106 protein-coding genes (2 of these 106 cut by a window edge) are annotated in these 115343 nt (G+C 67.0%); 44 read left to right on the top strand and 62 right to left on the bottom strand.

Features of this window, described 5'->3' with window-relative positions; genetic code table 11:
* The 4 genes in view from JL108_RS08370 to JL108_RS08355 are tightly spaced (at most 29 nt apart) and all read left to right on the top strand, a layout consistent with a single transcriptional unit that may run on beyond the window.
* On the top strand, positions 1-1132 hold the 3' portion of the coding sequence (locus JL108_RS08370; protein ID WP_205197860.1) for a thiolase family protein. The gene continues 11 nt to the left of window position 1, outside the view; 1132 of the gene's 1143 nt are visible here — the last part of the coding sequence; the start codon falls outside the window, past its left edge; it ends in the stop codon at positions 1130-1132.
* A complete protein-coding gene (locus JL108_RS08365) occupies positions 1129-2514 on the top strand; it encodes an acetyl/propionyl/methylcrotonyl-CoA carboxylase subunit alpha (protein ID WP_205197859.1) in 1386 nt (461 codons plus the stop codon). Before JL108_RS08370 ends, JL108_RS08365 begins: the two co-directional genes overlap by 4 nt.
* A 29-nt stretch (positions 2515-2543) precedes the next feature.
* Positions 2544-3680, top strand: coding sequence for an acyl-CoA dehydrogenase family protein (locus JL108_RS08360; RefSeq protein WP_205197858.1), 1137 nt, complete (start codon positions 2544-2546; stop codon positions 3678-3680).
* Positions 3677-4468, top strand: a complete 792-nt coding sequence (locus tag JL108_RS08355; protein WP_205197857.1) for an SDR family NAD(P)-dependent oxidoreductase — start codon at positions 3677-3679, stop codon at positions 4466-4468. Before JL108_RS08360 ends, JL108_RS08355 begins: the two co-directional genes overlap by 4 nt.
* A gap of 4 nt (positions 4469-4472) precedes the next feature.
* Here JL108_RS08355 and JL108_RS08350 read toward each other — a convergent pair whose 3' ends face one another.
* From JL108_RS08350 to JL108_RS08335, 4 genes are all read right to left on the bottom strand, one after another.
* Positions 4473-5075, bottom strand: a complete 603-nt coding sequence (locus JL108_RS08350; protein ID WP_205197856.1) for a TetR/AcrR family transcriptional regulator — start codon at positions 5073-5075, stop codon at positions 4473-4475.
* A 62-nt stretch (positions 5076-5137) separates the two neighbouring features.
* Entirely contained in the window at positions 5138-5659 is a 522-nt protein-coding gene (locus JL108_RS08345; protein WP_205197855.1) for a VOC family protein, read from the bottom strand.
* Positions 5660-5738: 79 nt separating this feature from the next.
* Positions 5739-6962 (bottom strand): dihydrolipoamide acetyltransferase family protein, encoded by a 1224-nt coding sequence (locus JL108_RS08340; protein ID WP_205197854.1) that lies wholly within the window; start codon positions 6960-6962, stop codon positions 5739-5741.
* A 20-nt stretch (positions 6963-6982) separates the two neighbouring features.
* Complete coding sequence (locus JL108_RS08335; protein WP_205197853.1) at positions 6983-9175, bottom strand: thiamine pyrophosphate-dependent enzyme; 2193 nt, start codon at positions 9173-9175, stop codon at positions 6983-6985.
* A 160-nt stretch (positions 9176-9335) separates the two neighbouring features.
* Between JL108_RS08335 and JL108_RS08330 the strand changes: the two genes are divergently transcribed.
* Positions 9336-10028, top strand: a complete 693-nt coding sequence (locus JL108_RS08330; RefSeq protein WP_205197852.1) for a GntR family transcriptional regulator — start codon at positions 9336-9338, stop codon at positions 10026-10028.
* Between the two features lie 108 nt (positions 10029-10136).
* Here the strand turns inward: JL108_RS08330 and JL108_RS08325 are convergent, their stop codons facing one another.
* Positions 10137-12962, bottom strand: a complete 2826-nt coding sequence (locus JL108_RS08325) for a helix-turn-helix transcriptional regulator (protein ID WP_205197851.1) — start codon at positions 12960-12962, stop codon at positions 10137-10139.
* A 306-nt stretch (positions 12963-13268) separates the two neighbouring features.
* Here JL108_RS08325 and JL108_RS08320 point away from each other — a divergent pair, with 306 nt between their 5' ends.
* The gene (locus tag JL108_RS08320; RefSeq protein ID WP_205197850.1) at positions 13269-14273 is read left to right on the top strand and encodes an aldo/keto reductase family protein; all 1005 of its coding nucleotides are present in this window, start codon (positions 13269-13271) and stop codon (positions 14271-14273) included.
* A 113-nt stretch (positions 14274-14386) separates the two neighbouring features.
* On the opposite strand, the gene JL108_RS08315 is transcribed toward JL108_RS08320, so the two are convergent.
* The gene (locus tag JL108_RS08315; RefSeq protein WP_205197849.1) at positions 14387-16579 is read right to left on the bottom strand and encodes a 3-hydroxyacyl-CoA dehydrogenase NAD-binding domain-containing protein; all 2193 of its coding nucleotides are present in this window, start codon (positions 16577-16579) and stop codon (positions 14387-14389) included.
* Positions 16580-16609: 30 nt separating this feature from the next.
* A complete protein-coding gene (locus JL108_RS08310; RefSeq protein WP_205197848.1) occupies positions 16610-17824 on the bottom strand; it encodes an acetyl-CoA C-acetyltransferase in 1215 nt (404 codons plus the stop codon).
* 123 nt (positions 17825-17947) lie between these two features.
* Here JL108_RS08310 and JL108_RS08305 point away from each other — a divergent pair, with 123 nt between their 5' ends.
* Positions 17948-18661 (top strand): MerR family transcriptional regulator, encoded by a 714-nt coding sequence (locus JL108_RS08305; RefSeq protein ID WP_143914136.1) that lies wholly within the window; start codon positions 17948-17950, stop codon positions 18659-18661.
* 208 nt (positions 18662-18869) lie between these two features.
* Here JL108_RS08305 and JL108_RS08300 read toward each other — a convergent pair whose 3' ends face one another.
* From JL108_RS08300 to JL108_RS08280, 5 genes are all read right to left on the bottom strand, one after another.
* Positions 18870-20120 carry an ATP-binding protein gene (locus tag JL108_RS08300; protein WP_205197847.1) on the bottom strand — a complete coding sequence of 417 codons (1251 nt, stop codon included), beginning with the start codon at positions 20118-20120 and terminating at the stop codon, positions 18870-18872.
* 101 nt (positions 20121-20221) lie between these two features.
* Positions 20222-21034, bottom strand: coding sequence for an inositol monophosphatase family protein (locus JL108_RS08295; protein WP_205197846.1), 813 nt, complete (start codon positions 21032-21034; stop codon positions 20222-20224).
* Positions 21031-22089 carry an ABC transporter ATP-binding protein gene (locus JL108_RS08290; RefSeq protein ID WP_205197845.1) on the bottom strand — a complete coding sequence of 353 codons (1059 nt, stop codon included), beginning with the start codon at positions 22087-22089 and terminating at the stop codon, positions 21031-21033. Before JL108_RS08290 ends, JL108_RS08295 begins: the two co-directional genes overlap by 4 nt.
* 29 nt (positions 22090-22118) lie before the next feature.
* A complete protein-coding gene (locus JL108_RS08285) occupies positions 22119-23819 on the bottom strand; it encodes an iron ABC transporter permease (protein ID WP_205197844.1) in 1701 nt (566 codons plus the stop codon).
* A gap of 11 nt (positions 23820-23830) precedes the next feature.
* The gene (locus JL108_RS08280; protein ID WP_205197843.1) at positions 23831-24862 is read right to left on the bottom strand and encodes an ABC transporter substrate-binding protein; all 1032 of its coding nucleotides are present in this window, start codon (positions 24860-24862) and stop codon (positions 23831-23833) included.
* 142 nt (positions 24863-25004) lie between these two features.
* Here JL108_RS08280 and JL108_RS08275 point away from each other — a divergent pair, with 142 nt between their 5' ends.
* Positions 25005-25784 carry a GntR family transcriptional regulator gene (locus JL108_RS08275; RefSeq protein ID WP_205197842.1) on the top strand — a complete coding sequence of 260 codons (780 nt, stop codon included), beginning with the start codon at positions 25005-25007 and terminating at the stop codon, positions 25782-25784.
* Positions 25785-25836: 52 nt separating this feature from the next.
* Positions 25837-26178, top strand: a complete 342-nt coding sequence (locus tag JL108_RS08270) for an Lsr2 family protein (protein WP_307837222.1) — start codon at positions 25837-25839, stop codon at positions 26176-26178.
* A 47-nt stretch (positions 26179-26225) separates the two neighbouring features.
* On the opposite strand, the gene JL108_RS08265 is transcribed toward JL108_RS08270, so the two are convergent.
* Complete coding sequence (locus JL108_RS08265) at positions 26226-26768, bottom strand: helix-turn-helix domain-containing protein (protein WP_205197841.1); 543 nt, start codon at positions 26766-26768, stop codon at positions 26226-26228.
* A gap of 72 nt (positions 26769-26840) precedes the next feature.
* Here JL108_RS08265 and JL108_RS08260 point away from each other — a divergent pair, with 72 nt between their 5' ends.
* From JL108_RS08260 to JL108_RS08245, 4 genes are read left to right on the top strand one after another with little or no spacing between them, the layout of a single operon-like run.
* A complete protein-coding gene (locus JL108_RS08260; protein WP_143914143.1) occupies positions 26841-27200 on the top strand; it encodes a hypothetical protein in 360 nt (119 codons plus the stop codon).
* Entirely contained in the window at positions 27197-27913 is a 717-nt protein-coding gene (locus JL108_RS08255) for an ATP-binding cassette domain-containing protein (RefSeq protein ID WP_307837221.1), read from the top strand. The genes JL108_RS08260 and JL108_RS08255 overlap by 4 nt, the downstream gene beginning before the upstream one ends.
* The gene (locus JL108_RS08250; RefSeq protein WP_205197840.1) at positions 27910-28704 is read left to right on the top strand and encodes an ABC transporter permease; all 795 of its coding nucleotides are present in this window, start codon (positions 27910-27912) and stop codon (positions 28702-28704) included. Before JL108_RS08255 ends, JL108_RS08250 begins: the two co-directional genes overlap by 4 nt.
* 56 nt (positions 28705-28760) lie before the next feature.
* Positions 28761-29363 (top strand): SGNH/GDSL hydrolase family protein, encoded by a 603-nt coding sequence (locus JL108_RS08245; RefSeq protein ID WP_205197839.1) that lies wholly within the window; start codon positions 28761-28763, stop codon positions 29361-29363.
* 6 nt (positions 29364-29369) lie between these two features.
* On the opposite strand, the gene JL108_RS08240 is transcribed toward JL108_RS08245, so the two are convergent.
* Positions 29370-30821 carry a polysaccharide biosynthesis tyrosine autokinase gene (locus JL108_RS08240; protein ID WP_205197838.1) on the bottom strand — a complete coding sequence of 484 codons (1452 nt, stop codon included), beginning with the start codon at positions 30819-30821 and terminating at the stop codon, positions 29370-29372.
* A gap of 64 nt (positions 30822-30885) precedes the next feature.
* Between JL108_RS08240 and JL108_RS08235 the strand changes: the two genes are divergently transcribed.
* Entirely contained in the window at positions 30886-31404 is a 519-nt protein-coding gene (locus tag JL108_RS08235) for a hypothetical protein (protein WP_205197837.1), read from the top strand.
* 191 nt (positions 31405-31595) lie between these two features.
* Here JL108_RS08235 and JL108_RS08230 read toward each other — a convergent pair whose 3' ends face one another.
* A complete protein-coding gene (locus tag JL108_RS08230) occupies positions 31596-31928 on the bottom strand; it encodes a hypothetical protein (protein WP_205197836.1) in 333 nt (110 codons plus the stop codon).
* A 147-nt stretch (positions 31929-32075) separates the two neighbouring features.
* On the opposite strand from JL108_RS08230, the gene JL108_RS08225 reads away from it, so the two are divergent.
* Positions 32076-32513 (top strand): DUF488 family protein, encoded by a 438-nt coding sequence (locus JL108_RS08225; protein WP_205197835.1) that lies wholly within the window; start codon positions 32076-32078, stop codon positions 32511-32513.
* On the opposite strand, the gene JL108_RS08220 is transcribed toward JL108_RS08225, so the two are convergent.
* Positions 32500-33360 (bottom strand): hypothetical protein, encoded by an 861-nt coding sequence (locus JL108_RS08220; RefSeq protein ID WP_205197834.1) that lies wholly within the window; start codon positions 33358-33360, stop codon positions 32500-32502. The two genes, JL108_RS08225 and JL108_RS08220, sit on opposite strands and share 14 nt — an antisense overlap.
* 148 nt (positions 33361-33508) lie before the next feature.
* Between JL108_RS08220 and JL108_RS20450 the strand changes: the two genes are divergently transcribed.
* Complete coding sequence (locus JL108_RS20450) at positions 33509-35284, top strand: DUF4012 domain-containing protein (RefSeq protein ID WP_205197833.1); 1776 nt, start codon at positions 33509-33511, stop codon at positions 35282-35284.
* A 67-nt stretch (positions 35285-35351) separates the two neighbouring features.
* Here the strand turns inward: JL108_RS20450 and JL108_RS08210 are convergent, their stop codons facing one another.
* Entirely contained in the window at positions 35352-35903 is a 552-nt protein-coding gene (locus tag JL108_RS08210) for an LPXTG cell wall anchor domain-containing protein (RefSeq protein ID WP_205197832.1), read from the bottom strand.
* A gap of 206 nt (positions 35904-36109) precedes the next feature.
* Positions 36110-36841: a CPBP family intramembrane glutamic endopeptidase gene (locus JL108_RS20445; RefSeq protein WP_205197831.1), complete on the bottom strand. Its 732-nt coding sequence runs from the start codon at positions 36839-36841 to the stop codon at positions 36110-36112.
* Positions 36842-37209: 368 nt separating this feature from the next.
* Between JL108_RS20445 and JL108_RS08200 the strand changes: the two genes are divergently transcribed.
* Entirely contained in the window at positions 37210-37947 is a 738-nt protein-coding gene (locus tag JL108_RS08200) for a hypothetical protein (RefSeq protein WP_205197830.1), read from the top strand.
* Between the two features lie 24 nt (positions 37948-37971).
* Here JL108_RS08200 and JL108_RS08195 read toward each other — a convergent pair whose 3' ends face one another.
* Entirely contained in the window at positions 37972-39360 is a 1389-nt protein-coding gene (locus JL108_RS08195; RefSeq protein ID WP_240190831.1) for a sugar transferase, read from the bottom strand.
* 504 nt (positions 39361-39864) lie between these two features.
* Between JL108_RS08195 and JL108_RS08190 the strand changes: the two genes are divergently transcribed.
* From JL108_RS08190 to JL108_RS08175, 4 genes are all read left to right on the top strand, one after another.
* Complete coding sequence (locus JL108_RS08190) at positions 39865-41232, top strand: UDP-N-acetylglucosamine 1-carboxyvinyltransferase (protein WP_205197828.1); 1368 nt, start codon at positions 39865-39867, stop codon at positions 41230-41232.
* The gene (gene murB / locus JL108_RS08185; protein ID WP_205197827.1) at positions 41232-42254 is read left to right on the top strand and encodes a UDP-N-acetylmuramate dehydrogenase; all 1023 of its coding nucleotides are present in this window, start codon (positions 41232-41234) and stop codon (positions 42252-42254) included. The genes JL108_RS08190 and murB overlap by 1 nt, the downstream gene beginning before the upstream one ends.
* A 3-nt stretch (positions 42255-42257) precedes the next feature.
* Positions 42258-43514: an oligosaccharide flippase family protein gene (locus JL108_RS08180; protein WP_205197826.1), complete on the top strand. Its 1257-nt coding sequence runs from the start codon at positions 42258-42260 to the stop codon at positions 43512-43514.
* Between the two features lie 111 nt (positions 43515-43625).
* Complete coding sequence (locus tag JL108_RS08175) at positions 43626-44645, top strand: glycosyltransferase (RefSeq protein WP_205197825.1); 1020 nt, start codon at positions 43626-43628, stop codon at positions 44643-44645.
* A gap of 241 nt (positions 44646-44886) precedes the next feature.
* Here the strand turns inward: JL108_RS08175 and JL108_RS20440 are convergent, their stop codons facing one another.
* The 3 genes from JL108_RS20440 to JL108_RS08160 all read right to left on the bottom strand — a co-directional run bounded on the left by JL108_RS20440 (position 44887) and on the right by JL108_RS08160 (position 48175).
* Positions 44887-46158, bottom strand: a complete 1272-nt coding sequence (locus JL108_RS20440; protein WP_205197824.1) for an O-antigen ligase — start codon at positions 46156-46158, stop codon at positions 44887-44889.
* 151 nt (positions 46159-46309) lie between these two features.
* The gene (locus JL108_RS08165) at positions 46310-47128 is read right to left on the bottom strand and encodes a WecB/TagA/CpsF family glycosyltransferase (protein WP_205197823.1); all 819 of its coding nucleotides are present in this window, start codon (positions 47126-47128) and stop codon (positions 46310-46312) included.
* Between the two features lie 15 nt (positions 47129-47143).
* Positions 47144-48175 carry an NAD-dependent epimerase/dehydratase family protein gene (locus tag JL108_RS08160; RefSeq protein ID WP_205197822.1) on the bottom strand — a complete coding sequence of 344 codons (1032 nt, stop codon included), beginning with the start codon at positions 48173-48175 and terminating at the stop codon, positions 47144-47146.
* A gap of 239 nt (positions 48176-48414) precedes the next feature.
* On the opposite strand from JL108_RS08160, the gene JL108_RS08155 reads away from it, so the two are divergent.
* Both JL108_RS08155 and JL108_RS08150 read left to right on the top strand, forming a co-directional pair.
* Positions 48415-49581, top strand: a complete 1167-nt coding sequence (locus JL108_RS08155; protein WP_205197821.1) for a nucleotide sugar dehydrogenase — start codon at positions 48415-48417, stop codon at positions 49579-49581.
* Positions 49582-49653: 72 nt separating this feature from the next.
* Positions 49654-50265, top strand: coding sequence for a hypothetical protein (locus JL108_RS08150; RefSeq protein ID WP_205197820.1), 612 nt, complete (start codon positions 49654-49656; stop codon positions 50263-50265).
* 164 nt (positions 50266-50429) lie between these two features.
* Here JL108_RS08150 and JL108_RS08145 read toward each other — a convergent pair whose 3' ends face one another.
* The 3 genes from JL108_RS08145 to JL108_RS08135 form a co-directional block, all read right to left on the bottom strand.
* Positions 50430-51212 carry a DUF3800 domain-containing protein gene (locus JL108_RS08145; protein WP_240190827.1) on the bottom strand — a complete coding sequence of 261 codons (783 nt, stop codon included), beginning with the start codon at positions 51210-51212 and terminating at the stop codon, positions 50430-50432.
* A 400-nt stretch (positions 51213-51612) separates the two neighbouring features.
* Positions 51613-52548 (bottom strand): NADP-dependent oxidoreductase, encoded by a 936-nt coding sequence (locus JL108_RS08140; RefSeq protein WP_205197818.1) that lies wholly within the window; start codon positions 52546-52548, stop codon positions 51613-51615.
* Positions 52549-52671: 123 nt separating this feature from the next.
* Positions 52672-54714 carry a serine hydrolase gene (locus JL108_RS08135; protein WP_205197817.1) on the bottom strand — a complete coding sequence of 681 codons (2043 nt, stop codon included), beginning with the start codon at positions 54712-54714 and terminating at the stop codon, positions 52672-52674.
* A 235-nt stretch (positions 54715-54949) separates the two neighbouring features.
* Here JL108_RS08135 and JL108_RS08130 point away from each other — a divergent pair, with 235 nt between their 5' ends.
* From JL108_RS08130 to JL108_RS08105, 6 genes are read left to right on the top strand one after another with little or no spacing between them, the layout of a single operon-like run.
* The gene (locus tag JL108_RS08130; RefSeq protein WP_205197816.1) at positions 54950-56509 is read left to right on the top strand and encodes a rhodanese-like domain-containing protein; all 1560 of its coding nucleotides are present in this window, start codon (positions 54950-54952) and stop codon (positions 56507-56509) included.
* Positions 56506-57366 (top strand): ABC transporter permease, encoded by an 861-nt coding sequence (locus JL108_RS08125; RefSeq protein ID WP_205197815.1) that lies wholly within the window; start codon positions 56506-56508, stop codon positions 57364-57366. Before JL108_RS08130 ends, JL108_RS08125 begins: the two co-directional genes overlap by 4 nt.
* Positions 57356-58105, top strand: a complete 750-nt coding sequence (locus JL108_RS08120; protein WP_205197814.1) for an ABC transporter ATP-binding protein — start codon at positions 57356-57358, stop codon at positions 58103-58105. Before JL108_RS08125 ends, JL108_RS08120 begins: the two co-directional genes overlap by 11 nt.
* Positions 58106-58122: 17 nt before the next feature.
* Positions 58123-59148: an ABC transporter substrate-binding protein gene (locus JL108_RS08115; RefSeq protein ID WP_205197813.1), complete on the top strand. Its 1026-nt coding sequence runs from the start codon at positions 58123-58125 to the stop codon at positions 59146-59148.
* Positions 59148-60371 carry an acyl-CoA dehydrogenase family protein gene (locus tag JL108_RS08110; RefSeq protein WP_205197812.1) on the top strand — a complete coding sequence of 408 codons (1224 nt, stop codon included), beginning with the start codon at positions 59148-59150 and terminating at the stop codon, positions 60369-60371. Before JL108_RS08115 ends, JL108_RS08110 begins: the two co-directional genes overlap by 1 nt.
* Entirely contained in the window at positions 60368-61708 is a 1341-nt protein-coding gene (locus JL108_RS08105; protein WP_205197811.1) for an LLM class flavin-dependent oxidoreductase, read from the top strand. The genes JL108_RS08110 and JL108_RS08105 overlap by 4 nt, the downstream gene beginning before the upstream one ends.
* Before the next feature lie 63 nt (positions 61709-61771).
* Here JL108_RS08105 and JL108_RS08100 read toward each other — a convergent pair whose 3' ends face one another.
* The 7 genes from JL108_RS08100 to JL108_RS08070 are packed head-to-tail and all read right to left on the bottom strand — an operon-like array spanning position 61772 to position 68004.
* Positions 61772-62728 (bottom strand): cyclase family protein, encoded by a 957-nt coding sequence (locus JL108_RS08100; protein WP_205197810.1) that lies wholly within the window; start codon positions 62726-62728, stop codon positions 61772-61774.
* Positions 62725-63555 carry a citryl-CoA lyase gene (locus tag JL108_RS08095; RefSeq protein WP_205197809.1) on the bottom strand — a complete coding sequence of 277 codons (831 nt, stop codon included), beginning with the start codon at positions 63553-63555 and terminating at the stop codon, positions 62725-62727. The genes JL108_RS08100 and JL108_RS08095 overlap by 4 nt, the downstream gene beginning before the upstream one ends.
* On the bottom strand, positions 63552-64766 hold the full coding sequence (locus JL108_RS08090) for a CaiB/BaiF CoA-transferase family protein (RefSeq protein ID WP_205197808.1): 1215 nt from the start codon (positions 64764-64766) through the stop codon (positions 63552-63554). Before JL108_RS08090 ends, JL108_RS08095 begins: the two co-directional genes overlap by 4 nt.
* Positions 64767-64812: 46 nt before the next feature.
* Complete coding sequence (locus JL108_RS08085) at positions 64813-65634, bottom strand: amino acid ABC transporter permease (protein WP_205197807.1); 822 nt, start codon at positions 65632-65634, stop codon at positions 64813-64815.
* A 23-nt stretch (positions 65635-65657) separates the two neighbouring features.
* A complete protein-coding gene (locus JL108_RS08080; RefSeq protein WP_205197806.1) occupies positions 65658-66308 on the bottom strand; it encodes an amino acid ABC transporter permease in 651 nt (216 codons plus the stop codon).
* Positions 66309-66332: 24 nt separating this feature from the next.
* Positions 66333-67229 (bottom strand): glutamate ABC transporter substrate-binding protein, encoded by an 897-nt coding sequence (locus JL108_RS08075; RefSeq protein WP_205197805.1) that lies wholly within the window; start codon positions 67227-67229, stop codon positions 66333-66335.
* A gap of 22 nt (positions 67230-67251) precedes the next feature.
* Positions 67252-68004: an amino acid ABC transporter ATP-binding protein gene (locus JL108_RS08070; RefSeq protein ID WP_307837220.1), complete on the bottom strand. Its 753-nt coding sequence runs from the start codon at positions 68002-68004 to the stop codon at positions 67252-67254.
* A gap of 164 nt (positions 68005-68168) precedes the next feature.
* Here JL108_RS08070 and JL108_RS08065 point away from each other — a divergent pair, with 164 nt between their 5' ends.
* The 4 genes from JL108_RS08065 to JL108_RS08050 all read left to right on the top strand — a co-directional run bounded on the left by JL108_RS08065 (position 68169) and on the right by JL108_RS08050 (position 72081).
* On the top strand, positions 68169-68951 hold the full coding sequence (locus JL108_RS08065) for an IclR family transcriptional regulator (protein ID WP_205197804.1): 783 nt from the start codon (positions 68169-68171) through the stop codon (positions 68949-68951).
* Between the two features lie 84 nt (positions 68952-69035).
* The gene (locus JL108_RS08060; protein ID WP_205197803.1) at positions 69036-70292 is read left to right on the top strand and encodes a hypothetical protein; all 1257 of its coding nucleotides are present in this window, start codon (positions 69036-69038) and stop codon (positions 70290-70292) included.
* Between the two features lie 21 nt (positions 70293-70313).
* Positions 70314-71573, top strand: a complete 1260-nt coding sequence (locus JL108_RS08055) for a hypothetical protein (protein ID WP_205197802.1) — start codon at positions 70314-70316, stop codon at positions 71571-71573.
* Positions 71574-71823: 250 nt separating this feature from the next.
* Positions 71824-72081, top strand: a complete 258-nt coding sequence (locus JL108_RS08050) for a hypothetical protein (protein ID WP_205197801.1) — start codon at positions 71824-71826, stop codon at positions 72079-72081.
* Between the two features lie 65 nt (positions 72082-72146).
* On the opposite strand, the gene JL108_RS08045 is transcribed toward JL108_RS08050, so the two are convergent.
* The 3 genes from JL108_RS08045 to JL108_RS08035 are packed head-to-tail and all read right to left on the bottom strand — an operon-like array spanning position 72147 to position 73962.
* Positions 72147-72455 (bottom strand): DUF3618 domain-containing protein, encoded by a 309-nt coding sequence (locus JL108_RS08045; protein WP_205197800.1) that lies wholly within the window; start codon positions 72453-72455, stop codon positions 72147-72149.
* Positions 72445-72849 carry a phage holin family protein gene (locus tag JL108_RS08040; protein WP_205197799.1) on the bottom strand — a complete coding sequence of 135 codons (405 nt, stop codon included), beginning with the start codon at positions 72847-72849 and terminating at the stop codon, positions 72445-72447. Before JL108_RS08040 ends, JL108_RS08045 begins: the two co-directional genes overlap by 11 nt.
* Positions 72850-72852: 3 nt before the next feature.
* Positions 72853-73962 carry a YihY/virulence factor BrkB family protein gene (locus JL108_RS08035; protein WP_307837219.1) on the bottom strand — a complete coding sequence of 370 codons (1110 nt, stop codon included), beginning with the start codon at positions 73960-73962 and terminating at the stop codon, positions 72853-72855.
* 177 nt (positions 73963-74139) lie between these two features.
* Here JL108_RS08035 and JL108_RS08030 point away from each other — a divergent pair, with 177 nt between their 5' ends.
* Entirely contained in the window at positions 74140-75153 is a 1014-nt protein-coding gene (locus JL108_RS08030) for a phosphotransferase family protein (protein ID WP_205197797.1), read from the top strand.
* 169 nt (positions 75154-75322) lie between these two features.
* Positions 75323-76477 (top strand): Fic family protein, encoded by a 1155-nt coding sequence (locus JL108_RS08025; protein ID WP_205197796.1) that lies wholly within the window; start codon positions 75323-75325, stop codon positions 76475-76477.
* Here the strand turns inward: JL108_RS08025 and JL108_RS08020 are convergent.
* Both JL108_RS08020 and JL108_RS08015 read right to left on the bottom strand, forming a co-directional pair.
* The gene (locus JL108_RS08020; protein ID WP_205197795.1) at positions 76474-77268 is read right to left on the bottom strand and encodes a DUF1295 domain-containing protein; all 795 of its coding nucleotides are present in this window, start codon (positions 77266-77268) and stop codon (positions 76474-76476) included. The two genes, JL108_RS08025 and JL108_RS08020, sit on opposite strands and share 4 nt — an antisense overlap.
* Before the next feature lie 2 nt (positions 77269-77270).
* Positions 77271-77756, bottom strand: a complete 486-nt coding sequence (locus JL108_RS08015; RefSeq protein WP_205197794.1) for a pyridoxamine 5'-phosphate oxidase family protein — start codon at positions 77754-77756, stop codon at positions 77271-77273.
* Positions 77757-77849: 93 nt separating this feature from the next.
* Between JL108_RS08015 and JL108_RS08010 the strand changes: the two genes are divergently transcribed.
* Both JL108_RS08010 and JL108_RS08005 read left to right on the top strand, forming a co-directional pair.
* Positions 77850-78284, top strand: a complete 435-nt coding sequence (locus tag JL108_RS08010) for an SRPBCC family protein (RefSeq protein ID WP_205197793.1) — start codon at positions 77850-77852, stop codon at positions 78282-78284.
* 77 nt (positions 78285-78361) lie between these two features.
* Positions 78362-79222: a MurR/RpiR family transcriptional regulator gene (locus JL108_RS08005; RefSeq protein WP_205197792.1), complete on the top strand. Its 861-nt coding sequence runs from the start codon at positions 78362-78364 to the stop codon at positions 79220-79222.
* A gap of 15 nt (positions 79223-79237) precedes the next feature.
* Here JL108_RS08005 and JL108_RS08000 read toward each other — a convergent pair whose 3' ends face one another.
* The 8 genes from JL108_RS08000 to mftD all read right to left on the bottom strand — a co-directional run bounded on the left by JL108_RS08000 (position 79238) and on the right by mftD (position 87900).
* Positions 79238-80284, bottom strand: coding sequence for a branched-chain amino acid ABC transporter permease (locus JL108_RS08000; protein ID WP_205197791.1), 1047 nt, complete (start codon positions 80282-80284; stop codon positions 79238-79240).
* Positions 80281-81156, bottom strand: coding sequence for a branched-chain amino acid ABC transporter permease (locus JL108_RS07995; RefSeq protein WP_205197790.1), 876 nt, complete (start codon positions 81154-81156; stop codon positions 80281-80283). Before JL108_RS07995 ends, JL108_RS08000 begins: the two co-directional genes overlap by 4 nt.
* The gene (locus JL108_RS07990) at positions 81153-81890 is read right to left on the bottom strand and encodes an ABC transporter ATP-binding protein (RefSeq protein ID WP_205197789.1); all 738 of its coding nucleotides are present in this window, start codon (positions 81888-81890) and stop codon (positions 81153-81155) included. The genes JL108_RS07995 and JL108_RS07990 overlap by 4 nt, the downstream gene beginning before the upstream one ends.
* 1 nt (position 81891) lies before the next feature.
* Positions 81892-82632 (bottom strand): ABC transporter ATP-binding protein, encoded by a 741-nt coding sequence (locus JL108_RS07985; RefSeq protein ID WP_205198032.1) that lies wholly within the window; start codon positions 82630-82632, stop codon positions 81892-81894.
* Between the two features lie 4 nt (positions 82633-82636).
* Positions 82637-83848, bottom strand: a complete 1212-nt coding sequence (locus JL108_RS07980) for an ABC transporter substrate-binding protein (protein WP_205197788.1) — start codon at positions 83846-83848, stop codon at positions 82637-82639.
* A 107-nt stretch (positions 83849-83955) separates the two neighbouring features.
* On the bottom strand, positions 83956-85254 hold the full coding sequence (locus JL108_RS07975) for an aspartate aminotransferase family protein (protein ID WP_205197787.1): 1299 nt from the start codon (positions 85252-85254) through the stop codon (positions 83956-83958).
* Positions 85238-86713 carry a GMC family oxidoreductase gene (locus JL108_RS07970; RefSeq protein WP_205197786.1) on the bottom strand — a complete coding sequence of 492 codons (1476 nt, stop codon included), beginning with the start codon at positions 86711-86713 and terminating at the stop codon, positions 85238-85240. The genes JL108_RS07975 and JL108_RS07970 overlap by 17 nt, the downstream gene beginning before the upstream one ends.
* An 11-nt stretch (positions 86714-86724) precedes the next feature.
* Positions 86725-87900: a pre-mycofactocin synthase MftD gene (mftD, locus tag JL108_RS07965; RefSeq protein WP_205197785.1), complete on the bottom strand. Its 1176-nt coding sequence runs from the start codon at positions 87898-87900 to the stop codon at positions 86725-86727.
* 286 nt (positions 87901-88186) lie between these two features.
* On the opposite strand from mftD, the gene JL108_RS07960 reads away from it, so the two are divergent.
* From JL108_RS07960 to JL108_RS07940, 5 genes are all read left to right on the top strand, one after another.
* Complete coding sequence (locus tag JL108_RS07960) at positions 88187-89476, top strand: glutamine synthetase family protein (RefSeq protein ID WP_205197784.1); 1290 nt, start codon at positions 88187-88189, stop codon at positions 89474-89476.
* Entirely contained in the window at positions 89466-90605 is a 1140-nt protein-coding gene (locus JL108_RS07955; protein ID WP_205197783.1) for an amidohydrolase family protein, read from the top strand. Before JL108_RS07960 ends, JL108_RS07955 begins: the two co-directional genes overlap by 11 nt.
* Positions 90598-91773, top strand: a complete 1176-nt coding sequence (locus tag JL108_RS07950; protein WP_205197782.1) for a M20 family metallopeptidase — start codon at positions 90598-90600, stop codon at positions 91771-91773. The genes JL108_RS07955 and JL108_RS07950 overlap by 8 nt, the downstream gene beginning before the upstream one ends.
* 16 nt (positions 91774-91789) lie before the next feature.
* Positions 91790-92818, top strand: a complete 1029-nt coding sequence (locus JL108_RS07945; RefSeq protein ID WP_205197781.1) for an ornithine cyclodeaminase — start codon at positions 91790-91792, stop codon at positions 92816-92818.
* Between the two features lie 82 nt (positions 92819-92900).
* Positions 92901-93317, top strand: coding sequence for an ATP-binding protein (locus tag JL108_RS07940; protein ID WP_205197780.1), 417 nt, complete (start codon positions 92901-92903; stop codon positions 93315-93317).
* Here JL108_RS07940 and JL108_RS07935 read toward each other — a convergent pair.
* The 8 genes from JL108_RS07935 to JL108_RS07900 form a co-directional block, all read right to left on the bottom strand.
* Positions 93302-94363 (bottom strand): HTTM domain-containing protein, encoded by a 1062-nt coding sequence (locus JL108_RS07935; protein WP_205197779.1) that lies wholly within the window; start codon positions 94361-94363, stop codon positions 93302-93304. The two genes, JL108_RS07940 and JL108_RS07935, sit on opposite strands and share 16 nt — an antisense overlap.
* Positions 94360-95148, bottom strand: coding sequence for a DUF5819 family protein (locus tag JL108_RS07930; RefSeq protein WP_205197778.1), 789 nt, complete (start codon positions 95146-95148; stop codon positions 94360-94362). The genes JL108_RS07935 and JL108_RS07930 overlap by 4 nt, the downstream gene beginning before the upstream one ends.
* A 96-nt stretch (positions 95149-95244) precedes the next feature.
* Positions 95245-98658: a choice-of-anchor G family protein gene (locus tag JL108_RS07925; protein ID WP_205197777.1), complete on the bottom strand. Its 3414-nt coding sequence runs from the start codon at positions 98656-98658 to the stop codon at positions 95245-95247.
* Between the two features lie 373 nt (positions 98659-99031).
* Positions 99032-100399 carry a TRAP transporter large permease subunit gene (locus JL108_RS07920; protein ID WP_205197776.1) on the bottom strand — a complete coding sequence of 456 codons (1368 nt, stop codon included), beginning with the start codon at positions 100397-100399 and terminating at the stop codon, positions 99032-99034.
* On the bottom strand, positions 100389-100964 hold the full coding sequence (locus tag JL108_RS07915) for a TRAP transporter small permease subunit (RefSeq protein ID WP_205197775.1): 576 nt from the start codon (positions 100962-100964) through the stop codon (positions 100389-100391). Before JL108_RS07915 ends, JL108_RS07920 begins: the two co-directional genes overlap by 11 nt.
* Complete coding sequence (locus JL108_RS07910) at positions 100964-102046, bottom strand: C4-dicarboxylate TRAP transporter substrate-binding protein (protein ID WP_205197774.1); 1083 nt, start codon at positions 102044-102046, stop codon at positions 100964-100966. Before JL108_RS07910 ends, JL108_RS07915 begins: the two co-directional genes overlap by 1 nt.
* Before the next feature lie 4 nt (positions 102047-102050).
* A complete protein-coding gene (locus tag JL108_RS07905; RefSeq protein WP_240190798.1) occupies positions 102051-102851 on the bottom strand; it encodes a carbon-nitrogen hydrolase family protein in 801 nt (266 codons plus the stop codon).
* Entirely contained in the window at positions 102848-103609 is a 762-nt protein-coding gene (locus JL108_RS07900) for an HpcH/HpaI aldolase/citrate lyase family protein (protein ID WP_205197773.1), read from the bottom strand. Before JL108_RS07900 ends, JL108_RS07905 begins: the two co-directional genes overlap by 4 nt.
* A gap of 143 nt (positions 103610-103752) precedes the next feature.
* Here JL108_RS07900 and JL108_RS07895 point away from each other — a divergent pair, with 143 nt between their 5' ends.
* Positions 103753-104427 carry a GntR family transcriptional regulator gene (locus tag JL108_RS07895; protein ID WP_205197772.1) on the top strand — a complete coding sequence of 225 codons (675 nt, stop codon included), beginning with the start codon at positions 103753-103755 and terminating at the stop codon, positions 104425-104427.
* Positions 104428-104596: 169 nt separating this feature from the next.
* Here JL108_RS07895 and JL108_RS07890 read toward each other — a convergent pair whose 3' ends face one another.
* A complete protein-coding gene (locus JL108_RS07890) occupies positions 104597-106471 on the bottom strand; it encodes an LPXTG cell wall anchor domain-containing protein (RefSeq protein WP_205197771.1) in 1875 nt (624 codons plus the stop codon).
* 106 nt (positions 106472-106577) lie between these two features.
* On the bottom strand, positions 106578-108218 hold the full coding sequence (locus tag JL108_RS07885) for an alpha/beta-hydrolase family protein (RefSeq protein WP_205197770.1): 1641 nt from the start codon (positions 108216-108218) through the stop codon (positions 106578-106580).
* A gap of 108 nt (positions 108219-108326) precedes the next feature.
* Between JL108_RS07885 and gdhA the strand changes: the two genes are divergently transcribed.
* Positions 108327-109679 (top strand): NADP-specific glutamate dehydrogenase, encoded by a 1353-nt coding sequence (gdhA, locus tag JL108_RS07880; protein WP_205197769.1) that lies wholly within the window; start codon positions 108327-108329, stop codon positions 109677-109679.
* Positions 109680-109856: 177 nt separating this feature from the next.
* Here gdhA and JL108_RS07875 read toward each other — a convergent pair whose 3' ends face one another.
* The 7 genes from JL108_RS07875 to rfbA all read right to left on the bottom strand — a co-directional run.
* Complete coding sequence (locus tag JL108_RS07875; protein ID WP_205197768.1) at positions 109857-110528, bottom strand: GntR family transcriptional regulator; 672 nt, start codon at positions 110526-110528, stop codon at positions 109857-109859.
* The gene (locus JL108_RS07870) at positions 110525-111277 is read right to left on the bottom strand and encodes an amino acid ABC transporter ATP-binding protein (protein WP_143913915.1); all 753 of its coding nucleotides are present in this window, start codon (positions 111275-111277) and stop codon (positions 110525-110527) included. Before JL108_RS07870 ends, JL108_RS07875 begins: the two co-directional genes overlap by 4 nt.
* Before the next feature lie 79 nt (positions 111278-111356).
* Entirely contained in the window at positions 111357-112454 is a 1098-nt protein-coding gene (locus tag JL108_RS07865; protein WP_205197767.1) for an amino acid ABC transporter permease, read from the bottom strand.
* On the bottom strand, positions 112454-113326 hold the full coding sequence (locus JL108_RS07860) for an ABC transporter substrate-binding protein (RefSeq protein ID WP_205197766.1): 873 nt from the start codon (positions 113324-113326) through the stop codon (positions 112454-112456). The genes JL108_RS07865 and JL108_RS07860 overlap by 1 nt, the downstream gene beginning before the upstream one ends.
* 26 nt (positions 113327-113352) lie before the next feature.
* Positions 113353-114102: an acetoacetate decarboxylase family protein gene (locus tag JL108_RS07855; protein WP_205197765.1), complete on the bottom strand. Its 750-nt coding sequence runs from the start codon at positions 114100-114102 to the stop codon at positions 113353-113355.
* A gap of 119 nt (positions 114103-114221) precedes the next feature.
* Complete coding sequence (locus JL108_RS07850) at positions 114222-115103, bottom strand: Cof-type HAD-IIB family hydrolase (protein WP_205197764.1); 882 nt, start codon at positions 115101-115103, stop codon at positions 114222-114224.
* Positions 115104-115133: 30 nt separating this feature from the next.
* On the bottom strand, positions 115134-115343 hold the end of the coding sequence (gene rfbA / locus JL108_RS07845; protein WP_205197763.1) for a glucose-1-phosphate thymidylyltransferase RfbA. Its footprint extends 651 nt past the window's final position; 210 of the gene's 861 nt are visible here — the last part of the coding sequence; its start codon lies beyond the right edge, outside the window; its stop codon occupies positions 115134-115136.

Genomic DNA, 115343 nt, shown 5'->3' with positions numbered 1-115343 from the left:
ACCTGTGCGCATCATCGGCGCCGCCCAGACCGACTTCGGCAAGTTCCGCGACCGCTCGCTCGAGTCGATCGCGATCGAGGCCGGCATCGCCGCCGTCCGCGACGCCGGGGTCGACCGCACCGACCTGCAGGCCCTGTTTTGCGGCAACGCCTATGCCGGATCCCTCGTCGGACAGCGGATCAGCAAGGAGATGGGCCTCGACGGCCTGCCCGTCTTCAACCACGAGAATGCCTGCGCCAGCGGCGCGAGCGCACTCGCTCACGCCTGCCTGGCGGTCGGCGCCGGCCAGTTCACCACCGTGCTCGTGCTCGGTGTGGAACAGCTCAGCGCCCTCGGAGGGGGACTGCTGCCGATCGGCGAGGACGACCCGGAGATCGCCGCGGGCCTGACGATGCCCGCGGCCTATGCAATGCGCACCGAGTCCTATCTGTCCCGCTTCGGCGGCAAGCCCGAGGACATCGCCCAGGTGGCGGTCAAGAGCCGCCGCCAGGCAGGCGGCAACCCGCGCGCCCAGTACCGCACCCCGGTCACCGTCGACGAGGTGATGGAGTCCCGGCTGATCGCCGACCCGATCACCCTGCTGCAGATGTGCCCCAATGCCGACGGGGCGGCCGCCCTGGTGGTGACGAGCGATCCCGCCGCCGGCGGTGACGACCGATCCGTCCAGGTGCTCTCCTCCGTGGTGGCGAGCGGCCAGTTCTTCCAGGGCTGGCGCGACATGGCATGGCCGGACATCACCCTGCGCGCGGTCGAGGAGGCCTACGACCAGGCCGGTGTCACCGCCGCGGATGTCGATGTCGTGGAGGTCCACGATGCCGCGGCGATCGGCGAGATCATGTATTACGAGGCGCTCGGCCTGTGCGAACGCGGCGAGGGGATGAGCTTCGTGTTCTCCCAGGAGTCGTCCCTGGCCGGTCGCACTGCCGTCAACACCGGTGGCGGACTGCTGTCCCGCGGCCACCCGCTCGGAGCCACCGGCGTGGTCCAGGTCGTCGAGCTCGTCGCGCAGCTGCGCGGCGAGACGGGCGCCAACCAGGTCTCCGGAGCCGAGGTCGCCCTCGCGCACTGCACCGGTGGCGGCATCTGGGGCGTCGACAACGGCGCGTGCGCCGTGCACGTGCTGGGCCGATGACCGTCCCGGGCCGCGCCGGAGGCTCCTACCGGGTCCTGATCGCCAACCGCGGCGAGATCGCGGTGCGGATCGTGCGCGCCTGCGCCGAGCTCGGCTTCGAGTCCGTCGTCGTGCACTCCGATGCCGACCGCGACGGCCTCGCGGTGCGGCTGGCAGACCGGTCCGTGTGCATCGGCCCCGCCGATGTCACCCGCAGCTATCGCTCCATCGGCACCATCGTGCAGGTCGCCCTCGCCGCCGGATGCGATGCGATCCACCCCGGCTACGGCTTCCTGGCCGAGAATGCCGAGTTCGCCCGCGCGGTGACCGAGGCGGGGCTGGCCTTCGTCGGTCCGAGTGCCGCGGCCATCGACACCATGGGCGACAAGATCGCCGCCCGCACCGCCGCTGAACGGCTCGACGTTCCGGTCGTGCCCGGTGCGACCCTCACGAATGTCGAGCCGCGGGAGGCCCTGGCGCTCGCCCGAGAGGTGGGCTTCCCGGTGCTGCTCAAGGCCTCGGCTGGAGGCGGAGGCAAGGGCATCCGGCCGGTCGCGCGCGAGGAGGACTTCGATGCCGCCTTCGCCGAGGCCACCGCCGAGGCGGTCGCGGTCTTCGGGTCCGGGGACCTCTACGTCGAGCGCTACGTCGGGGCCGCGCGTCACGTCGAGGTACAGGTCTTCGGCGACGGCGCCGGAGGGGTCGTCGTGCTCGGCGAGCGCGACTGCAGCGTGCAGCGGCGCCATCAGAAGCTCATCGAGGAGGCTCCCTCGCCGGTAGTCTCCGAGGAGGTCCGCCGTGGTCTGTGCGAGGCCGCCCGCGCCCTCGCCGCGGGCATCTCCTATGCGGGAGCGGGCACCGTTGAGTTCCTCTACGACATGGACTCCAAGGAGTTCTTCTTCATCGAGATGAACACCCGCATCCAGGTCGAGCATCCCGTCACCGAGGCCGTGCACGGGGACGATCTGGTGGCCGCCCAGCTCTGGTTCGCCGCCACTGGCGAGGTGCGCGTGAGCGAGTCCCCCGAGGGCCTGCCCGAGATCCATGCCATCGAGTGCCGCATCAACGCCGAGGACCCCCGCACCTTTCTGCCGCATCCCGGCCGGATCGCCCACCTCGAACTCCCCGGGGGCCCGGGCGTGCGGGTCGACACCCACTGCACGACCGGCTACACGATCACCCCGTACTACGACTCGATGATCGCCAAGATCATCGCCTGGGGTCCCGACCGGGACACCGCCCGGGCCCGGATGCTGCGTGCGCTACGCGAACTGCGGGTCGACGGACTGTCCACCACCGCCGACCTCCACGCCGGCGTCCTCGCTCACCCCGACTTCATCGCCTCCCAACACACCACGACCTGGCTCGAGACCACCGGCCTCGTCGCGACCCCCGGCAGCTGAACCACCCATCCCGCGAAGGAAGAACCGCCATGTATCTGACCGCCGATCACCTCGAGCTGCAGGCCCGCGCCCGCGAGGTCGCCGCCACCTTCTACGACCGCGCGACCGAGATCGACGAGACCGAGGAGTACCCCTTCCAGAACGCCAAGGACCTCGCGGCAGCGGGCTTCATGGGCCTGACCATCCCGACCGAGTACGGCGGCCCCGGCGGCAGCCTCCTCGATGTCGTCGTGGTGATTGAGGAGATCGCCAAGGCGTGCGGCGTCTCCGGACGGATCGTCGTCGACGGGAACCTCGGGGCACTCAGCATCATCATGCAAGCCGGACCGGATTGGATGAAGAAGCGCGTTGCCGAGCTGGTCCTCGCGGGTGACAAGCCCGTCATCCAGATCTCCGAGCCGGGCTCCGGCACCGATGTCAACGGCATGGGGACCACGGCGACCGTGCAGGGTGACCGCGTGGTGCTCAATGGCACCAAGACGTGGATCACCGGCGCCCGCGACTCCACCGTCAACGTGGTCGTCGCCAAGCTGATCGAAAACGGCGAGGAGCGGGGGCTCGCCGCGGTCTACGTCGAGAAGGGCACCGAGGGCTTCGACCTGGGCAAGCGCAACTACATGATGGGCCTGCGAGGCATCCCCGAGATGGACGTGCACTTCAACGATTGCGCGGTCCCGCTCGATCACGTGCTCATGTATGGGCTCAAGGACATCATGGGCCGCTACAACAACCAGCGCGTCGGGGCGGCGACGGTGGCACTCGGCCTCGCGCAGGCGGGATACGAGGATGCCCTGGCCTATGTCAAGAAGCGCGAGCAGTTCGGGCACCCGATCGCCGATTTCCAGGGCCTGCAGTGGCGACTCGTCGACTCACGCCTCGCCCTGGACGCGTCCCGGCTGCTCATCCACCGGGCGGCGGCCTCGGCGACCACCTCGGGCACCGGCCTGCCCGATCCGCAGCTCGCCGCACTCGCCAAGCTGCACGCGGCCGAGAACGCGATCACGGTGACCAGCACCGCGCTGCAGCTCCACGGTGCGCTCGGCTACAGCCGGAACATCCGGATGGAGCGCCTGTTCCGCGATGCCCGCATGTTCACCCTCGGCGGCGGCACCACCGAGGCGCTCCGCAATCTCATCGGCGCCTCGATCCTCAAGGAATCCCGGTGACCTCCTGGTCGCCCGATCTGCTCGCCGGACAGGTCGCGGTCATCACCGGCGGTGCGAGCGGCCTCGGTCGTGCCACCGCGCTCCGCCTCGCCGATGCCGGCGCGGCGGGCGTGGTGATCGCCGACCTGGAGAGCGCCCCGCGCGAGGGCGGCGAGGATACGGTCTCGCTGCTCTCGCAGCGGGGCGTGGCGGCCGAGTTCGTGTCCTGCGATGTCCGCTCGGCCGGCGACATGAGCCGGGTGATCGCCGCCGCCGAGGACCTGGGCGGTGTAGGCATCGCGGTGCCGGCGGCCGGAGTCCTGCGGATGGAGAACGTCCTGGACGTCCCCGAGGACGACTACGCGCAGATGATGGACGTGAACGTCAAGGGCACCTTCCTGACGGCACAGGCGGCCGCCCGGGCCATGGTCGACGGCGGCCGTTCCGGCGCGATCGTCACCATCAGCTCGGTCGGCGGCGTGCTCGGCTCTGCCTCGATGCCGACCTACAACATGTCCAAGGGGGCCGTGCGCATGATGACCTACTCGCTCGCGGCCTCCCTCGGTCCGCTCGGCATCCGGGTCAACGCGGTGCACCCCGGGGTGATCGAGACGGCCATGACCACCCGCGACACCGATCTCGCGGGGGAGGACGCGTCCGCGCTGCCGCTGCGCCGGATGGGCACCCCCGACGATGTCGCCGATGCGATCGTCTACCTCGCGAGCCCGCTGGCCTCGTATGTCACGGGCACCTCGCTCTTCGTGGACGGCGGATCGCACTCCACCAAGCCCGGCCGCGACTTCGGCTGAGCCCTCAGTCGAAACCCAGGGCGCGGCAGAAGATATCGGTGATGACCTGGCGGACCTGTTCCTCAGGGCCGTTCCAGACCCCCTGCACGAGGGCGTGGAAGAACATCTGATCGGTCATCACGACCAGCATCTGCACCCGGATCTTCTCGTCCTCGCGCCGCTCCGCGGGGAAGGTGTCGAGATAGTCCGTGATCTGGGCAGCGAGGCGGTCGTAGCGCGGCTGGAACTCGGTGGCGAAGTCCCGGTCGCCGGCCATCGCCTCGTGCTTGGCGGGCATCAGCTGGGCGTTGTCGCGGTACCACTGGGTCAGCCGCGAGACCCATTCCTCGATGGCCTCGCGGGTGCCCGCGATGAGCGCGGCATTGAGCTCGCGCCAGTATTCGTCGAGGTGCAGCCGGTCGTGCGCGATGACCTCGCGGAACACCGCCGACTTGTCGGAGAAGTGCAGATAGAAGGTGGCCCGGTTGATCGCCGCCTCGGTCGTGATGAGGCCGATCGAGGCACCGGAGTACCCCTCGCGCTCGAAGACCAGGGCGGCGGCATCGATGATCCGGGAACGCGTCAGGGCTTTCTGCGCCTCACGAAGCGAGCCTGGAGCGGAAGTCACATTCCGCACCCTAGTCGAAACCCGCCGACTCGACAACCTGTCGTGTCACTCGACATGTCGCTTCACCTCGTCGCGTCACGCTCCCGGAAGAAGGCCTTGCCATCGGGATAGGAGACCAGTTCGATGTACGTGCCCCACGGCGTGCGCGCATAGACCCAGCGCTGACCCTCGCTCGGCCCGGCGCTGACGGTGGGCTCGCCCAGCACCGGCACATCGTGAGCACGCAGGTGCTCGATCGCCGCGTCGAGGTCATCGACATACAGCGCGAGGTGGTGCCCGCCGATATCGCTGTTGCGCGGTGGGTGTCGCACCTGCTCCGGAGCCGAGTACTCGAACACCTCCAGCAGGGCCTGACCGGCGAGGCTGAAGAAGTGCAGTCGCTCCATCACGGTCCGCGGATGCACGTCGAGGTGCTCGGCCATCCAGTCACCGGAATCGTCGCGGAACGGGCCGTTGCCGTAGAGGTACTCGCATCCGAGCACATCGACGAGGAAGGCGCGCGCCTCCTCGAAGTCGGGCACGGTGATGCCGATGTGATCGAGGCGGCGTAGGCCCGGCAGGCCGCCCGTCCTCCGCTCACTCATGCCGCCACCGCCAGAAAGAAGAACACGATAGGACGCCGGCGGCATGAGATACCGACCATTCCTCGCTCGCTCCGCTCGCTCATGCCAGAATCCGCAGCGGGTGCTCCAACAGATCGGTGAAGCAGCGCATCCACCGTGCCGCCACCACACCGTCGACCGGTCGGTGATCGACCGACAGGGTGAAGCGCAGGACCCGTCCGACCACGGGTGCGCCGTCGACGACGATGACCTGCTCGGTCACCGCGCCGACCGCCAGGATCGACGACTGCGGCGGGTTGATGATGGCCGCGAAGTCCTCGACCCCGAACATGCCGAGATTCGACACCGAGACGCTGCCGCCCTCGAGCTCGTGCTGGGCGAGACGGCCGCTCTTGGCGCGATCGAGCAGATCGCGCGTGGAGGCCACCACCTCGCGCAGAGACCGGCCCGCGACATCGCGGACCACCGGAGTGAGCAGGCCGCGGTCGGTTGCCACCGCGATGGCGATGTCGACCCTCTCCTGGGAGTGGATCTGCCCGTCGTCCCACACCACGTTCAACTCGGGGACGGCGCGGTGGGCCTGGGCGACCGCCCGGACGATCAGGTCGTTCACCGACACCGGGGTCTCATCGTCACGCAGCTCCTCGCGGAGACTCAACAGCCGGTCCACCCGGGCGCTCCCCCGCACGTAGAAGTGCGGAATCTGCTGCTTGCTGGCGGTGAGCCGTTCCGCAGTCGCGCGTCGCACCCGGTCCGCGGCGGACGGACGCACCGGCGCTTCCACGGCGGGCGCCGGTGAAACAGAGGGCGCGCGGCTGTGATCGGCCGTTGCAGCAGCGGCCACAGCCTCCTCCACATCGCGGCGGACGATACGACCTCCCGGACCGGTGCCCCGCAGGTCCTCCACGCGCAGCCCCGCCTCCCGGGCCATGCGGCGAGCGAGCGGGCTGCTGAACACCCGAGTCGTCGGCGGCGTCGCGGGGGCCGGGGCCTCGACATCCTTCACCTCGTCGGCCGCCGGGCTTGGCCGCTCGGCACCGACGCCCAGATCCGTCAGCGCGGCCTCGGCATCGTCGACCTGTTCTCCCGGAGCCGCGATGAGGGCGATCGGCGCGCCGATCTCGACACTCGTCCCGGGCGCGACGAGCTGGCGGACGAGCAGTCCGTCGGTCTCGGACTCCAGGTCGACGATGGCCTTGTCCGTCTCGATGACGGCATACGGCTCGGCGCTCACGAGCGCCGCGCCCTCCTCGACGCTCCACTCCGCGAGGACCACCTCGGCGGCCCCCGCCGCGACGGCGGGCATGTGGATGATGCTCGGCACAGCGACTCTCCTCGATCCGGTCAGCGGGCGTGAACGCGGCGTGGATCGACGGCGCGCAGGGTCTGGGCGATGTCCTCGCGGCGTGCGAGCGCGGCGGTCTCCAGCGCCTTGCTGATGCTCGGGGAGGCGATGCCCCCGGTCACCCGCTGCACGGGCTGGTCCAGCCAGTCGAAACAGCGCCGCTGGATCTCATCGGCCAGCCATCCCCCGTAGGAGGTACTGCGAGCACCCTGCTCGACGATGACCACGTTGTTGGTGCGGCGGACCGACTCTTCGATCGTGTCCCAGTCCACGCTCGCGCGGTCCAGCCAGCGCAGGTCGATCACCTCAGCCGACAACCCCTCGACCTCCTCGGCCGCCTGGAGCGCGAGGTCGACCATGTTCAGATAGCTCAGGATCGTCACGTCGTCGCCGCGGCGGCGGATGGCCGCGCGTCCTACCTCCAGCCGATAGTCGCGATCGCCCGCCGGCACCGATCCGCGTGTGGGGTACAGGTCCACGTGTTCGAGCACCACCACCGGGTCGTCACAGGCGAGCGCGGCATTCATCAGACCGATGTAGTCCGCCGGCGTTGACGGCGCGACGATCCGCAGACCCTGCGACATCGCCAGGACCCCCGCCGGATCCATCGAGTGCTGCGAACCATAGCCGGTTCCGGCCGCCACCTTGCTGCGGATGACCACCGACACCGGATCGTCGCCACCGAACATGTGCCGGGCCTTGGCGATCTGATTGAAGATCTGGTCGGCCGCGACCCACATGAAGTCGGCGAACATCAGCTCGACCACCGGTCGGTATCGGCCGTCGAGGGCGATGCCTCCCGCGAGGCCACAGAAGGCGTTCTCGCTGATCGGAGTGCCGAGGACGCGGTCGGGAAAGGCATCGGCGAGTCCACGTGTCGCCCCATTGGTCCCGCCGTTGAGGCGGTGGATGTCCTCCCCCATGACGACGACCCGGTGGTCGGTCTCCAGGCGCCGACGCATGACATCGGCGACCACCTCGACGAAGCCGGCCTCCTCGACCTCTCGGTCCCAAGTGGACGGCTCCACAGGCTCGACATCCGCCAGCTCGCTCAGGTCACCCAGCACCCCGACATCCACGAAGTCCGCATCGGGCCAGCGCTCGGGACGGATCCGGCGTTCGCCCGGCTTGCCGTCGGGCACCGGTTCGAGCAGGTCATCGGCGAGATCGTCGAGACGACGGCGCACCGAGGCCTCGAAGTCATCCAGCCTCGCCTGGTCGGCGATGCCCCGGTCGATCAGCCGTCCGGCGACGAGCGCGATCGGGTCGCGCTCGCGCCAGGCCTTCTCCTCCGCCTTGTCCCGGTACCCGAAGGCGCTGCCGGGGAAGGGCCCGTTCTGGTGGAAGTACCGGTAGACATCGGCCTCGACGACGACCGGCCCCTCCCCCGCGCGGAGCCGTGCCAGCGCGGCCTCCATCGTCAGGTGGACGGCGAGCGGGTCCATCCCGTCGACCCGCCAGCTGGGGATGCCGAACCCCGGCCCGCGGGCGGAGAGTCGCACCTCGGCGCTGGACTCGGCCACCGTCGTCGCCACCGCGTACTGGTTGTTCTCGACGAAGAAGCAGACGGGCAGCTGCCAGGCCGCCGCGAGGTTCAGGCTCTCCAGTGCGGAGCCGATGTTCATGGCCCCGTCGCCGAAGTAGGCGACCGAGACGTCATCGGTACGGGCCTGACGGTGCGCCCACGCGAAGCCGAGGGCCTGGGGAATCCCGCCTCCGACGATGGCATTGGTGCCCATCGCGCCGGCCTCGCTCCATTTCAGGTGCATCGAACCGCCGCGCCCGCGGCAGTAGCCGTCGGCCAGGCCGCAGATCTCCGCGAGGGTGCGCCGCAGCACCTCGACGACCTCGCCGCTCAGGTCGGGATCGAGGGTGGGCTTCTCCTGCACGTGGCGCAGTGCCTTGGCGAGGAACTGATGGTGGCCCCGGTGGGAACCGTTGACGGTGTCGGTGCTGCGCAGGCCGATGATCGAGCCGACCGCCCCGCCCTCCTGGCCGATGCTCGAGTGCGCGGGCCCGTGCACGAGGCCCGCCGCTGCGAGCTCGAGGACCTTCTCCTCGAAGAGCCGGATCACGATCAGCTGAGCCTGCATGCCCTCCAGCAGAGCCGGGTCGGCAAGGGCCCAGTCGTCGTCATCGGTGCGGATCTCCACCCACGGTGCAGCAAGGTGGAGTTCGGTTGACTGGCTCACCGATCCTCCTACGATCTGATCCAAAACAACGGTTGAGGGCGGCAATGATGCTCCCCGTCGGGATGATTCAAGCAGATTGGATCCAATCTGTGAAGAGCCTGCGGGTGCTCAGCGGTTCCACGGGCCTGCAATACTGGGTCCGATCAAGGAGGTGATCGCGGTGGAGACCGACCGTTTCGCCAGCGGACGCGTGGTCGATCTGCTGCGGACTCGCATCCTCTCCGGTGAGCTCGCCCCGGGGGCGCGCATCCGTCAGGACCAGATCGCAGCCGAGATCGGATCCAGTCGGCTCCCCGTGCGCGAGGCCCTGCAGATCCTGCGACATCAGGGGCTGGTGGAGCTGCGGCCCAATGCGGGCGCCCGGGTCATGGCCTACGACCCCGCCGAATGCGATCTCGTGTATCGCGTGCGTGAGCGCGTCGAGCCGATCGTGCTGGCCGAGAGCGCACCGCGGCTCTCCCCCGAGACCCTCGACGAGATGGAGGCGATCCAGCAGCGCATCGAGGCGGAGCGGAATCTCGCATCCTTCCTGGAGCTGGACCGGCGATTCCACCAGCTCAGCTACTCGGCCTGTCCGATGGCCTCGATGATCGAGATGGTCGATCGGTTCTGGGACACCACCCAGCACTATCGCCGCACCTATTCGCAGCTGATGGGCGAGGACGGCTGGGACGCGGTCGACGCCGAACACCGGCTGATCCTCTCGGCCCTCCGCGACGGCGAGACGCAGATGGCGGCCCACGTGCTGGAGGGGCACATCCGCCGCAGCCGGCTCCGCCTCGCTGCCGACCCCGAGGCCTTCACCGCCGACCAGGGCGGTGACTTACGCACCTCTCGCTCGCGAGGGCGGTGACTTACGCACGTCTCACGGCCAGCGAGAGGTGCCCCACCCACCGCTCCGGCACGCGAGGGGTGCGTAAGTCACCGCCCGACGACGGGGCGGGTGGATCGGCGATGTCACTCAGGTGAGTAGGCCGCGGTCGCGGGCGATGGCGGCGGCCTCGGTCCGGGAGGAGGCTCCGAGCTTGGCGAGGATATTCGAGACGTGCACCGAGACCGTCTTGCGGCTGATGAACAGCTGACCGGCGATGTCCCCATTGCTCCGGCCGACCGCCACGAGCTCCAGCACCTCGTGCTCGCGTGCCGTCAGCTCGCCGGCCGACACGGGTGCGGAGCCGAGCCGTCGAGCGGCCCGGAGCAACGGCTCGGCGCGAAGCCCATGAGCGGTGGCGAGGACATCGTCCACGAGTCTCTGCGCCGCAGCCTGATCCCCCGCGGCGGCGAGGACCGTCGCCAAGCCCAGCGCGCTGCGGGCGGTCTCGTAGAGATCGCCGAAGGAGGCGAAGAGCTCGTGGGCGGTCGTCCACGAGCGCGCGACCTCCTCCAGCGCGGGGGTCGTCGTGGTTCCCGCGCGCCAGCGCATCGAGGCGAGTTCCGCCGTCAGCCGCGCGGCCCAGGCCCGACCCTCCGGCCCCATCTCCGCATGGGCCTCCACCGTCGCCGCTCCCGGCACCGCGATCCTCTCGGCATGGTCGAGGAGGTCGCGTCGGCGCGACGCCGTCGCCCCATCGACGTGCCGGGCGATGGCCGCGATCGTCACCGCACTGGCCCGCACTCGCGCGGGCGCTTGCGGTTCGCGCCAGAAGGTCTCCAGCGAGACGGCCAGCGCGTCGTGGGCCTCCACGATCTCGTCGACTTCCTCGGCCATCTCGATGAAGGCGATGCCCGAGTGGATCGTCAGCGCGATGTCCCGGGGCCACCACGCGTGGTGGCGGGCGATGGTGGCCTCATCTGCCCGCTCGCCGCGCGCCGCGCGCACGCTCATGACCACGGCGTCCATGCACATGTGGGCGGTGCGCGGTGCGTCCTCGGGCAGGACCGCGAGCTCGACGACGGTGTCCCATTCGCCACGCAGATAGCACACGACCGCACCGTAGAAGCGCCCGTCGAAACCGAACGGGGACCACGGCCGGCGGGTCTGCTCGGCCCGCTGCTGGCCCGCGGCGAAGTACTCTCCCGCGCCGGCCAGGTCACCTCGCCCGAGCCGGACGAAGGCCAGGTGATGCAGCCCCCGCAGCTCGGCCATCAGGTCACCACGACGACGCGAGTCCTCGACCAGCTTCGTGAATCGCTCGTCGAGCGTGCGATCGCTGTTGCTCGCCCGATGGACGATGCGGTCGAGGGTCGTCTGCGCGTCTGCCGCCGCTTCCTCGTCGCCCAGTGACTCGGCGGCACGCAGGGCACGTTCGGCGAGTTGAAGTCCCTGGTCGTCGCGCCGGACCGCCCAGGCTGCCCGCGCACCGACCACCTCGGCACGCATCCTCGCCTCGACATCGTCGGTCTCCTGGGCGTACCGCAACGCCTCCTCGGCGAGCTCGATGAGCTCGTGGTCCGCGACATTCTGGTAGTAGCCGACATCTCCCGCCAGGGCCGCGAGCCGGGTGGCGTCGGCCGGACTCCACCCGGGGCGGGCTCGTTCTTCCACGAGGAGACGCGAGGCGCTGCGTGTCCGGCCGGCCGCGAGGAGCGAGTCGACCGCCGCTCGCACGAGCGCGTATCGGTGGTCGTCCTCGACCAGGCTCAGCGCACGGATCCGGTGCTCGGCGGCCTCGGCATGGGCGCCGACGCGGGTCGCCTCCTCGGCCGCGAGCACATCGGCTTCGAGCGCGACATCCCGCCGGTCGATCGCGTGCGCGTGCATCGCGACGTGCGCCGGACGGCGATCCGGGTCGCGCAGCAACGCGTCCAGGAACGCCGTATGCCAGCGCTCCCGCTCGCCGGGCAGAAGATCCTCGTGCACGGCCTCGGCGATCAGCGCGTGGCGGAAGCGGAAGGTGCCGTCGCGACGTCCGGGTTCGAGGACCTTGCGATCCACCGCCTCTCGCAGGGCGTCGTCCAGGCGCGACGGGGCCCAGGATGTCGCGGCACTCAGTAGGGAGATCGTGACGCGTCCTCCCGCACAGGCCACCGCACGGACCGTATCCCTGGCGTCGGCGCCGAGCTGGTCGACGCGCAGCAGGAGGAGATCGGCGAGCTCGGCCGGGATCCGGTCGCCGCTCAGTTCGGCCTCGAGGAGTTCCTCGGCGTAGAAGGCGTTGCCCTCTGCTCGCTCCACGACGGCGTCCACGGCATCGTTGAAACGACCGGCGCGGGTGACCAGCAGTCGACGCACCGCCTCATCGTCGAGGGAACCGAGCTGCACGCGACGCACCTGCGGCAGCCTCGTCCACTCCGCGAGGGGTGTTCGCAGAGGATGCCGGCGGTGGAGGTCATCGTTGCGCACCGTCGCCAGCACGCTCACCGCCGACGAGTACCGGCGCGCGAGCATCACGTGCACGAGACGCCTGGTCGACTCGTCGGCCCAGTGCACGTCCTCGACGATCACCAGCACAGGCCGGTTCTCGCCGAGTCGCTCCAGCGCGCGAACCCATCCGCCGATCACATCGGACGCCTCGTTGTCGGCATCGCCGCCGCCGACGAGGGCGCGCAGCGACGGCGCGGCGGCGATCAGCTCGTCGCGTACTGCCGGTTCGGCAGCGTCGACGATCTCGGCCAGCGGTTGGAACGGCAGCGCGCCGCCGACGTCCAGGCAGTGGCCGAGCACGACCAGGAAGCCGGCGTCCGCGGCGTCGACAGCGAGTTGCCGCACCAGGCGGGTCTTGCCGATCCCCGCGTCACCGCCGAGGATCACCGCTTCGCGGGCACGGCTCCTGTCGAGTCCGAGGGCATGACGCAGCTCTTCGAGCTCGCGTTCGCGTCCGACGAGTGGTGTCGTCTCCATGCCCATGAACCCATCTTCGACGATACGTGTGCATGCTGGTGCGCGAGGCGCTCTCGTTGGACGGCCGTGACGTAACTCTGCGGATCGAGAATCATGCTCCGAGCCTCGGCTCCTGAGGTAGGCCCCGACATCGGGCAGTTGCCCCATCTTCGGCCTCTCCCTACCTCAGACACCCGAACGCGTTGAGTGTGTGGGTACCTCCCACGACGGAGCTCGGCGGAGTCCAAGGGGGAACGTTTGGACGGTGATAACCCCGATTTCGCCGTCCAAACGTCACACTCAACGGGTTCGGGGGCGCGCTAGCGTGGAGGCATGGAGTTTCGATACCTCGGCAACAGCGGGCTGAAGATCAGCGAGATCATCTACGGCAACTGGCTCACGCACGGATCGCAGGTGGAGAACGACGTCGCCACCGCGTGCGTCCGCGCGGCACTCGATGCCGGTATCACCAGCTTCGACACCGCCGACGTTTACGCCGCGGGCGCGGCCGAGCGCGTACTCGGCGAGGCCCTCAAGGGTGAACGCCGGTCCTCGCTGGAGATCTTCACCAAGGTCTACTGGCCTGCCGGGCAGAGCGGCCCCAATGACGTAGGCCTCTCGCGCAAGCACATCATGGAGGCCATCGACGCCTCCCTGTCGCGCCTCCAGACCGACTACGTCGACCTCTACCAGGCGCACCGCTACGACTACGAGACGCCGCTGGAGGAGACCATGCAGGCCTTCGCCGATGTCGTGCGCGCCGGCAAGGCCCTCTATATCGGGGTCAGCGAGTGGACCGCCGATCAGATCCGCGGCGCCCACTACCTCGCGAAGGATCTCGGCATCTCGCTCATCTCCAATCAGCCGCAGTACTCGATGCTGTGGCGGGTGATCGACGAGCGTGTCGTGCCGACCTCCCGCGAGCTCGGGGTGTCGCAGATCGTCTGGTCGCCGCTGGCCCAGGGCGTGCTCACCGGCAAGTACACGCCCGGCGGCGAACTGCCCGCCGGATCACGCGCCACCGACGAGAAGGGCGGTGCCGACATGATCAAGCGATACATGAATGACGACACCCTCGAGGCGGTGCAGCGGCTCAAGCCGATCGCCGACGGCCAGGGGCTCTCCCTCGCTCAGTTGGCGTTGGCCTGGGTGCTCAGCAATGACAACATCGCCGGGGCCATCATCGGAGCCTCACGGCCCGAGCAGGTCGCCGACAATGTCGAGGCCGCCGGCCGGACCCTCGACGCCGGCACCCTCGCCGCAATCGACGACGTCCTCGGCGATCTGCCCGAGACCGACCCGGACAAGACCCGCTCCCCCGCCACGCGCACGCAGTGAGGCTCGACCTCCAAGGAAGTTCAAACTCTGTCAAATTTTGAACTTGACGTTCCGGCGGAATGCCGATGGCCCCGGACTCGTGAGAGTCCGGGGCCATCGTCTGGAGCCGTGTGTCAGGCGAAGTTCTCGCCCGCGGCCGCCTTGTCGAGCAGCAGCTTCGGCGGAGCGAAGCGATCGCCGTACTGCTCGGCGAGCTGCTGCGCGCGCTCGGTGAACGCCTGGATGCCGATGCGCCCGTCCGCCGCCTCGTAACCGTTGGCATACTGCAGCGCACCGCCGTGCAGGGGCGGGAAGCCGATACCGAAGATCGAGCCGATATTGGCGTCGGCGACGGTACGCAGCACGCTCTCCTCCAGGCACCGGATGGTCTCCAGGCTCATGATGAACAGCAGCCGCTCCTGGATGTCCTCGACCGGGATATCGACATCGTCCTTGACGAAGAGGTCCCACAGGCCCGGCCAGAGGTACTTCTTGCCGTCCTCGGGGTACTCGTAGAAGCCCGCGCCCCCAGCCTTGCCCTTGCGGTCGAGGTCGACGAGCTTGTTGACCACGTCCATCGCGGGGCTGTCCGGGAAGGCCTTGCCGTCGTCCTCGGCGGCCTTCTTGGCCTCGGCGTTGATCTTCTGCGGCAGCGTCAGCGAGACCTCGTCGATCATCGCGAGCGGCTGACCGGGGAAGCCGGCGAGCGAGGCGGCGCGCTCGATGCGGACCGGGTTGACGCCCTCACCGAGCAGCTGAGCGCCCTCCATCACCAGGGTGCCGAAGACCCGCGAGGTGAAGAAGCCGCGGCTGTCGTTGACGACGATCGGCGTCTTCTTGATCTGCTTGGTGTAGTCGATCGCGCGGGCGATGGCCTCATCGGAGGTCTTCTCGCCGACGATGATCTCCACCAGCGGCATCTTGTCCACGGGGCTGAAGAAGTGGATGCCGATGAAGTCCTCAGGCCGCTTGACGCCCTGCGCGAGCAGGGTGATGGGCAGCGTCGAGGTGTTGGAGCCGAGCAGGGCATCGGGCTTGACGACCGGCTCGAGGTCGCCGAAGACCGAGTGCTTGAGCTCGACGGACTCGAAGACCGCCTCGACCACGAAGTCGCAGCCTTCGAGGTCGGCGTAGTCGGCGGTCGGGGTGATGCGGGCGAGCACCTCGTCGGCGGCCTCCTGCGTCATCCGGCCCCGCGAGACGGCCTTGTCGAGCAGGTTCTTGCTGTAGGCCTTGCCCTTCTCGGCGGCCTCCAGCGTGACGTCCTTCAGCACGACCTCGATGCCGACCTTGGCCGAGACATAGGCGATGCCCGCGCCCATCATGCCGGCGCCGAGGATGGCCAGCTTGGCGGCCTTCGTCTTCTCGATGCCGTCCGGCCGCGACTTGCCGGCGTTGATGGCGCCGAGGTCGAAGAAGAAGGCCTGCGTCATGTTCTTGAACTGCTGGCCGACGAGCAGCCCCACGAGATAGCGCGACTCGATCCGGCTGGCGGTGTCGAAGTCCACCTGTGCGCCCTCGACCGCGGCCGACATGATCGCCTTCGGCGCCTTGTAGTCCGCGCCCTTGACCTGCTTGCGCAGGTTCGAGGGGAAGCTCGGCAGGAAGGCCGCCAGCTTGGGATTCGAGGGAGCGCCGCCGGGGATCTTGAAGCCGCGTGCATCCCACGGCTGCGTGGCGGCCTCAGCGTTACCGGCATTCTCGTTCACCCACGCGGCTGCCCGGTCGAGCAGCTGATCGGCGGGGACGACCTCGTCGACGAGGCCGATGCTGAGCGCCTTCTCGGGCTTGTTGCGCTGGCCCTGGACGAGCACCTTCATGAGCGCGTCCTGGATGCCGAACATCCGCACGGTGCGGGTCACGCCGCCACCGCCGGGCAGCAGGCCGAGGGTGGCCTCCGGCAGACCGATCTCGTAGCGGCCCTCCGCGGCGATGCGGTGGTGGCACGCGAGGGCGATCTCCAGGCCGCCGCCGAGCGCGGCACCGTTGATGGCCGCGACCACAGGCTTGCCGATCGTCTCGAGCTTGCGCAGCGTCGCCTTGATCGACTCGACATTGGTGAAGAGCGCCTCGGCGTCCTCGGGCCTGGCCTTGGTCATGAGCTTGAGGTCGCCGCCGGCGAAGAAGGTCTGCTTCGCGCTGGTGACGATGACGCCCTTGATCGCATCGCCGTCGGCGGCGATCTCCGAGGCGAGACGGTCGATCGCGGCCTCCATGGAGGCGCGGTAGGTCTCGTTCATCGTGTTGGCGTTCTGGTTCGGGTCATCGATGGTGAGGGTGACGATCCCATCGGCCACGTCGTAGCGGACCGCGTCAGTACTGGTCATGCGTGTTCTCCTGTGAAGTCGGTCCGGCGGTCAGATGCGCTCGACGATGGTGGCGATGCCCATGCCGCCACCGATGCACAGCGTGGCCATGCCGTAGCGCTTCTGGCGGCGCTCCAGCTCGTCGACGAGGGTGCCGAGGATCATGGCTCCGGTGGCACCCAGCGGGTGGCCCATCGCGATGGCCCCGCCGTTGACATTGGTCTGCTCGTGCGGGTAGTCGCCGAGGTCGCGCATGAGCTTCATCGCGACGGCGGCGAAGGCCTCGTTGATCTCGATGAGGTCGATGTCCTCGATCGACAGGCCGGCCTTGTCGAGGGCCTTCTGGCAGGCGGGTCCGGGGCCCGTCAGCATGATCGTCGGCTCCGAGCCGATCACCGCGGTGGAGACGATGCGGGCGCGCGGGGTGAGCCCGTGCTTCTTGCCCGCGGCCTCGTTGCCGAGCATGACGAGCGCGGCGCCGTCGACGATGCCGGAGCTGTTGCCCGCGTGGTGCACGTGGTTGATCCGCTCGACGTCGACGTACTTCTGCAGCGCGACGGCGTCGAAGCCGCCGAGGTCGCCGATGTCGACGAAGGAGGCCTTGAGACCTGAGAGCGATTCCAGTGTGGTGCCCTCGCGGACGAACTCGTCGTGGTCGAGCACGGTCAGTCCGTTGTTGTCCTTGACGGGGATGACCGAGTTCTTGAAGTAGCCGTTGGCGATGGCCTTGGCGGCGCGGGCCTGCGACTCGACGGCGAAGGTGTCGACATCCTCGCGGCTGTACCCCTCGATGGTGGCGATGAGGTCGGCGCCGATGCCCTGGGGCACGAAATCGGTCTGGAAGGAGGTGCGGGGGTCCATCGCCCAGGCGCCGCCGTCGGAGGCCATCGGCACGCGGCTCATCGACTCGACGCCGCCGGCGATGATGAGGTCCTCCCAGCCGGACTTGACGCGGGCGGCGGCCTGGTTGACCGCCTCGAGGCCGGAGGCGCAGAAGCGATTGAGCTGCACGCCCGCGGTCTCCTGGGCGAACCCGGAGGCCAGCACGGCGGTGCGCGCGATATCGGCGCCCTGGTCGCCGACGGGGGAGACGACGCCCAGGATGACGTCGTCGACCTGGTGCGGGTCCAGGGAGGAGTTGCGCGTCTGGACCTCGTCCAGCAGACCCGTCACGAGATCGATGGGCTTGATCTCGTGGAGCGAGCCGTTCTTCTTGCCCTTGCCACGCGGTGTGCGGATGGCGTCGTAGACGAAAGCTTCGGTCATGACCGTCCTCGATTGCGGATAGAGACACTGGCGCCACCTGCCTGGTGTGCGCCGCTGTCCTCGATTGTGACACCATTACTGTCAGAGTGGTAGCGCCGGGGTGAGCGAAGTGGAGACAGTCCTATGACCGATGGTGATCCGAGCGAGAATCTGAGCGTGGAGCAGCTGGCGTCCCGCGTGGGGATGACGGTGCGCACGGTGCGCTTCTACGCCGGACGCGGGCTCATCCCCTCGCCGCGCCGCGAGGGGCGGCACGTCTTCTACGGTCCGGACCATCTGGCGCGGCTGGAGCTGGTGCGCGAGCTGCAGGCCCACGGGTTCACCCTCGCGGCGATCGAGGGCTATCTGGAGAAGATCCCCGCGGACGCGTCGCCCGCGCAGGTGGCCCTGCACCGCACACTGCTCGCGCCGTGGAATCCCGAGCTGCCCGAGACGCTCACCCGCGAGCAGCTGGTCAAGCGCGCCGGGCACGAGCTCACCGACGACGATCTGGAGCTCTTCGCGGCCCTCGGCGTCATCGAGCCCACCCCCGTCGAGGATGTCTTCAGCGTGGCCACGGCACACCTGGGCGTCGGCGTCGGGCTGCTGGAGATCGGTATGCCGCTGGAGGCCGCCCACGAGGCGCGACGAATCTTCACCGATCACGGCACGCAGGTCGCCGAGGAGCTGACCGGGCTGTTCAAGCGCGCGGTCTGGCCGCACATCAAGCAGTCGGGGCAGACCGCGGAGGCCACCGCCGTGATCGAGCGCTTCAAGCCGCTCACCATCGCCGCCCTGGTTACCGCCTACGAGCAGGCCGTCGACGAGATGAAACGCGAAGCCGTCCGCCGCCGCTAACGGGCTTATCCCCTGAGCGCGGACGCCCGATGCCCTCGCACGAAGGCATCGGGCGATCGTCCTCGTTCATGGACAAGCGAAGCGGGTCGCTCCCCCGGCCCCGGATCTCGCTCCGGCACGGCTACGCCCCTTGTGTGCTGGTGCCACTGCGTCGATAGTGGACGGCCTTTGACTGCCCGACCAAGATCTGGTCAGGGTCATCGCCGAACTACGCCCAGAGCCGCTCGATAGGGAGCGAATGGATGCGATCATCCACTTCGTAGCCCACGTGACCGAGGTGGAAGGCGATACCCGCAGCGAAGGCAGTTCCAAGCCGATCGCGCAGCTTGCGCAACCCCGCGAGCTGCTTCCCGTCGACTCGTTCACCCGCCTTGACTTCGATACCCACGACAGTCCCGTCGTGACGCTCAAGAACGAGATCAACCTCTTCATCATCGCGCGTGCGCCAGTGGCCGGCGGAAACCAGCGAGTCCATCCAGGTGGTCTGCCGAATCACTTCCTGTACGACGAATGATTCCAGCAGGTGTCCGAACTCCGTCATCGACGATGGGTCGAGACGCTGCAATTTCTCGCTACTCAGCCGGAGCAGATGCGCCCCGGTGCCAGAGTCGACGACATGCACCTTCGGCGCGGACACGCTCCGCGACGATACGGTGGTGCCCCATGCCGGCAGTGCGTGGATCAGAAACAGTGACTCCAACAGTTCGATATAGGCGGTAGCCGTGTCTCGTGATACTTCAAGCCCTTGAGCGATCTTGTTCACATTGAGCAGTCCGGCCGTCTGGCCGACGATGCGCGTGAGGATCTGCCGCAGGTCGGACTTGTGATGGATACGTCGGATCTCTCCGGCGTCTCGCTCCAATGACTGTCGAACATGCCCTTGTAGCCATCGTTCGCGGGCATCAGCAGAACTCGCGGAGATCGCGAGCGGCATACCTCCACGCATTACCCGGTCGATATAGTCTGCTCGCGTCGCCCTCGCGGGTATCACCGTATGAGGAACGTCCGACTCGAAGGCACGCGCGACGAAGTGGTTGTCAGTGCCGTCGATCTCAGTCTGCGTGAACGGCATGACCGGCATGCGCTGGATGCGGCCCGTGAGGGCCTGGGTGCCTTTCGGCAGGGAGTCGTAGCTCGCCGACCCAGCGAGGACGAACATACCGGGGCGGGTATCGCGATTCAGGCGCGCTTTGATCGCGTCGAGCAGCGAGGGCGCGCGCTGGTACTCGTCGATGAGGACAGGCGTTGCGCTGCCGACGAGTGCGGTCTCGTTCTCCTGGGCAAGCAGCCGGAACTGTGCTTGGTCGAGATCGAAGATCGTCTGCTCCTCAGGCAGAGCGAGCTCAGCAAGGAGTGTGGACTTGCCAACACTCCTTGGTCCTTCGAGCAGCAGCACCGGCGTCTCACCGAGACGTTGTCGAAGTACCGGACTCAGGCGGCGTGAGATCAGTCCGACCATACTCCGAGGCTACACTAAACTCGGATCTAGCCGCACCATTTTCTCGGATCTAGCCGCACCATTTTCTCGGATCTAGCCGCACCGAGCTGCGAGTCCGCGGGTCAGGCCGGGTGGATCCAGTCGATGTGGGAGCTGTCGAGGCCGGGGGCGGTGACGAGAACGCGGTCCACGTCCATCGGATTCCCGACGGGGTCGCCGAGGACCTGGCCGGCGGCGTCCCACGCGACGATCGTGCACCCCGATGCGGCGGCGAGCTGGAGTCCCGCCGCGACATCCCAGGGGTGGAACTCGTACTCGTAGGTCGCCGCCGCCCAGCCTGCCGCCACATAGGCGAGGTGCAAGGTACAGGCCCCGAGCCGGCGGACGGCACGGAAGGAGTCCAGCACAGTGCGGCAGGAATCGAGGATCGAGTCGGGGAGACCCGATCGTTCGTAGGGGGCATTGGTGAGGATCTCGACCTCACGGGTCGCGAGGCTCTGCTCGGGCCAGCGGAACGGCACGCCGTCGACCAGCAGCTCGTCGCCCGCGGTGTGGAAGGTCGCCCCGAGCACCGGCTCGTGCACCGCGGCGGCCAACGGCTCGGTGCCGCGCAGCGCGGCCACGGAGGTGGCGAAGATCGGCAGGCCGGAGGCGAAGTTGGAGGTGCCGTCGATCGGATCGATGAGCCAGGTGAGCTCACCCTCCCCGTACCAGCCACCCTCCTCGCCGAGCACCCGCGAGGAGGGCGCGCCGGACAGGATCCGGTCGACCACCACCCGCTCGACCCGGGCATCGGCCTCGGTGACGATGTCGAAGTGGCCGTCCTTCTCGGTGACGCTCGCCGCGGTGCGCGGACGGTCACGGAAGGCCTCGGCGGCCAGCTGCCCGCCGGTCACGGCCACCTCCCGGGCGAGCTCCTGCAGCGAGCTCGTCATGCGTCCGCCGGGACGATCCACAGCGGCGTGTTCGTCAGGTCGATGGACAGCCGGTCACCGATGTTCAGCGTGCCGCGGTGGGCGTACTCGTGGTCGATGATCGTGCAGGCGGCGCCGGCGATCCGCAGGTGGTACTCGATGTACGAGCCCTGGAAGACCACCTGCTCGACCGTCAGCGCGCCCTCGGGATCAGGCCGGAAGGCGACGTTCTCGGGCCGCAGCACGCAGGAGACACTCTCGCCGGCGGCGACCTGGGGTAGGTCATCGGACGTCATCCGTGCTCTCTGCCCGTCGACATCGACGACGATGCCGGCGGCGGTGCTCTCGACGACGGTGCCCGGCACGATATTCGCCTTGCCGAGGAAGCGGGCGACGAAGGAACTGGCCGGACTGCGGTACACCTCGCGGGCACTGCCGCGCTGCTGGATCACGCCGTCCTTGAGCACGACGATCTCGTCGGCGATCGCGAGCGCCTCGCTCTGATCGTGGGTCACATAGAGGCTGGTGATGCCGAGACGCTGCTGGATCGCGCGCAGGTCCACCCGCATCTGCTCGCGCAGCTGGGCGTCGAGATTGGAGAGCGGCTCGTCGAAGAGCAGCACTCGCGGTTCGGTGACCACCGCGCGAGCGAGCGCGACGCGCTGCTGCTGGCCACCGGAGAGCTGGTTCGGGGCCCGCTTGGCGTAGTGCCCGATCTGCATGAGCTCCATGACCTCATCGACCCGGCGCCCGGCGTCGGCCTTCGCGACTCCCGCGACCGAGAGCCCGTAGGCGACGTTCTCGCGCACGCTCATGTGCGGGAAGAGGGCATAGGATTGGAACACCATGCCGATACCGCGGCTGTTGACCGGCCGGCGCGTGACATCGGTGTCGTCCAGGCGGATCGAGCCGCTGGTGGGCGTCTCGAAGCCGGCGAGCATCCGCAGGATCGTGGTCTTGCCGCAGCCGGAGGGGCCGAGCAGGGTGACCAGCTTGCCCTCCTCGATGGTGAGGTTCAGGTCGCTGACCGCCGCGACCACCTCGCCCTTGTCGTGCGACGGGAACAACTTCGACACGCCGTCGAAGGTGACTGTTGCCACCGGGATCACTGGTCCCTTCTTCTGGTGAGGAGCGCGAGCGCACCCTGCATGAGGGCGAGCGCGGCGAGGACGATGACGATGAGCAGGACGCAGTACGCCGCCGCGACCGAGAGCCGCGACGACTCCACCTGGCCCAGGATCGTCACGGTGACGAGATTCCAGTTGGCCGAGATGAGGAAGATGACCGCGCTCAGGGTGGTCAACGACCGGGTGAAGGCGTAGGCCGCCGAGGTGAAGATCGCCGGCCGCAGCAGGGGGAGCACGATGCTGCGGAAGGTGCGGATATTCGAGGCCCCCATGACCGCGGAGGCCTCCTCGATCGCGGGGTCGATCTGCTTGAGCTGGTTGTTGCCGCCCTCGATCGCTACCTGGAGGTTCTTGACCACCATCGCGCCGACGATGATCGCGGCGGTCCCGGTGAGCACGAGCGGGCCGGAGTTGAAGCTCAGGATGTAGCCGATGCCGATGATCGTGCCGGGGGCGGCGAAGGACAGCAGCGTGCTCCACTTGAGGATCGCCGAGCCCGGAAAGGAGCGGCGGGTCAGCACATAGGAGATGAGCAGACCGCAGATGACCACGAGCGGGGTCGCGATCGCGGCCAGCGTGACCGAGTTCTGCAGGGTGCTCAGGCCCCGATCGAAGATGTAACGGTAGTGATCGAGGGTGAACGAGGAGTCCACGCCGACGATCTTCATGAAGGAGACGGCCACGACGGTGCCGTAGAAGAGCAGGATGACGCCGGAGATCGCCGAGCAGACGATGGTCAGCGGCACCGTGACCTTGGCGGCCGTGAGGCGGATCTCGGTGCGGCCGGGCTTGCCGGTCACGGTCACATAGGAGCGCCGCCCCACCCAGTAGCGCTGAATCATGAAGGCCAACACGGAGGGCAGGAGCAGCAGCACCGCGAGGATCGCCCCGGACTGCATGTCGTACACGGCGGTGATCTGCGTGTACGCCTCGACCGCGAGGGTCGAGTAGTCGCCGCCGATGAGCATCGGATTGCCGAAGTCCTCGAGGGACTTGACGAAGACCAGCATGAAGGAGGACAGCAGCGCGGGGGCCGCGAGCGGGAGCAGCACTCGACGGAAGGTCTGCCACTGGCTCGCGCCCATCGACGAGGACGCGTCCTCCAGGGAGGAGTCCATCGACTGCAACATGCCGCGCACGTTGAGATAAGCCAGCGGGCTGAACGCGAGGGTCTGGATGATGACCAGCGAACGCAGCCCGTAGACATTGGCATTGCTGAGGCCGAGCAGGTCCGAGGAGATCACGCCCGAGCGGCCGAACAGCAGGATGATCGCCAGCGACAGCACGAAGGGCGGCGAGACGATCGGCAGCAGCGCGACGAGGTGGAAGAAGCGCTTGCCCTTCATCCCGGTGCGCGTGACGCCGTAGGCCATGACGAAGCCGACCGCCGTGGCCGCCGTCGCCGACAGCACCGCGAGCAGCAGGGAGTTGCGCAGCGCCCGCCACACGTGGGAGGCGAGCAGGTTGTCGCCGAGCCGGCTGAGGTCGAAGCCGTCCGGGCCGATGACGGCGGACTTCAGCACCGCGCCTATCGGCAGCAGGATGAAGATGGCGACCGAGAGGGTGAGGACGAGGAAGATCCCCCACAACCAGGGATCGGTCCGGATCGCCCTCCAGCGCTGGGCGCGCTCGTCGCGTCGGGCGAGCGCGCCCAGCTCAGTGGAGTCGATGGTCTGCATGACGGGTCAGGTCACTCCGCCTCGGAGCCGTGACGGATCTCGGCGTCGAAGCGCTCGATCAGCTCGCCGCGGTGCTGGCCGGCCCAGAAGGTGTCGTAGTCCATCAAGGTGACCTCGGAGGTGTCGACCTCGGCCTCGGGGTTGGTGATGCCGGGGATCACGGGCTGCCAGAAGGTCGTCATCATCGACTGCTGCCCGCCCTCGGTGAGCACCCAGTCGAGGAAGGCCTCGGCGCCCTCGATCTGGTCCTCGGGAGCGTCCGCGATGACTGCGGCGGCGTTGATGCCGAAGCCGGTGCCCTCCTCGGGGAAGGAGGCGGTGATGTCGTATCCCTCGACCATGCCGAGCTCGACGTCCATCAGATAGGTGGCCGAGACGGCCGCCTCACCGAGACCGACCATGCGGGTCGGGGCGCCTCCGGAACGGGTGTACTGGGCGACATTGGCGTCGATGCGCTTCATCAGGTCGAAGGCCTCGTCCTCGCCGTAGAGCTGCACGAGGGTGGAGACGACGGCGGCGCCAGTGCCCGAGGAGGCCGGGTGGGCGAGCACGACCGAGTTCGCGAAGGCGGGGTCGGCGAGGTCCTCCCAGCTGGTGGGCGCCTCGACGCCGAGGTCGTCGAGGAGGGCCTGATTCGAAGCGAAGGCGACGGGAGCGGTCGAGGTGGGGGTCCACAGGTCGTCGGGGTCGCGGTAGATCTCATCGACCTGATCGATGCCCTCGGCCGCGTAGGGGGCGAGGAGGCCTTCCTCGGCGGCCTGCACATAGGTCTCGGCCGAGCCGCCGATCCAGAGCGCGGCCTGGGGGTTGTTGGCCTCGGCCTTGATGCGGGCGAGGTTCTCGCCGACCGACATGCGCACATAGGCGACGTCGATCCCGGTCTCGGCGGTGAAGTCGTCGACGAGGGTCTGGCAGTCGTCCTCCGACATCGAGCAGTAGGCGGTGACCGATCCGGCCCCGTCGCCACTGTCCGAGCCGCATCCCGCCAGGAGCGCGATGGCGGTCGCCCCCACCGCCGCCATCTGCAGTGTCCGTACACGCATGAGTTGAGGTCCTTTCCTGCTCACCTCGTGGGCCCGCCGTGAGCCGACGGTGAACTTAGCATGACAAGTTAGGCACTCCAGGCCGGGCCTGTCAATAACTAGTACGTACAACTTTGCGGTGGCCGTGGGCTAGGGTGTGCGCGTGGAGAACTCACGTCGGGCGACCCGTGCCTGGGTCGAATCGGGCAAGCGGTTCACCCTCGAGGGCCAGCCCGGGGCCACGAAGCACGAACAGCTGCGACACGCGCTCATCCAACAGATCGGACTGCTGCGCCTCTCCCCCGGCGATGCCCTTCCCAGTGAGAACGGGCTCTGCGAGCTCTATGGCGTCTCACGGGCGGTGGTCCGCCAGACGTTGGAGGAGCTGGAGAATGCCGGCATCGTCTACCGGGTCCGCGGAAAGGGCTCCTTCATCGCCTCCCGCGAGCCCGGCGACGCCGACCCGTATACGCTGCGCGGACTTTATGCGGGGGTACGCGATTCCGCCGCGAAGATCACCTCCGATGTGCTGTCGCAGAAATACGTGCGGGCCGATGGCAACATCGCCGCCTCGCTACGGCAGACACCCGGCGATCACGTGTTCTATCTCGAACGCGTCCGTCGCGTCGACGGCGAGCCCTGGTCGTGGATTCATTCCTATCTTCCCGCGGAGTACGGAGCGTTCTTCGAAGGTCGCGACATGAGCCATGAGTCGCTTCATTCGGTGCTCAATGAGAATGGCGTCGTCGTCCTCGGCGCGCGGCGCTCGGTCGAGGTCATGCCTGCCGATGACGAGCAGATCCGCATCCTGGATCTCGGTGATTTTCCGGTCGTCATGATGCTGACCTCGCTGAGTTTCGATCCCTATCGACAGCCGGTCGAGGCATTCACCGCCTATCACCGCGGCAATCGCAGTCGCCTCGAGTTCACGATCGGCGAGTAAGAAGACACTGGGAAAGATTGCGTGCATTTATGCCGCGCCGTACAGTGGCGGCGTGGCCAAGAAGACAATCGAGAAATTCTATTCCGATATCAGCGGTGAAGAGATCGACAGCAGCACGCCGACGGTGACCTTCGGTTTCGACGGGACATCCTATGAGATCGACGTGACCGACCAGGAAAAGACTGAGATCGAAAAGACTCTCGCTCCGTATATTCGGGCGGGACGCAAGGCTACCGGCGCCAGCACCCGTCGCCGCGGCCGCCGCTCCGGTGGCTCGTCCTCGGACTCTCCGGCCAAGCAGGTGCGCGAGTGGGCCAAGGAGCAGGGCATCGACGTCCCGGCCCGCGGGCGGGTCCCCTCCGATGTGCTCGAGAAGTACAACGCCGCACACTGAGCCTTCCCCTGCGATGCCCCGGCCCATTGGGCCGGGGCATCGTCATGTCAGGAGTCGGGCGTGTCCGCCTCGGGGAGCAGGATCGTCGCGAGGCTGAGGCGGCGACGACCGTCGCCGGGATCGGACAGGTACGGCGCGAGCAGCTCGGCGAGTCCGGCCTGGATGGTCGCGAGGTCCTCGGTGGTCACGTAGAGCGGGCCGCGGCCGAAGCCCAGGTAGTCCCGCAGCTCGGCGTCGCCGCTGTCGAGGAAGCGGTCGAAGTCGCCGGCGAGATCGCCGAGGAAGGCGAGGAACGCCGCCCGCAGCTGCGCGTCGCTCATCCTCCGCAGCTCCACCTGGTCGACATGCGCCATCCGTTCCCCGAGCGCGAGGGTCCGCTCGACCGCGCCCCGCACCCGGCGCTCCTCGACGACGGCGATGACCTCAGCCTCGATGAGCGCGGCAACGTGGCGATAGAGGGTCGCCTGGGTGACATCGGGAAGGGCCGCCCGCAGCTGCGCGGTGGTCAACGTGCGTCCGCCCAGCTGCTGGACGATCCGCAGCCGCACCGGGTGCAGCACCACATCGGCGATCGGGCCGTCCTTGGCCATCGAGCCCACCTACCGTTCTCACTGTGATAATGTTCGCAAGGTCACGTCCATGCTAATGATCCAGGAGTCCCCATGACGCACGTGGTTTTCGACCGGACCGGGCTCGCCGTGCAGTTCCCCGGCTGGGAGCGGTTCATGGCCGGCAGGGCGACCTTCGTCGCCACGCATGACGCGATCATCGGGGCACGCGCCGAGCCCGGATGGTCCTATGAGGTGCTGGGCTACCGGTCCGGCCTGGTCGTCTCGGGATACCGCAAGGTCGGCGTGTTCACCCATCCGTCCGGCGCCAAGCGCCTCGTCTCGATGAAGCGCGGCATGCCCCTGCTGCGCGTCGACGTCCGGCGCGAGCTCACCGGCTTCGACCAACTGCTGCTCAGCACCCCGGACGCCGATTCCATCGCGCGCCGCATCCAGGCGGTGACGACCCGGTGAACGCGCCTGCCATCGAGATCTCCGGACTGACGAAGCGCTTCGGCTCCTTCGAGGCCGTCCACGACGTCCGCTTCACCGCCGAGACGGGGCGGATCACCGGCTTCCTCGGACCGAACGGGGCAGGTAAATCGACCACGCTGCGCATGCTGCTCGGTCTGGTCCGCCCGGATACCGGAACCGCGCACATCGCGGGCCGGCCCTACCGCGACCTGCCGTCGCCCGCACGCACCGTCGGCGCCGTCGTGGACATCGCGGCGGCGCACCCGAGCATGACCGCCCGCGACCACCTGCGGACGGCCTGTGCCCTGAGCGGATTGCCCGCCGCGCGCATCGACGATGTCCTCGCCGCCGTACGGGCGGAGGACTTCTCCGATCGCCGCATCGGGGCCTTCTCGACCGGCATGCGCCAGCGGCTGTCGCTCGCGACGGCGCTGCTGGGCGAGCCGGAGATCCTCGTGCTCGACGAGCCCTCGAACGGCCTCGATCCCTTCGGCATCGCCTGGTTGCGAGGCTTTCTTCGGGACTTCGTCGCGGGTGGCCGGACCGTCCTACTGTCCAGCCACGTGCTCAGCGAGGTGCAGCAGACCATCGACGATGTCGTGGTGATCGACCGCGGCCGCATCCGCTGGAGCGGGTCGGTGAGCGATCTGCCGGACGGGCAGGACCTCGAGCAGGCTTTCCTCTCGCTCCTCGACGAGGGAGCCCGACGATGACGGCCTTCCGGGGCGAGCTCGTCCGCCTCTTCGCCACCCGGCTCCCCTGGTGGACGCTGCTCGCTGCCGTGCTGTGCGGTGGGGGCCTGAGCGGCCTGCTCGCGATCACCGGCCCGGAGAACGCGACTCCCCCGATGCCGGGCATCGACACGCCGGAGGGCGCCGGAATCGTGGTCGGGCTGGGGGCGGTGACACTCTTCGTGCCCGCACTGATCGGCACGATCGCCGTCACCAGCGAGTACCGGCACCGGACCATCGGCGCGACCTTCCTCGCCGTGCCGCATCGAGGTCGAGTGCTCGGAGCGAAGCTCGCGGTCTACGCGCTGCTCGGGATCCTCTACGGCATCGTCGCCTCGATCTCGTCCGGACTGGTCCTCGTCGGCGCGGCGGCCGCGCGAGGCATCGAGCTGGGCACTCCCACGGGCGAGCTGCTGACCGTCCTGGCCCAACTCGCAGTGGCCTCGGCGGTCTACATGGTGCTCGGCGTCGGGATCGGCGCCATCGCGCGGCATCAGCTGCTGGCGATCGGCGCCGTGCTGGGCTACTTCTACTTCCTGGAGTACGTCCTGATGCTGATCCCCGGAGTGAACGCGCTGTACCCCTTCCTGCCCGGCGGGGCTACCGCGTCGCTCACCCGCTTCACCTTCCTGACCGATGCCCTGGCCGAGCAGACGACCGGTGGTGCCGCGGCCCTCGCCTCGCCCGTGCTCGGCGCGGTGATCCTCGTGGGGTACGCCCTGGTGGCGGCCGCGGTCGCCGTGTGGTTGCCGCTGCGCCGCGATCTGGCCTGAGTTCCCGGTTCGGTCGGTGGACCGAGCACCTCGCCCGCATCCATTACGCTGGCCGGGTGTCTTACTCCCGGCCGTCGCTGACCGTGGGCCTCGGTGTCGCGATCCTCGCGCTGGGGGTGGGCGTCCTGGTCCTCCTCGCGCTGCGGCCGACCCCGGCCCCGGAGAACGCCGGTGCCGGCGTGACCCCGCAATCGACCCCGTCAGAATCGCCCCGTGCGACGACACCCGCGCCGACCGGCGACGCCGATATCGTCTTCATCGGCGACGATCACCTGGAGGAGTGGGCCGGCGAGGCCGCCGCGGAGCTGGGCGCGGAGGCACGGATCGAGTCCGGTGTGACGCTCTTCGAAGACACCACGGTGGCCGACGCGCTCGAGGGTTCCGCACCCGATCTCGTGGTGCTCAGCATCGGCACGGCCGATGTCGTGTGGGCCGATGACTTCGCCTTCGGCCTGACGCAGGCCCTCGACGAGATCGAGGAGGCCTGGCCTGAATCCACCATCGTGCTCATGCGGCCGGCGTGGGAGGACCCCGACGACCTGCAGACCGAGAAGATCGACAGCGTCGAGCAGACCGCCCAGGCCCGAGATCTGGCGTACCTCGACACCCCGCCCGAGGCCGGTGCCTTCGTCGAGGCCTGGAACTCCGCCGGCCTCTGAGACGGGTCAGACGGATTCGTCGGCGTTCTGCCGGCGCGCCTTCTTGTCGCGTTTGCGCTCGGCTCGTGAACCGGGCTGCGTCTCCGGTCCGTAGCCATATCCATAGCCGTAGCCGTACCCATAGCCGTAGCCTCCGGCGCGGCGCTTGGGCTGCGGCGACATCGTGACGATCGCGCCGCACAGCCGGGCGTCGACCGCGGCCAGCCGGTCGAGTGAGCTCGCGTACTGTTCCGTGGTGGTCGAGCCGTGCCGGATGATGACAAGCGCTCCGTCGGTGACCGAGGAGAGCAGCGCCGCGTCGGTGACGGGCAGCAGCGGGGGCGCGTCGATGAGCACGATGTCGTACTCGGCTCGCGCGTGGGCGAGCAGCTTGCGCATCTCCGCGGACTGCAGCAGCTCCGCCGGGTTCGGCGGCACCCGCCCCGACGCGAGGAAGTCGAAATTGGGCGAGATCGGCTGGATCGCGTCGTCCAGCTCGACGCGGCCGAGCAGGATCGTGGTGACGCCGACCCCGGATTCGACGTTGAGGTACTGCGCCGCCCGTGGACGACGCAGGTCCGCCTCGATCAGCAGGACGCGCTGGCCACCGTCGGCGAGCATCTGGGCGAGATTGGTGGTGGTGCTGGACTTGCCCTCACCGGGCAGCGCCGAGCTGACGACATAGACCTTGTGTTCGGCTCCCGGGTCGACGAAGGACAGATTGGTGCGCAGCACCCGGAAGGCCTCCAACCGGGGATGGTGGCTGGGCAGCCCGCGCAGCAACGGCTGGGTGACGGCGTCCTTGTCGTAGAAGATATTGCCGAGCAGGGGGACGTCCTGGCCCGAGACGCCGGTGATGTCGTCGAGCGACCGGATCCGGTTGTCCAGCACCTCGCGGAGCACCGCGAGGCCGGCGCCGAGCAGCAGGCCGAGCACGAAGCCGAGGCCGAGATTGCGCACCGGCTGCGGGGAGACCGGCGAGGAAGCGACGGTGGCACGGTCGACGATCGAGGCCTTGACCGGCGCGTCGAGCTGACCCTCCGGGGTCTCCAGCTCGCGGACGTAGTCGGTGAACACCTGCGCCACGGTCTGCGTCAGCTCCTGGGCGCGTTCGGCGGACGGGTCCTGCACCGAGACCGAGAGCACGACGGTGTCGAGCTCGACGCTCGTGCTGATCTTGCTCATCAGCGTGCTCGGGTCCTCGTCGAGGTTCAGTCGATCGGCGACCCGCCGAGCGACCTCCTCGCCCTTGATGAGAGTCGCGTAGGACTTGACTCGCTGCTGGGAGAACTGGCCGCCGGACTGCAGCTGCCCGTCCGTCGCCGTGGACGGCGTCGACACGAACAACCGGGCAGTGGACTGGTACTGCGGTGTGGCGGTGATGGTCACGAGCGCCGCGACGGCCACGGTGAGCAGCGTCGTGACGGTGATGAGGACCCAGCGCTGTCGTAGAACGCGCAGGTAGTCCTTCAAATCCATGCGGGGATGCCCTCCGAGAGATGGTCGATGCTGACCAACCCTATCGTTTCGCTACGCTCGCGCCATGACCTTCCGGGTGTTGACCGTGTGTACGGCGAATGTGTGCCGCTCGCCGCTGGCCGAGGCGCTGCTGCGCCACCGGCTCGACCCGGGCCGTTTCGTGGTCGAGAGCGCAGGGGTCCGGGCGCTCGACGGAGGGCGTACCGATGCGAATGTCGTGCAGCGCCTGACCCGGCGCGGGATCGCGACCGCCGATCTCGTCCCACGGCAGTTGACGGCGTCGATCGCCCGCCAGGCCGACCTGATCCTGACGGCGACACGAGACCATCGCGGCCAGGTGCTCGAGGTGTTCCCCGGTGCGCTGCGCCGGACCTTCACGGTGCTGGAGTTCGCGGCGCTGGTTTCACGGGCGGAGGGCGCCGACCCGGTGGCCCTGGTGCGCTCGGCGGCAATGCTGCGCAGCGAGGGCCCGCCCGAGGTCGACATCGACGACCCCATCGGTCGGTCCGATGCGTTCCACGATGCCGTCGCCGCACAGATCGAGGACGCGGTGACCGCGATCGCGGAGCGTCTCAACGGATAGACCATCTCCTCGTTCTTCACCGGGATGCGGGCGATCTCCTCTACTCTATGGCTGGGGAAATCGAGCGCTGCGGCGCTAGGCGAAGGGACATCCGCGATGTCGCGTCTGCGAAGGTTGGGGCGCCGCTGGCGCTGTCGGATCCGTTATGGGCATCGTTGCCCGCACCGCGAGGTGCACACGCGGTAACGCGGTCAGGGAAGCAGCGCCAGTCCGATGGTCTCTCCGTCGCCGGGACGGGTGACCGCGACATGGCGCCACCCTTGGCTGTGGGCATAGCGTCCACCGGCGACCTCTCCTCGGTGCGGCGACACGAGGGCGAGCACCCGGTGGCGGCCGAGCCATTCACCCGCGATGGAGTATCCGTCGGCGGGCTCGAGCGATGCCCGCACCAGCTCGCCGCGATGGTCGACGTAGCGGAGCTCGAAGTCACCGGGTCCGTCGAGGTCCTGCCATGCCTGCGCACGCCCCGGACTCGGGGGCACATCACTGTGTGGTTCGACGAAGTCCACTCCCATGACACGCATCGCCCCGATTGTGCATGAGCCCCCAACACGTCGCCCGACGAGGGAAAAGAAAATCCCCCAAGTGCGCTTCTACGAGAGGCGTGGGGGATCTGGCGTTGTAACGATACCGTGTTCATGGGAACGAGGAGACCGAGGATGAGGAGGGCCATGACGCGGCGCATCGTGTCGATCGGCTACGAAGGCCGCACGATCGAGGAGTTCGTCGATGTGCTCCGTGATCACCAGGTCAGCGCGGTCGCCGATGTCCGACTCACTCCGTTGAGCAGGAAGCCGGGATTCTCGAAGACACGGCTCACGGCTGCTCTCGCCGAAGCCGGCATCGTCTACGTCCACCTTCGCCCGCTCGGCAATGAGAAGGACAATCGCGAGCCTTTCTGGTCCGGACGGGTCGACGAGGCACGTGCGACATTTCGGCAGAGGTTGTCGTCGCCGGAGCCTCGGGCGGCGCTCGCCCAGCTCGCCGAGTTGGCGGGTGACCATGCCGTCGCGGTGTTGTGCTTCGAGTCCGATCCCGCGCGGTGTCACCGTCATGTCGTTCTCGACGAGCTGGCACACGATATGCCGCTTTCGGTCACCTACGCTTGACGGAACGTCGCGGCCAGTAGATGCCGAGAATACTGAAGGTCTGCGGGCGCTTGGCTTGATTGCCGACGAAGAAGGACACCTGCCGTTCAGGAGCGCAGACCTCACCCAGGAACTTGCGTTCGATGATGCCACCCAGAACGTCTCGCCTCGCGTCTGGGAAATGGCGCTCGAAGGCGACGACCTCCCAATCGAGTAGCCGCTGTCGATGCGTTCCCTGACAATCCGCAGCAGAGCAACGCCACCGATAGCTGACCGTCACTCGAGGCGCACGAAGCGGAACCTTGTCGTCTTCGGAGAAAAGCTCGAGCTGATTCACGTACGCATCGATCTTGGCCTGTTCGTCAGCGCTCCACCCAGGATGAGGCGCAATGTCCAGACCGAAAACCTCGGCTGCAGGCGCGAGCCCGAGGGATCTCGCCTTCGCTAGCTGCGTCTTCGCCTCTCGGTGAAGACCGCACATCGAGTCCGTCGCCAGCGGTTCGAGCCACTGTCGGCGCGCATCCCAGGAATTCAGATGACCGACGACGCGGATCGAGCCGATCTCCGGGCTCCAGGATTCAGTCCTTCCATCGTGTCGGGCTGGTGACGCTACGAGCTCGACTATGTCGTACTTGCGGAATCCGTGACCCCGCCCCCGAAGGTGCCGAAGATTCAGCGGGTATAGACGCACCCAGCCAACCGGTCCCGAATCGCCGAGTTCGAGACCGGCCACGCACACCGTCTCGCCATGGGCCGCCGAAGGGTTCGGGGCCGCGGTGACCGTGATCAACACGCGCATGGTCCGCCGCTCTCGTAGCGTTGGCAGCGACGGTTGATCGAGTCCGAATAGTTCCATCTGCGACATCACCGATACCCCTTTCTTCCCCGTGCTTGCGGGTGTGCGTGACCTTAGTCGAGGACACAGACAGAATGCGAGATCATGCTCCGTTTGGCGCCACCTCTCGAGGACGGACGGAGTAGGCTCGAAGAACCGCGCGAACCCCTAGGATCGACGGGTGACCAACCCCCTGCTTCCCCCCGCTGCGCGTTCGGCCGGTCGCGTGTTCCTCTGGATTCTGGCCGTGGTGGCGATCATCGGGGTGCTATGCGCGGCATGGCTCGGTGTGCGCGGCTATCTCGCCTACGGACACCTGCGCGATGCGGAGCGGACCGCGCAGCAGATGCGCGAACAGATCACCGATACCGAGGCGACCGCATCCCACGCGTCGAGCCTGGCCGATGACACCTCGTCGGCCCGCTCCCTGACCTCCGATCCGGTGTGGCGTGCCGCTGAGCTGCTGCCGTGGGTCGGGGATCAGATGAACGCGGTGGCCGAGGCCACCGCAGCCGTCGACGATGTCGCGTCGTCGGCGCTGGAGCCCTTGGTCGAGGTGGCCCAGGATTTCTCGATGGACGATCTGCGTCCCACCGACGGGCGCGTCGATGTCAGTGGCTTGGCAGGTCTGCACGAGGTGGCGGCCTTGAGCGCCGAGCGGGTGGGAGCCGCGACGGCGCGCGTCGACGCGATCGACCGCCGCACGCTGCTCGGCCCGGTGGCCGAGCGCATCGACGGCCTCGGCGATCAGCTGCGTGCGGCCGGAGCCGGCGCTGACGCGGTGAGCCGTGCCTCCGTCCTCGCACCGGCGATGCTCGGCCAGGACGGGCCGCGCGAGTACCTGCTGGTCTTCCAGAACAATGCCGAGTGGCGGTCGCTGGGCGGCATCGTCGGCGCGACGGCCCTGTTGCGCACGGACGGCGGGGCGCTGTCGTTGGAGGATCAGGCGTCGTCGAGCGACTTCTCCCGCTACGACGAGCCGGTCCTGCCGCTCGATGAGGAGCTGCGGCAGATCTACGAGGATCAGCCGGCCTTGTGGATCCAGAACGTCACCCAGGTGCCGTCGTTCCCCACCTCCGCGCGTCTGGCGCAGGCGATGTGGGAGCGCGAGCGCGGCGCGCGCGTCGACGGGGTCATCGCGATCGATCCGGTGGTGCTCTCCTATCTCCTGGAAGCCACCGGCCCGATCACGCTGCCGACGGGCGATGAGATCAACGCCGACAACGCGGTCTCCCTGCTGCTCAACGAGGTGTACCTGCGGTACGAGGTCCCGGCGCAGCAGGACGAGTTCTTCCAGGCGACGGCCGCCGCGGTCTTCGACGCTGTGAGCAGCGGCGGGGCCGATCCGCGCGAGTTCCTCGATGCGTTGACGCGCGCCACCGCCGAGCATCGGGTGCTGATCTGGAACGAGAACGAGGATGATCAGGCCGTCCTGGACGGCACCGGGCTGCAGGGTCTCCTGCCGGTCACCGACGACCGGCGCACGTCCTTCGGGGTGTACCTGAACGACGGTACGGCCTCGAAGATGAACTACTACTCACGGTTGGAGTCGGGGGCGAGCTGGTGCACCAACGAGGCCGGCGGCACGGATGCGCTGCTCCAGGTGACGCTGCGCAATGACGCGCCCGCCGATGCGGCGTCGCTCCCGCGGTACATCACCGGTGGCGGCGTGGTCGTGCCTCCGGGGGTCACCCGCACGGTCGCCTATCTCTATCTCCCGGAGGGGGCCGAGATCGTGTCGGCGACCGACTCGAGCGGCGCGGGTGTCGGGCAAGGCACCGATAGCGGCCGTCAGGTTCTGACGTGGGAGACCAGCCTCGCCCCCGGCGAGGACGCCTCGGCCACGGTGCGCGTCAGCACCCCGTACACCAATCGGCTCGACGTGGTGACGACGCCGACGGTGCCCGGCGCATCGACGACCGTCGCCCCCGCCTGTGGCACCACCGAGGCCGACTGACCTGGTAGAACGACGAAGCCCCCAGGTCATCACGACCTGGGGGCTTCGCTCAGTCGAACCGAGTAGCTCAGCTCTGCAGACGCTGGCGACGGACCGCCACACCCGCGACGCCGAGTCCGGCGGCGAGGAGCCCCGCACCCGCGAGGAGCGCGATGGTGGAGCTGTTGGTGGAGCCGGTGTCAGGCAGGCCACCGTCGCGGTCGCGGTCTCCGCCGCCACCGCCGGAGCTGCCAGCCTCGATGAGCGCCTCGGCGCTGGCGCCGGACTCGGAGCCGACCGCGGTCAGCGTATAGGTTCCCGTGGCGTTCTCCGGGAGCGTGACGGTGACGCTGACGGCGCCATTGGCGTCGGCGGCCTTGGCGGTGGAGGTGCTGTTCACCACGGTGGCGAGGGCGGCGAGCGAGCCGCCGGCGGCGTTTTCACCGGTGAGGGTGAAGGTCACGGTCTCGCCGGGCGCGAAGCCGGTGAACGGGATCACGGCGCTGCCGCCGGGGGCGATGATCACGGCACCGCCGGCGGGGCCGCCGGGCGTGTACTCGGCATTGGCCGCGGCGGGCACGAGGACGAGGGCTAGTGCCGCGGCGAAGGCCGCGACGATCTTCATACGGAACTTGGTCATGGTCGTACTCCAACCGGTGCTGATGGCTTGGTGGAACCCGAGAGTCTTACTTTCCCCAGGCGTTTCATTCGGTCAAAGGACGAGTTCGAGGGGGTCTCGCACCTTCTGAGAGAAACCTTAACGACCTTCTGTCGCATATCGCAAGTTGAACGACGAGAACAACACCCGTGACGTGACTCATATCACAGCAATGTGAAGGTGGTCATTCAGGTGAGGCCTGCTCCTCCGGTGTCGCCTGTGGCGAGCAGGGCGATGAGCCCAAGGCCCACATAGGAGGCGTTGAAGGCGACGTGCATGACGATGGCGCTCCAGATGCGGCCGGTGAGGAGCACGAGGAGCGCACCCGCGAGTGCGACGAGGGCGATCGAGGCCGGCCCACTCCAGTGGTCGTCGAGCACGCCCGTGAGCAGGTGGGTGAGCACGAACAGTGCCGTGGTGATGAGCGCGGTGGCGGTGCCGGCGGCGAGCCGGGAGCGGCTGGCGCGGCGGAATGCGGTGTAGAGCGCGACGAGCAGGAGGCCGTGGAAGAAGAGTTCCTCGACGGCGGGTGCGACGAGGGCGGGGGCGAGCACGTCGGTCCACCATGAGTCGGCGGTGGGCCAGGTGGTGAGCGGCGCCATCCATCCCGCTATGACGCGGAGTGCGAGGCCGAGCATGATCCCGAGGAGGAGGTCGTGGGCCCGGAATCGCAGGAGCCCTCGGGGAATGGATCGCCGAAAGCCGATGACGACGGGGACGAGCATGACGAGCCAGATGAGGCCGGGCACATTGGGTAGGAGGATGGCGGCGGCGAGCCCGGCGATGGCCCAGGCGACGAGGTCCCAGTCCCAGGCCTGGGTGGACGTGCCGCCCTGCAGCCAGACACGGCGCGGACGGCCGGATCGCGAGGAGCGGCTGCGTATCGGCTCGCCGGTCACCACTCCGTACGGATCACTCACAGCCCAGACTCTAGGCGACCGGGCCCTAGGCGACGAGTGGTCGGTAGCGGGTGTTGCGGATGGGTGTGGATGATCCGAGCCGGGTGGCGCGGCTGGAGAAGGAAAAAGCCGGCGCGGACAGGCGCTGAGCCACACGCCCTCGACGGCTCGCTGGACGTGACCGATTCCGGTGACATCCAGCGAGCCGTCGTTGTTGGGTTCGTGTTCACGCTCCAACTGGGGTAGGACCGCGAGCGCGAACTTCCAACTGAACGCCACTTTCGCTTGGAACTTGCGGCATCACCTCCAACTCCGGTTGGAGTGTGGGCAGGAACTCGACGGCCGGGTTCGTTGGAGTCTGACCGTCCGGGTCTCGCTAGGTTGTGGTCATGACGAAGGACGGACGGCCCTCGCGGCTGCGCGATATCCGCCTGATCTCGGGCCCGCATTTCACCTACGAGGAGGGGTGCGAGCAGGCGAAGGCCTTCGCCCGCCGGCTCGCATGGTGGCTGAACGGCGAGGAGCTGAGCGTCGGCAGCAATCACACGGTCTTCGTGCGGCTGTCCACCGAGCTCGCCCCGGGTGTGGCGGAGCCGGGTGCGCTCAGCCGAGACGCTGACAGCTGGCAGAAGCGGGACGTGGCCGTCGGGGTGGATCCCGCGTCATCCGCTGACGAGGCCGATCGGGTCGCGATGGAGGCGGTCGAGCTGAGTCTCACCGCGCTCGCGCCCCAGCACGCGGGGTCGATCGCCCGCGCCGCCGAGACCGTGAGGGAGGCCGGTGCCGACTGTCGGTTCCTGCTCCGGCGCAAGGAGACGACGAAGGAGGTCGTAAAGTGTTCGTCGACGATCGCCACCTGGCCGGCGGCGTCTCGGTTGTTCGTGTCGCTCACCGACAAGACGACCGGCGAGTACCGCGAGGCACCGCCGATCGAGGTCAAGGTCTACGACCACGCCGTCTATCTGGCGGGCAAGATCAAGCGCACGCGTGAAGGCATCGGCCTCGATCCTCGCGGCAGTTATCCGGCGCAGCTGATCTCGTCCGACACCGGCACCCTCGGGTGGGACCTGGATGAACTCACACCGGCAGAACGACCGCCGATGTCAGGCCTTCTCAACCTGCGCTGATGAACACGCGCTCACGGTGAAGCCTCAGTAGGCGCCTTCCTTGGCGACGACGGCCCGGATCGTGCGCCAGATGATCTGCAGGTCGCGCATCATGGACCAGTTCTCGACGTAGTCCAGGTCGAGGCGCACGGTCTCGTCCCAGTCGAGGTCGGAACGTCCGCTGACCTGCCAGAGCCCGGTGATGCCTTGCTTGACCAGGAGGCGTTTGGCGGCGAAATCATCGTAGGCGTCGACCTCGGTCCGCAACGGAGGTCGCGGACCGACGATGCTCATATCGCCGCGAAGCACGTTGATGAACTGCGGCAGCTCGTCGAGGCTGTACCTGCGCAGAAACTTGCCGACGCGGGTGACGCGCGGGTCGTCCTCCATCTTGAAGAGCACGTTCTTGACGTCGTGAGCGTCGCGCAGTGCTTGCACTTCCCGCTCTGCGTCCTGACGCATGCTGCGGAATTTGAGCATGGAGAATGCTTCGCCGTCCTTGCCGATGCGTTCGGACCTGTAGAGGACGGGGCCCTTGGAGTCGAGCTTCACCGCGATGGCGATGGCGATCATGAGCGGCGAGACGGCGAACAACGCGGCGGTGGCGAAAGCGCGGTCGAAGATCTTCTTGGTGATAGTGGCGGCCGCTTTGAACTGCGGCTCCTCCACATGCACGAGGGGCATGTTGGCAACGGCGCGGACGTGGACCCGTGGTCCGGCGACGTCCATGACGTTGGGCGAGACCATCAGGTCGATGTCGAGGTCGTGAAGATCCCAGGAGAGCTCCCGCAACCCCCGGTGCCCGAGGTGTTCGGTGTCGCTCACGATGACCGTGTCGGCCTCGGTGAGATAGAGCGCATCCCGGAGATCGTGGGTCGAGCCGAAGACAGGGATGAACTGGTCGGGCACGTTAAGCCACTGTCGGGGGCCGGTCTCAGAGTCGGGAACCCACACGCCGCTTACCCGGTAGCCAGCGGAGGCGTGGCGACCCATCCAGGCCGCGATGTCGCTGGCGGTCTCGACGCCTCCGACGATCATGACCTGGTGTGAGGCCTTGCCCTTGGCCCGTTGCTTCTGCAGTCGGTTGCGCCAGAGCTTGCGATTGAGCATCAACCCGACGAGGCCGATGGGCAAGGCGATCCCGAGATATCCACGAGAGGTCTGAAACTGCAGCAGGTAGGAGACGATCGCGACCATGCCGAAGAGGAACAGGCTGACGTTGAAGACCTTGGCGTACTCGTCGGCACCATCACCGAGAAGTCGCTTGTCGTACGTGCCGGCGAAGTGTAGAGCGAGCACCCACCCGATGGTGAGCAGGATCGTGATCGCCACGTACATCGTCGCGGCGTCGCCGAAGCCCTCCGTGACAAGACCGAAGCGGATCATCAACGCGATCACCGCCGCCGCGTAGACGACGAAACCGTCACCGATCATCACGGATCGGGCATATGCGTCCACCCAATTCTTCGACCGACCGACCGGCAATTCCCCCGGCGGCGCAGCGCCGCTGGGATGCGTTCGCTGTTGTGGCACCTCTGTCACGGCACCGTCCTCTCTCCCCACCGCCTATCAGTGTGCCGTAGCAGCGGGCTCACGCCGACCCGAATCCCAAACTTCCTCACCTACACTCTCGTCACACGAAAGCAGCCCTCCACGACCCCAAGCACACACCGAGCAACCGCGCGTAGCTCCAAGGAAACTGCCCTGAAACACCTCGGACTCGGTGACGCTCGTGTCGGGAACAGTGAGACTTAGGTGACGAATCTCATGTTCCGATATAGAGATCGCGTGAACTGACACCAAGACATCGTTTGATGGCCCTACCATGTAACAGTCGCCGGGGATCGGTGGCCGTAGTCTCGGGTGATCGTGGGAGAGGTCAATGACGGCACCGCCGTGCTCCAGCAACCCCTCCGTCGATGGAGTGCCACGCTCCACGTGGGCTACTCACGTCCACAAGCACTCAATTTTCGAGGAGTCCAGGTGTATGCACTGATCGACGGCCGCGCAAGCCTGTCCGGCAGAGTTCGCGTGAGCGGAGCCAAGAACTCGGCCACACGATTGCTCGCCGCCGCGCTGTTGTCGGACGAACGCGTTGAGCTCTCAAACTTTCCCACGCACCTCGTTGACGTCGGCCACAAGATCGCCTTCAGTCGTCGCACCGGCGCCGACTTCGAGGTTGATCATGAGGCACAGACCTTGTCGGTCGATGCCTCGCAGGTGGCGTCCCAAGAACTCACCCGTGACGAGTTCGACGTACCGATCCGAACTACTTATCTTCTGGCTGCCGCCCAGGTCGCCCGCTCCGGTAGCGCGCGAATCCCGTACCCCGGGGGTTGCGCGATCGGCGGCGGACCCGCCGGTGGCCGCGGCTACGATCTCCACCTCATGGTCTGGCGGGACCTCGGCGCGACAGTTGTCGAACGTTTCGATCACATTGAGGTCACGGCACCAGGTGGCTTCACCGGGGGCACCATCAGTTTCCCGATCACCACGGTAGGTGGCACCGAGAACGCGTTGCTGTGCGCCAGCATCGCGAAGGGACGCACCGAGGTCTACAACGCTTACATCACTCCCGAGGTTCATGACCTCATCGAGATGCTGCGCCGGATGGGAGCCGACATCTCGGTCTACGGCACGAGCCATATCGTCGTGGAGGGGCGTGGCGCGACCCTCGCCGGTGCGCACATGGACGTCATGCCCGACCGGATCGAGGCGCTGACGTGGATCGTCCTAGCGACTCTGAAACAGAGTGATCTGACGATCGAAGGAGTTCCCTTCGATTCGATGAAGGTCCCACTGCTCCATATCGAACAGGCGGGGATCGATCTCTTCCGCAACTCGACGGCAGTACACGTCACACCCGAATGCCTGACCTCAGGACAGGTGCAGCCGTTCGAGCTCGCGTGTGGTGCCCACCCGGGTGTCATCTCTGACATGCAGGCGTTCTACGTTCTCCTCGGCTTGGTCGGCGCAGGAACGTCCCGGGTGTACGACTACCGATACCCAGACAGAATCGCTTTCGTCCGCGAACTGGCGAAACTCGTGGACGGCGATCACCTCTCCGCGGAGTCGGGCAAAATCACTATTCACGGACCAGCGAGGATGTCCCCCGGGATCGCCAACTCGACTGATCTTCGCGGTTCGATGGCGGTTGTCATTGCCGCTCTCTGCGCCGACGGCGAGTCCGTCATCCAGAATGTCCACATGGCGCTCCGCGGATACAACGACCTCGAGGGGAAGCTTCGTCAGCTGGGTGCCTCGATCGACGTGCATGAGGGCGACTTCCCCGATCGCGATGCTTAATGCTTAGCTCCGACCTGTCAGCCGGAACACTGACTCCGGCGCTCAGAAGCGAACTGAGATCGGCCCTCGGCGATGCCGTTCGCTTCGATGTGCCGCTCTCGAGAATCTCTCGGTGGCGGATCGGAGGTCCGGCAAGCGCCATCGTCGACCCGGGCTCGGCAGACGACGTCGCGCGAGCCTTGCGTGTCCTCCGGGATTCCTCTTTGCCAGTCCGCGTCATAGGCGACACGTCGAACATTCTCTTCGACAGTGCCGGCTTTGGGGGCGTGCTGCTGAGAATCGGTCGCCGGATGTCCAAGTTCACGATCGATGGAACCCGTATGTGGTCAGAGGCCGGTGCCTCCGTGCCCGAACTCAGCCGAGCGGCCGGCGCGGCGAGCCTCTCCGGCATCGAGCATACGATCGGCATTCCCGGGACGCTTGGTGGGCTCGTACTGATGAACGGGGGGAGCCAGCGCAAAGGCATCGGTCTCAACGTGGAGTCCGTGACGACCGTTCTACCGGATGGCTCGTTCGAGATCCTCGATCGAGCGGCGTGCGGGTTCGGGTATCGGGCATCAGCTTTGCAGGGAAGCGACGCCGTCATCGTCGAGACAACACTCAACCTTGAGCAGGGTGATCGCGAGAGCATCAAGTCCGAGATGCGTCGGGTCATGATGGACCGGATGGGCAAGTTCCCTTCGAACATGCCCAACTGTGGTTCGACATTCCTCTCGGATCCTCGCATGTACGAACAGGTCGGTCCTCCTGGCCGGGCGATTGAATCGGCTGGGCTGAAGGGGACCCGTCGAGGCGGTGCACTCATCTCCCCGCTCCACGCCAACTTCATCGTGAACACCGGAGGTGCCACCTCCGATGACGTGCTCTGGCTGATCTCCCTGATGCGGACCGTGGTCGAACAACGCACCGGCTACCTGATGGACTGCGAGGCGCGCTTCGTCACCTCCGACGGCCAGGTCCGGCCGGCACATGAGCAGGCACTGTCCCGATGGGGCTCGGTCAGTGTGCCGGATGGTGCGTAGAGCGTGAGCAATCTACCTCGGCAGGTGCTGACGGTGATCTCGGGCCGCGGCGTGATCCGAGTCGCGCAGCTCGTCACTTTCGTTCTTCTAGCTCGCTTCCTCGGCCCGGACGAGTTCGGTTGGTTCGGGATTCTCACCACGGCCTTCGTCCTGTCCGCCACGTTGGGGAGTCTCGGTTTCCGGCAGTCGTTCGCCTACCAAGTAGGACAGGGGAGGATGACGCCCGGCGAGGCCAACGGAACCGCACTGCTCCTCTGGCCGCTGTTCACAGTCCTTGGCGCCGGTGCCTTGGTACTGCTCTATGCAGACCGCATACCGTCGCTGTCATGGGCCGAAGCGAGTGCGCTTATCGCAGTGGGCGTCGCGGGAACGATGTTCTTGATGCTGATCCAGGGCACGTATCTGGGTCGCGGCAACATCAAGTCGTTCACGCTCAGCGAGTCGCTACCGCGGGTCATTCTCCTGTGCCTCGTGGTCATCCTCGCCTGGGCGGGAAGCGTCAACCTCTCCTCGGCGCTGTGGGCTCAGGTGGGCGGATTCGCCCTCACCGTCCCGTTTGCCATCTGGCTCGCCCTCCGCGGGGCGGGCAAACTTGGGATCCGGCTCGATCTGTTCGGCCCGATGCTGGGTTACGGCTTGATCTTCGCATTCAACCTCTTCCTAATCACGCTAGGCAGTCGCCTCGCCATGTTCGTCATCGAACACCACTTCAGTTCCGCTGAAGCAGGACAATTCTTTGCAGCCGTCAGAGTCAACGAGATCTTCCTCGAGATCGCGACGGCGGTGGGGATGGTGCTGTTCTCTGATATCGCCCGCAAAGAGGACAGCCAAACAGCGATACTCCGCAATGCCCGCATTGCAGGATGGATGTTCTGGCTGTTCATAGCCCTCGCTGTCGGGCTGGTCATCACGGCACCTCTGGTGGTTAACATCGCACTGGGCGCCGGATATCAAGAGGCCGCCCCAGCCCTTCAAATCCTGGCGCTCGGATTAGGTCCCGCAGCCGCAAACAAGATCATTTACCCAACGTTTGCAGGAGCTGGCAGACCATACTTCGGAACACCCGTAATTGCTCTAGGACTCACCGTGAACGTCGCCTTGGCCCTCATTCTCGTCCCCGATTTGGGTGTATCCGGAGGTGCTATGGCCGTCGTCGCCGGCCAGTACACTATGTTCCTTGGATACGTTCTGCTATGCCGAGTGACACATGGCGTTCCCCTGTGGACCATGATCCTACCCGGGATTCGAGGGAAACGATGATCAAATCCGGATCGCGCTCCCGCTCGTCACTTGGCCCATCGAATGCTCGACTCCGCCTCTGCAAGTGGCCCGGACACTCACTACGACTTCAGGCAACCGAAAGGATATCCTATGACCACAGGATCACCGCTTAGAAGTAGTAAGCCTTTAGTAACCATTATTTCTGCCTATTACCGTCGAGCGCATGCCGTCGCACCGACATTGGAATCCATCCGGGATCAAAGCTACGATAATTTCAACGCAATCATATGGGACGACAACTCCCCCGATGAAACCTGGAGAGAACTCGATCGGGTAGCACGCGAAATAGGCGATCCTCGCTTCACGGTCTATCAGCATTCCGAAAATCTCGGTCTAACACGGGGTTTCAACGAAGCCATTGCAAAGATTGATTCCGAGTACATCGCCATTGTAGGCTCCGGCGATATTTGTCACCCGGATCGGATATTGAAGCAAGTGCGCGCACTTGAGGGTGACCCTGAAGCCGCCTTCTGCGCCACGGGCAGTACTACGACCGATCCCATTCAAGGCACAACGTTCTTCGACAGCAGCTTTTCGAGCACCATCATTACGCGGCAAGATATTGAGACGACGTGCCCGTTTACTCATGGTTCCGTAATGTATCGCTCAGACCGCCTGAAAGAAATAGGCGCGTTCGAACCGACGTTTAAGTGGTGCGCAGACTGGGATGTGTTCTTTCGGCTGCTGAAAAAAAGCCACGCCATATTCATTCCCGAAGTGTTATACATGCGCACCGCTCAGCTGGATGGGGTAAGCTTTCATCCACGAAAAGCATTCGAACAAATCGAGTTCAAACATCTGGCTCTAGAATTATCGCGCTGCTCGGAAGAGCAGCGCCAGACAATTCTCGCGAACGTCCAATCTGACGGCATCCCCGAAGCGCTTCCCGCCCGCAGCGGTGCCATAGCTCGCGACCTCGCGCGCCGAAACGTCAAGCTCTACTTAATGAAACGCAGACGCGACGCCATCGAAATGTCACGAATGGCAGTCGCTCGTGGCGTCGGTTACCCCTTGAAGTATCGTGCTTACTTGAGAGTGGCCGCGCTACTCAGCCACATCGGCTTCGACCCAAACCTTCTCATTAAGGTCGCCCGCTCGCTACCACGATAGCGGCCTGTACGTCCTGCTACTATGCGATAAATCCAAGAAGATCTTGGCCGATCACCTCTCGTGCTCGCCCTGCGCCTCGTCCGATCGCTTGAGAACACGACCGGACTAAAACAATGCGAGCCCCGAGTCGTGCGCCCCACAGTCGACGCATGCCCGACGCCCCAAAATCACATACGCCCGCCCCACTGAAAAGTGTCAGATCAACGAGCGCCCGGGCCAGTTCGCGAAATGTGGTCGACGCCTACGCCTTGGCCTCCGGCTGCTCAGTGTCGCCGACACGCGGCCGCGCCCTAGACCGTGCACGAGGCAATTCCAGCTTTCCTCTGTCTATCAACAAGCCGAAGTATGTCAATAGAAGAACAAAAGTACCGAAATGGTTGTAGTTGAAGAAGATGAACATAGACGTCGACGCGGCAATAAGTACCGTCGTCAATGAGAACACAGCGAGGCCAACCGGATCCTCCGAGTTGTAAAAACGCATGTATCCGCCGAACTGCACACTCACGACTACAAAGACCAAGACAGCGGCGCCCCAGATTCCTAGGTCAACACTGGTCTGAATCAGACTATTATGAAAGTGTGGTACAGCGTAGTTTTGAAACCTGTCAATCTGTCCGCTAATAATTTCGCCGTACTCAGAGTTAAAGTATGCGTTGAAGCCCCACCCCAGGACTGGCCGTTCAAGCCACGCCCTGAAACCCCACTCCCACAATGGCAGCCGCCCCGTCAACGTTGGGTCGCGGTCGAGAGCCGTAGCCACGGCCGCAAGCATGCTCACCGCGAGAGGCACAAGAAGGGCCAAGCCGACAACGATTAGCGTGCCAAGTTGGTGAACACCCAAGCCTAGACGGCGGGAGACTTTTCCTATTGCGACGCCCACCATCGCCACACCGAGTAGAATAAGCCCCGTCGAGGAACCCGTTAGCAACACGAATGTCACCAGAATGAGGCACTGAAAAAACCTAGACGAACCCTTTACCATAGAGATAGAGATGGCGAAGGCAACTGCAGCGTAGAGGGACGCCATTATCTTGTGCGGATACAAACCGCGGAGCGGCTGCATACCGAAGATATTCGGTCGTTCATGATTGTCGAGATACATGACAGGCTCAAAACGAAAGCAGTAGAGGACTATACCGACGCCGCAGAGGAACGTGACGAGACGGGCAACCAAGCTCAACGTTCTCGCGGTTCCCAGCTCAGCCACCATCACATAGGCAACCACAGTGTTTCCGAGCAACATCATCCCGTACTGGAGGGACGCCTCAGGCGCAACCGACCACAGCGAGGAGATCGTAAAGGCTCCGCCTAAAATCAAACACCGGAGAATTCCCTCTTTGGATACCGACTTCGAAGTCAGAACCACTAAGCCCGAGAGTCCGTGCATTGCAATCCAGCTCAGTACGAACAACGTGTTGTCGCGCCCGACCCCGGCGGGCACATTGGGTATGAGCAAGACGGCGTTCGCGCCAAGGGTAAAAGCGACGTATACGCAGAAGAACGCGATCCGCACGCCCGAGGGATGAGGTCGGCTTGGCTCTTGGCACCTACCACCACGCTTACCGGCTACAGGTCTCTCAAGCAACGTGTGACCCCTCTTTGTCCAGCGACGCAAGCCTCGCGCTGACGGTTACCTGTCGTGCGATCTTCAGCTCCACGAGACGCTATGCCCGCGGACTCCGTCTCGACCAGTCGGTGTGGCGAAGAATTCTGTATGCTGCATAGGGATTAGTCGTAGCATAGCGCCATAATAGTCGCCTTGGATCGTTGACTACCCGATGTAACCATTCAAGACCCGCGGCCTGCATCCACCGCGGAGCCCTCGGTGCCTCGTCAGCCAAGAAGGAGTACAGACCACCGCAAGTCTTAAGCCATCCCACGCCCCGAAGCTCGTGACGCATCTTCACGCACCACTCCTCTTGTGCCGGCTTGCCCAGTGCTACCCAGACGACGTCAGTCTCAGACGAAACGATGCGCTGACGCAATTCATCAACTTCCTCGGGTAGGAAGTATCCATGCTGCCTTCCCGAAATCGACAGCGTCGGATATTCCTCGCGGACCCTCGCAACGGCTTCCGCATTTTGCTTCTCCGTCCCCCCCAAGAAGAAGAATCGCAGACCCGCGCCGGCGGCGGCGCGGGCGGCGTCGTGAAAGAAGTCCGTCGTCGCAATTCGTTCCGCAATGGGGTGTCGCGTGAGTCGCGACGCGAGCACCACGGGCATCCCGTCGGCGTGGACGATATCAGCCGCACCCATCAATCGCTCAAATTTCCCATTTTGTCCAGCCAAAGCTATGCCCTGGCCGTTGGAAGAGAACACTAGTTTTGGAATCTTAGCTTTTCCCTTCTCCCGCGCTTCGCGTGCAGATATACAGTCGTCAACCATCCGGTCGGCGAGCTGTTCTCTCGTAATCCGGATCGTCTCGAAAGCACCGATCCTGATCGTCGATGTATCCCGAGCGGGTGCCTTGCGGTACGTAGCCATGGGCAAACTCCTGTACTAGATCCTAGGTGCCGCAGCAGTGGCAGATGTCGCGTACCATCGAGCAAATTTGGCCAATCCGTCCCTGAGGGGAGTGGACGGTCTAAAACCAAAATCTTGTTTCAGCTCGTCCACATCGGCGTAAGTTTGGTAAACATCGCCTGGCTGCATCGGCAGCAGCTCGTGTTTAGTGGGCTCGGAGATGACCCCTTCTTCGATAAGAACTCGCTCCAGCGTCTCGACGAACCCGAGTAACGACTCTGGTTGGTTGTTACCGATGTTGTAGACCTTGTGGCGAACACCAGTCGCACTCTCGTCGGGTGCTTTACCCATCACGTTCACGACACCCGTAACGATGTCGTCGATGTACGTGAAGTCGCGTCGCATGTCGCCCATGTTGTAGATCTGGATGGGTTCGCCTCGGACGATCTTGTCGGTGAACTTGAAGTACGCCATGTCCGGACGGCCCATCGGTCCATAAACGGTGAAGAACCGCAAGCCAGTTGACGGGATCCCGTAGAGACTGGCGTACGAGTGCGCCATGAGCTCGTTGGACTTCTTCGTCGCCGCGTAGAGAGACACCGGGTTGTCCACTTGGTCCGACGTCGAGTACGGCACCTTCTCGTTGGTCCCGTAGACGCTGGAGGAGCTGGCGTAGACGAGGTGCTCGACCGGGTGCGCGCGGCAGGCCTCGAGGATGTTGAAGAAACCGATGAGATTGGAGTCGATGTAGGCACGCGGGTTCTCGATCGAGTACCGGACGCCCGCCTGCGCGGCAAGGTTCACCACGATCGATGGTCGATGCTCACGGAAGACGGCGTCGACTGCGTCGGCATCGGCGAGATCCCCACGGACGAACACGAATCGGCCCGAGTCACCTGCGGCGTCCTTAAGCATCTGGAGCCGATCCTCTTTGAGGCGGACGTCGTAGTAATCGTTGAGATTGTCGAACCCGATGACCACACTCTCCGTGGTCTCGAGGAGCCGCTGGGTCAAGAACGCGCCCACGAAGCCCGCCGCACCCGTGACCAGAATGGTCGCCTTGGACAAGAGGATCTCCTCAATCTCTGCGTTTTTCGGGCTCAGGCACGCCTCCCACGCGCGGACCGAGCGTAGTCGGCCGGGCAACGGTCGCTACTAGATGATGAGTGTATCGGGACACAGACGCCCTCTGGCCAGGTTCGGAGCCTGAGTTACCCATTCACCCTCGGTTCACAGTGTTCGATAGTTATCTCAAAATTGACGAGTTGGCCAACGACACACCGCAACGACCCAATAGCCTTGCTCTCATGAAGATCGCGGCCGCGGGTAGCGGATACGTCGGACTGTCCAATGCTGTCGTGTTGGCGCAGCACCATGAGGTCTACCTCGTGGACATCGACCCGGCCAAAGTCGAACAGGTCAACCGGCGCGAGTCGCCCATCGAGGACGCCGACATTGAGCGCTACCTGGCCGAGGTTCCGCTGAAACTCACCGCCACGCTCGACCCCGCCGAGGCCTATAGCGACGCCGATTTCGTCGTCGTCGCCACACCGACGGACTACGACCCTAAGACGAACTACTTCAACACGCGCTCAGTCGAAGCCGTGATCGATGACGTGCTCCGCATCAACCCCAGCGCGCACATCGTCATCAAGTCCACCGTGCCGGTCGGGTATACAGCCGCACTGCGTGAACAGCACCCCGACGCATCGATCATCTTCTCCCCCGAGTTCCTGCGCGAAGGCAAGGCACTCCACGACAACCTCCACCCGTCGCGGATCGTCGTCGGCGATCGCAGCGAGGTGGGACAGCGGTTCGCCGACCTGCTCGTGGAAGGTGCTCTCGATGAGGACGTCCCCGTTCTCCTCACCGACTCGACGGAGGCCGAGGCGATCAAGCTCTTCGCCAACACCTACCTGGCCCTACGCGTCGCCTACTTCAACGAGCTCGACACCTACGCCTCCCACCACGGACTCAACACCCAACAGATCATCGAAGGCGTCGGTCTCGACCCCCGCATCGGCAACCACTACAACAACCCGTCCTTCGGCTACGGCGGCTACTGCCTACCCAAGGACACCAAGCAGCTGCGTGCGAACTACGACGAAGTCCCCCAGAACCTCATCCAGGCCATCGTCGACGCCAACACCACTCGCAAGGACTTCGTCGCCACCGACATCCTGCGTCGCAACCCCACCACCGTCGGCGTCTATCGGCTCATCATGAAGGCCGGCTCCGACAACTTCCGGACCTCATCCATCCAGGGCGTCATGAAGCGCATCAAAGCCAAGGGCGTCGAGGTCATCGTCTACGAACCCACCCTCGACGACGACCTCTTCTTCAACTCCGAAGTCGTCAACGACCTCGACGACTTCAAGAAGCGCGCCGACGTCATCATCGCCAACCGGCGCACGACCAATCTCGCTGACGTGAGCGACAAGGTCTACACCCGAGACATCTACGGCACGGACTGAGGAATGATCCTGCCAGCAGACCTCCGCACCAGGCCGATCACCGGGCGCAGGCGAGGGACAGGAAGCGTCAGCGTGCTCGGCGCTTACCTCATCGCCCTAGCGGTGGGAGTACTAGTGGGCGTAGTGCTCGTCGACTCGCCACTATGCGCCGCACTTCTGTCCAGTGCCAGCTTCGGCCTGAGCATTGCAGTGTTCCTTCAGCTCCTCCCCGCTCGGATCGCTTTCAACATCGACAGTGTTTGCGAACCAAGAGTCCGAACCTGGCTAGCTGGCGATTCTTACTGGGCCGGTCTGCTAGCCATCGCCCTCGGAGCAAGCGGCCTGGCAGCATCGGCCGAAGCAATCAACCGGGCTGCCGCATATGTGCCAGCGGGCGTCTCGGTTGCGACTGGCATTACTGCCGGGATCTGGCTCGCAGCCAAGTCCAAGCCGAGACGCCACCGCCTGATCCCGTCCGGGTCGCATTGCTTTGTACTGAGGAATGGCATGCGGCTCCCCGGCATTGTCATCGATGCGTCGACGAACCCTAGCGGCGTATGGAAGGCCTACAAGGTGGTGTGGCGCGAGAACGACGAGTGGAACTGCGGCAATCTCGACGACAGGGCTGTACTCCCCTGTTCGCATCTTCAGCATGTGAGAGCACTCAACCAGCTCATCTTCGGCCGTCGCTGTTCAACCCACTGATTTGCCTGAAAAAGCTGGGAATGCACACGGGCCGATTCGTTTCGTGCCATGGATCTACGCTGCATTCCACCTACACAATCGCGGCCGTTCCCATATGCATGCAGTTGGTGACCGCGGCCTGCGCCCGAGACGTCAACGGCAAAGACTGACGCATGCGGTGGGTTCTAGTCGCCGAACCGCTTGCGGTCCAGGGTCTTGAAGTAGCCCTTCTTCAGTGCACGTTCCGCACTCGCTTTCGGCGTGGAGAAGAAGTCCCGCTCTGACGAAGAGAGCCCCACCGTCTCGATCTTCTTACGCAGCAATGCCATAGTGCAACACAAATCAGCCATCTGGAACAGGCTGTAGTCCGAAGGCACGACGTTGCGGACCTCGACGCTCAAGTGGGCGTTGAAAACGCTATTGACGAGGTTCGTGATCTCCTTCTGGCCGTTGTCGTAGTAGATGACGATGCGTTCCCACCGCGCGAAAAACTCATACTCGGCGCGGATCCAAGCGCCAAGCTCACGCGACATGGCGCTGACGAGCCGATCGCTGTCGTCGAGCTCCCTCTTGCTGAACACCCAGGAGTGGTAGGTGACGTCACATCTGTGTACGAAATCGACGAGCATTCGAAAGATCGAACGCCGATCAGTCAGCCCCATCCAGCGGTACTCCCGCTCCCGACGAATCAGCGGACCAGTGTGGACGGCGTGATCTTGTGGAAGCTTCCGAGCTCTCAGTCCCTCGTGGATCGAGTCGAGGTGCCTTGAGATGTCGTCACTCTGATCGTGCAAGACGAGACTGAGAACGTAGAACGGAGAGTGCCTCTGGAAAGGCCCGAAATCGCCCGACTCATCAATGAAGATGCTGAGTTCTCGCAAGACAGGCTTCCCAGAAAAAGCTTCAGGCGGGTAAATACCCGCCTGAAGATGTGTGGCGAGGGTATCCCCGCCTAGAGGGTGGACCATGGCCCTTCGGCCAGCCCAGTGCGACGATCCTAGCACGGCGTTCAGAAGCTCGACAGGCTCCACCAGCTAAAACGCCGCGACGCTCGACGGCTTCTGACAGGTCAGATCAGGTCGACGAGGGTGTCGATCTGCCCTGCCGCGGGGACGAAAATTTGGGCGGTCTCCCACAAGCCTTCGGACCCTCGATCAGGACGGCACCGATGTAGCCGAGACGCGCGTCAAGTTCTCGATCCGCGATCCGCGATCCGCGGACGATAGGTGGCCATGGTTCTATTCTCGTGTTTGCATATAACTGAGACGACCTTTTACAAGATGCGCGTAGCGGGGCACCCCGGCCTCGAGAATCGGCCATGGCCGCATAAGGGCGGGACAGCACCATGTCGGGAGGTGTCGACCAAGCTCAGTCCTCGCTGATGTGGAGGACGACCTTGCCGCCGCCGTGGCCTTCCTGGTTCGCGCGCAAGGCGTCACCGGCCTGCTCCAGGCCCTCGAACTCGCGGGTGATGTCGATCTCGACGCGGCCCGCGGCCACGAGGTCGGCGAGCCACTGTAACTGCCCGCCATCGGGGCGCACCCAGACGATCTCGTCCTCGATACCCGGTACGTCGTGCTCGGCGATCGAGGCGTGGCGACCATCGTCGGCGAGCACCGCCCGCGTCACGTCGTAGACACCGCCGACGAAGTCGGCCACCGCATCGACACCGCCCGGCGCGATCTCCCGCACCCGATCCGCGAGGCCGTCACCGTAGACAACCGGTACGACACCGAGCTCACGCAGGCGATCATGGTGGCGCTCCGAAGCCGTCCCGATGACCGTACTGGCGCCCAGCACCCGAGCGAGCTGCACGCCGATGCGTCCGACACCGCCCGCCGCGTTATGCACGAGCACGACATCGCCCTCACCCACGCCGAGACGATCACGGATCGTCCGCGCCGCGGTCTGGCCGGCGAGCGGAAGGGCCGCCGCCTGCTGCCAGGTCAGCTCGCGCGGCTTCCGCGCGATCGCCCGCACCGGCACGGACACGTGCTCGGCGAACGTGCCCGCCTGAACCCAGTCCTTGCGCCCATACGCGAGCACATGATCGCCGACCGCCACCTCGGGCGCATCAGGACCGACGGCCCGGACGACACCCGCGACATCCCACCCCGGCACCACCGGGAATCGGACCTCCATCAGCGCGTCCAGTCCCCCGGCCATGACCTTCCAGTCCACCGGGTTGATCGACACCGCGCGCACCTCCACGAGGGCCTCGCCCGGCCCCACCCGTGGGTCCGGCAGCTCCCCGGTCTGCAGCACATCGACGTCACCGTACGAGTCATAGAACGCAGCACGCATACCCATCACAGCGCATGACCCACCACCAGCATTCCCCCGCACGGCCCCTGATCGGCGCGTCGCGGGAACAACCATGACGATGCCCACCGGCGCGGGATCCGGTGGGCATCGTCGTGGCTCCCCCTACTGATCAGCCGGCGCGGCCCTCCTCCGCCAGACGAGCAACCCGCCACCCGCGAGCGTCAGCAGCAACGCCAGCGCCACGAGGGTCATCGAGTCCGCGGGAGCCCCGAGATCCGGCAGATCTCGGCCGTCCGCGACCGGGCGATCGGTCTCACCACGATCCACCCCGTCGGGAGTCTCACCCGGAGGTGGCGGCGTGGGCTCCGGCTCCGGGGTCGGCTCCTCCGGTGCCGTGTCCAGCGCGTAGGCGTACACCGCCGCACCGATCCGCTGGAGATACGGATTGGCCGTCGCCTGCACATCCCCGCTGAAGCCCTCCGCGCCCCGAGAGAACACCGAGAGCGTCATCTCCTGGCCCGGCACCAGCAGCATCCCGACATCGTGGCTCACCACATCGTTCTCCCCCGTCTTGTGCGCCAACACCTCAGCGGGCACCGTCGCCCCGAGCTTGGTCTTCACCTGCTGCGCGAGCATCAGCTCCACGATGTGCTGCGCCGACTCCGCGCTCAGGAACTCCGGCATCGCCTGCTCCCCCGACGCGATGTCGTAGAACAGGACCATCAACTGATTCATCCCCCGCGGTGTCAGCCACACGTCGCCATCGGGCGGAACCACCGGACCGAACATCTTGCGGCCGAAGTGCAGATCGCGCTGAGCGATACCCGCGTCCTGGGTGAGCGTGTTGATCGCCTCGAAGCCGCCCACCACGTCGACCAGCTTGTTCGTCGCCGTGTTGTCGCTGACCGTCACCATCAACTCGAGCAGAGTGCCGACGCTGACATCCTGCGGGAACGGGTTGTCCTTCAACGTCCCCGACCCGCCATACCGCTCGTCCTCCGTGATCGTCACGACGTCATCAAGAGACAGCTGACCGCGCTCCACCTGGTGCATCACCGCAGCCGCCAACGACATCTTGATCGTGCTCGCGGTCGTGAACCGATCCTGCGCCCCGAGGAAGAGCTGACGATCCTCGTAGTAGCCCGACAGATCCTCGATCGCCACACCGATGTCGATACCGTTCGCCCGCGCCTCGTCGATGATCGGCTGGACGACCGCCGCCAGCTCCGGCCAGTTCTCCGGCGTCGGCTGATGTTCCGGCACCAACGGTTCGCGCGTCGCGTCGTACACGATCGACGCTGCACGCTGCACATAGACATCGACCTGCGGGCGCTCGATCACGGCAGGATCGAAGGAGGTGGTCACCGTCAACGCCACCTCGCGGCCGGGCACCAGGATCAACCCCGAGTCGTGCGACACATCGGCCAACTCACCCGTCTTGTTCGCCAGCACCTCCCGCGGAATCACCGCACCGAACTTCGTGTCGACCAGCTGACCCTTCATCAACGAGATGATGTGCTCGCTCGACTCCGGGCTCAGCACCTCGTGCTCGTAGAGCATCCGCACCAGCTCGTTCACCTCACCGCTGGTGATCCAGTTCTCCTGCAACGGCGGCGACGCCGGATGGATCATCTTGCGACCCAGCCACAGCTGCTCGAAGCCCAATCCCTCGATGTACTCATTCACCCCGTCGAACCCGCCCGCACGGTCGATCAGCACATTGGTCGCCGTGTTGTCCGAGACCTGCACCATCAGCTCCATGAGCTCGGCGATGGTGATGTCCAGCGGGAACTCGCGATCGCGCAGCGTCCCCGATCCGCCGACGATATTGCTGCTGCCCGCTTCGATGGTGACGACCTCGTCGAGGCTCAACCGGCCCTGATCGGCCTCGTCCATCAGCGCCGCCAACAGCGGCAGCTTGATGATGCTCGCGGCCTTGACCGGCTCCTGACCGCCGACCTGGAAGGTCGCACCCGAGAACACGCCGCTCAGATCCGTGACGGTCGCGCTGAGGTCGACCCCCGCCTCAGCGGCCTCGGCGGACAGATGTTCGAGGCTCGCACTCATGTCGTGCCAGGCCTCGTCGGCAGTCGACTGCGCCGATGCCGGCACAGCGGCGATCAGCGGAAGCGCCACCAACCCGGCGACCGCCGCGGCGACGCGAGCGCGGACCCTCCCGGACCGCACTGGAGATGAAGTTGTCATCGGAACCTCTCGTCAGAGCGCCACTCCCTCCGCGGCGCGTCCCGACGAGGCTATGGACACCATGCTTCGTCCCGATGACGACGAGTTCTCACTCGCGTGACGAGATGTGACGACCCGAGCGCCGTACATCAATCACCGCCCGGCACTGTTCTCGCTCACATGATGAGCAGCCGTTTTCGCCCCTGGACGCCTCGGTAATTTCACGGCTCTCACGTCGTCAACAGATCGAGGCCCCATGTCCAGCATCATCACCGCCGCACAGCTGCGCGAGCTGCTCGACACCGACAGCGAGCTCGCGGTACTCGACCTGCGCACCCCGCAGGAGCGCACCACCGGACACATCGCCCGCAGCACCGGAGTGCCGCTCCACGACCTCGAACAGCGCATCGCGCGCTTGGTGCCACGGAGGCACACCCCGATCGTCCTCGCCTCGACCCGTGACCTCGACGAACGCGGCACCGCGATCCTCGGCGATCTCGGCTACACCGATGTCCGCCTCCTCCCGGACGGAGTCGGCTCCTGGACCGAGGCGGGACAGCGTCTCTACACGGGCACCAATGTGCTCAGCAAGACCCTCGGCGAGTGGATCGAGGAGACCTTCGGCACCTCCACCGTCGACCCTCAGACCGTGCAGGACTGGCGCGAGGAGGGACGGGATGTCATCGTCCTCGACAGTCGTCCGCACGCCGAGTACGTCCACCACCACATCCCCGGCGCCTACGACACCGGCGGCGGCGCCGAGCTCGCCTACCGCGGCCTCGACACCGTCCCGGACCCGGACACGACCATCGTCGTCAACTGCGCCGGCCGCACGCGCGGCATCGTCGGCGCGCAGTCGCTCGTCAACACCGGCATCCCCAACCCCGTCTACTCGCTGCAGAACGGCACTCCCGCCTGGGAATGGGCCGGACTGGAGATCGTTCAGGGCGACGAGAAGTCCCTCGACGCGCCCCTCCACGTCGAGCGCCACCTGCTGCGCTGGGCCGCCGACACCCTCGCCGAGGCCGAGGCCGAGGTCCTCGACTCCACCCAGGTGGACGCCTGGCTTCGCGACACCGCCCACACGACCTATGTCATCGACATTCGCAGCCCCGAGGAGTACGCCGCCGGCCACCTCCCCGGAAGCCACCACGTCCAGGGTGGACAGCTCATCCAGACCAGCGACGAGCACCTCGCCGTGCAGCAGTCGCGCGTCGTGCTCATCGACACCGAGGATCACGTGCGCGCCGCGAGCACCGTCCAGTGGCTGCGCTACCTCCACCGCGGCCCGCTCGCCATCCATACCTACACCCCCAGCGGCCTCACGATCGAGTCCTCCGACATCTCCGTGCCCGCTGTCTCCACGATCAGCGGCGTCGAGCTGGCCGAGATCGTCGGCACCGGCACCGCCACGGTCGTCGATCTGCGGTCGTCAAGCGCCTACCGACGCGCTCACGTCCCCGGCTCGATCCACGCCCGACGCGAACACCTTGAGAGCATCGCCGACGGCGCCTCCTCTCCCCTCGTCCTCGTCGGGGACTCGAGCTATCTCCCGCACTTCGCGGCCGCCGAGCTGACAGCGCCCGCTGCCGTGCTCGACGGCGGAATCGACGCCTACCTCGGCGAGCTCACCGCCGAGCGTCCCGCCTATGCCGGGGACATCGTCGATCAGACCGGGCCACCGCCCTTCGGCCCCGAACGCGATGCCTTCTACCGTGCCTACTTCGAATGGGAGTACAGCCTCGTCCCGAGCTCCGAGGGCGACCCCGACTTCGGCTTCGACCGCATCGCCACCCGCACGAGGCTCCTGCGATGAGCACCACCATCGCACCCGCACGCGACGACCTCGCCACCATCACGCGGCGCTACGCGTCCACCGACGACACCGCTCGGACCACGCGTACCCCCAGCCGGTGGCGCCAGCTGGCCCTGCGTGCCGCCGCGCCCCTCCTCGTCCTCGTCCTCTGGCAGATCGGTAGCTCCAACGGCTGGATCTCGCCGGTCATCCTCCCGAGCCCCGCGACGATCCTCGCCGCCTACCGGGAGCTGTGGTCGACGGGGGACCTGCAGGCCGCACTCCCGATCTCGCTCCAGCGAGCCGGCCTCGGACTGCTCGTCGGAGGCCTCGCCGGCCTCGTCCTCGGGGTGATCGCCGGCCTGTCGGTCACCGCCGAACGCATCTACGACGCGCCCCTGCAGATGATCCGCACCATCCCGTTCATCGCGCTCGTGCCGCTGTTCGTCGTCTGGTTCGGCATCGGCGAGGACTCGAAGGTCGCCCTCATCATCGGCGCGTCGATCTTCCCGGTCTACCTGAACACCTACCACGGGATCCGGGGCATCGACCGCAAACTCCTCGAGGTCGCCCGCAGCTTCGAGATGTCGCGCTGGCAGACCGTCCGGCTCATCGTGGTGCCCCAGTCGCTGCCCAGCATCCTCGTGGGCTGGCGCTACGCCGCCGGCACAGCGCTCCTGGCCCTCGTCGCCGCCGAGCAGATCAACTCCCGCGCCGGCATCGGCTACATCCTCAACACGGCCAACCAGTTCCAGCGCACCGACATCATCCTCGCTGGAATCCTCGTCTACGCCGCACTCGGCCTCCTCGTCGACGCCGTCATGCGGGGCATCGAACACCTGCTCTTGCCCTGGAGGGCCACCCACGATGGCAGCTGACCTGATCACCCCTCCAGCACCCCAGGTCGTCGACCTGCGCGGACTCTCCAAGAGCTACGGCGACCAGGTCATCCTCGATGCGATCGACCTGACCGTCGAACGAGGCGAGTTCGTCGCGCTCCTCGGACCGTCGGGCACCGGCAAGACCACGCTGCTGCGCATCCTCGGCCGCCTCGAGGACGCCACCTCCGGCGAGGCGACCATCGCGCAGCGCACCTCCGTCGTGTTCCAGGAGCCGCGCCTCATCCAAGCGCAGAAGGTCTGGCGCAATGTCGTCCTCACCGACGGCCACGGCACAGCCAGCAAGGCCCGCGCGGTCGCCGCCCTCGACGAGGTCGGCCTCGCGCCGAAGGCCGACGCCTGGCCCAAGGTCCTGTCCGGCGGGGAGGCACAGCGCGTCGGACTCGCCCGCGCGCTCTACCGTTCGCCCGACCTCCTGCTCCTCGACGAACCCTTCGGGGCTCTGGATGCCTTCACCCGGCGCACGGCACACGACCTCGTCCTGCGGCTCTGGAACGACCACCGGCCCGGCGTCCTCCTCGTCACCCACGACGTCGAGGAATCCATCGTGTTGGCCGACCGTGTGCTGATCCTGGGCGACGGCCACGTCCAGGCCGATATCCCCGTCGACCTCGAACGTCCCCGCGACACCACCTCCGCGGCATTCAACGCCACCAAACGACTCGTGCTCCACCACCTCGGACACGTCTCCGCCCGCCCTCACACCACCGCCTCCTGACCCCGACCGGAAGAGCCATGAAGAAGACCCTCCTCGCCCTGACCGCTGCCCTCCTGACCCTCGCGACCGCCGCTTGCGCCTCCGGCGAGGGCGATGACGAGCGCACCACCCTGGTGATCTCCTATCAGGACACCGCCTTCCCCGCGCTGATCGAAGCCTCCGGCCTCCTCGACGGCGCCGACTTCGACATCGAGTGGGCGAACCTCTCCGGACCGGCCAGCAACCTGCAGGCCCTCTACTCCGGCGCCATCGACCTCGGCCACATGGGCGACACCTCGCTCACCATCGAACAGGCCAGTTCCGACACCGAATGGACCGAGGAGAACGCTCCCCTGCGGATCGTCGCCGGCTGGCGCAGCGCCCGCGACGACGAGCACTCACCCCTCGTGACCGCGGTGCGCACCTCATCGGGGATCGACGACATCGCCGAGGCCCGCGGACACGCCTGGGCGTACAACTTCGGCGGCTACAACCACGCGCAGTACCTCATCTCGCTCGTCCAGGCCGGACTCAGCGAGGACGACATCGAACCCACGCAGTTCGCCGACGGCGCCTCCTCCGCCGCCGCCTTCAACAACGGAGAGGTCGACGTGTACTCCGGAGCCCAGGGCGCCATCCTCAGCTCGCTGAACTCCGGCGACGCCAGGATCCTCCTGCGCGACAGCGACACGGACATCCCGGCGCTCAATGTCTGGACCGCCCGCAGCGATGTCCTCGACGACCCCGCCAAGGACGCCGCCCTCCAGGACTTCTTCGAGCGGCTCTCCGGCTACTTCGACTGGCATGCCGAGCATCCCGACGAGGTCAAGGAGATCCTCAAGAGCTCGCTCAAGCTCGATGACGAGCGCACCGAGTTCGAGTACATCGTGCGCGGGGGAGCCTTCCAGACCTTCCACGACGACCTCCTCGCGGAGGAACAGGCCGTCGCCCAGAGCCTCTACGACGGCGGCGCCATCGAGCGCCTTCCCGAGGTCAGCATCTCCTTCGACGGCCGGTACAACGAGGCGCAGGGTGCCGTCGAGAGCGCCGCAGAGGGACGCTGATGACGGCCACCCTCACGGCCTCCTCGGACTTCCTGACACGACTCGATGCGATCGTGGACGATCTCCGGGAGACCGCCGGCCATCGCGATCGGCACCGGCAGTACGCACGTGAGGAGATCGACCGCCTCCGCGAGATCGGGTTCTGGCGCCTGACGGTCCCCGTCGAGCACGGCGGGCACGGCCTCGACGCCACCACCCTCGTCGAGGCCGTGCTGCGCCTCGCCGCCGCCGACGCCAGCCTCGGCCAGATCCCACAGAACCACTTCATGACCGTCGAGCGCCTCCTCCTGAGCGCCCCCGGCGCTCAGCGCGAGCACTGGCTCGACGTCCTCGGACGCGGCGCGCTGTTCGGCAACGCCGCCGCCGAGCCCGGGGAACGACCACCCGGTGCCTCCGCCACCTCGGTGACGCGGGCCGCCGCTGGTTGGTCACTCACCGGCAGCAAGGTCTACAGCACCGGCGCCCTGCTCGCGGACTACGTCGCCGTACAGGCACGCGATCTCGACGACGTCGTCGTCACCGTGCTGGTGCCGGCCTCGGCCGACGGCGTCACCATCGACGACGACTGGGACGCCCTCGGCCAACGCACGACCGCCTCCGGACGCTCGTACTACCGCCAGGTTCCGATCGCCGAACACGATGTCATCGTCCACACTGCCGACCCGGTCGCCACCTACCGCATCAGCGCCCTCGGCCAGCTGCTGCACGCCGCCATCGACGCCGGGATCGCCATCGGCGCGCTCGACGAGAGCATCGACCTCGCCCGTCGCGTCCACGCCGGCCGGGGAAGCGGCGCCGCCACCTTCACCGAGGACACCCTTGGACTCGACCTCGTCGGCGAACTGCATCTCGCGACGCTCACCGCACGGCGCCTCGTCGAATCGGCCGCCGCCCAGGTGAGCGCGCTCGACGACACGTCCACGCTGTCCGAGACCGCCGCCGCCTTCCACGAGGTCGTCGCCGCGAAGGTGGCGAGCACCCGCGCCGCATTACGCGTGACCAACGGACTCTTCGAGGTCGGCGGGTCGAGTTCCACCCGCCCCGACCTCGGCTTGGACCGCTACTGGCGCGACGCCCGCACCCACACCCTGCACGACGCGGTGCGCTGGAAGCCGTACACGCTCGGGCGGTGGGTCGTCACCGGCGACCTGGCCGACCCGTGGAGCATCGCCCACCCCTTCACCCCAACGCCCACAGCGCACGAAACGAGTCCCCTCCCATGAGTGACACGCCCCCTCGTCAGCTCCACCTCAATGTCAACGTCAACAACTCCGGGCGCCACCCGGCCGCCTGGCGGGTGCAACCCGATCCCCTCGGATTCCTCGACCTCGGGTACTACGAGACCATCGGCCGCCTGGCCGAACGCGGCAAGCTGGACGCCGTCTTCTTCTCCGACGGCTTCGACTACGGACAGCCCTCCGTGTCGCGCCCCTGGCAGTCGCTCGACCCGCTCGTGCCACTGACCGCCATCGCCCGCGTCACCGAGCACGTGGGCCTCGTCGCCACCCAGTCGTCGAGCTTCGAGCACGCCTTCAACATCGCGCGAGCCACCGCCTCGCTGGACTTCATCTCCGGGGGCCGGGCCGCCTGGAATGTCGTCGCCACCCGCAATACCGCCGCAGCGGGGCTGTTCGGACTCGACGAACTGCCCCCCCACGACGACCGCTATGAACGCGCGGAGGAGACGGTACGGGCCGTGATCGGGCTCTGGGAGTCGTGGGAGGCCGACGCCCTCATCGCCGATCAGAGCACCGGCGAGTTCGCCGACCCCACACGTATCCACCCCATCGAGTTCAGCGGGCGCCACGTACGGGTCCGTGGCGCGCTCAACGTCCCCCGCTCCCCGCAGGGACGCCCCGTCCTGCTCCAGGCCGGGGGGTCACCGCAGGGCACCGCCCTGGCCAGCCGCTACGCCGAGGCCGTCTTCTCCGTCAGCCACACCATCGAGGGCGGACGAGAGTTCTACGCCGATGTCAAGAACCAAGCGGCCGCGTGGGGCCGTCGTCCCGAGGACATCGTCATCCTCCCGGGGCTCTTTCCCGTCCTCGGCGGCACCGAGCGCGAGGCCCGCGAACGGAAGCGCTGGCTGGACGAGACCTCGGGCCTCGACAACGAACTCGCTGCTCTCGCCGGCACCCTGGGCCTCCAGGTCGAAGACCTCGCCCTCGACGAGACCCTCCCCTGGGATCTGCTCGAGAAGGCCTCGGCACCGAGCCAGGGCTTCGCCCAGGCCATCCTCGATCTCGCCCACCGAGAACGGCTCACCGTTCGCGAACTGCTCGACAAGAACCCCAACGGCCATCGCAGCTTCGTCGGCACACCCGAGCAGGTCGCCGACACCATCGAGCTGTGGTTCCGGGAGCGCGCCGCCGATGGCTTCAACCTCAACGTCGACTACTTCCCTGACGGGCTCGAGAGCATCGTCGACCACCTCGTCCCCGAGCTGCAGCGGCGCGGCATCTTCCGCACGGACTACACGGCGTCGACCCTCCGCGGGAATCTCGGCCTTCCCGTGCCCCAGCCACTCGCCGACGCGACGGCAAGCCCCGCCGGGTCCTGACCGGTCGGGCACCGAGCTCAAGCGCGATGGCGGCGAGTCCTCATGATCGTGACAAGACCGCGATCACCGAATCGCCATCGCATTCGCGGGGGATCCCACGCCCCCGCGCAGGTGCAGCGGCTTCGAGGCCAGTAGACACGTGTACCGGCGGTCGCGCGCGCACGCGGCCGCCAGGGCGTCGAGCCGCCACAACTCGCCGAGCGCCATCCCCAGCATCGCGATGAGCTCCTGATGCATCATGCCCTCGTCGGTCTCACAGCCGAAGACCGAATCCGCCCGGGGAGGAAGCACTTCCACCGCATAGGTATCGGTGGCGACGGCAGCGAATCCGCTATCCCACAGCCACGCGAGCACCTCGCGGTCCTGGGCGAGGCCCGTGAACCGCCGCCGGCCTCGCACCTCGGCACGCTGCTTCTCCGACAGCCCCAGGTACCAGTGCGCCCAGCCGGTGTGCAACAGCAGGACATCGCCCTCAACGGGTACGACCCCCTGGCTCTCGACCGCAACGCGCAAGTGCTCCACTCCGAGAGCTTCACCGCCCTCATGGTCGATGTCGCCACTTCCGCGGGCCACATCGAGCACCAACCCCCGCGACACGATGCCGCGGTCGGCCCACCGGCTCACGCCCAGCGTGGCGCTGTGCTCGGTCACCGCTTCATCGGGCGTCCGATTGTAGAAGCCATGACGATGGTGACGACGATGACGCAGCCCATCCCACTGGCTGGAGGCCTGCGGGAAGAACATCTCGACCACGTCATCGCGATGATCCACGTGCCGGCTGAAGATCCGATGCCGCAGCGTGGATCGAGTCGACGCGATCGGGGGATCGAAAGCCTCCAACGGATAGTCCAGGCCGAAGACCTCACCCGACACCACGCACGCGGAAGCCGCCACCGCGTGCTCCGCCCCAGCGATGCCGAGAGTCCCGAGCTGATCGTCCTCGCCGAACACACCCCACGACGAGCCCGGAGGGGCGTCCTCACGACCGCACAGCTCCGCATAGGTCGGTCGCGTCGTCACCGTTCATCACCCGCGGGCACGTCACGCAGCTCCGGTCCGGTGTAGCGCGGGAGCACCGAACGCGGCACCGGGCCCTTGATCCGGACCCCCGCCTGACGCTCTTCCCATGCGTGGGCGAGGATGCCGACCCCCCGCGACAGCACGAACAGGCCCCGCCCCATCTCGGCCGCGAAACCCAGCTCGCTGTACACGATCGCGGTCGCGCCATCAATATTCATCGGCACGGGGCGGGACCGGCCCTCAGCCAACACCGCCTCGACCGCCAGACCGGCCGCCAATGCCTGTCCTGAGACGACACCCTGGTCGCGCGCCTCCTCGACCAGTCCCACGAGCACGTCGCGGCGAGGATCCCTGGGGTGGAAGCGATGACCGAAACCGGGAATGTGCCGACCGTGCTCTCGGTACTCATCGACCAGGGCACGCGCCGCAGCATCCACATCGGTGTCGGCGGCACGCTCAAGTACTTCCGCGAGGAACGTCATACACTGCTGTCCGGCGCCACCGTGCACGTCGCCCAAGAGATTGACGCCGGTCGCGACCGCGTTGTTGAGCCCCACCCCGCAGGTGACAGCCATACGCGCGGAGGCGATGGACGGCGCCTGGGGGCCATGGTCGACCGCCGCGACGAGCGCGGCCTCGAGGAGATCCGCCTGACCCGGCGTCGGCAGATCCCCGCGCACCATCATCCAAATGGTGCTCGCGAACGAGACCCGGCCGATCAACTGCTCGATCGGATAGCCGCGCAGCGCGATCTCGCCCGGGCGGATCCGGCTGATCGAGGTGCTCCAGTACTCCGCGGCCTCGTCGTCTGTCGATGGCGTGCTCATACGGCGCCCTCCTCGTGAAGCTCCTGGATCGTGCTCTGGTCGTATCCCAGCTCGGTGAGCACCTCGTCGGTGTGCTCACCGAGCGCGGGAGGCGCGGCCCCCGGCCCCACAGGCGCTCCATCCACCTGTGTCGGACTGCCGAGGACGCGGAGATCGCGGGAGAGCCCACCGGGAAACGGCAGGTCGTGCACGAAACCGCGATGCTCGATCTGCTTCTGGCTCAAGGCCTCGGGCACTGTCAGAACCCTGCCGGCCGGTACACCGGCCGCGCCGAGCTCGCGCTCCCATTCCGCCGCGCTCTTGCCGGCCAGTCGCTTCTCCAGCTCGGCCGTCAGCTCCGCTCGATGCACCTTCCGGGCACCCCGCTCGGCGAACGAAGGGTCGTCGACCAGATGCTCGCAGTCCAACACCCGACACAGTGCCTCGAACTGCCGATCCTCGTTGGCCGCGATGTTGATATCGCCGTCGCCCGTGCGGAAGGTGCCCGACGGGGCCGCCGTGAAATTGTCATTGCCCATCCGCGTCGGATCCTCCCCGGCGATGAGCGCATTCGAGACGACCCATCCCATCGCGGTCAACGCGGCCTCCAGCATCGACACGTCGAGGCGTGCGCCCTCGCCGGTGACATCGCGCCGATGCAGCGCTGATGCCATCGCGAAGGCCGCCGACATGCCGCCCAAGGTGTCGGCGACCGGGAAGCCCGCCCGGAGGGGGCCGGTCGCCTCGGTGCCCGTCACGCTCATCATCCCGGAGAGGCCCTGCACGATCTGGTCATAGGCCGGTCGCTCCCGGAACGGGCCATCAGCCCCGAAGCCCGAGATCGAGCAGTACACCAGGCGGGGATTGGCCTCCCGCAACACGTCCCAACCGAGACCAAGCCGGTCGAGTACGCCAGGCCGGAAGTTCTCGACGAGGATGTCCGCGGACTCCACCGCCCGTAGCAGGACCTCACGGCCGCGCGGTTCCTTGAGATTCACGGTGAGCGAACGCTTGGCACCGTTCTGGGCGAGGAACGAACCGCCGAGCAGTCGGCGATTCAGTTCGCCGTCCGCCCCCAGCCGTCGCGCGAGGTCGCCGGTCTGTGGAACCTCCACCTTGACGACATCCGCCCCGAACATGGCCAGTTGGTAGGCGGCGAAGGGACCGGCCAGCACATTCGTGAGGTCCAGCACCCGCACCCCGTCCAGGAGTCCACCCGATGGTTCCGTCATTCCCTCATCCCCCGTCCTGCTGATGGTCGTCTCGTCGCCCTTTCCCTCAGACACGGACACCGCCGCTGTCGACACCGCTCGTCAACTCGGCCTCCGCGGCCGGCGGCTTCACCCGCGGTCGCCGCGCGAGCCGGCGAGCCAACAGCGTCAGCGAGACGTTGATGGCGAGATAGAACAGGGCGACGGCGACATAGATCGCCGGTGCATACGCGCTGCCGAGGAACTCCACGGCAGAGCGGCCATTGCGGAGCAGCTCGGTGTACCCGATGACGAAGCCCAACGAGGTCTCCTTCACCAAGATCACCAGCTGCGCGATCGCGCTCGGCAGCATCATCCGGGTCGCCTGCGGCAGCAGAACGCGGAAGAAGCTGTCCCGCTCCGACATGCCCAAGGACTCGGCTGCCTCGCGCTGCCCGCGCCCGAGGGCATCGATGCCCCCGCGCAGGATCTCGGCGAGGTTCGCCGATGTGAACAGCGAGATGCCCACCGTCAAAGCCCAGAAGGTCGAGATCTCCAGTCCGAGCCGCGGCAGGCCGAGGTAGAGGAAGAAGATCAGCAGGAGCAGCGGCAGGCCGCGGAAGAGCTCGACATAGATGGCAACCGCCGCACGCAGCGGACGGTGGCGCGACATGCCCCAGCGGCCTAGCGCCACTGCCAGGACGACGCTGATGGCGAGGCTGACGATACCGACCCAGATAGTCTTGATCGCACCTTCACCGAGCAGCCGCAGCAGGTCGGTATCGAGCAGGATCCGCCACCGCTCGGGATCCCAGAAATCCCTGGATCCGAGCGCCACAACGGTGGCGACGATGCCCACGGCGAGGAGCAACCACAGCATCCTGTCCACCCGGCGCTGCCGGGCACTCAAGGGAGCTTCGTATAGATGGTTCATCAGCGCACCAACCTCACACGCTTCTCAAGGACGAGGGCTAGACGGCCCATCGGAATGGTGATGACGAGATAGAGGAGACACGCGGCCGCCAGCAGCACCAGCACGATCGATGGGTGGGCGTGGATCTCGTTGCCGAGCTCCATGAAGATCTCGGGTACGCCGAAGGCGCCAGCGATGGCAGAGACCTTCACGAGCTGGATGAGCACCACGGTGAGCGGCGGGATCACGGACCGAACGGCCTGGGGCAGGACGACGCGCGACATCGTCTCCCCGTCAGACAGGCCGAGAGCTCGCGCCGCCTCCAGCTGCCCGACCGGGACCGCATTGAAGCCCGAGAGGATCGCATCGGAGACGAAGACCGCGAAGTAGGTCGACAGCGCGATGACGGCCAGCCAGTAGAAGGACATCCGGATCCCGAGCTGCGGCAGGATGAAGACGCTGAAGAAGAACATCACCACGGCGGGGATGTTCCGCACGACGTTGACGTAGGTCGCCGCGGGGACCTTCAAGCTCGGATACGGCGAGACGCGGGCTAGACCCAATGCAGCCCCGATCAGCAGCGCCCCACCACTGGCTGCCCCCACCAGCATCAGCGTGTACCGCAGGCCATGAAGCAGCCCGGGTACCGCATCGGCGAACTCAGACAGCATCGCCGCCTCCTCGGTGGGCGGAGGTCACGCGCACGGCCTCTGCTCGGGCAGCGCCGGCGCATCGGACTCGTCCATCGCTCTGCCGACGGTGTCCTCCCAAGCCTCGGCGTAGCTGCCGTCCTCCTCGGCGTCCCGCAGAACACCCTCGACGAAATCGCAGAACTCGATGTCGCCCTTCGTGATCCCGATGCCGAAGTCGGTGGGGTCGAAGAGAGTGCCGGCAAGCTCGAACTCACCCTCCTCTTTCTCCATTGCACCCACCAGCACGTGATTGGCCTGGATCACGCCGTCGACCGAGCCCTGCTTCAACGCGTCGACGCACTTGCTCATCGTGTCGAACTCCACCAGCTGGACATCGGGGTAATCGGCCCGGAGAGCGGCCGGTCCCGTGCTGCCGCTCTGCCCGCAGATCTTCTTGCCGCCTGCCGCCTCGGGCCCCGTGATGCCCTCCGGGTTCCCCTCGAGGACGAGGATGTCCAACCCGCCGTCGAGGTACGGCCCCGCGAAGGTGACGACTTCCTCTCGTTCCGGCGTGATCGCGTAGTAGGCGATCACCAGATCGACCTTCTTCTGCTGTAGATAGGGCTCCCTGTTCGCCGAAACCGTCTCGACCCACTCGATATCGTCCGAGGAGATGCCGAGCTCGGCAGCGACCATCTTGCCGATCTCGATATCGAAACCCTCGACATCGCCCTGCAGGTTCTTGCTGCCGATCGGCGAGAGGTCGAGCTTCGTGCCGATCCTGATCGAGCCCTGCTCGGCGAGTCGTTGCATCGTGGACCCGTCGGCGAAGCTGGAAGCCGAGACCTCCGCGACCTCCGGATCATCCCCACCCTCACTCGATCCGCAGGCGCTCATCGTCAGAAGACCGAGACCGGTGAGGCCTGTGAGCAGCGCGGTACACGTGGTGTTCTTCATCATCGTTTCCTTCTGATCTGCGGGTTCAGTGGTGCAGAACCTTGCCCAGGAAGTCCCGGGCGCGGGTGGTCTGCGGGTTATCGAAGAAGTCGGACGGCGCGGCGTGCTCCACCACACGCCCGCTGTCCATGAACACGACCGAATCGGCCGCGGAGCGGGCGAAGCCCATCTCGTGGGTGACGACCATCATCGTCATCCCCTGCTCGGCGAGGTCACGCATCACCTCGAGCACCTCGTTGACCATCTCCGGGTCGAGCGCCGAGGTCGGCTCGTCGAAGAGCATGATCTTCGGCGACATCATCAGCGCTCGGGCGATGGCCACGCGTTGCTGCTGGCCGCCAGACAACTGAGCGGGGTACTTCGACTGCTGAGCCTCGACGCCCACGCGCGCCAACAGGGCGGCAGCCCGATCCTGCGCGTCCCCGGCCGAGAGCTGACGCGACCTGACCGGCGCGAGCGTGAGGTTCTGCATCACCGTGAGGTGCTGGAAGAGGTTGAACTGCTGAAACACCATCCCGACCTCCCGTCGCATCGCCTGGAGCCGCGGGCCCGGGGATGCGAGGGGCTGCCCATGGATCAGGACCGTTCCGGTGTCGATGCGCTCGAGCCCGTTGATCGAGCGGCAGAGCGTCGACTTGCCCGACCCGCTCGGCCCCACGACGGCGACAACCTCGCCGGGTGCGACGTCGAGCGACACATCGTCGAGCGCCGCGACGTGGCCGAATCGTTTCCCCGCACCGCGAACACTCACGGCCTGCGCTTCTGCCGGCTGGTCCACAATCTCTCCTTGCTCACTGTGTCTTGGCCCACACCAAGATAGAGGCTATCCACCTAGCAGTCAATATTGTCCACTAGGTAGACAGCGCGGATCATCGCCTTCTCCTTGGAATCCAGTAAAATAGGGCGCGATCTCGCTGCAGGCCGCCAAGGAGAAGCGCTGAAATGGTTGACGATGACCGCTCTACAGACAGCACGGGACCTGCTCATAGCGAGGTCCGCAGCGTCACCCGCGCCGCGGCGCTCCTCGGTCAGTTCACCGAGATCCACCCACGTCGGCATATCCGTGAACTAGCGACGCTGACCGGGCTGCCCCGAACCACGGTGTTGCGGCTCTTGAGCACCCTCGAATCCGAGTCACTCGTCGCGCAGGTCGGCGAGGGCGTCTATCAGATCGGGGCCGGAGCCCTGCGTTGGCTCGATGTCGTACAGAACTCCTGGCGGCTATCGGACGAGGCCCACGGTGTCCTCGAGGGATTACGCGACGACACCGGAGAATCCGCCAATGTCTACGTCCGGCAATCGCGCTTCCGCGTGTCCATCGGTCAAGCCGAGGGCCACTGGACCGTGCGAAGCGTCGTTCCGCTGGGTGCGCCATTGCCCATCCACCAGGGCGCAAGCGGACTCGTCCTGCTCGCCGGACTCAGCGATTGGACGTCCCATGTGGAGCACGAGTTCGCCAGCGACGAGACACTGGGGCGTCGAATCGCGACCGCTCGCGAGACCGGCTATGCGATCTCCCACGGCGAACGAGAGTCCGGAGCATCGGCGGTCGCGGCGCCCATCATCCGGGCAGGGCAGGTCGCCGCGGCGCTGTCGTTGAGCGGTCCGACCTCCCGCTTCACTTCGGCCGTCGTACCGCACCACCTCGAACTCGTCCGCAGTTGCGCGGACCGTCTCAGCGCGCAGGGCATCGGGCCGGTCGAATCACTGCTCCTGCCGTCCTAGCGCATCCATCGCCAGCGATGACCGAGTGCAGCCGGCACAAAGATGATGAGATAGGAGCATCACAACCGGACGATGGGGGCGTAGATGAGCGACGAATCGGTGGGATCTACCCGCCTCCGGGACTGGCGGCTCTGGGTGATCATCGGTGCAGTCGTCGCGTTACTCGCCGCCATCGCCGTCGTCGCAGCCTTGAGCGGAGACGATGGCTCCGACAGCGCCGACGGCGACAGCGACGGCCGGGTCACAGACGTGGAGTACACCGATGCCGACTGGCCGGCCACCGGCAGCCTCATCGACGATGCCGACTTCATCGAGGAGGCCGCGGCCGAGCTGGACACCGACACCACTCCGATCCTGCTCTGGGCCGGCACAGGAACCATGGGGACGCTCGACATCAGTGAGTACGCCGCCTTCGCCGTCCCCGTGAACTCCCCGGACACGTCCCATCGGCTGGCCCGGCTCTATCTCGTCGGCATCGGCGACGACATCGACTCCCCCTACATCACGTCCGGGCTCGCGCCCCTCGACAATCTCGTCATCGCGCTCCCCCTGGACGAGGTCGAGGGGGACGACCATTCGGGGACCTGGCTGGCGCGCGAGGATGTCACCTCGGTCGCTCCCCTCGACAGCGACAGCGATGAGGAGCTGACGATCGAGGACCGCTTCATCGGCGGTGGAGGTGGAGACGGGCTCGAGCTGAAGACCGACTCCGGCGTGTTCTACACCGACCCCAAACTCGACACGCCGCTCCCCGCCGACCTGTGGGACCGCGAGGTCGCAGCCGAGATCTTCGGCAAGCTCGAATTCGACGGGCCCTGGGTCACGGCCATCGGCCAGCCCTCCGATGTCGAGTTCGCGGAGGGAACCGGCGTCGTCGCGCCCATCGCCGAACAGCATCTGGGCAAACTCGCCGACGGCGACGGCGACGGCAATGCGATCCGCTGGTCGGCCTTCATCCAACTCCCCGATGCGATGGTCGACTCCGCCACCTCGGCCACCATCCGCGCTCCCGCGGCGGCCGACACCCAGCACCCCGACGACCTCGCCGACGGATATCCCTACGCGGTTGCAGTCGACGAGAAACGGCTCGGCTCACGCGCCCTCGTCATCACCCCCGGTGTCACTACCCGGAATCCTCGTGACTCCGGGAATGGTCCCGGCACCCTCTCCCCTGCGGTCGGCAGTGCCCGCACCGAGCCCGACCTGCCGGTCATGGCCGCCCCCAGCGGGGAGACGCCCGCCCGGATCCTCGGTTTCGACGCCTCTCCTGTCGTGGTGATCTGGTACGACGAAGGAGGCGCACCGCTCTGGTCCGCCGTCGTCAGAGCCCCGGAGGAGTGACCCGAGATGACGGAGACACCGATGAGCGACCAGCAGACCCACCCGCCTGGCCACCGCGACTGGCGGCTGTGGGCGGTGCTCGGGGTCACCGCCGTGCTGCTGACCGGAGGGCTGATCGCCTGGGCCGTCAGCGAAGGCGTCCTCTTCGGAGACGAGGACACTCCCCGGCTCGTGGACGACTACTCCGGCTGGACCGCGACGGGCAGCTTGGCGAACGACACCGATCTCATCGAGGATGCCGCTGAGAAGCTGGACAGCGAGAGGACCCCCGTACTGCTCTGGGCCGGAGAGGGCCGCAACGGTGTCAACGAGGTCACCGATTTCGTCGCCTTCGCGGTGTCGGTGGACGATCCGCAGCTCGCCCGCGGAATCGTGCGCGTCGTCCTCGTGAACATGGGCGACTCGAACTCCTCTCCGGCGATCTCCGCCAGCTCCGGGTCGCTCGACAATGTCGTCATCAGGCTGCCCCTGGACGAGGCCGACGGAACCGAGGAGAACAACATCTACCTGACACGTGAGGACGTCCGATCCCTCACCACGCTCGACGGAGACGAGGTCACCGTCGACGATCGCCTCGCCGGATCCTCCGACAGCCGCTTCGAGATCCGCGGCGATGACGGGATCGGCTACACCTCGGATCGGCTCGCCGCACCGCTCTACCGCGACGCATGGGATGCCGAGATCGCGACCGTCGCCATGAAAGACGCCCCTCACAAGGGCGGCTGGATGACCACCCTGGGCGACCCCACGAGCGTGGAGTTCGACGAGGGCACCGGTGTCGTCGTGCCTCTGGTCGAACAGCGCGTGCGAGGCCTCACTCCCGGTACAGAGGATGTGGACGATCTTTCCGAGAATGTCGAGGTCACCAGCCGCTGGGCGGCCCTCGTCCAGCTCCCCGATGCCATGGTCGACTCAGCCACCTCGCCCACCGTTCGCACGCCCTACGCACCGACGAATCAGAACGTCGACGCGCTCACCGTCGGCTATCCCTATGCCGTGCCCGTGACCGACGACCGTCTGGGCGGAAGCGTGCTCATCACCACCGCAGGTCTGGCCCCGCTCGGGGGCACGGGCGGGGCCGTTCCCGATCCCGCCTACGGGACCTTCAACGCCGAACTGTCGAGCGTGCGGACCGAGCCCGATCTCCCTGCCATCGCCAGCGCGGAATCGGGCGTCACCTCGGTGCTCCGCTTCGACGCGAGGACCGCTCTGGTGGCCTGGTATGCCGAGGACGGCTCCCCCGCCTGGTCCACTATCGTCCGTCCAGCAGAGGACGACTAGATATCGATCGACCGGACTGACCCGGTACCGCACCATCCGCGTGAACGACGCCGAGGTCTACGAGACCCACCGCGACCAAGTGACTCCAGGCATCGGTCGGCGCTGGACTACTGCTGGATCACACGGTCAGACGCGACGGACTCTTCGTCAACGGGCCGCCGCAAGCTGTCCGCCGGGTTACCTGTGGACAACATCCGCGGATCCCTCGGATCTCTGGAAAGAGTGGTCGGGGAGATGCCAGGATGGGAAGGTGATCGAGTTGAACGAACCGCAGGTGTGGACGCTGATCGGCGTCTTCGCTGCCGCTCTGTTCGGCATGCTCACGCTGATGTCAACGATGTTCGCGCGGCTCCTCAACGCCCGTTTCGACAGTCTGCAAGCGCAGCTGGAGGCCCAGATCGGCGGTCTACGCGGCGAGATGAACGCTCGCTTCGCGAAAGTCGAGTCCCAGATCAACCACCTCGACCGGGATGTGCAGGCGCTGGCCAAGCGAGTCTTCCCGGACTGAGCCGCCCGCTACCGCCCGCGAAGGTCCCACCCGCCATCTGACTGGTGGGACCTTCGCCGGTGCGCTCAGCGCGAACGGCGTCGGATCAGCACCACGACCACGACGGCCACCAGAGCCACCACCGCGCCCGCACCCGCGAGCACCTTGGGGTCGGGACTCCCGTCGTCCGTCGTCCCGGCGTCCTTGGCATGTTCGGCGAACGATGTGGCCTTCGCCTTGGCCTCCTCGGCCTTGCGCTTCGCCTGAGCCTTCACGTTCAACCGGTCGGTCAACGCGTCGACGGTCTCGCCGAGATCCTCCCGCGTGCGCTCGATATCGGCCTCGATATCGTCCATGCTCGCGCCCTGCTCCGGTTCGGGATGCTCACTTGTCATGGTGCGTCGCCTCCTTGATCTCCTCGATGTCGTCCTTGACCGTCTCGACGGTGCGCTCCGGCGTCGGCGTGGCCTGCTGGATCTCCTTCTTGCCGACCAGGGCCGCCACTCCGGCGGCGACGAAGAGCACCGCGGCGACGATCAATGCCGCGGCCCAGGCCGGGAGGACCAGGGCGAGCGCGAGCACTGCCGCGGCGATCAACGTGCCCAGTCCGAACAGCGCCAGCAGACCGCCTGCCCCGAACAGGCCCGCGCCGATCCCGCCGTGCCTGGCCTTCTGTGACATCTCGGCCTGCGCCAGCCGCAGCTCGTCACGCACCAGTCGAGAGGTCTGCTCCGACAACCGGGTGACCAGCTCCCCGGTCGACATCTCCTGTGGTCTCTCGTCGCTCATCGCTCATCGCTCCTTCGTCGTCGAGGATTCGTCATGGTCGTCTGTGTGCGCCCGGTCGTCTGCGCCGGTCCGCTGCTGCGCCTGCCGCCGCAGCCGACGGCCGCGCACGCGATCCTTCTCGTCCTTCTTCTGGGCCTTCTCGATCTGCCGCGTATCGCGCGGCGGCAGTTGGATGCTCTCCTCGGCGGCGATCCCGGCCTGCAGCTCCCGTCCGCGCTCCACCTCGGCGTCGAACTCCGCCCCGAACAGCAGCGCCAGATTGGTGATCCACAGCCACAGCAGGAAGACGATGACGCCGCCGAGCGAGCCGTAGGTGCTGTTGTAGTTCGAGAAGTTCAGGACATAGAGGGCGAAGCCCGCCGAAGCGATGATCCAGGCGATGATCGCCAGGACCGCCCCGATGCTGAGCCAGCGGAACTTCGGCTGCCGGACATTCGGCGTGGAGTGATACAGGAGCGCCACGATCACCACGACGATCGCGAGCAGGACCGGCCACTTGGCGATATTCCAGGCCGTGACCGCTCCGCTTCCGAGACCGATCGCCGATCCCACCGAGCTGGCCACCGGCCCCGACAACGCGAGAAGGAGCCCCGCGATGCCGGTGAGCAGCACGATCACCACCGTGATCACGATCATCCAGGGCCGCAGCTTCCAGATCGGTCGCCCTTCGTCGACCTCGTAGATGCGGTTCATGGCCCGGCCGAAAGCGCCGACATAGCCCGACGCCGTCCAGAGGGCGCCGAGGACACCGGTGATCAGCGCGAGGCCTGCGGTCGGAGCATTGGCGAGGGTCTCGATCGGCCCGCGCAGTGTGTCGACGGTCGAGCTCGGCAGCAGATCGGCCAGCACGTCGAGCACCGCGTCGGTCGTCCGGTCGGCCTGGCCGACCACACCGAGCAGGGAGACCACCGCGAGCAGCGCCGGGAACAGCGACAGCGTCGCGTAGTACGTGAGGGCGGCCGCGAGATCGAGGCACTGGTCCTTCGTGAACTCGCGCACGGTCTTGCGGACGATGTAGAACCACGAGGGTTTGGTCAGGTCCGTCGGGTCATCCGGCTTGCGCGGATCCTCCGGCGGCGGACCTCCATGGACGTGCCGATCTGTCGAGCTCACACGATCCCCCATGTCGCTATCGAATGGCCACTGCTCGACCTGACTTCACCATAGATCGCCTGGCTCCGCGTCGCGCGACGAGCTGGGCGGCGCCGCGCCGCAGCCGCGACGGGCTCACACCACGACCTGGCCTCCCGGTGGATTCGAGGTCACGGCCGGCAGTGGGAGAATGCCCACATGACTCAGGGGCCGAGCGCGGATATCCATCCGCTCGATCGGCATCGCGACCCGTCCGACGCCGTCCTCGTCCGGCGCCTGGCCGCCGAGGTGGCGGCCAGCTATGGCGGCGACCTCACGCGGATGCGGCGGGCCAACGGGTACTCGAACGCGACATGGGTCGGTGACGGCATCGCCGTGCGGATCGCACACGCACCCGCCGACCTGGCTCGCGAGGTCGCGCTCGTGCGCGCTCTGCCGCCAGGCGTCGGGCACCCCGAGATCCTAGGGGAGGGCACTGCCGAGGGCCATGGCTGGATCGTGACCAAAGAGGTGCGCGGCCAGAACCTGCACGACGCATGGCCGGCGCTGACGCCCGCGGAGCAGCGGCAGGCGATCCGTGGGCTGTGGACTCGGACCCAGATCGTGCACGACGCGAGCTCGTCTCTTCGGCCGCTCGTCACTTCGCACGGGGGATTCGTGCCGGCATCGCTCGACGATGCCATGGCGGCGGCTGAACGCGCCGACATCGCGCTGGGACTGTCTGACAGGCAGCGGTCGCGACTCCACGACCTCGTCGAGGGCTACTTCCGAGTTGCGCCCCTGGTCGACCAGACCGTCAACCACGGCGACCTCGCTCTGATGAACGCTTTGTGGGACGGCGAGGTCGTCGCCCTGCTGGATGTCGAGTTCGCCGTGCTCGGTCCGGTCGAGATCGACCTGTGCCGACTCATGGTCGAGGCCCGCGTATCCGACGACGGCCGGCGCGCTGACTCGGAAGCGGGCGACGCCGCGGTCGAGATCGCCGCTCGTCACATGGATCCGATTCATGGTCGCGCGCTGATCCACGGCGCCGCGGTCCTCGACCAGCTCCGTGACCTCGATCTCTGGCTCGCCCTGTACACCGCCGAGGAACGTGTCGAGGACTGGCGTCCGTCTCGTCTGCTCGCCGGCCTGCTCGACGCCGAGGGTGGCTATCTGGCGTCTTTGCTCTCCCGTCGGGGAATGACCTCGCCCACCCGTTCGGGCTCTTAGCGCGGGTCGCGGGTCGGCGAACGCACGCACCGTCTCGAGCCTCAGGCCGGCTTGGCGTTCAGCTCCGCGTAGATCTCTGTACCTGGCCCCTCGTGTCCGTATGTCACTTATTAAGTGACATACGGACACGTATACGATAGAGTTGTCCTTTAATAAAGGACAAAGAGACATGGCCCTGTACCGGATTCCTGACATCGACCACGACGACGAGTCCGTCCTCTCCGAGATCCATCGCACCCGCGCCTCCCTGGCGGGCGTACTCCGCGCGCCTCGCAGATGGAGCGGCCTCCTTCGACGCACTGCCTCCGCGCGCGCCGTCCAGGGGTCGAACACCATCGAGGGATACACCGTCTCCGAGGCGGACGCGGTGGCGGCGATCGACGACGAGCCCCCGATGAGCGCCGACGAGGCGACGTGGGCCGAGATTCTCGGGTATCGGCGCGTTCTCACCTATGTGCTCAACGTGGCCACCGAACCAGGTTTCGTCATCGATGAGACCACCGTGCGGTCGATGCACTTCATGCTCCTGGAGCATGAACTGTCGAAGGCACCCGGCCGGTATCGCACGTCGGAGATCTTCGTACGAGACGACCGACGTGAGCTCAATGTCTACGAAGGTCCTCTAGCGGAGAGTGTTCCCGCACTCATGGGCGAGCTGGCGGCCGCCCTCGGCTCATCGGAAGAGACCGACCCGCTCGTGCGCGGGGCCATGGCGCATCTCAATCTCGTGATGATCCATCCCTTCCGCGACGGCAACGGCCGTATGGCTCGGGCGCTTCAGACCATGGCGCTCGCCCGAGATCAGGTCATCGAGCCCACCTTCTCGAGCATCGAAGAATGGCTCGGAAACAACACCCGTGACTACTACGATGTCCTCGCCGCGACCGGCCACGGCCTGTGGAGCCCCGACAATGACGCCACCCTGTGGCTGAAGTTCAACCTCCGCGCGCACCACATGCAAGCCCAGACCATGCGCCGACGGTTCGAGGAAGCCGAGACTCACTGGCGTCACATCGATGAGCTCCTGGCCACTCATCACCTCGATGAGCGCGTCGGCGCCGCCCTCTTCGATGCCATGATCGGCCTACGCGTCACCCGTCCGGCCTACATCAAGCTGACTGGACTCGACGAACGCACCGCGACCCGCGACCTCGTCGGCGCCGCGGAACGAGGACTTCTCGAACCACATGGAGAACGCCGCGGTCGTCACTACCTCGCCGGACCCTCACTGCGCCGGATCCACGGGGAGATCCGCTCCGCCCGACCAGCTCTCACCGACCCCTATCCCACGCTCCTCAAGGAGATCCGGCGAGCGCTCGACTAGCTGCTGCGCGGGAGCGGGAAGAAGAACGGCACGCGACGCTGGTAGTCGCGGTAGCCGGGACGGTCTTCCATGCGCTTCTCGGTGCGCTTGGCGCCGGTGGCGTACATCAGGAAGTACGACATCGCCGCGGGCGCGGGCCACGTCCATCCGGCGGGCGCCGAGGCCGAGGCAGCCAGCCAGGCGCCGTCCCACACGATCGAGTCACCGAGATAGTTGGGATGGCGCGAGATCCCCCACAGTCCCGTGTCGAGCACCTCGGGCTTGCCCTCGTCGTCGCGGGCCTTGTACGCGTCCTTCTGCCGGTCGGCGATCGTCTCGACCACCAGTCCACCCACCATCACAGCGACACCCAGAGGGAAGGCCAGCCGGCGGGCCGACCGCGGCAGCGTGCTCGCCGCCGCCACCTGAAGCGGCGCGGAGACGAGCAACTGCGCGAGGCCCTGCGTGACGAAGACCTTGCCAACCACTGCCGGCGTGGAGTCACCCTCGAGGTATTCGGTGTAGCGAGGATCCTCCTCGTCGCTTCCCCGCAGGCGACCGACCATCAGCGATGACAACCGTGCCGCCCAGGCGCTCGTGACCGCCGCCAGCGTCCACCTGCGCCACAGGTTGCCGTTGCCGCTGAGTGCACTGGTGACAGCCACAGCCGCCAGGCCCGGCCCCCACGCCGCGTCGGCGTAGTCCCGGCGTCCCCGGCGAAGCGCCGCCACTGCCGTCGCCCCCTGCACGACTGCCACCGTGAGCCCGGCGCGACGCGAGACCCGTCCCAGATTCGACCTGTCGAGGGCCATGATCAGTCGTTCGGCTCGACGACACCGTGCCGGGCATCGTAGGTGTCACCGGTGAGCTTGGTCTTGACGAGACTGATGACCGAAGCGACCTTGCCGCCCGGCGTGTCCCAGTACTCCGCGCGATCGACGGTCACCCGCAGCAGCGTCGAGTTCTCTCCCTCCGGCCCCTCGGGCAGCCAGGCCTCGGCGAACGTCGTCCACAGCTCGCGCAGCTTGTCGACATCGTCGACCACCTCGGCACGCCCCGTCAGCGACACCCAGGTGTCGGACGAGCTGAAGGACAAGGACACGTGCGGCCGAGCCCGCACGTCCTGGGTGTGCTCGGTGTCGCGAGCGGTGATGAACCACAGCTGCTGCGGATCCAGGTCGGTCTCCTGGCGCGCCATCGGCACGCTCCGCATCGAACCTTCGTCCGTGATCGTCGTGAACATGCAAATGGGCAGGCCGTCGAGCAGTTCGTCGACGGTCCTCTCGTCGTTCTCACTCATGCTGTCGCCTCTCCTCGTCGGGCCTTCCTCATGACCGTACGGCCGGATCCGCGCCCCCGCGCGGTGACGGCCGACTGGCCCCAGACTGAGGAGATGACCTCTGTCTCCCGCACCTTCACCGTCGAGCCCAGCCCCGACCGTGTCATCGACTACCTCAAGGACTTCTCGAACGCTCCCGAGTGGGATCCCGGCACCGAGTGGTGCGAACGCATCGACGACGGGCCCATCGCCCCGGGCAGTCGGTGGAAGAACTCCTCGAAGATCGCCGGTGTCTCCACCGAGCTCGTCTACGAGCTCAAGGAGCTGACCGATGATCGCGTCGTCTTCGAGGGCACGAACGACACCGCCACGGCGACCGACACCATCACCGTCCAACCCCACGAGGGCGGCAGCGAGATCACCTACGACGCGCATATCCAGATGCACGGCATCGCCAAGGTCGCCGACCCGGTGATGAAGGTCGTCTTCGAGAAGATCGGGACCGACACCGAGGACGATCTCGTCACCATCCTCAACCGGCTCGCCTGAGCCGGCGAGACCAGGCGCACACTCGAAGGTCGTGTAATAGGCGTTCCAAGGCTGCCAGGCGTTGCTACGCTCGGAATATGACGGTCATCCCCGACGGGCACAGCTCGGTTCGATCGCTGCTGTACGCGAGCATGGACACTCTCAGCGACAGCGAACGCCGCGTGGGACGCGCCCTGCTCGCGCAGTACCCGTCCGCCGGGCTGACCACGGTGGCCGAACTCGCCGGCATCGCAGGCGTCAGCCCTCCCACCGTCATCCGCTTCGTCAACCGGCTCGGTTTCACCGGCTTCCCCGCGCTCCAACGTGCCCTGGTGCACGAGCTCAACGGGGAGCTGGGATCGCCCCTCAAGCAGTATCCGGAGAAGACCCACGGACAAGGCGAGCCCAGCAGCCTGGGCCACCACGGCGAGGCCTTCGCATCGATGCTCAGCACCACCTTCGACGAGGTTCCGGTCTCGGAGTTCGCGTCCCTGGTACGACTGCTGTCCGACCCTTCGCGGCAGGTGCGTATCGCCGGTGGCCGGTTCAGCCGCGTACTGGCCGACTACACGGCCATGCACCTGCAGATCCTGCGCGCCGGGGTCGAGTTCGTGCGCAGTGAGGACATCGACCAGCGCACCGCGATCGCCGACAGCACGAGTTCGACCGTGCTCGTCGTCTACGACTACCGACGCTACTCCGATGTGAGCCTGCGCCTCGCACGTCAGATGAGCGAACGCGGCGCGACGATCTGCCTCTTCACCGACAATTGGCTCTCTCCGATCGCCAAGTTCGCCAAGGTCGTGCTGCCCAGCCGCGTCGACAGCGCATCGCCCTTCGACTCCCTCATGGCGGCGATGGCCGTCAGCGAGGCGGCGATCGGCGCTGTGGCCGACCACCTCGGGGAGCAGGGAGTCCGCCGACTGTCGGTGATCGAGTCCTCCCTCGACACCCACTGATCGATCGGCGGACCCCTACGCCTCGACCGGAGCCTCCTGCTTCACCGACGCGCGCCGTCGTCGCAGCCCCAGCTCCCGTGCGCCCATCAGGCCTAACGGGAACTTGATCAGAACGAACAACAGCACACCCGCCAGCAGCAGATCCGCGACACCGGCCGGCAGCGCCGCCCCGCCGGTGAACTGGCCGTCCTGGAAACGCCGCAGCACCTCCTGCAGGATGCTGACGACGGCCGCGCCGAGCACCGCACCGCTCAGGGAGAGGTACCCACCGAGCACCACCATGACGATGAACCCGAAGGTCGTGGACAGGAAGAAGGCGTTCACATTGAACGAGGTCACGAAGCACGCATACAACGCGCCTGCGGCACCGCATAGGAACGCGCTGATCACCCAGGCCGTCGCCCGGTGCCGCCCCACAGAGACACCGCTGGCGACCGACGACCAGTAGTCCTCGCGCGAGGCACGCAGCTGAAGCCCACTACGGGAGGCCTGATAGGCCCAGGCGACGATGATCGCGGCCGCGGCGAAGCCGAGAGCCGCCCACAACGTCGTGGCCTGCGGTATGCCGATCATGCTCGACGACCCCCGGGTCACCGAGGTCCAACTGCTCAACACGTTGTAGACGACCATCAGGATCGCGAGGGTCGCGATCCCCGACTGCAAGCCCGTCAGCCGCGCGATCGCCGGGGCGGTCACCAACCCCAGCACCGCGGCGACGAGACCACCGGCCACGACGGCAACCACGAAGCTCGACTGCACGTCGCGCAAGAAGGCCAACGGCGCGGGCAGCTGCGTGAACAAGGTCGCCTTCAACGGGGCCGGGATCGTCAGGAAGGCCGCGGTGTAGGCGCCCAGCGCCATGAAGGCGACGTGACCGAAGGACATGATCCCCGAGTTCGCCGAGAAGGTCGACAGGCCCGCGACGAAGACGATCGACACGAGCGCCAGCACCGCCACCCGCTGGACAGTCGGCCCGCCGATCGCACCGAGAACCGCCACCAGAGCCGCGATCGCCGAGAGGATGAGCGGTGTCCGCACCCGTTCGAGCACCAGAGCCATCATGAGACACGCACCTTCGATCCGGAGAGGAGGCCTTGGGGTCGGACGACGAGAACACCGATGAGGGCGGTGAACAGGAACGCGTCGCGGAAGGCGATGAGATCGCTGGGCAACAGCGCCTCGAGGGTCGCCGTACCGACGCCGAGGATGAAACCGCCCAGTGCGGCACCGCGCAGACTGCTCATGCCGCCGAGCACGGCTCCGATCACCCCGATGAGCATCGGTTGCAACCCCATCTCAGCCGAGACCGCCCCCTGCCGGGCCACGAGCACGACGGCTCCCACCGCCGCCAGCACACCAGCGATCACGAAGGCGCTCGCGATCACGCGATTGCCCTTGACACCGAGCGATTCGGCCATCTGAAAGTCCTCTGCGGCGGCGCGCAGCTGGACCCCGAGCGAGGTCCGGCCCATCAGATATGCCACCGCGGCAAGCACCAGGCCACAGAGCACCAAGGTCACCAGGTCCCGGACGCTCACCCGCGCACCGAGGATGTCGACCCGTTGCGCCAGGAAGTCCTGCGGGGGCACGCCTTGCGTGCGGGGCAGGACCGTCATACGCGCCACGCTCTGTAGGGCGAGGCTCACCGCGAACGAGGCGATCATGAGGGTCACCGGATCGGCGCCGCGTAACGGGTGGAAAGCCAACCGCTCGCTCAGCAGGGCCACGGCGACCGCGAAGACCACCGCCATCACCACCGCGAAGAGCCACGGCGCATCGCGGAAGAAGTACAACGCGAATGCGGCAGCGAGGATGATCTCGCCATAGGCGAAGTTCATCAGGCCCAGCACGCCGAAGAGCAGTGCCACCCCGATCGTCAACAGGGCGTACAGGGCACCGAGCCCGAGCGCCGAGATGATGTAGTCCACGATCATGACGCCGCCCTCCCCAGGTCGGTCGGCTCGAAGCCCAGATAGTCGACGACCTCCGGTGACGCTCCCAGCTCCGCCGCCGTCCCCGCACCGATGATCCGGCCCGGGGCCTGCACGACATAGGTACGATCCGCCACCTCGATCGAACGCACCGCGTTCTGCTCGACGAGCAGGATCGTCACGCCTTCCGCCCGCAGCTGCTCGATGACATCGAAGATCAGGTCGACGATGATCGGGGCGAGACCCAGCGTGGGCTCGTCGAGCAGCAGCAGCCTCGGGTTGAGCATCATCGCTCGCGCGATGGCCAGTTGCTGCTGCTCGCCGCCGGAGAGCAGGCTCGCCCCGCGCCCCCAGTATCGGCGCAGCACTGGGAAGCGCTCCAGCTCGCGCTCGATGTCCTCGGCGACGGCCTTCTTGTCGCGTCGCCGCACCGCGCCGAGCCGCAGATTCTCCCCGACGGTCAGGCTGCTGAAGATGCCTCGGTCCTCCGGCACGAAGGCCACGCCGCGCTCGAGATGGGAGAAGGCGCGGTCCCGCACCGACATCCCGTCGATCGCGATCGACCCGGCGTGCGGGCTCACCCACCCCATGGCCGCCTTCATCAGCGTGCTCTTGCCGGCACCGTTCTGGCCGATGAGCGCTACGAGCTCACCGTCGCGCACGACCAGCGACGCTCCTTGGACGGCCATGACGGACGAGCCGTACTGGACGTAGAGGTCGTCGATCACCAGGTCCATGTCACTCTCGTTTCCCGAAGTAGATCTCGATCACCTGAGGGTCTTTGCGCACCCGTTGAGGCTCGCCCTCGATGACCGTCCGGCCGCTGTCGAGCACATGCAGCCGATCGCAGGTGCCCATCACCACGGACATGTCGTGTTCCACGAGCAGCACCCCGATGCTGTGCTCGCGCGCGAAGCCGCGGATGCTGTCGATGAGCTGGACCGCCTCGGACTCGTTCTGACCGGCAGCCGGCTCATCGAGCAGGAGGAACCGCGGCTGGGCTGCGAGTGCCCGGGCGATGGCCGTAGTCCTGATCCGACCCGCCGTCAGCGAGTCCGCCGTCACATGGGCGACGTCCTCCAGGCCCAGTCGCTCGAGCGTGGTCCGTGCCATGTCTCGGGCGGCGCCGCGACGTAGACCGACCCCGAGACCGGCCACCTCGACGTTCTCGAACACCGTGAGACGACCGAACACCCGGCCGCTCTGGTAGGTGCGGACGACGCCCTCGCGCACGCGCCGCCGCATCGACAGCCGGCTGAGATCGCGGTCATCGAGCAGCACCGCCCCGGAGGTCGGACGCAGCATGCCGCTGAGCAGGTTCAACGTGGTCGTCTTACCCGATCCATTGGGCCCGATCAGGCCCAGGACCTCACCTCGGGAGACGGCGAGACTGACGCCGTCGACCGCTTTGACGCCGTCGAAGTGAACACCGGCATCGCGCATGGCCAGCACGGAAGGTGCTTCGGAGACCGTGGTCATGGCGTCAGCCGGCGCAGGCGTTTCCGTCGCCGAGGTCGGGCAGCGTCTCGAGCCGCTGCTGCGTCACGAAGGACATCGCCCCGTCGGCCACGTTGATGACGCTCATCGGGAAGTCGATGATCTTGTGGCATGTCTCGGAGAAGTAGGTGACCTCGCCGACCGGCGTGGAGACCGCCTCACCCTCGGCGAGCGCATCGCGCACCGTGGGACCGTCGAGGTCGTCGATGCCCGTCAGGGCGCCGGCGATCGCCGAGACCATCGAGTAGCCGAGCACCGCGTACGCCGACGACGGCTCGGCACCGTACTCGTCCTCATAGGCCGAGACGAAGTCGTCCAGGTCGGCCGATTCCGCGCCCGTGCAGTAGGTGTAGCAGGCGAAACCGGTGTAGTAGATGTCGCTCGCGTTGCCGACGATGTCGAGAAGAGCTCGTCCGTCGAGCGCCGCCGGCCCGAGGACCGGGATCTCGACGCCGGCCTCGCGCAGCTGACGGATCGCCGTCGCGCCGCCGGGGTTCCAGCTCGCCACGTAGACGAAGTCCGGCTGCGGCGACATGCCGCGCAGCCGGGCGGCCTGGCTCGCGATGTTGACGCTGTCGCCACCGGGGAAGGCGTCCGATCCGGTGACCTCGCCTCCGAGCTCCTCGAAGGTCGCCTGGAAGTAGGCTCCGGCCGACTTGGTGTACTCGATGCTCTCGTCCTGCAGGAGATAGGCGCTCTGCCACCCCTGATCGATCGCCCAGGCGGCACCCGACCCGCCCTCGACATCGCTTCCCGCATTGGCCGAGAAGATGAAGTCGCCGAGGGTCGTCAGGTCCGCCATCTTCGGGTCTCCCGCACAGATCGAGATGGCCGGCACCTCCGCGCTCTGCGCCACGCTGGCACCCGGTGCGCTGAGATCGAAGTCGCACGGTGTCACCAGCAGGTCGATGCCCTCGCCGATGAGCTCGGTGGCGGCTGTCCCGACCGTCTCAGGACTGCTGCGCACGTCGCGGGTGACCGTGCGGATGGTCTTCCCGTCGACTCCTCCGTCGGCATTGATCTGGTCGATGCGCAACATGGCCGCCTGGGTGGGTTCCACGTCGAAGGGGGCCATGTTCCCGCTCTCGGAGGTCGCGAAGCCGATGACGATCTCGTCGGCATCCGACGCATCATCGGAGCCGCCACCGCAGGCCGCTAGCAGGGTGACGGCGGCCGTCGCGACGGCGGTCGCGGCCACCTTCCGTGGTGTTTTCGGGCGCACTGAGTAAAGCATGGGTCGTGGTTTCCTCTCAGGGAGTGGGGATGGCGAAGGGACGAAGGGCCGATGGACCCTGTCGCCGTGGACTAGCGGCGGCTGGCGGCGAGCGCCACGTGCACCGCCTCGATGGTGCGATCGATGTCCTCGTCGCTGGTCGCTGCGTTGAGCCGGCGGTCGCCCGTCGGGAAAGCCGGCTCGAGGATGCCTTGGGAGAGCAGCGAGGCGTGATAGCGGCCGTAGGCGTCGGCGTCGGACTCCATCGCCTCACGGAAGTTGGTCGGTAGCTCGTCGCGGAAGTAGACGCACCATTCCGAGCCGAGACCGTCCACCACGGCCCGGGCGCCCGTGTCGACGATCGCCTTCGCGATGCCCTCGCGCAGACGCGCACCCAGGTCCCAGAGACGTTGATGGATCTGCTCGGCCTCCATCACGGCCAAGGTCGCGTTGGCGGCCGCTACCGAATACGGCGAGGCGTTGTACGTACCGTCGATCGTCGCGTGCTCGCGGTCGTAGGCTCCCAAGTGCCCCATGAGGGAATCCCTTCCCGCGAGGCCGGCGAGCGTATAGCCGTTGGCGACGGCCTTACCGAAGGCGGTCAGATCGGGCGTCACCCCGCAGAGCGACTGGTATCCGCCGATCGCCGCGCGGAAGCCGGTCTTGACCTCATCGAAGGTCAGCACGGAGCCGTAGCGCGTGCACAGCTCACGCAGCAGCTCCAGGAACCCCGGCTGCGCCGGGACACAGCCGAAGCTGTGGATATAGGGCTCGGCGAAGGCGATCGCGATATCGGCACCGTGCTCGTCGAATGCGGCCTCGAGTCCCGCGCGATCGTTCCACTCGACCACCACGACATCCGCGACGACCTCGGGGTGGAGACCGCCGCCGTTGGGCGTGTTCAGCACCGACTGCGCCGTCAGATCCTTGCGTGAGCTGCCGACGGCCACGTGGTCGTTCCACCCGTGGTACGAGCCGTGGAACTTGAGTACCTTGCGCCGCCCGGTCACCGCCCGCGCCACGTGGACCGCGTGCATCGTGGCGTCGGTACCCGAGGTGCAGAAGGCCACCTTGTCCGCGCTGGGCATCACCTCGCAGATCTTCTCGGCCAACTCCGGCTCTCCCGGCTGCGGTCCGACACCAGTCAGGTCGCAGGTCGACGCCGCCTCGTACACGGCGCGGTTGACCCGGTCGTCGCTGTGGCCGAGGACGATCGGCCCCCAGGCGTTCAGATAGTCGACGTAGCGATTGCCGTCGGCATCCCAGACATAGGCGCCCGAGGTGCGGACGAAGACCTGCTTCCACCCGACCCGGTGCCCCGAGGACACCCCGCGGGGGACGACGGCGCGTGCCCTGTTCCAGGTGGGGTGGTCGTCACTGTGCTGCGGCATGCTGTGCTCCTTCGTTCGTCGCGGCCGCGAGGTCATCGAGCAGCGCCGCGCTGAGGCGCTCGGCGACCATCACTGTCGGAAGATGGGTGTTGGCACGGGGCACGTCGGGGATGATCGAGGCGTCGATGACCCGCAACTGCCGCACGCCGTGGACGCGGCCACGCTGATCGACGACGGCGTCCTCGTCGTCCTCTCGGCCCATCCGCGCCGTGCCGACCGCGTGGAAGTAGTCGCCCACCGAACGGTCGAGCCATGCCTCATAGGCGGTCTCGTCGTCGAGCGCGGACAACGGCGTTCCCTCGGGATCGATGAAGACCGACTCGAGGATCTCTGTGAACGGGTCCGTGCGCACCAGCTTCTGGAGTACCTCGACGGCCTCGCGCATCGCCCGCCGGTCCTCGGGGGTCGACAGCATGTTCTCGGCGGTGATCGGTGGACCGTCGGGGTTCTGCGGGTCCAGCCGGACCTCCCCGCGCGAGGTGACCCGCATGAGCGCGGCCATCAGCACACCGTGGGTCTCCGGGACTGTCGGCGCCAACGGACCGTGCAGGGGAAGGAAGTGCAGATCGCCCTCGCCGTCGCTCGACGACAGTCGCAGCACCGAGCCGATACATGGCTGACGGTCCTCGAAGGCACGATAGGCGGGCTTGAGACGCAGGTACACCGAGGCGGCGGGATGATCCTGGAGTCCTTGCCCGATGCCGCGGCGGGCGATGCCGGTGCGGAGCAGCACCGCGGGCGTCTCGATCGTCCCGGCGCACACGACCACCTCGTCGGCCTCGAGGATCGTTCCGTCGGTGAGGACGACGCCGGTCGCACGGTCACCGTCCATCTCGACGCGGCTCACCTCGCTGTCGGGACGGATCACGAGCTGCGACCGGTCCCGCGCAGCAGCCAGATAGCGCTCCCGGCTCGAGCGACGTCCCCGCTCGTCCGCATGCCGCCACAGTGCGCCGCCGCCGTCCTGCGGTCCGTAGGTGTCGACATCGGTCGGCAGGCCGAAGGCCTCGGCTGCGGCAGCCGTCGCCCGATCGATCGGGGTGTACTGGTCGTGCGATGAGGCGACGACGTCCTGCTTGAGGCGGTCGAACCATGGTTCGACCGCTGACCATGTCCACTCATCGAGGCCGTAGTCGACGGCCCAGGAGTCGTAGTCCGAAGGCAAGCCCGGCAGTGCGAGCATGGCGTTGACGAGACCGGATCCGCCCACGCCTCTGCCGCGCTGATATTCACGAGGCTCGTCGTGCTGCAGTCGCGTGGCCATGAGACCCGTCGCGAAGGCATCCGTCGCCTTCAATGCCTCGAGCCAGTTCAGTGACGACAACCGCGCGGTCGTCTCGTCGGTGAACAGGTCGGGTCCCGACTCCAGCAGCGTGACGCGATGCTCGCCGCTCTCGGTGAGACGGGTCGCCACGACGCATCCGGCGCTGCCGGCCCCGATCACGATGATGTGTGCCATCCGAGGGTCTCCTAGCGCGTCGGAGCGACGAAGAAGTCGCGGTTGAGGACCATGAGGTCGGCGGGGGACAACTCATCGACGGAACCGCGCCCGATGCCGTACATGGTCTCGCGGATGCCGCTCTTGAGGATCTGGAGCACCTGATAGACGCCCTCCTCGCCGCCGGCGGCGAGGCCGTACAGGAAGGCCCGGCCGACGAAGACCGCCTTCGCCCCCAGGGCGAGAGCCTTGACGACATCGGATCCGCGGCGCACCCCGCCGTCGACGACGACATCCGCCGATTCGCCGACGGCGGCGACGATGTCCGGCAGATAACGCAACGGGGACGGTGATCCGTCGATGTTGTTGCCGCCGTGGTTGGACACGGAGATCGCGTCGGCGCCGACGTCCACCGCGAGCTTGGCGTCCTTGATCGTGTTGATGCCCTTGACCATGAAGGGCCCGCCCCACAGCTCGCGCAGCCATCGGACGTCCTCCCAGGTCGGGGGCGCGGTCTCCTCGAAGACCGACCAGGCCGCACCGAAGTACGGCACCGATCCGTCGTCGCCGAAGAGATTGGGGACACGCAGATCGGGGATCGAACCGCGACTCAGATAGCGGGCCAGCCACGCTGGCCGCGAAAGCGCTTCGGGGGCGAGCCGAGCCACCGTCCGCGGACCGAGGTCGCTCGGCGGCGCGGGAGGGACGCCCCAGTCCCGGCGGGGCGTGTGCGACCAGTCGAGGGTGACGATGAGCGCTTTGGCACCCGCCCGGCGGGCCGCCTCCACCCGGCGTTCGATGTCGTCCTTACTGCCCACCCAGTACAGCTGAAAAAAAGTGTCGGGATTGGCGCGCACGACATCGGTGACATCGTGCCCCGCCCAGGAGCTCAGACCCATCGACGTACCCGCTCGGGCGGCCGCTCGGGCGACTCCGACCTCACCATCGGGATGGATGGCCTGAGCGCCGACGGGCGAGATCATCACCGGGAAGTCGATATCCACTCCGAGGATCCGCGTACCCAGTTCGAAGGACGTGGGCCGGTCGAAGATCGTCGGTGAGAATCCGAGCTCGTTGAAGGCTCGAAGATTGTCGTCCAGCGTCCAGCCCTGCTCATTGCCGGCCTTGACCGCTAGCCACACCGCGCGCGGCAGTGCGCGTTTGGCGCGGCGCTCGGCTTCTGCAAGGTTCCTGAATCGCACCTTCATGGTCTGTTCCTTCCCTCGGCGCACCGGGCGGACGGGCTCGGCGGTTCCCGGTGGTTAGGAACCCTAGGCCTGTAACAGGGCTTCCGGCAATAGTTCAGCATGAATGTTTCGTAACTTTCATGCCGAACGCGACTGCAGCTCTACCAGAATGAAACCCCAAAAAACCTATCGTTCCAGCGATCAGAAGACGCATCCGGCGAGCAACACGTATGTAACAAGTATTTCTACTGGCGACTCGATGGCCAGATGTGTAATGATCGAGCCGCCCACTGGTGAAGGGAAGACTATGAACCACGAGCCGATGACGTTCATCGCCACGAACGACCTGGCCGGACAGACCCGCGGCCGCGCGGTCCCGGCCTCGCGCGCCGCGAGCGCCCACCGGCGAGGCGTCGGCTGGGTGCCGGCCAATCTCGCGATCTCCTCTTTCGGCAGCATCGTCGTCCCGAATGTCTTCGGGTCCACCGGCGACCTGCGCCTCGTCCCCGATGCCAGCACCCGCACGCATCTGCCGGCATCGCAGGACCACGCCGCGGTCGACCTCTACCTCGCCGACCAGTGCCTGCTCGACGGAACCCCGTGGTCGTCATGTCCGCGCGCCTTCGCCCGCTCCGCGCTCGCGGACTTCACCGCCGAGACGGGCTTGGAGGTGGTGGCCTCCTTCGAGCACGAATTCATGCTCGAAGACCTCGACTCCAGCGCGCCGTTCAGCTGGCAGCGCTTCCGCGACGCCGACCCATTCGGCTCCGAGCTCGTCGCGCTGCTGGAGCTCAACGGCTTCGGGCCGGAGACGTGGCTTCCCGAGTACGGCGAGCAGCAGTTCGAGATCACCGTCGAACCCACGCCCGCCCTCCTCGCCGCCGACCGCGCGGTTCTCCTGCGGGAGCTGGTCCGGGACATTGCCCGACGTCACGGCCACCGTGCCACCTTCGCGCCGCTGACCGATCCTGACGGCAGCGGCAACGGCGTGCACATCCACCTCTCGCTCCGCGACCCGTCCACCGGCGAGGCCGGTCTCTACGACGCCGGTGAGCCCGGCGGGCTCTCCGCATTGGGACGCCGATTCGCTGCGGGCGTGCTCGCCCATGCCCGTGCCATCACCGCCGTGACCGCCCCCAGCCCGGTGTCCTTCCTTCGACTCGCTCCTCATCGATGGAGCGCCGGCGGCGTGTTCCTGGCCGAGCGCAACCGCGAGGCCCTGCTTCGTATCTGCCCCACCATGCCCGGGGCCGACATCGCGAGCCAATACAATCTCGAGTTCCGCGCCTGCGACGCCACCGCCAATCCTTGGCTCGCCCTCGGCACGCTGATCCGCGCGGGTCTCCACGGCATCACCCACGAGTACGACGACCCGAAGATCTGGCCCGAGGACGCCGGGGAGGACCTGGCCGGCATCGAGGAGTTGCCGCGCGACCTGCCCGAGGCGCTCGCCGCGCTCCGCGAGGACGCGACGGTCTCGACGTGGTTCGATCAGGATCTGCTGGAGACCTTCATCGCCGTGAAGCAGAGCGAGATCGACCTCACCGCCGGGCTCGACCCGGCCGCGCTCTGCCGAAGGATCGCCGATGTCCACTGATCTCGAGAGTGCGCTGCGCGAGCTGGAGCTCGTCGATCACCACGCCCACGCCCCGCTGGCCCATGCCGTCGATGACGCGACCCTACAGAGCCTGATCACCGAATCCGACCACTCGCCCGCTGCCGGCACGAGCGTGTTCGACTCCCATCTCGGTGTCGCCATCCTGCGTCGCTGCCCCACGGTGCTCGGGCTCGACGCGGTCGCGGGCCCTGACGCATATCTCGCCGCCAGAAGAGAGCTGTCGGTGCCCGAGCTGACCCGTCGTCTGCTCGACGCGAGCGGCGTCGGCGAATGGCTCGTGGACACCGGGATGGGAGGTGACCTGCTGATGAGCACGAGGACGATGGAGTCCGTCACCACCGGCCGAGTCCGCGAGATCGCCCGGCTGGAGACCATCGCGGAGAACCTCGTGACGTCGACCACCGCCGCCGGCTTCATGGCTGCGTTCGCCGACGAGCTGTCCCGGCTGTCTCCCGCCGTCGCAGGCTGGAAGTCCGTTGTCGCGTACCGTCACGGTTTCGATTTCGCCCCTACACGTCCCTCGCAGAGCGAGGTCATCGTGGCAGCCGGCCGATGGATGGCCGCAGTCGAGGCAGGCGCGCCGGCGCGGCTGACCGACCCGGTGCTCCTGCGCATGGCGTTGTACGCCGCGTGCGACACCGGGCTCCCGCTCCAGCTGCACGCTGGATACGGCGATCGTGATCTTGACCTGCATCGCTGCAATCCCGCGCTGCTCACCGACTGGCTGCGTCAGGTGGAGCCGACGGGAACCGACATCATGCTGCTCCACTGCTATCCGTACCACCGGGAGGCCGGCTATCTGGCCCAGGTGTTCCCCCACGTCTACCTCGATGTCGGGCTGGCCATCAACTACACCGGCGCCGCGTCCCACCGGATCATCGCCGAAAGCATGGAGCTGGCCCCGTTCACCAAGGTGCTCTACTCATCGGACGCCTACGGGCCACCGGAGCTGCACTATCTCGGAGCTCTCTTGTGGCGCGCGGGCACGTCACGTGTCCTCCAATCGTGGGTGGATCACGGTGGTTGGACACTCGACGACGCCCTGAACACGGCTCGACTGATCGGACGCGACAATGCTCGCCGGGTCTACGGGGGAAGCAATGAGTGAACGACTGTGGGAGGCGCTCGACCGCCACCTGCCCGCGGCGATCGAGCTGCGACGCGAGCTGCATCGCGACCCTGAGCTGTCCGGGGAGGAATCGATCACCCGCGACCGGGTGCTGGCGGCGTTCGGGGTGGCCAGCGAGCCCCACAAGGTGGCCGAGACGGGTGCGGTCGTCCGAGTCGGCGGCCCTGGACCGGCCATCGGCCTGCGAGGAGAGCTCGATGCCCTCCCCGTCGCGGAGGCCACCGGCTACGCCTGGGCTTCTCGCAACGACGGGGTCATGCACGCCTGCGGCCACGACGTCCACCTGAGCGCTCTCGTCGCGGTCGTTCGCGCGATCGACGAGGTCGGCGGGGATTTCCCGCTGCTGGCCGTACTCCAGCCACGCGAGGAGACCTACCCTTCGGGCGCTCAGGACATCGCAGCGAACGGTGTGCTGGTCAAGGAGGATTGTCAGGCCATGATCGGCGTGCATGTCCAGCCCACCCTGGACGACGGTGTCGTGGCCTGTGTGCCGGGCGCGGTCAACGCCTCCTCCGACGAGTTCGTGATCGTCATCGAGGGACAGCCCGGACACGCCGCCTACCCCCATCTCACCCGCGACCCGTTGCTCGCCGCGGCACATCTGGTGGTGGCACTCCAGGCCGTGGTGAGCCGCGGCGTGGACCCCATGGCCTCGGCAGTGCTCGGCGTCTCCTCCTTCTCCGCCGGAGACGCAGCCAACGTGGTGCCCGGCACGGCGCGAGTCTCGGGCACGCTCCGCTCTCTCGACGACCACACCCGTGATCTGCTGCAGTCCCGACTCCGTGAGACGGCCGATCACATCGCGCACTCACACGGTTGCGTGGCCGACACTCGGCTCACGGTGGGGGAGCCGGTGCTCAGGAACGATCCCGCGCTCGCCGCCGCCACGAACGCCCGGCTGACCGCTCGAGGTATCGAGGTATCACGGTCGCTGCGCTCCCTCGGCGCCGATGATTTCGCCTTCTTCGCCGAATGCTGGCCGTCGATCATGCTCTTCGTGGGGACCTCGTCGACAGAACGTCTCCACTCTCCCACCTTCCTCCCTCCCGATGGCGCCGTCCGAGCAGTCGCCGAGGCGATGCTGAGTGCCTACCTGGGCACCTGCGATGCCCTGACGCCACCGGACACGCTCACCCCCTCCCCTTGAGTAATAAGGAGTCACGATGACACGATTCGTCGGCGTTCAGGACATGATCCGCTGGGTTCGACATGCGGACGTGACGGCGACGCTCAGCGCGATGATGGACTACCTGGAGCATGACTTCCAGCGCTGGCAGGTCTTCGACAAGAGTCCTCGCGTCGCAAGCCACACCCCTTTCGGGGTCATCGAGCTGATGCCGACGAGCGACCACGAGACCTACGCGTTCAAGTATGTGAACGGTCACCCCTCCAACCCCGCTCGCGGCTATCAGACGGTGACCGCCTTCGGCGTCCTCGCCGATGCCCACAACGGGTATCCGAGATTCATGGCCGAGATGACCATCTTGACCGCTCTGCGTACCGCCGCCACCTCGGGCCTGGTGGCCAAACACCTCGTCCGACGCGGCGCCAGCAGCATGTCGATGATCGGCACGGGCAGCCAGTCGGAGTTCCAGGCGCTGGCACTCCGGGCGGCCCTGGGCATCGACACGGTGCGCATCTGGGACCGCGATCCCGATGCCATGGCCAAGTTCGTCCGCAACATGCGTCCCCTCGGCTTCGACATCACCGTCGCTGCGGACGCCCGAGACGCCGCGGCCGGAACCGATATCGTCACGACCTGCACCGCCGACAAGCTGCATGGCAGTGTCCTGCCCATCGAGGCCGTGACGCCTGGTATGCACATCAACACGATCGGCGGGGACTGTCCGGGCAAGACCGAACTCGACCCGCGAATCCTCGAGCTCGGTGACATCTTCGTGGAGTACACGCCGCAGACACGGATCGAGGGCGAGATCCAGCAGCTCTCGCCCACGTATCCGGTCACCGAGATCTGGGAGGTCCTCGCCGGCCGCAGGCCCGGACGGGTCTCGGACGACCAGGTCACGGTCTTCGACTCCGTCGGCTTCGCGATCGAGGACTTCTCTGCTCTTCGCTACCTGCGTGACGCGGTCCGGGGAACCAATTTCGAGACCTTCATCGATCTCGTGGCCGAGCCGGATGATCCCAAGGACCTGTTCGGTCTCACCGGCTCGCTCTCACCCATCGGGTGAGCCGTCGGGGGCCGCACGAAGAGACGTCCCTCGATCGCCTCCGCGATAGGCGGGATCCCCGACGAGGCCGTAGCGTAGTCCCGTGTCCTCGATCCACGTCCCCGACGACCCGTGTACGACGATCCATCTCGCGTACTCGGCGGCCGTCGCGCGACGGGCTCGGGCGCTCATGCACGCAGAGCTCGTCGACGCCGGCGTCCGCGAGGCCGTGATCGACGACGCCGTCCTCGTGCTCTCCGAGCTGGTGGCGAATGCCGTCGAGCACGGGCACCCGGACCAGCAGGGGCGCATCGAGGTGTCCTGGTGCATCCACGAGGACTATGTGCGTGTCAGCGTCCACGACAGCGGGCAGGCTCCCGATCTGCGCCCCCTCGAGGCCCCCGACGACGCGGTGAGCGGGCGCGGTCTCACCATCGTCGACTACATCTGTCGCACGTGGGACGTCGACCATGACTCCGGCCTGCGGATCACCGCCGAACTCGACTACTCCGCCACCTGAGCCGGCGCATCCTCCTTGGTGCCACCCACGCGGGCGGGCAACTTCGCGCGCAGCGCCGCCGTCCGGGCGGTCACCCGGGGCTTCAGCCAACGATCGAGCGCCATGAAGGTCGCCGTCGAGACGAAGATCGCGTCGAAGGCGAGCATCGACAGCGAGAACCAGGGCAGACCCATCAACACCGCGATCCCACCATGCAGCAGCACCACGCCGATGAGCACGATGCGTCGCGTCACGGGGTGGAGCAGGCCGATCACGAAGTAGAGCTGGACCAGGACGCCGACGTACGTCCCGATCATGACCCCGAGGCCGTTGCCGGTCAGGAGCGTGTTCAGCCACGGGAACACCCCGAACTCGTGCAAGGCCAGCGGGTAGTAGATCGCCGTCCCGTCCTGCCAGTAGGTGCCCTGCATCTTGAACAGGGCCGAGGCGGTGTAGAGGATGAACAGCTGCAGAGCCAGCGCGATGAGGGCGACATTGTGCAGCACCGTGCTGAGCCACTCCGGCAGCACGGATCCGCCACCCCACCACCGACGCCACAACGGATCGGCATCGCTCACCCGGGAACGTCGGCGGGCGTCGAGCGACCAGTGCCGCGAGGTGTCCATGAAGAGCATCAGCAGCAGGCCGACACGAGCGATGTTGTCGCCCTGATCGCCCACGAGCCCGTTGCGTTCCACCAGCGCGGCGAGGCCGATGACCAGCACCGCGACGGCCGCGCGGGTACGCCACCCCACGATGACGGCGATCGCCACGGCCATCAACAGCAGATAGGTGAGGGTGAACCGCGTCGGTCCGCCATCGAACACCCAGTAGAGGAAGCCCCAGGACGAGTCGCGGCGCAGCGGCTCGACCCACTCCGAGGCCCCTCCCCAGAGCGCATGCCGGTGGCCGAAGTTCGCCAGCAGGACACCCAGGGCGGCGATACCCACCAGGATCCGGCTGACCGCGAGTCCGTAGAGGGCGTGCTTCTTCTCGAGGACCCAGTCCTCGCCGCGGCCCAGTAGGTCGGCGAGGCGATCCAGCGCCGTGACGATGAGCGTCCTCACTGCGGCTCCTCCCCCGTGTAGGCGGAGAACATGCGCGTCACGTCGGCATCGGGTGGAGTCGTGGAACGCCAGCCGTACTCGTAGTACGTGCGTTCGGCATCGTCGATATCGCGTTCCTTGCGCTGGTCGAAACCGGGGACGTACCGGATGGACGTGCGGTACTGCACATAGGCGATGTCGCCTTCCCAGACGGTGGAGGCGTAGTAGGTCGCGAGGCTCGTGGCGATCTCGTCGTAGCGCATGTACCGGCTGACATCGGAGATCCCGGCCCCGCCTTCGATATCGGCGAGACGACCGCGCAGATCGGCGACGGGCGTCGTCAGGTAGTTGGCGGCGATCTGGGTGCGCTGCCGTTCATTCATCTCGGCCATGACCGAGTTGAGCGTGTTGGCCGTGCGCCGGCCGGCCAATGACATCCGCGACGGTGTCATATTGCCGCGGATGATGTCGTCCTCGCGTTCGACGACATCGATCCAGTCCGTGGGCGAGGTCTCTCCGGTGGTCGGATCCTCGATCGAGGCGCGGATCTCGAAGGTGACTGCCGCGCGGCGCGGGGTGGGCGCGAAGATGCGCCAGTTCTGGTCGAAGAACGGCATGACGTAGCTGCGGAGACGCTCATCGCCCACCGCATTGCGCAGCGGGGTGGAGGGGCCGACCCACAGGGCGATGATCGCGGTGTGGGCGAGCACGATCGCCACGAGGAACCACGCCGAGGCACGACGAACCGGCGACCGAGCAGCTGACGAGGAGCTGGGACGCCGGGAGGAAGGGGAAGCACTGTTCATGGAACAACCTGATCCGATCGAGGAGACGGCCATGTGGGCCCGGCATACGCCGGGCCCACATGGCCTAGATGAGACGGATGACTCCGACTCCTCTTGTTACTCGTTCACTCCGTCCCGGCGGCGCGAGACCACCAGAGCACCGGCACCGGCCATGAGGAACATGGCGGCGATGGCGCCCAGCGGGAGCGCTCCGGCGTCAGCACCGGTCCGGGGCAGCTTGCCGCCGCTGGCGCTGGTGCCGCCACCGTCGGTGCTGCCTCCGTCGGCGCTGCCGCCGGACTCGGCGACCACACGGAAGTCGATCGACTGATCCGGGTAGTCATCGGCCACCAGGCTGAACGAGTGGACCGCCAGATCGGCCGAAGCCGGGATCTGCCACTCGAACCGCACATCGCCGTTCTCATCGGCGACCTGCGTACCGAGGTCGAGCTGCGGGCTCGAGTTCATGTAGCCCTGCACCACCGTGCCCGGTGCATAACCACTACCCGTGCCCACCTGTGTCTGCAGGCGCTCGAGGACCGGACGGCTGATGTCGATGGAGAGATCACCAGCGTCGGGGTCCGTTCCCGCATCCGGATCAGTTCCCGCGTCAGGATCGGTTCCGGCGTCAGGATCGGTTCCGGCGTCAGGATCCGTGCCCGCATCCGGATCCGTACCGGCATCCGGATCAGTTCCCGCATCGGGATCGGTTCCGGCGTCAGGATCCGTGCCCGCATCCGGATCCGTACCGGCATCGGGATCAGTGCCCGCATCCGGATCCGTACCCGCGTCAGGATCGGTACCCGCGTCAGGATCGGTACCCGCATCGGGATCGGTGCCCGCATCGGGATCGGTTCCGGCGTCAGGGTCCGTGCCCGCATCGGGATCGGTTCCGGCGTCAGGATCCGTGCCCGCATCCGGGTCCGTACCCGCGTCAGGATCCGTGCCCGCATCCGGGTCCGTACCCGCGTCAGGATCCGTACCCGCGTCAGGATCGGTGCCCGCGTCAGGATCGGTACCCGCATCGGGATCCGTTCCAGCGTCGGGATCGGTTCCCGCATCCGGGTCAGTACCCGCATCCGGATCCGTACCCGCGTCAGGATCCGTCCCAGCGTCGGGGTCAGTACCCGCATCCGGATCCGTTCCCGCATCCGGATCCGTACCCGCGTCGGGATCCGTACCCGCATCCGGATCGGTGCCCGCATCCGGGTCAGTACCCGCATCCGGATCCGTCCCCGCATCCGGGTCAGTACCCGCATCGGGATCGGTGCCCGCATCCGGGTCAGTACCCGCATCGGGATCCGTCCCCGCATCCGGATCCGTTCCCGCATCCGGATCCGTACCCGCGTCGGGATCCGTACCCGCATCCGGATCCGTCCCAGCGTCGGGGTCAGTACCCGCATCCGGATCCGTCCCAGCGTCGGGGTCAGTACCCGCATCCGGGTCAGTTCCCGCGTCGGGGTCAGTACCCGCATCCGGGTCAGTACCCGCGTCGGGATCCGTCCCAGCGTCGGGGTCAGTACCCGCATCCGGGTCAGTTCCCGCGTCGGGGTCAGTTCCCGCGTCGGGGTCAGTTCCCGCTTCTGGGTCAGTTCCCGCGTCGCCGTCGACGACGGAGATGCTCACCGAATCGGTGCCCGTGGACTCCTCGTCCACGAACTGCTCCGCGACGATCGTGTGATCACCGATCTCCAGGCCTGGGACGTCGAGCGTCCAGGTGCCATCGTCCTCGACGACGGTCGTGCCGGTGAAGTCGCCGACCGTGACCTCGATCGTCGCGCCCGGCTCGCCGGTACCCGAGACCGGCACCGTGGCAGTGCCGTCGGTACCCGCCGGAACCTCATCGCCCTCGGAAGGATCGGTGATGACGACATCCTCGATCACGGCCTCCTGCGCCCGCACGGACGACGACGCCAGATCGAGGTTCACCACCGAAGCACCCGGGAAGAGCCCCAGGCTCAGGGCGCTGACCGTGAAGCCTTCACCGTTCTCGAGGTGACTCGGCTGCGCCGGATCCTTGAGCGTCGGCTGATCGTTGATCGTGATCGAGGCGACCTGATCGATGATCGTCTTCAGCAGGGCGTTCTCACCGAGCAGGCCGGTGACGATCGGCTGGGTGATGCCGTTCAGCGTGGTCGAGAGATTGCTGATCAACGTGTCGATCACCGGTTGCAGCAACGGACCGATGTTGCCGACAACCGGCGTGATCAGACCCGTCACAGCGTTGAGCAGACCACCCAGGATGCCGTCATCGACGATCTCGAGGCTCGCTGCGGGGTAACCGTCGACGCCCAGCACACCACCCAGAGTCGCCGGGTTACCCGCGGCATCCTGCAGCAAGATCTGGGTACTGGTCGCCGGAATCCCGAGAAGCGAAACGCCGAGCTGGATGTCGATGTTGACGCCCAGGCCGTAGACCGCGTCCGTCACCAGATTGGTGACCTTCGCCGTCAGCGCATTCGGGTAGTCGGCAGCATCGCCGGTCAGCGCATTCGTGACACCGCTGACGATGGTGTTGACCACATCATCGGTGAGCACATCGGTGTTGGCCGGCAGGGTGCTGAGCGTCTGGCCCGCGTACGGACCGCCGGGGCCGACGAGCAGCTGCTCGAGGTTGACATTGACCGTGCCGGTCGACAGATCGATGTTGATCGACGCGTCATCGTTGATCGTGCCGTCCTCGTTGACCGTCGCGTTGTTGATCGGCGTCTGGAGCAGCTCGGTGCGGACGCTCTCCACGAGCCCCGTGGTGTCGATGCTGAACTCGTTCAGCGAGGCATCGATACCACCGACCAACGGGATGCTGAGCGCGTCGAGACCTGTGACGAGTGTGTTGATGACCCCGTAGACGGCTCCACCGGGACCCACCAGAGCATCCAGCGCGGTGCCCGTCTCGCCGACCACTTCGTCGACCGCTCCGACGACGCCGTCGAGGGCCGGGGCACGGAAGTTCAGGCCGAGATCGGCCAGCACGTACTCCGAGTCGACATCGGTACCGGTCGCCTCGGCCCGCGAGGCCATGGCGCCGAGCTCGAGCTCGAACTGGTCGATCAGCTGATTGGTCACACCGTCCAGGTTGAGCTGGCGGAGCAGGTCGATCAGATTGACCGTGGCCGGACCGTAGGCGCCCGGGTTCTCCGGGTCGATCGCGATCGTGCCGTCCGCGCCGACCGCGCCGGCGCTGGCGACAGAGCCATCGGCTGACTCCGAGGCAGCAAAGGAGTGCAGCGTGCCGACCTCACCGAGGTCGAGCAGGCCGCCGCCCTCGGGCGTGCTGATCAGCGGAAGAGTCAGACCGTTGCCGAGTCCGATCTCCAGAGCATCGAGCGCGCCGATGTTGAGTGGGTTGGCATTGGGGCCCGGGTCGCTCGGGTTGCCGCTCTCCGCGAAGGCGGCTTCGAGCAGCTGCAGGTCGAGCACATCCGAGTAGATGACCTGGCCGAGGGCTTCAGAGTCGTCGTCCGGCGCGGCGGTGGCCGCTCCGGCTCCGAGCATGCCGCCGACGAGCGCCCCCGCCGCTCCCGCGGCCACCCATCGACGGATCCTACTTCTTGCGGCGGACCGTGGTGGCCCGTTTCTTAAGCGATTCCAGTGTGAATCCATTAGTCCCCATCCGAACTATGGATCGACGCGAGGTCGATACCCGAGCAGAAACCGGGGCGCACACGTCACCCCGTTGCGGGGACGCTATCGTCCGCTAAAGCGGACAACCACCTTTTATGAAAGGTAGATGCCTCCGCTTTTTCCGCGAGTCGGACGATTTTCACCGTAATAGCGGACGAAAAGTTCGCTAAGAAAACTCTGAAACCCGGTCGCGGCCCGTCTCACACCTCGAAGCATCCGACGCGAGGAGCCGCGGGCCCCGCCTGGGACCCGCGGCTCCTCTATCTGCATCGGCGGCTCGCTACGTGGCCGAGGACAGCTCCGGCAGGAAGGTCACGATGCCCGGCACCGCGATGAGCAGAGCGACGACCACGACATCGGCCAGGATGAACGGCCCGATGCCACGGAAGACCTTGCCGAGTCCCGCCTCCGGCACGGCACCGGAATATACGAAGGCGTTCATGCCCACCGGCGGCGTGATGAGCGCCATCTCAGCGACCTTCACGATGATGATGCCGAGCCAGATCCCGTCGAAGTCATAACCCGTCAGGATCGGGTGCAGCAACGGCGCCGCGATGAGGATCATCGAGATGCCGTCCAGGAACATGCCCAGCGGCAACAGCAACAACAGGCACAGCACCAGCACCAGATAGGGCTGGAGATCGGCATTGACCACCACGTCGACGAGTGCGGCGCTCGCTCCCGAGAGGGCGAGGAAGTAGGTGAAGACACCCGCGCCGGTCATCAGCAGGAAGGTCATCGCCGTCAGGCCGATGGCCTCGGTCACCGACTCCTTGAGGCGTGCGATCCACTGCGGCGGTCGCACCCGCAGCAGCATGATGATGAGCGCGGCCAGCGCACCGAACGACGCCGCCTCGGTCGGCGTCGCGAGGCCCAGGTAGATCGTGCCGATCGAGGTGCCGAAGATGACACCGAGGAACACCACGCCCATGACATCGACCTTGGTGGCCGTATCGGTGCGGGTGGCCGTCGACGTGCCACCACCTCCGCCGTCGGCCGCATCCGTCTCGGCGGCCTCCGCACGGTGCCGTCGACGACGGACCGAGACGATGATCATCGCCGTCGCGGCATAGGCGAGGATCGTGAGGAGTCCGGGCCCGATGCCGCCGAGCAGCAACTGCCCGATGCTCTCGCTCGCGACCACGCCGTAGAGCACGAGGACGATCGACGGCGGAATGAGCACGCCCAGCGTGCCGCCGGCGCAGACCACCCCCGCGGCCAGCCGCAGGCCGAGGCCCGCCTTGACGATGGCATCGGTCGAGACGCGCGCCATCGTCGCGACGGTCGCGACACTCGAGCCGGTCACGGCAGCGAAGAGCCCCGAGCCCGCCAGCGACGCCAGCGCGCTGCCGCCCGGCAGCCGGCCGAGCACCCGCGAGGCGAAGTCGAAGCCCGCCTGGGCCAATCCGGCGTTCACCGCGAGCACACCCATGACGATGAACAGCGGGATGATCGTCAACGAATAGTCCGCCGCGGTGGAGTACGGCTGATTGGCCGCCGTACCCACCGCCGCACCGGTGCCGCGCAGCACCACCACGCCCGCCAGCCCGGCGAGCATGAGCGACAGCCCGACGTGCAGGCGGACAGCCAGCAGTCCGAGGAACAGGACGATGACGAGAGCCAGCGTCACGATGGAGTCAACGGTCACGAGAGCCTCCCAGGGCAACGGGCTCGGTCTGCTCGATGAGCACCTCGACATCGCTGGAGGGGACGTCCTCACCCGCCCGCAACGCGCGGAAGGTCAGGATCTCCTTCCAGATCGCGAGGACGAAGAACAGCAGGAAGGACAGCGCGACGGCCAGCTTGGCCGGCCAGGTCGGCAGCCGGAGAACATCGTTCGTGGTCTCACCGCGCTCCAGGGCGCTGTCGAAGGTGCCGAACATGCCATACACGAGCACCACGCCGAGCACGGTCACCAGGACCGCGCGCAGCAGGCTCATCGCCATGCGCCCGCGACGCCCCAGGCGCTCCTCGACCAGGCTCACCGAGACGTGCCGGCCGTCGATCTCCGCCGCGGCCAGCCCGAAGAAAGCGACGGCCACCAGCAGCAGCGTCGAGATCTCGATGGCGCCGAGGATCGACTGGCCGCGCAGATTGCGGCTCAGCACATCGGCGACGGTCAAGATCCCGAGGCCCAAGAGCACGATGCCGGCCACGATGACCAGCACCGACGAGAACCTGCGGACGGGACGGGGAAAACTCACCGGGCTCATCAGGGCACCTCCTGCAGGCAGATGTCGAGGGCATCGGCATAGGACGACGACTCGTTCTCCTCGGCGAGGAAGTCGCGATAGTCATCGAGGACGGACTGCGCGTCGTAGTCCCGCTCCTCGTATCGCTCGACCCAGGCCTCTGCCGCACCGGTCTCGTCGCGGATCTCGGCCACGTCCTCCTCAGCGAGCGCCGAGAAGGTGGCACCCGCCTCGCGCAGCTGGTCGCAGGCGAGCAGACCGAGCTCGTCGAGCTCCTCGATCCCGTACGCGCGCGCCTGCACCGAGGCGTCGAGCAGAGCCTCTCGATACTGCTCGGGCATCTCCTGGAAGAGGTCCTCGTTGACGACGACGATCGAGGATCCGTAGGCACCGATCCCCGGGTCGACGATGTACGGCGTCGAACGGGACAGGCCGAAGGTCGGCAGATTCGACATGCCCAGCGAGGTGTACCCGCCGACCACGCCGCGCTCCATCGACTCGTAGACATCGGTCGCGGTCATCGCCACCGGGTTCACACCTGCCGCCACCATGACCTCCGAGAGCAGACCCCCGGCGCGGATGCTGCGGCCACGCAGATCGTCGACGGACTCGACCGGCCGCGTGGTGCCCAGCACCGCATTGCCGATCGGCAGCGGGAACAGCAGGCGCACGCCCTGGCGCTCGAAGTCCTCACGGAACGTGTCGTTCTCCTCGTACAGCCGCTGGATCGCCGCCATATGGGCCTCGGGATTCGAGGACTCGAAGGGCAGCTCCACGGCGGTGTACATCGAGAGGTCCGAGGCCGCGTACAGCGAGCCCACCTGCGCGAGGTCGACCCGTCCGTCCAGGGTCGCCTGCACCGACTCGTCGGCGTCGACCAGGCTCTCGGAGTAGTGGAACTTGACCGTGACACCGCCGTCGGTCAGCTCCTCGACATCCTCGGCCCACCGCTGGACGGTCTTGGACTGGTCGGAGGTGGGGTTGGAGTAGGTCGAGTAGTGCAGCACATACTCGTCGCTTCCCCCTTCGCCGCAGGCAGCGAGGCTCGTCGCGGCCAACAGCGCGGCCGTGGCCACGGCCACGCGCGTGGCCCTGATCCTCATCTCGTCACTCCTCTCGTGGCACGACGCGGTACCGGCGCAGTGTCAGTGCTGGATTGATGGTCCGGACCGCATCGATGCGCGATCGCTCCACCTCGGCCACGGCGACGCCGACGGCCTCGCCGATCCCCGCGAGCGTGTTGCCCATCGGGTCGAGCACGACGCTGTTGCCGGCACCCGTCGGCGCGCACTGGTCGGCGGCGACCACATACACGGTGTTCTCGATGGCACGAGCTCGCAGCAGCGTCGACCAGTGGAACTCCTTGAGCGGTCCGGGGACCCATTCTGCCGGGAGGGCGATGACATCGGCTCCCGCGTCGACGAGCGTGCGCGAGACCTCCGGGAAGCGCAGGTCGTAGCAGGTCTGCATGCCGATGGAGTAACCGTCGACCTGCAGCAGCTCGGGCGCGCCCGGGTCACTGGCGATGACCCGGTCGGACTCGCGATAGCCGAAGGCGTCGTAGAGGTGGACCTTGCGGTAAACCGCGCGCACCTGACCGTCCTGCAGACCGACCAGGGTGTTGTGGATGCGCCCCTCCCCGGCCGCCTCGTTGACCCCGGCGACGATCGTCGCGCCGGTCTCGGCGGAGAGCTCGCGCAGCCGCGCGACCGAGGGGCCGTCCAGCGGCTCGGCGCTGTCGACGAAGCGGTCGTCCATCGCCGGTGCGGTGAAGACCGCATACTCGGGAAGCACCACGAGGCGGGCGCCTCGCGCGACGGCCGAGCGCACGAGGCGCTCGATCTCGGCCAGGTTGGCGTCCTTGTCCTCGGTGGGCGCGAACTGAACCGCGGCGACGTACAGGCTCATCGGTGACCTCCGTGCTCGTTCTCGATGGCGCGCATGGTCTCCAGCGCGGCGGTGAATCCGCCGAGCATCGCGCCGTACTGCATGACGCCCACCATCGTGTGGGCGCCTTCCTCGACCGCGAGCCGCTTCTCCGCATCGCTCCAGGCGGGCAGGATCCAGGGCTTGCCGGCGGCACGTGCCGCGCGGGCGATGACCCGCAGGTCGTCGAGATCGGCCGCGGTGACACCGTAGGCGCCGCGGCCGCGCAGCAGCGAGAGGTCCGAGGGGCCGATGAACACGCCGTCAACCGTGGGCAGCTCGAGGATGCCCTCGATCTCGGCGAAGGCCGACGCGTCCTCGATCATCGGGTAGCAGCGGGTGGTGGCGTCCTGCTCGGTGACCCAGTCGTCGGTGAAGCCCCGGTAGCGCGACGTACGACCGCCGGCGAAGGAGCGCAGGCCCAACGGCGGGAACTTCGCGAAGGCGGACACCTCGGCGGCGTGCTCGACGGACTCCACATGGGGGATCGCGACGGCGCTCGCGCCGAGGTCGAGGGCCTGCTGGATCGGGCCACGCTCAGGACCCAGCACCTTGACAATCGATGTCAGGCGCTGCGCGCGGATCAGCGGCAGCATCCAGTCGAGCGCGGCCAGGTCGAAGGTGCCGTGCTCGACATCGAGCACCACCGTGTCGTACCCGGCCAGCGCGGCCATCTCGACGGCCGCGCTCGACGGCTCGGACAGCCAGACGGCGTGCCGCGGGGTCGTGGATTCGGTCATCGTTCTCCCTCGATGTCGGAGTCGAACCGGCGTGCGTACGCTCGGTGGACGTTACGTCTACAGTGTGTATACAAGTGGAGGCTACACGTCCACCGTGACCTGGGACACGAGCAGGGTCCGACTCAACAGATAGGCTGAACAGCATGCCGACGCCGCCGATGCCCCTCTTGTCCGAGGGAGGCGCACGCGCGTCAGCCGGCGAGACGGCCTATCGGCATATCAGTGAGGCGATCCTGCGTGGCGAATATGCCGAAGGTGGATTCCTCGACGAATCCACCCTCGCCCGCGCCGTCGGCACCTCACGGACCCCGGTCCGCGAGGCCCTCAACCGGCTCCATGCCGAACGCTATGTCGATCTCGTTCCCCGCCGCGGCGCGCAGGTCAGGGTCATCACGGCCACCGAGATGCAGGAGATCTACGACACCCGGCTCATCATCGAGTCCGCCGCACTCGCCAAGATCTGCCGGCACGAGCGCGGCGCGCCGGCAGCGGCCGCCCAGATCCTCGACGAGATGGAGACGGCCGGTGCCCAGCAGGACTGGTCGAGCTTCGCGCGGCTGGACCAGCGGTTCCACCAGTCGATCGTCGAGCAGGGCGGCAACGCGGTCCTGACCGATCTCTACCTCGCGCTGCGCCCCCGACACATCCGGCTCGCGATCCGCACCATCACCGAGGCACCGCACCGGCGGGCGACGATCGAACGCGAGCACCGCGAGCTGGTCGAGGCGATGAACGCCCATGACGCCGAACGCGCCACGCAGGTGCTCAGTGAGCACCTGCGCTTCGTGCCCGAACTGATCAACGCCCTTCCGGGCTGACGACCCGGTGGTTGACAGCTCACCGCGATGGGGAGGCACGTGATCGCGGTGCGTGGTCGACCACGGGATCATCCACCGCCGCCTCGAGACGGCCGGAGAGATGGTCGGGTGACGGCGACCGCGACCGCCGAAGCACCTCCGATCTCACCAGCCGTCTCGAGTCGACGAGTCAGACCCGGCGTCGCTGACGACTCAGCACGGCCGCACCCGCGAGCACCAGGAGCGCCGCCGAGGCGAGGAGCCCGCCCGAGACCTCCGCTCCCGTGGCAGGCAGTCGTCCACGGACGGCGGCGGGCTTCACCGCCGCCGCAGGCTCGTCGTCCGCGCTCGGAGCCACCGGAGCGTCGACCACGGTCACCGTCGTGCTGACATGTCCCGCCTCACTGACCAAGAGGATCTCGGCCTTCCCGGCCGGGATCGACGCCGGCAGGCCGAGCTCGACACCGGTGTCCGCACCGGCGAGCTGCTCACCGGCGACGAGATCGTTGACCACGATCGTGACCGGCTCGCCGGGCTGGAAGCCCATCCCACCCACCAGCACACCATCGGTGAGCTGCTGCTGGGTGACGGTCTCCGGCGCATCGACCGAGAGATCGGTCAGCACGAAGTCGTCGAGCAGGAACTGGACCCTCGGCGCGGCCATCGGCGTCACCGACATCAGCATCGGCATCTCGGCGAAGAACAACGCCTCGACCGTGTAGTCGCCGGCCTCGATCTCCTCGAAGAACTCCCCCGGAAGCTCCAGGTCCACGGCACCGTCGTCATCTGCCTCCGCATCCGTGATGGCCAGGGGATCCCCCTCCGCGTCGAGCAGGGCCACGAAACCGTAGGACCCAGGCTCGATGCCCTCGATACGCACGTCGAAACCGTGCCGCGCGTGCGTGGCGCGGTCCAGCCAGCGCCCGGCGATATTGCTGGTCAGATCGGTCTCGAACTCCGCATCGACGATCTCCAAGGTCGACTCCCGGAGCACGCCGACGTGGTCGTAGATCCGTACCTCGTGATCGCCGACCTCGAGATAGCCGGGCACCCAGAACTCGACTCGACCGCCCGCGACCCGCACCGTATCGATCTCCTCACCGTCGATCTCGAGGGTGACGGGGAACTCTTCCGGAAGGTTCTCACCGGTGATGACGACATCCTCGAAGAGCAGGTCCAGGAGACTGACGCGCTGGGGCACCTGGAAGCTCGGATCGCGACGCTCCACGACCTGCTCGACCTTGCGCGTAGGGCTTTCGAGGGTCAGGAGCGGGGCCTCGCCGAGACTCTCGGCCTCGGACTGCGCGTTGATGTAGAAGCGCAGCTTGCCGGTCGAGTCGGCCTTGCCATTCGTATAGGTGAACCCGTGCAATGCGGTCACCGATACCGGTTCGTCGGGAGCGAAGCCCTCGGCCTCGATCTGGTAGCCGCGGTGCTGCACGATGCGGTCATTGGTGAAGCCCGGGGTGACCACCACGGGGTCGGCGACGATGGTCAACGTGACCGGGTCGGAGAGCTCACTGCTCGGGGCCCTGACCACCACCTCGTAGGTGCCCGGCGTCCGCGGCAGCGTGCGCCACGTCAGCTGTCCGCCCTCACCCGCGCTCCCGAGCGCCTGCTCCTCCCCGTCGACGAGGATGCGGTACTCACCCGGCTCGGGGTGCGGACCGACCCCGACACTCAGCCCCGCCCCCTCGTTCAAGGACCGGGCCTTCGTCGCCGAGAGCGTGGACTGGGCCAGCGTGACCTGCGGCGGATCCGCCGCGAAGGGCTTGAGACGCTCGGCCTCCGACGCCTCGGACGCCGTGACCTCCTCGACGACCGGCCCGGCTTCCTGCTCGACCTCGGGAACCACCGGGACGTACTCGCCCTCCGCCTCCTCGTCACCGGGGGCGATCTCCTGCTCCACCGGCTCCTCGAGGGGCTGCGGCTGCACGTCCTCCGCCTCCACCACCGGATCGACCACGGTCTCGGCGACGGCCGGAGCCACCCCACCGGCCAGCATCACCGCGAACAGACCGCCCGCGATCGCCGGGCGCGCCCGACGGCGCACATTGGTCCTCATTCTTCAGTTCTCCTCCCAGACCCCACGCCCAGTGCGCGAGATCCCCTGGCCGGAGAGTAGCGGTTCGTGACCGCGCTTGGAGGCGAAATCGGTAAACCGGCGGCGGCTACTCGACCGGCCCGTGGAAACTGTCGGCGATCTCATCGAGGTGCGCGCGCAAGGCCGCGAGCCGGGTGGCATCCCATCCGGCCGGATCCAAGGTCTCGTACCACGTCATCAGCGGCATCGTCCCGTAGCGATGCCCCCAGCCCTCGCCGAACTCCGTCCCGACGACCTGGTCGGCGGTCAGCTGCAAGAAGGTGGTCACCGGACGCCAGGAGATCCCCGGCATCACCCGGGAGTCCAAGGGCTCGGACAGCCAGTCCGGACGCCGCCACAACAGCCGCGCATCCCACCAGACGATCGGATCATCGGCGAACTGCAGGAAGGCATGGGTCGCCACGGTCCCCTCGAACTCCGACTCGCGACCGCCGACGACGAGCTGCGGCAAACGCTCGATCCGCGGACGGATCTGCAACGATCCGGGGTCCCGGCGCCGCTCGGCCTCGCGGCGCAGATTCGACATCGGCGGCGTACCGACCCACAGCGAACCGTCGACGCGCCGCACGAGCTCATCGAGGTTCTCGAAGGCACCGGTGCCCCCGTAGGCGCCGAGGCTCTCCCCCGCCACCAGCAACAACGGCCGCTCATCCTCGGGCACCTGCTCCAGGCGCGCGGTGACGGCATCGATCAGCGCCGTGGCGCTGTCGACCGCCGCGTGCTGCTCCGACACATACGCGACCGGACTCGGCAGATGCGAGTACTGCACCGCCACCGTCGCGGTGTCTCCGGCATGGAAGTACTCCACCGGCTGCACGATCTGCTCGTTGACCCAGCCGGTGCCGGTGGGAGTGACGACCAACAGGACCGACCGCTCGAAGCCGCCCGATCGCTCCAACTCCTCCACTGCGAGGGCCGCGCGACCGTCGAAGCCCGGATCCGAGGCACGTCCCACGAACACCCTGACCGGCTCCATCGGCTCGCGACCGGCGAAACGCTCGAGCTCACCCGTGCTCGGCGCCCGGGTGATGAACCGTCGTCCCTCCCGCCCGAGCGACGCCCAGTCGACGACATCGGAGGCTCGCGGGTCGGCCGGCTCCTCCTCGCCGACCTCGATATCAGCACCCGATCGCGCCTCGTTGATGCCGTCCATGAACCTCGTGTAGGCGAACTCGTTCACCGCGAGCACCGTCACCAGGATCGTCACCAGCACGCTCACCGTCGCGGCGATCGACAGCGGCACGATCCTCGACACCCCTCGGAAGATCCGGTGATAGATCCACCGCAGGCCGGCGATGACGAGACCGCAGACGACGAGCACCGCGATCACGACGACGACAACACCCAGGTACAGGAAGCGATCGGTCACGTCATAGCCGAGGGCGCGCCACTCCTCCTGCCGGCCAGGGACGCTCAACAGCAACAGCAGCGGCAACGCGACGACGCCCGCCCAGCCGATGACCACGCGCCATCGGCGGATCCGCTCGAGTCGCGGACCATCGAACACGGCCGCGGCCAGCCGGCCGAGCCCGGCACCGAGCAGATAGAGGACCACGACACCCAGGCCGCTGATGACCCCCTGGGCCAACCAGGTGCGCGGCAGCAGCGAGGGCGTGAGGGATTGCTGGTAGGCCACGATCGCGAACACGATCCCCGTGCCGCTTCGCCGTCCGAAGAACGCGCTGAGACCTTCGAGGGTCGCCCTCACGGGGCTCAGTGTACGACCGTCCACGCCCCGTCGCGTGACGTGCGCGTAACGCGCCGTAATCTGTTCGTCATCGTCGTCATTCCGGCGACCATGCAGAGAAAGGCCCGCATGAGCAACGATCAGATCGACGCCATCCTCGAGCAGGTGCTCGCACGCAACCCCGGCGAAGACGAATTCCACCAAGCCGTGCGCGAGGTCTTCGACTCGCTGCCGCGCGTCCTCTCCAAGCGCCCCGAGTACACCGAGGCCTCGATCCTGCAGCGACTGTGCGAGCCCGAGCGCCAGATCATCTTCCGTGTGCCGTGGGTCGACGACAACGGCCGCGTGCAGATCAACCGCGGCTTCCGCGTGCAGTTCAACTCCGCCCTCGGCCCCTACAAGGGCGGGCTGCGGTTCCACCCGACGGTGATGCTCGGGACGGTCAAGTTCCTCGGCTTCGAGCAGATCTTCAAGAACGCGCTCACCGGCATGCCCATCGGCGGCGGCAAGGGCGGCAGCGATTTCGATCCCAAGGGCAAGAGCGATGGCGAGATCATGCGCTTCTGCCAGTCCTTCATGACCGAGCTCAGCCAGCATCTCGGCGAGTACACCGACGTCCCGGCGGGCGACATCGGTGTGGGCGGTCGCGAGATCGGCTATCTCTTCGGCCAGTACAAGCGGATGACGAATGCCTACGAGTCCGGTGTCCTCACCGGCAAGGGGCTGACCTGGGGCGGGTCGCTGGTGCGCACCGAGGCCACGGGCTACGGCACGGTCTTCTTCGCCCGGCGGATGCTGGAGCTCGCCGGTCGCTCGCTCGACGGAGCGAAGGTGCTGGTGTCCGGGTCCGGCAATGTCGCCATCTACGCCGCCGAGAAGGTCAAGGAGTTCGGCGGCCTCGTCGTCGGCGCATCCGACTCCGCCGGGTCCATCTACGACCCGGAGGGCATCGACCTCGACCTGTTGCGTGACATCAAGGAGCGTCGCCGCGACCGCATCTCGGCCTATGCCGACGAGCGCCTCGGCGCGCAGTACCGCGACGGCCGGCGCGTCTGGTCCGTCGCCGATGAGACGCCGATCGATGTCGCTCTCCCCTGTGCGACCCAGAACGAGATCTCGGAGTCCGACGCGAAGTCACTGCTGAACGGCGGCGTCACGGCGGTCGCGGAGGGGGCGAACATGCCCACCACTCCCGAGGCCGTCCGCCTGTTCCGCGATGCCGGCGTGCTCTTCGCGCCGGGCAAGGCCGCCAACGCCGGCGGTGTCGCCACTTCGGCCTTGGAGATGCAGCAGAACGCGTCCCGCGACTCGTGGAGCTTCGAGTACACCGAGCAGCGGCTGTCGGACATCATGGACGGCATTCACGAGCGGTGCGCCGAGACCGCCGAGGAGTACGGCACCCCGGGCGACTACGTACTCGGCGCCAATATCGCCGGTTTCACGCGCGTGGCCGATGCCATGCTCGCTCTCGGCGTGATCTAGGAGATCGTGGAGAGGTCCGGCACCGGCTCATCGGGGGGATCGGGAGACTGACGTCGAGACGTCGGCCCGCCGGTGCCGGACCTCGGTACGATCCTACGCGATACCGCCATCTTTGTCTGGCCATTTCCCGAATAACCCCAGAAACTCGTACGCCTGCACGATCTCCGGGGCCATCGGCTAGACGGAGCGGGGGCGAGGGCCGCCCGACATCAGCAAGCGCACGCGTTCGGCGGACGAGACGATGTGGTGACGCACAGCCTCGACCGCCGCCTCGGCATCGTTGTCGATGATGGCCTGCGCGAGCTCGGAGTGGTCCACCCGTATCTCCTGATCGGGAGACAGCGACTGCACGCAGAGGTACCAGACCTTGAGGGCGAGGTTGTAGTGCTGATTGAGCGCCGCCTCCAGGAAGCGATTGTGCGTGAGGCGATAGAACTCGCGGTGGAAGCGCGCGTCCTTGTCGATGCGCTCCTTGCGAGTGCCCCCCACGTTCGCGGCGAATGCCGCCAGCTGGTCGCGCTCACCCATCGTCGCCCGCTCACACACCAGCCGGGCGGCCAGCGCCTCCAGCTCCAGGCGGATCTCCTGGATGAGCTGCTGGTCGTTCAGCCCGATGCCCGAGGCGAAGGTGCCGCGCCGGGGGTAGATCTCCACCAGCTTCTCGTGCTGAAGGCGACGCAAGGCCTCGCGGATCGGCGTCAAGCCGATACCCAGTTCCTCGCTCAGCGCGCGCTCGTTGAGCGGCTCCATCGGCGCGTAGTGCAGCGACACCAGCCGATCGCGAAGGGTCAGGTAGGCCTGCGTGCTCAGGCTCACCTGCGGTGTCGCGTCCGTCCCCGTGTGAGTCACAAACGTCCCGCCTCCGTCACGCGCCGCAGGAACTGCTGCGTAGCCGCCTCCACCGGCGCACCGAAGATCTGCTCCGGCGGCCCCTGTTCGACGATTGTGCCACGACTCAAGAAGCACACGCGGTCGGAGATCTCACGCGCGAAGGACATCTCGTGGGTCGTGAGGATCATCGTCATTCCACCGTGCGCGAGCTCGCGGACCAGATCCAAGACCTCCACCACCAGCTCGGGGTCGAGGGCGGAGGTGATCTCGTCGAGCAGCAGCACACGGGGCTGCATGAGCAGGCTCCGCGCGATCGCGACGCGCTGCTGCTGGCCGCCCGACAACCGGTCGGGGAAGGAGTCGGCCTTGTCGGCCAGTCCGACCCGCTGGAGCATCTCCATGGCGGCCGTCCTGGCGGTCGCCTCGTTCACCTGGCCGTTCTTGACCGGTGCGACCGTGCAGTTCTTGAGCACCGACATGTGCGGGAACAGGTTGAAGCTCTGGAACACCATGCCGACCTGGCGACGCAGCGCCACCAGGTCCACGCCCGGCCCGGACACGACATCGCCGTCGAACAGGATGCGGCCGCCCTGGATCTCCTCCAGGCCGTTGACGCAGCGCAGCAGCGTCGACTTGCCGGAACCGGATGCGCCGATCAGCGTGATGACCTCGTGCTGGCGGACCTCCAGGTCGATATCGCGGAGAACGACATGCTCGCCGTACTTCTTGGTCACCCGGTCCAGCTGGACCAACTGCTGGTCACTCATGCCGACACCTCGCAGAAAAGAGAACGGTAGCGAGATGCCGGCATGACACCCCGTCGATGATTCACTCGCTGGCGCTCACTCATGCGGTCTCCCTCCGGCGGGCCTTGGCGAGCTGATAGTCCACGAATCGGGTCTGCGGGATGGTGCAGGCGATGAACAGCACGCACACGACCACGATCGAGGAGAGGTTGTAGTAGTTGCCGGAGTAGATCTTCGACTGCTGGAAGGCGTCGACGATGCCCACGATATTGACCAGCGCCGTGTCCTTCTGCAACATGACGAAGGCACCGAGCATCGCCGGAGCGAGCCGGCGCGCCACCTGCGGCAGCACGACGAGCCGGTACACCGAGGCCGGCGACATGCCCAGCGAGTAGGCCGCCGAGATCTGGCTGTGGTGGATCGACTCCATGCCCGAACGGAACAGCTCGGCGTTGTAGGCGCTGAAGGTCATCGACAGGGCGATGATCGCGTAGGCGATCGGGTTGGCGTCGCTGATCACGGGCACGCCGGAGAGCGGCAGCCCCAGACAGATCAGATAGATGACGACGATCGCCGGCAGGGAGCGGAATCCGTCGATGTACATCACCGCGAGGACCCGCAGGGGGCGGAAGCTGTCCCCGGGCAGGGAGCGGCCGATCGCGAGCACGAGGCCGAAGAGCATGGCCAGGATCTGCGCCGAGCACGCGATGAGCACGTTGATCGCGAACGCCTTGGTGATGTCCCCCGCACTCAGCTGGATCAGATCCCAGCGGAAGAAGGTCTCCTGGACGGCGAAGTCGTCGGCGCAGACCAGCAGCACCACCGCGGCCAGGATGACGAAGAAGCCGCTGTAGGCCATCGAGCGCAGCGAGTGGTGGCGGGACCGGGCGGCGGCGTGACGCGCGGAGACGATGTCACCGGCGCGGCGCGCGGCGCGGGAGGCCCCGGCGGCCTTGGTCGCCGCCGCGAGCGAAGCGCCGAGCACGCCGACGACGATCAGCAGCACGCCGATCGTCGCCAGCAGCCGGATCGAGCCGGGGGTCTTGCTCGTCGCGACCGACACCGCGAGATAGCTGACGGCGAGCGCGATCACGGTGAGGATCGACGCGGCCGCGATCAGCCGGTCGGTGCGGGGCGGCGGGGCGAGCAGCGTCGCTGAGCTGCTCGCCTCCACCGTCTCCTGGGGGACGGAGGTCATCACGCCGTCCACACCGGCACGTCGTTCGGGTCACCGCCGAGGATCGGGTTCAGCCACTCCTCGAAGATCGCGTCGAGGTCGCCGCTGTCGAGCCAGTCGGCGACGATGCTGTCGACGGTCGCGGTGTTGGGCGAATCCTTCGGCAGCACCACACCGGGCTCGCCGCCCTCCTCGAACTTGGCGATGACCTCGAAGCCGCCGCCGGAGGCCTTCGCCGCCGGCATCAGGGTCGTGAGGTCCTGCAGCACCACATCGACCTGGCCGGCGCGCAGAGCGGTGAACATGTCCTCATTGGACTGGAACTGGCGCACCGGCTGGCTCGGCTGGATCTTCTCCTTGGCGAGCGTCTCCTGGAAGGAGCCGATGAGCACGCCGATCTGGGCGTCGGCGAGATCGCCCTCGTCGAGCTCCTCGCCCTCCTTCACGGCCACGGCCGACGGGATGAGCATGTACGGCTCGGAGAAGTCGACCGCCTCGGCGCGCTCGTCGGTACGGATGACGTTCCAGATGGCGATGTCGAAGTCGCCGCCGCGCCCGGTGACGATCGACTCGAAGGACGTGTTCTTGACGACGACCTTCTCCAGGCCCGCGCGCGAGGCGATATCGGCCGCCATGCAGTACATGTAGCCGCCGTCGATGCTCTCGGGCGTATCGCCCTGGTAGCCGTTCGGCGAGGGCAGCGGGACAGCCACCGTGAGCTGGCCGTCCACCGCCGGCTCGAAGGTCAACGAGTCGTCCTGCGGTGCGACATCGCAGCGGCCGTAGCCGCCGGAGGCCGCGTCGTCGCTGCCGTCGCTGCTGCCGCCGCACGCGGCCAATGACGCGGTCAGCACCAGTCCGCCGGCGAGGGCGGTGAGCTTGTGAAGACGCATGGGGATCTCCTTGTCAGATGAGGTGGTCAGACCCGGGCCAGATCGGCGAGCAGGGTCGGCTTGGTGTTCTCTTCGGTCGCCGCGAAGTCGCCGACCTTGTACTCGCCGCCGAGCACCTCGAGGACATCGAGGCGCTTGCCGCGGAACGAGACGGCGTCGCCGAGCTCGACGGTGGCCGGACCGATGTGCCGGGAGGTCAGCGTGTAATCGGCGCTGGTGTCACGGCTCAGTACCTGGAAGCTCTCGAACCCGGGGCCGTCGAACTCCGGGACTGCGCGGATCTGCAGGTGCGGGTAGAGCGCCAGGTCCTGCCAGGCACTCGGGTCGGCCTCGGCCGTCAGGTCCACCGAGATGTCCAAGTGCACGTCGTCGCCGAGGAAGACCCGGCCGCGGGCCGTGGTGTCGTCGGCATCGAGTCCGGCGTGCGCATAGACCTTCGGGTAGCCCCACTTCTCACGACCGGAGGCGACCGTGAAGTGCTGATCCTCGAACTCGAACAGGAAACTGCCGCCGACGGTGTCGCCGAAGCGGACGGCCAGCAGGATGCCGGCATCGTGGTACGGGTAGCTGGAGTTGTTCCGGAAGTCCGTGACGACGACGGCGAAGCGATCGTCGACCAGCTCGAAGGGCGTGGGCTCGAGGATCTCCTCGAGCTGTTCGCGACGGCCTCGGCAGAAGACAGTGAGCCCCTTCTGGTCCGGGCAGAAGTACGGCAGGTTCGCGGGGCGGTACTTCAGGAACTCGAAGAACGACGTCGGATCGTAGTTCTCTTTCACGGGGGCATTCCTCCAGATCTGCGACACAGCTCACATCGAACTGAAATGTTAGTGCGACGCTAGTGCAATGCCAGTGATGTGGCAAGAACTATTTTCCCGGCCCCGATGGGCAGTGCGCGTCAGATCAGCTGGTGGCGGCGAAAGGCGTTCCAGACACCGCCGTCCATGACGCCCGAGGTCATCTCATCCGCCGCCGCCACGACCTCGGGAGCGGCTCCCGCCATCGCGATCCCGACGCCGCAGATCCGCAGCATCTCCACGTCATTGCGGCTGTCGCCGATGCCGATCGCCTGTGCCGGATCAAGCCCCAGGTGATCGAGGGCGCGGAGGATCGCCGTGCCCTTGTTGACCCCGCGCGGTGAGATCTCGCCGCTCGCGCTGCCGAGATAGGCGATCGTCCCGGTGATGAGGTCCACGGCATCGCGCAGCTCGCCGTGGACCGCTGCCTCCACCCGGCCGAAGTCCTCCTGCGAGTCGCCGATGAACACCGCCTTGGCGACCTCGCCGCGGCCGTGCATCCGGTTGTCGGCGAAGATCCGCGCCACGGCATGCTGCGACGGCGCCGCGGCACCGTGCGCCACCAGCACCTCATCGAGCCGTTCGGCCACGCGCCCGTGCGGCTCGACCCCCTGGTGCGACTGCAGGTAGTAGTCGAGGTCCAGGGCCTTCAGCAGCTCCGTGATCTCCTCGACCAGCCGCTCGGGCATGGTCTGCTCGACGATCAGGTCACCGGCACGCTCGACGAAACCGCCGCCTGCGGTGATCTCACCATCGAAGCCGATCTCGCGGATCCACGGGTACACCTCCGGCGCGCTCCGCCCCGTGGAGATGAACACCAGATGTCCCCGCGCCCGCGCGGAGCGGATGGCCTCGACGGTCGAATCGGCGATCGACTCGTCGTGGTCGACGATCGTGCCGTCGATGTCCAGGAAGGCGATACGTGGCGACGAGGTGAGCAGTGCGATCAATCCTTCGGTGACGACTCCCGGCGACCCGAGCATCGTCTCACCGCGGAGCCGGCCCCCGTTGCCTCAGGACAGCAGCTCGAGCAGGTACTGGCCGTAACCGCTCTTGACCAGCGGCTCGGCGCGCGCACGCAGCTCATCGGCGCTCAGCCAGCCCTGACGCCAGGCGATCTCCTCGGGGCAGGCGATCTTGAGTCCCTGCCTCTTCTCGATCGTGCGCACGAAGGCACCGGCATCCGCGAGGTCGTCGAAGGTGCCCGTGTCGAGCCAGGCCGT

Origin of the sequence: Aeromicrobium sp. YIM 150415 (genome assembly GCF_016918125.1) — a bacterium.
In the GTDB taxonomy this organism is placed as follows: Bacteria; Actinomycetota; Actinomycetes; order Propionibacteriales; family Nocardioidaceae; genus Aeromicrobium; species Aeromicrobium piscarium.
Note: the sequence above shows the minus strand (reverse complement) of the source record. Positions and strands in the feature narration are given on the sequence as shown.

Bases quoted from the DNA above. Each gene is read 5' to 3' on its own strand.
- JL108_RS07900 (WP_205197773.1), bottom strand. From the start codon at position 103,609: ATGACCGAATCCACGACCCCGCGGCACGCCGTCTGGCTGTCCGAGCCG.
- JL108_RS08140 (WP_205197818.1), bottom strand. From the start codon at position 52,548: ATGCGTGCTGCGTTCTATGACTCGTACGGTGACGTCGATGTGCTGCAG.
- JL108_RS08005 (WP_205197792.1), top strand. From the start codon at position 78,362: ATGACGGTCATCCCCGACGGGCACAGCTCGGTTCGATCGCTGCTGTAC.
- JL108_RS08175 (WP_205197825.1), top strand. From the start codon at position 43,626: ATGACCACAGGATCACCGCTTAGAAGTAGTAAGCCTTTAGTAACCATT.
- JL108_RS08025 (WP_205197796.1), top strand. From the start codon at position 75,323: ATGGCCCTGTACCGGATTCCTGACATCGACCACGACGACGAGTCCGTC.
- JL108_RS08320 (WP_205197850.1), top strand. From the start codon at position 13,269: ATGGAGTTTCGATACCTCGGCAACAGCGGGCTGAAGATCAGCGAGATC.
- JL108_RS07915 (WP_205197775.1), bottom strand. From the start codon at position 100,964: ATGAGCCCGGTGAGTTTTCCCCGTCCCGTCCGCAGGTTCTCGTCGGTG.
- JL108_RS08030 (WP_205197797.1), top strand. From the start codon at position 74,140: ATGACTCAGGGGCCGAGCGCGGATATCCATCCGCTCGATCGGCATCGC.
- JL108_RS07990 (WP_205197789.1), bottom strand. From the start codon at position 81,890: ATGGACCTGGTGATCGACGACCTCTACGTCCAGTACGGCTCGTCCGTC.
- JL108_RS08155 (WP_205197821.1), top strand. From the start codon at position 48,415: ATGAAGATCGCGGCCGCGGGTAGCGGATACGTCGGACTGTCCAATGCT.
- JL108_RS08095 (WP_205197809.1), bottom strand. From the start codon at position 63,555: ATGAGCACGCCATCGACAGACGACGAGGCCGCGGAGTACTGGAGCACC.
- JL108_RS07995 (WP_205197790.1), bottom strand. From the start codon at position 81,156: ATGATCGTGGACTACATCATCTCGGCGCTCGGGCTCGGTGCCCTGTAC.
- JL108_RS07870 (WP_143913915.1), bottom strand. From the start codon at position 111,277: ATGAGTGACCAGCAGTTGGTCCAGCTGGACCGGGTGACCAAGAAGTAC.
- JL108_RS08210 (WP_205197832.1), bottom strand. From the start codon at position 35,903: ATGACCAAGTTCCGTATGAAGATCGTCGCGGCCTTCGCCGCGGCACTA.
- JL108_RS08300 (WP_205197847.1), bottom strand. From the start codon at position 20,120: ATGGTCGGACTGATCTCACGCCGCCTGAGTCCGGTACTTCGACAACGT.
- JL108_RS08365 (WP_205197859.1), top strand. From the start codon at position 1,129: ATGACCGTCCCGGGCCGCGCCGGAGGCTCCTACCGGGTCCTGATCGCC.
- JL108_RS07890 (WP_205197771.1), bottom strand. From the start codon at position 106,471: ATGAGGACCAATGTGCGCCGTCGGGCGCGCCCGGCGATCGCGGGCGGT.
- JL108_RS07910 (WP_205197774.1), bottom strand. From the start codon at position 102,046: ATGAGGATCAGGGCCACGCGCGTGGCCGTGGCCACGGCCGCGCTGTTG.
- JL108_RS07930 (WP_205197778.1), bottom strand. From the start codon at position 95,148: ATGAACAGTGCTTCCCCTTCCTCCCGGCGTCCCAGCTCCTCGTCAGCT.
- JL108_RS08315 (WP_205197849.1), bottom strand. From the start codon at position 16,579: ATGACCAGTACTGACGCGGTCCGCTACGACGTGGCCGATGGGATCGTC.
- JL108_RS08135 (WP_205197817.1), bottom strand. From the start codon at position 54,714: ATGACAACTTCATCTCCAGTGCGGTCCGGGAGGGTCCGCGCTCGCGTC.
- JL108_RS08280 (WP_205197843.1), bottom strand. From the start codon at position 24,862: ATGCGTGTACGGACACTGCAGATGGCGGCGGTGGGGGCGACCGCCATC.
- JL108_RS08295 (WP_205197846.1), bottom strand. From the start codon at position 21,034: ATGACGAGCTCGCTGCAGGAGCTCGCCCGGGAGGTGGCCGTGACCGGC.
- murB (WP_205197827.1), top strand. From the start codon at position 41,232: ATGCTTAGCTCCGACCTGTCAGCCGGAACACTGACTCCGGCGCTCAGA.
- JL108_RS08055 (WP_205197802.1), top strand. From the start codon at position 70,314: ATGAGCGACCAGCAGACCCACCCGCCTGGCCACCGCGACTGGCGGCTG.
- JL108_RS08165 (WP_205197823.1), bottom strand. From the start codon at position 47,128: ATGGCTACGTACCGCAAGGCACCCGCTCGGGATACATCGACGATCAGG.
- JL108_RS08285 (WP_205197844.1), bottom strand. From the start codon at position 23,819: ATGCAGACCATCGACTCCACTGAGCTGGGCGCGCTCGCCCGACGCGAC.
- JL108_RS07955 (WP_205197783.1), top strand. From the start codon at position 89,466: ATGTCCACTGATCTCGAGAGTGCGCTGCGCGAGCTGGAGCTCGTCGAT.
- JL108_RS08240 (WP_205197838.1), bottom strand. From the start codon at position 30,821: ATGGATTTGAAGGACTACCTGCGCGTTCTACGACAGCGCTGGGTCCTC.
- JL108_RS08080 (WP_205197806.1), bottom strand. From the start codon at position 66,308: ATGCTGTCTGAGTTCGCCGATGCGGTACCCGGGCTGCTTCATGGCCTG.
- JL108_RS08040 (WP_205197799.1), bottom strand. From the start codon at position 72,849: ATGAGCGACGAGAGACCACAGGAGATGTCGACCGGGGAGCTGGTCACC.
- JL108_RS07895 (WP_205197772.1), top strand. From the start codon at position 103,753: ATGCCGACGCCGCCGATGCCCCTCTTGTCCGAGGGAGGCGCACGCGCG.
- JL108_RS08015 (WP_205197794.1), bottom strand. From the start codon at position 77,756: ATGAGTGAGAACGACGAGAGGACCGTCGACGAACTGCTCGACGGCCTG.
- JL108_RS08260 (WP_143914143.1), top strand. From the start codon at position 26,841: ATGACGCACGTGGTTTTCGACCGGACCGGGCTCGCCGTGCAGTTCCCC.
- JL108_RS08130 (WP_205197816.1), top strand. From the start codon at position 54,950: ATGTCCAGCATCATCACCGCCGCACAGCTGCGCGAGCTGCTCGACACC.
- JL108_RS08000 (WP_205197791.1), bottom strand. From the start codon at position 80,284: ATGATGGCTCTGGTGCTCGAACGGGTGCGGACACCGCTCATCCTCTCG.
- JL108_RS08060 (WP_205197803.1), top strand. From the start codon at position 69,036: ATGAGCGACGAATCGGTGGGATCTACCCGCCTCCGGGACTGGCGGCTC.
- JL108_RS08075 (WP_205197805.1), bottom strand. From the start codon at position 67,229: ATGATGAAGAACACCACGTGTACCGCGCTGCTCACAGGCCTCACCGGT.
- JL108_RS07945 (WP_205197781.1), top strand. From the start codon at position 91,790: ATGACACGATTCGTCGGCGTTCAGGACATGATCCGCTGGGTTCGACAT.
- JL108_RS08305 (WP_143914136.1), top strand. From the start codon at position 17,948: ATGACCGATGGTGATCCGAGCGAGAATCTGAGCGTGGAGCAGCTGGCG.
- JL108_RS07970 (WP_205197786.1), bottom strand. From the start codon at position 86,713: ATGGCACACATCATCGTGATCGGGGCCGGCAGCGCCGGATGCGTCGTG.
- JL108_RS07865 (WP_205197767.1), bottom strand. From the start codon at position 112,454: ATGACCTCCGTCCCCCAGGAGACGGTGGAGGCGAGCAGCTCAGCGACG.
- JL108_RS08200 (WP_205197830.1), top strand. From the start codon at position 37,210: ATGACGAAGGACGGACGGCCCTCGCGGCTGCGCGATATCCGCCTGATC.
- JL108_RS08265 (WP_205197841.1), bottom strand. From the start codon at position 26,768: ATGGCCAAGGACGGCCCGATCGCCGATGTGGTGCTGCACCCGGTGCGG.
- JL108_RS07860 (WP_205197766.1), bottom strand. From the start codon at position 113,326: ATGCGTCTTCACAAGCTCACCGCCCTCGCCGGCGGACTGGTGCTGACC.
- JL108_RS07975 (WP_205197787.1), bottom strand. From the start codon at position 85,254: ATGCCGCAGCACAGTGACGACCACCCCACCTGGAACAGGGCACGCGCC.
- JL108_RS08125 (WP_205197815.1), top strand. From the start codon at position 56,506: ATGAGCACCACCATCGCACCCGCACGCGACGACCTCGCCACCATCACG.
- JL108_RS08310 (WP_205197848.1), bottom strand. From the start codon at position 17,824: ATGACCGAAGCTTTCGTCTACGACGCCATCCGCACACCGCGTGGCAAG.
- JL108_RS07960 (WP_205197784.1), top strand. From the start codon at position 88,187: ATGAACCACGAGCCGATGACGTTCATCGCCACGAACGACCTGGCCGGA.
- JL108_RS08020 (WP_205197795.1), bottom strand. From the start codon at position 77,268: ATGGCCCTCGACAGGTCGAATCTGGGACGGGTCTCGCGTCGCGCCGGG.
- JL108_RS08345 (WP_205197855.1), bottom strand. From the start codon at position 5,659: ATGAGTGAGCGGAGGACGGGCGGCCTGCCGGGCCTACGCCGCCTCGAT.
- JL108_RS07985 (WP_205198032.1), bottom strand. From the start codon at position 82,632: ATGACCACGGTCTCCGAAGCACCTTCCGTGCTGGCCATGCGCGATGCC.
- JL108_RS08145 (WP_240190827.1), bottom strand. From the start codon at position 51,212: ATGGTCCACCCTCTAGGCGGGGATACCCTCGCCACACATCTTCAGGCG.
- JL108_RS08250 (WP_205197840.1), top strand. From the start codon at position 27,910: ATGACGGCCTTCCGGGGCGAGCTCGTCCGCCTCTTCGCCACCCGGCTC.
- JL108_RS07905 (WP_240190798.1), bottom strand. From the start codon at position 102,851: ATGAGCCTGTACGTCGCCGCGGTTCAGTTCGCGCCCACCGAGGACAAG.
- JL108_RS08235 (WP_205197837.1), top strand. From the start codon at position 30,886: ATGACCTTCCGGGTGTTGACCGTGTGTACGGCGAATGTGTGCCGCTCG.
- JL108_RS08115 (WP_205197813.1), top strand. From the start codon at position 58,123: ATGAAGAAGACCCTCCTCGCCCTGACCGCTGCCCTCCTGACCCTCGCG.
- JL108_RS08065 (WP_205197804.1), top strand. From the start codon at position 68,169: ATGGTTGACGATGACCGCTCTACAGACAGCACGGGACCTGCTCATAGC.
- JL108_RS08360 (WP_205197858.1), top strand. From the start codon at position 2,544: ATGTATCTGACCGCCGATCACCTCGAGCTGCAGGCCCGCGCCCGCGAG.
- JL108_RS08010 (WP_205197793.1), top strand. From the start codon at position 77,850: ATGACCTCTGTCTCCCGCACCTTCACCGTCGAGCCCAGCCCCGACCGT.
- JL108_RS08195 (WP_240190831.1), bottom strand. From the start codon at position 39,360: ATGATCGGTGACGGTTTCGTCGTCTACGCGGCGGCGGTGATCGCGTTG.
- JL108_RS08120 (WP_205197814.1), top strand. From the start codon at position 57,356: ATGGCAGCTGACCTGATCACCCCTCCAGCACCCCAGGTCGTCGACCTG.
- JL108_RS08325 (WP_205197851.1), bottom strand. From the start codon at position 12,962: ATGGGCATGGAGACGACACCACTCGTCGGACGCGAACGCGAGCTCGAA.
- JL108_RS08090 (WP_205197808.1), bottom strand. From the start codon at position 64,766: ATGACGGAACCATCGGGTGGACTCCTGGACGGGGTGCGGGTGCTGGAC.
- mftD (WP_205197785.1), bottom strand. From the start codon at position 87,900: ATGAAGGTGCGATTCAGGAACCTTGCAGAAGCCGAGCGCCGCGCCAAA.
- JL108_RS08110 (WP_205197812.1), top strand. From the start codon at position 59,148: ATGACGGCCACCCTCACGGCCTCCTCGGACTTCCTGACACGACTCGAT.
- JL108_RS07950 (WP_205197782.1), top strand. From the start codon at position 90,598: ATGAGTGAACGACTGTGGGAGGCGCTCGACCGCCACCTGCCCGCGGCG.
- gdhA (WP_205197769.1), top strand. From the start codon at position 108,327: ATGAGCAACGATCAGATCGACGCCATCCTCGAGCAGGTGCTCGCACGC.
- JL108_RS07850 (WP_205197764.1), bottom strand. From the start codon at position 115,103: ATGCTCGGGTCGCCGGGAGTCGTCACCGAAGGATTGATCGCACTGCTC.
- JL108_RS08225 (WP_205197835.1), top strand. From the start codon at position 32,076: ATGACGCGGCGCATCGTGTCGATCGGCTACGAAGGCCGCACGATCGAG.
- JL108_RS08230 (WP_205197836.1), bottom strand. From the start codon at position 31,928: ATGCGTGTCATGGGAGTGGACTTCGTCGAACCACACAGTGATGTGCCC.
- JL108_RS08105 (WP_205197811.1), top strand. From the start codon at position 60,368: ATGAGTGACACGCCCCCTCGTCAGCTCCACCTCAATGTCAACGTCAAC.
- JL108_RS08045 (WP_205197800.1), bottom strand. From the start codon at position 72,455: ATGACAAGTGAGCATCCCGAACCGGAGCAGGGCGCGAGCATGGACGAT.